The sequence below is a fragment of the Balneatrix alpica DSM 16621 genome (assembly GCF_000619885.1).
GTDB lineage: Bacteria > Pseudomonadota > Gammaproteobacteria > Pseudomonadales > Balneatricaceae > Balneatrix > Balneatrix alpica.
Genome location: NZ_KK211041.1, coordinates 1 through 110,139 on the forward strand (window position 1 = coordinate 1; position 110,139 = coordinate 110,139).

Genomic DNA, 110,139 nt, shown 5'->3' on the forward strand with positions numbered 1-110,139 from the left:
TGAGATGTTGTGATGACGACAACGAACTGAAGACGATCCAGAATTTAGGTAAACCTGCGGTCACAGCGTGACATAAGACAGAGAGACCTGAACCGAATTGCTTGGCGACCATAGCGAGTTGGAACCACCTGATTCCATCCCGAACTCAGAAGTGAAACGACTCAGCGCCGATGGTAGTGTGGGGTTTCCCCATGTGAGAGTAGGTCATCGCCAAGCGCCTAATACGCGAAACCCCTGTCAGACATCTGGCAGGGGTTTTTGCTTTTTGGAGTTTAGTTTTGAAGTTGTGCTTGGCGGCTGATGCACCCGAGTCTTCCCCCGGAATCAGCTAGCGAATGGATGCTAATCACCCCGCAATTGCTTAAGCTGCTCATACACCTACCCTGACGATGCTCAATCCCCTTTAGGCCTTCATAGTGAGCTTCTAAATCTGCAAGAGATTGGATTGGAGACTCTGCTTGGCCGAATCACGCCGCTTGAGTTTTTGACCTAGATAAAATTTCTGGATGGTGTAGGTGTGAGCATGATTCTGGCCTACAGCTCGGCTGTTAATGCAGTTGAGTGTGATCGTTCCTTGCACCATTGAATACCTTAGTGACACTCTCCAAGCGGATTGCAGCATGATCATTGCAGGGTGAGCGGATCTTATTTATTTTATTGTAATAATTCGTTGACATATGTTTCTTATTTGCCAAGATGTAGGTGCGCGATAAAGCGCAATCTTTGAGAAGGAGATATTCATGAAGTTGATAAAAACATTATTGCTTGCGATGGGTATGATGGCTTCATTAGCTTGGGCTGCTGGTGAGGTAGATATTAATAAGGCAAGCGCTCAAGAAATCGCTGATGCTTTGAAAGGCATTGGTGTAAAAAAGGCTGAAGCGATTGTGGCTTGGCGAGAGCAAAATGGTCCTTTCACTAATATCGAAGATTTATTACAGGTGAAGGGGGTAGGTACTGCTACATTGGAGCAGAACAAAGACAAGATTATCGTAAGTAAATAGTTTCTCTTGCTGTACCTGCCGTAGTTTGTTGTGTTTAAAGATGTGGCAGGTTGACTCTTCTCTTCTCTTCTCTTCTCTTCTCTTCTCTTCTCTTCTCTATTCATGGCTTTGATTTTAAAGAAGTTCTGGAGACTCCTGCATAATCGGAGTATCATTATGCTCATTCTTGGGGCTGTTCTGGATTCGACAATGTTGCGGATGCTCCAAGTGCCTCCCGTGAGCGGTGCGTGATCACGTAAATCAACCGTACCAACATATAGTCGCAAACGACGACAACTACGCTCTGGCCGCCTAATTAGGCCGGACTCTTCACCTGTGCTTGCTTGTGGGCCAGGGTTCGAAGAGTCATCTCACACAAGATCGCGTGGATGCTTTGCCTGGAGCTGAAGCGCTAAAACCTAATCAGGCCAGCTAGCCAGAATCCTGCGTGTCGGAGTCTGTCCTAGTTAAATAAAAGACAATGCTATGGTAGGTAGACCTTGGTTCAGATGGATGTTGGACGGGGGTTCAATTCCCCCCAGCTCCACCAATTCAAGCCTCACCCACGGGTGGGGCTTTTTCATGCCTGGAGAAAAGGAATGTTTTTTCAGGCAATAAAAAAGCCGCTGTGTAGCGGCTTTTTTGCTGTCGCGGCGCTTATACAGCTACAACGTTCTCAGCCTGAGGACCTTTTTTGCCCTGGGTGATGTTGAAGCGTACGGTCTGACCTTCAGCCAGAGTCTTAAAGCCATCACCCTGGATAGCGCTGAAGTGTACGAACACGTCAGGGCCGTTATCCTGCTTGATAAAGCCGAAGCCTTTGGTTTCGTTGAAGAATTTTACTTGACCGGTAACAGTGTTAGACATCTTTTATTCCTGATTTCTGGAAAAGGGTAGCGGCCGAAATTGAGTATACATTAGCAGTTACAGGACGAGGCACTATAGGGGGACTTCGAATTACGTAACATTAATTATATAGCCCAATTTTTAGGCTCTCTGGACTATACACCACCACTTGAGGGAGTCAAGACAATTTTATTGCTTCAGATCTCTATGCAAAATGAGCAGGGAGGATGCGGTTCTCCCTGCGATAATTAGAGTTGTTGACGCCCCTCTTCACCCGCTTCTATGACCAGCAGGCGCCGTTCTAAGCGTTGAATACCATCTTGGCAGGCATGGCCGCGAAATGATTCATGAGGCTGTTCATGGTTAGGTTTGTACAGCACGGCCTTAAACTCTCGGCAGTTGTCACTACGATCCCCAAAGAAGTACACCAGAATCCCAGTGCGGGTGTGGGGATGCAATACGCCGGTATAGCGTTGATCTGGTACGCGGTTGAGACCGTACTCAATGCGTTTCAGCATGAGTTGATAATCGCTGTGATTAAAAGCGAGTGCGAGGCTTGGGTTTAGATTAAGAAGCTCAGCTGCCATTACAGGAGTACTGAGACTAAGGCTGAGTAAGATGGTTGCGATGCGCATAACCGCTCCTCTACTGGGCTAACCAGTATGGCTATTGGTCATACAGTGTTTGTGTTGTGGGTGGGCTCGCTTGACAAGGTGTTGGCGGGCTCTGGCGGCTATCAGGCGCCTTTTTCGAGTTTTTGCATAATCTCCAGGCATAGTGAGTTGAAGCGACTCAAACTCTGCGGAGCCTGTTTGCTAAGGGCAGTGAAGCATTGATTGAGTTTTTTGCGTTCGTCGAAAGCGAGTTGTTCGAGCCATTGGCGAGGCGGATCGCTCAGAACGAGGGGTTCACGCCAAGCGTGATTGCGACGAATAAGTTGTTGCCAATGTTGTAAGGCTCGTCCTAGTAAAACGAAGGGGAAGTTGGGGTGCGTTGCTGGCCCATAGCTGAGTTGCTGCCCCCCTAGTGCTTTATTGTTCAGTTTGCTCTTGGCGATATCGTCAGCAAATAGCCAAGCCCCAATACCCGCTACGATGCCGCCGCCAAGAGTGCCTAGCAGTAGTGAGCTCCCTCCAACTCCTAAATCGGCTAACAGGCCAGTCGCAGCGCCGCCAGCGGAGGCAACAGCGACCATCTCTTTTTTATTCAGTCCCCACAAGTACCAGCTATCCGTAGCGAACAGATCCGGTTGTTCAAGTTCCAGCTCGCTTTCTTGGCGTTGTAGATGCTGGTGCTGATACAGGTGCTCAATGGCGAGACGGCATTGCTGTTCGCGATGGCGAAGCTGTTGTTGCCATTGTTGTTGCAGCTGCTGGGCAACCTGTTCGCGTTGCTGTTCTTGGCTCAGGCGGGTCTGTATTTGATGGGTAAGGGCGTCTTGAATCATTTGGCCAATCAGGTTGGCGGCTTGCTGATGGCGATACTGATGCTGCTGTTCAAGTGCGCTAATCGCTTGATTTAGTGGGGCTTCCCAGCCTGGCTCAAGCTGGCCAAAGCAACGCAGCAGGGCTAGGTGTTTATCGAACTCAGCCGTGCGGGCGTTAAAGACTCTGACGGTTTGGAAGTACTGTCCAAGTGCTGTTTGCCAGGCACTTACATGACTGTCGCTGCGGATGGGGTTGATCAGGGCCATGCTGGGTCGACCACTCCAGCGTAGGATTTCCATCTCAGCTTCATACTCCGGGCCATAGGGCACAGAGCCATCGACCACATAGATAATGCCAGCCCCCTCTAATAGCGGTTTGAGCAGTTCACACTCATCTTTAAAGCGCTGCTGGCCCTGATGCTGGGTAACAAAGGCACGCAAGGTTTGTGGGCGATCGGCGGCATCCTGACTATGGCTTTGTAGCCAGGCCAAGGCAGCCCGGGCTCGCTGAAAGCCTGGGGTATCAATCAGGACATAAAGGGTTTGGCCATCTACCTGTAATGGATAGGCTTGGCTGACCTGAGTAGTGCCGGCTTCGGCCGCAATCTGAATCTGCTCATTTTGGCTGAGGGTGGCAACAATACTGGACTTGCCCTTATTAGGGTGACCAACCACAGCAAAGCGAGGAGGTGTGCTCATGGCAGGCTCTCGACCTGGTATAGATAAACTGCCGCAGGTTGTTGGCGCTGGACAAACAGCTGCCAGCTTTCCAGGGGCAGGGCCGCTGGTTGCTGTTGCTCATTCAGGGGAAGTAGCCAAACGGCTGGCACCTGGATGAGTGCTTGTTGAATAAAGTCGCTTAGTTCGCCCAAGGGAGGCTCCCAAGCCTTGCAGACAATCATCAGGGGATTAGCGTCCAACGCCTCAAGCGCTCTTTGATCCTGCTGTAAAGCATGATGGCCGCCAGCTCGGAGTTGCTGACTGGCCTTGGGTAGTTGGGATAACTCAAGCTGTGGATAACCAGCGTCTCCCCAGTGCAGATATTGCACTTCGCTAGGGAGTGCGGCGTGGGTGGCCATGAAATGCGAAGCGGGAGCCTGATAATCCTGCCTGGCCTGGTTACTGGACTCGACCCAGGGAGTGTTCAGCCGCTGTTGTAATCCTTGAGCGGCTGGATGCTGCAGCAATTGCTGCTGGAGGCTGCGCTGGCAGAGTAGCAAGCTGGCAAGCAGCAGGAGCAGGCGCGGTAGCAAGGCGTAGCTTATCCAGCTCATCACTAGATAGGGCCACCAACCGCCCAGCACGCTGGGGTCGGTAATGCTGGTTTGCTCAATACGATAGAACTGGCTGGCACTAATCAGCTCAAGACTGGGTAAGGCTTCCGGTAGCCAACTGGCCCAAGGCCAGGCTAAGTAATGGAGAAGCTGGGCAAACTCCTCACTGTGCCACTGCAGCGTGGTGCTCCAACCAAAGGCAAGGTCTTGCAGGCTAAGGGTGACGAGGAAGCAGAGCAGGGCACCCAGGCTAAACAGACAACTGAAATAGTGGGATGCCAGCATCACCAGCCGGGGCGAATGGGGGCCTAGCTGTGGGTAGGCAGGCATCAGCCAGCTGAGCAAACGGCCGCTGGCGAATAGTGGCGGGAGTGTAGGGGGCTTTACACTCGCGTAGCTCGCCATCAGCGTCAGCAATAGCTGCGCAGCAATAAAACCCAGTAGTAACAGGATGTTGAGGCGGCTGCTGCCATCGTAGGCCAGCAGCGCACTCATACTCAGAATGCCGAATACGAAACCAAGCAAGCTCAACCACTGGAGCCCGCGGTATAGTTGCAGCGTCAGCTCGGAGGACGCTGTACTGCCCACCTGCTGCAGCCAAGCTTGCAGTTGCTTCACTGTCGGCTCAGCAGGCAGTTGAGAGGCTAGCTGACGATCGCGTCGATGCAGCCAATCCGGCTCTTGTTGACGATCACGTTGGTATTGATCTTCAAGGCGCAAGAGCAGTTGCAGGTGGCTGAGCAGGGTAGTTGGCAGCACGGGATTACCACATCAGATCATCAGGAACCACGAAGTCGGCATAGGGATCCTCGGCATGGTTATCTTCTTCTTGCCGTTGGTTGGCAATGGCCCGCTCTGGCAGGCGTTCGGCAATGCGTTCGGCAATTGCCGCACTGACCAGGCGATAGCCCTTGTCCGCTACCACAATCTGCAGCTGGCCACGTGCCAGCTGGTCTTGTAGGGCAGGGGTAACATACAGCCGTTTTACCTTAGTGCCGTGAACAAAGTTATAGGCAATTTCTGCCTCTTTGGGGATGTTCTGCTGGTGCTGTTCAATGAGCTGGCGCACCTCAGCCTCTGCCGCCCGGCGCTGTTTTTCCTGTGCTTGTTGCTGGTTCAGCTCGCGGTCTTTGGCTTGTTTGGCCAAACGCTCCTGTTCCAGCTCACTTTTCAGCTGCTCGCCATCCTTAGGCTGGTTTTTCTGTTGTTTTTGCTGCTTACGCTTTTCAGTTTTGGCCTGCTGAGCTTTTTGCTTGCTGACCACACCCATTTTCAGTAGTTGATCTTGTAACGAGGCCACGTTTTCCTCCTGCTGGCAAACTGTCACGGGCCGGCCCAAATGGCCGCCACTATAGCACAGCCAGCTCAGTGGCAGACATGCGCTCTTAGCTCAGATGAGTTAAGGGCAATGCCGTTTGCTGAATGGGGGTTTTCATAACAAAGCTTGAGTGCACACCGGAGACCCCTTCTATGCGGGTGATTTTATTGAGCAAGAACACCTGATAAGCCTCCATATCGGTCACCAGTACTTTCAGAAGATAGTCGGCGGACTGTCCGGTAATCAGATGACATTCCAGCACTTCCGGGTACTGGGCGATCCGGCTTTCAAAGGCTGCAAAACGCTCAGGGGTATGGCGATCCATGCTGATCTGGATGAAAGCCATCAGGCTGAGGCCTAACTTCTTGGCATTCAGCAGGGCGCGATAGCCTTCGATAATGCCTTCATCTTCCAGGCGTTTGACGCGGCGCAAGCAAGGGGAGGGGGAGAGTTGTACTTGCTCGGCCAGCTCCTGATTGCTGATCCGTCCCTGTTGCTGCAGCACTGCCAGAATGCGCTGATCCTGGCGGTTTAATTTGGTGATTTTTGAACTTGGCATAATGTGCCCATTTATAAATTTATGTTGGCAGAATATGTCTTATTTTGTGTTTGAGTGGGTCAAAATAGCAATCAAATTCCAGTAAAGCTTACTTATAATAGCTTGCAAATGGCCATAAGCCTGAGCCCAATCAGCTTACCCAGCTGAGGTAGTCATCACGCATTACCCTTACGTGATGAGGGTTCGCGACCTTACCGGGTCGTCAGGATGGCGGTCTAACCGGACACGCCCCCAGGCTGGCCACCTTTTTGATGCCATCGCGCCAGGATCCAGGAACTTCATTATGTCTCGCTTTGATCACCGCAAGTATCGCCCCGCTCCCGTTATCGCTTTGCCTGACCGTCAGTGGCCTAACCGCACTCTGAGCCAGGCGCCACAATGGTGCGCCGTTGATCTGCGTGATGGTAACCAGGCATTGGTTGAACCGATGAATGTTGAGCAGAAAACGCGGATGTGGGAACTGCTGGTCAAGCTTGGCTTCAAGCATATTGAGGTGGGGTTTCCGGCAGCCTCCCAGCCGGATTTTGATTTCGTCCGTTTGCTGATAGAGGAAAACCGCATCCCCGAAGATGTCACCATTCAGGTACTGGTGCAGGCACGGGAAGAGCTGATTGCCCGTACCTATGAATCCTTACGTGGGGTGAAGCAGGCGATTGTGCATGTGTATAACTCCACCAACCCTACCCAGCGGCAGTATGTGTTTAATACCGATCGGGCCGGGGTAAAGGGCATTGCGGTTCAGGGGGCGCGCTGGGTGGCGGAATATGCACGGCAATATCCGCAGACTCAGTGGAGCTTTCAGTATTCCCCTGAAAGTTTTAGCTGCACTGAAGTCGACTTTGCCGTTGAGGTCTGTGATGCGGTTATTGCGCAATGGTTGCCAAGTCAGTGCCCGCTGATTATTAACCTGCCGGCCACCGTGGAGGTGAATACACCGAATGTGTTCGCCGACCAGGTGGAATGGTTCTGTCGTCATAGTCAGTACCGTCAACACTACAGCCTCTCTATCCACACCCATAATGATCGTGGCTGCGCTGTGGCAGCCGCTGAACTGGCAGTATTGGCCGGGGCCGATCGCATTGAAGGCACCTTGCTGGGCAATGGTGAGCGCACCGGCAATATGGACTTGGTGACGATGGCGATGAACCTTTACAGCCAGGGGGTGGATCCAGGGTTAGATTTATCCGCGATGGATGAAATCATCGCGACGGTGAGCGCCTGCACCCAGATTTCACTGCACCCCCGTCATCCCTATGCTGGAGAGTTGGTGTATACCGCCTTCTCCGGCAGTCACCAGGATGCGATTCGTAAATGCCTGGCCGCCACCCGTGATCTGCCCTATTGGGATGTGGCTTATTTACCGATTGACCCGGCGGATCTGGGGCGCAGTTATGAGGCGGTGATTCGCATTAACAGTCAGTCAGGTAAGGGTGGTGTTAGCTATGTGTTGGAGCGGGACCGGGGCCTGCAACTACCCCGCTGGCTGCAAATTGACTTTAGCCGCCGGGTGCAGGCGGAGGCGGAGGTGCGGAGTGCCGAGATCAGTGCTGAGCAGATTAGCGCACTGTTTGAGCAAGAGTATTTGCAGGTCAGTACTGCGATTAAACGTTTCCATCTCGATCAGGATGCCCAGCACGAGCGCTTGCAGGTAGAGCTGGCGGCTAGCACGGGGAGCCTGTTACTGCAGGGCGAGGGTCAGGGCGCTTTGAGTGCTTTGGTGGATGCCTGGCAGCGTCATTATGGCGATAAAGTGGATGTGTTGGACTACGCTGAGCATGCCTTAACTCAGGGCACTCAATCCCAGGCGGTGGCCTATATCCTCGCTGCGGTCAATGGTGAGCGGGTGATTGGGGTTGCCCAGGGACGGGATGTCGTCAGTGCCTCCCTGCAAGCGGTGGTGAATGCTGCCGAGCGGGCCAGACAGCAAGCCGCCATGCAGCAGAGTGCCTGAGCGGCCGATATGTCCTAAGTAATCACCCCTTACAACCCGGCATCTGCCGGGTTGTGAGTTTAGGAGGGGCTATCGCTATCGGTGGATGCCTGCTGCTTCAGTGCATCGGCTTCGGTGCAGGCTTTGAGTAAATGCTTAATTGCTTTAATCGAGCCTTCCGTCGAGTAAGCAAAGATACGCTCCACCCCCGGCAGGTTTTGTTGATCATAGTCGCTGGCAATAGCGATATAGGGATCGGCACGCTGTAAGTAGCGAATAAAGCCTTCGCCAATACGAGTGGTCATAAAGACATTGTTATCCTGGGGATCACTCTTGCCAAAAAAGTATTCGGTCTGGAAGTGCTCTTTGCGCAGTTGAAATTGCACTAACTTATTGCCGACGGAAATCGGCTTTTCGCTCTCAATCAGCACAAAAATCTGATTGTCTAACGGAGGGATGCAAACCAGCGTGAGGCTGGTTTCCAGCCGGCCCGGCTCATTAGCCTGGAAGGTGGTAGTGAAAAAGCGTGGGCCGCCTTCCGCATGTTTTACTCCCACTCCCCAGGCGCCGTATTGCGCCAAGATTTCTAACTGATGATCAGCCGCGCGAAGCGTTGTGCTGACAATCAACATGTACCCGACCAGCAGGACTGCGCACCAAGCTCGCCACATGGATTGCTCCTTCTTATTGTTATAGGTTGTTGTGATGAGGCCGCCTATTCAAAGCAGCGCTTCTTAAGGGTGTTAATGGCTTGGCGTGAGCCTTTGCCAGAGTAGGCCAGTAGCGCCTCTTGCCCTGACTCTGTTGCATATGCGAGGACAAAGTAGGGCGTGGATCGTTGAATGTATTCAATAAAATCAGCGTTTTTTGGTAAAAACAGGCTGATATTAGGGTCACTTGCCGAGAACTTGCGGAACAGATGTTGCTGTCGCAATGGCCCATTCAACGTCTCAAAGTGAACCAGTGTAGCACCTGCGGGTAAATAGTCCTGGCTTTCCACCAGGGCGAGCAAAGGCTCGGGTGCATCGGCTGGCATGCATACCAGGGTGAACTGGGTGCGCCCCCGGCCTGGCTCATTGCCCTGGGGTGTGGTGGCAAAATACTGGGCCTTGCCTGAGGTGTCATAGCGTACCCCAACAAACCAGTCCTGCTGCGTTTCAATCAATTCATAGCGCTCTTCCTGGCTCTCGGCTTGGCTATTGAGAGGTAGCCAGGCTATTAGCCAGGCAAGGCAATAACACTTTATCGACAAAGCACGGTGACGCATCAAACGCCTCTACTAGCTGGCTTAACGACCAAGCCAGCAGTCTAGCATGCTTTCCTTAGTGGCAGATGTAGTAAGGCGGGTGGAGTTATTTGTATCTACATGGATTTATTTTTGTGTACAAAAATGCCTTGATATTGAGAATATTTAAGTTGATTATGTTCATCAAAAGTTAAACGAATGTTGTTAGTGATGGCTTGTCGAGGTAAATCGTGAACGCAGAGCAGCTTCGCCCCCAAATCAGAGCGGGTTTAACCCTGACTGGCGCTATGGGCCCAGGATATGAGCAAATTCTTAGCGAACCCGCGTTGGACTTTCTGCGTCAGTTAGTCGAACGCTTTGCTCCCTATCGCACACGTTTACTGCAGGCCAGAGAGCAGCAACAGGCACGCTATGATGCGGGGGAGTTACCGGGTTTTCGAGCGGATACTCAAGCGATTCGGCAGGATACTAGCTGGCGAGTAGCTCCTATCCCGGCAGATTTGTTGGATCGTCGAGTAGAAATAACCGGCCCAGTCGAGCGTAAGATGGTGATTAATGCACTGAACTCGGGCGCCAAGGTATTCATGTGCTGTTTTGAGGATGCTACCGCACCTACTTGGGCCAATATGGTGGAAGGGCAAATCAATCTGCGTGATGCCAATCGTGGTGAACTCAGCTATCAGAGCCCAGATGGTAAGCATTATGCCTTGCAGGCTAATCCGGCGGTGTTAATTGCCAGGCCTAGGGGGCTGCATCTGGATGAGCGTCATATTCAATATCAAGGGGAGAGTATTCCCGGTTGCTTGATGGACTTTGCTCTCTATTTTGTACACAACTATCAAGCTAGATTGGCTAAAGGTACTGGAGTCTATTACTACCTACCCAAGCTACAGACCATGGAAGAAGCGAAGTGGTGGGAGGCCGTATTTTGTTTTACGGAGGACTTCTTCCAGGTTGCGCGCGGTAGTATCCGTGCCACGGTTCTGATTGAGACCCTGCCGGCGGTGTTCCAGATGGAGGAAATGCTTTACGTCATGCGTGAGCATATCGTGGCGATGAACTGTGGCCGCTGGGACTATATCTTCAGTTACATCAAAACTCTGCGTCAGCATCCAGACCGCATCTTGCCAGACCGGCATAGCCTGGGGATGGATAAACCCTTCCTCAATGCTTATTCACGCTTGCTAATCCAGACCACCCACCGTCGTGGTGCCCTGGCGATGGGAGGGATGGCGGCTTTTATTCCCAGCAAAGACCCGCAACAAATGCAGCAGGTATTGGCCAAGGTGCGTGCAGATAAGGAATTAGAAGCGCGTAATGGTCATGACGGTACTTGGGTGGCGCATCCTGGTTTGGTCAGCACCGCGATGGCGGTATTTGACCGTCATCTGGGGGAGCGTCCCAATCAGTTGGATAAGCTGCGCAGTGAAGATGCGCCTATCCGAGCAGAGGATTTGTTGCAGCCCTGTGACGGGCCAAAAGATGAAGCGGGGATGCGCAAAAATATCCGGGTGGCGCTGCAATATATCGAGGCTTGGATTTCCGGTAAGGGCTGTGTGCCCATCTATGGTTTGATGGAAGACGCCGCCACCGCTGAAATCTCCCGTACTGCACTTTGGCAGTGGCTCAAGCATGGGGTGTGCTTGGACGATGGTCGTCCTGTTACGGTGGCGCTGTTCCAGCAACTGCTGCAGGAGGAGATGCAAGGTTTGGCGCAGGAGCTGGGGGCTGAACGCATGGCCCAGAGTCGCTTTGACCAGGCGCAGGTACTCTTTGCTGAGCTAACCTGCGCCCCGCAGTTGGCAGACTTTTTGACCCTGCCGGGGTATCGCTACCTCGCCTGATATTTAGGTGCTAACCGGAAGATCACAGCCACGCAAGACTAACCGGGTGATCAGGCGAGTTGCTTCGTCAAAGTCCTGTTCATCCAGGCGTGGCTTACCCAGGGCGGCGCAAATCTGCCACTCAAAGTCAGCATAGGTTTGGGTGGCAGCCCAGATGGTAAAGAGTAAGTGATGGGCGCTAACTTTTGCCATCCGTCCCTGGGCCACCCAGTTGTCGATACAGGCGGCTAGTTGCTGGGTTTGCTGGTTGAGTTGAGTCATCACCTCCTCCGGCATGTGGGGGGCGCCATGCATGATTTCATTGGCGAAAACCTTGGAGGCAAAGGGATAGTCGCGGGAGATCCGTACCTTGGCGCGAATATAGGCGGAGAGAGCCTTAACCGGGTCCTCCGGATTGTCCTCAAATGGACGAGATGCCTCGAGTAAGGGTTCGACCAGGCTCTCCAAGACCGAGCGATAAAGGTTCTCTTTGGTTTTGAAGTAGTAATAAATATTGGTTTTCGGCAGGCCAGAGAGTTTGGCCACATCCAGGGTTTTGGTGGCGGCATAGCCTTTATCAGCAAAGACTTGGCTGGCCGCTTGCAGAATGATCTGCTCGTTTTTTTCACGAATTCTAGACATGCAAAGCTTCACACCTTAGCTGGGCGCTCGAAAGCGCACAGAGTACTCGGTTTGACTCCCGAGTCAATTGTGACAAAGGCTTGTTCTGCTCAAGATCAAGCCACGGTTAAGGGGGGGAGGTAAGGAGTATTCGATGGAGCAGGCCAATAGGTTGATAGATCGCTGGGGGCGTCAGATTAATTATGTGCGCCTATCGGTGACAGACCGCTGTGACTTCCGCTGCCACTACTGCATGGCGGAAGAGATGACCTTTCTGCCCCGCGAACAGGTGCTGAGCCTGGAGGAAATTGCCCTCTTGGCGGAGGTGCTGGTGGAGCTAGGGGTGACCAAACTGCGTATTACCGGTGGGGAACCATTGGTCCGGCGTAATCTGGGTTGGTTATTACAACGCCTGGGGCAGTTAAAGGCGCGTGGCCTGCGTGAGTTGGTCTTGACCACTAATGGCTCACAATTAGCGCGGATGGCGGCCGAGTTGAAAGAGGCAGGGGTGGATCGCCTCAACATCAGTCTGGATACGCTTGATCCCGTTGCTTTTCGTCAGCTGACTCGCAAAGGCGATTTGTCCCAAGTGCTGGCGGGGCTTGAGGCGGCGCGCCAACAGGGCTTTAAACGCATTAAACTCAACACCGTGGTGCAGCAAGGGGTGAATGAGCAGCAGATCCTACCCTTGGTGGCCTTTGCCCGGCGGCAAGGATTCGATATCAGTTTTATCGAGGAAATGCCGTTGGGACAGATGCAAAGCAGCTATAGTCGCAGTCAGCATTTTTTTGACTCTGACCAGGTATTACAGCTGTTGAACCAGCACTATGCCTTACAGCCTAGCCCTTACCGCAGCGGTGGTCCGGCGCGTTATTACAGCTTTGCCGATAGTGCCTCTTTAGTGGGCTTAATCTCTCCTTACAGCCATAACTTTTGTGCGGACTGCAATCGAGTAAGAGTGACCGCTGAAGGACAATTAGTGCTCTGCCTTGGCAATGAGCAGGCATTGGACTTGCGTGGCACCCTGCGTGCTTACCCCGGTGATAAAGCAGCGTTAAAGCAACGGTTGCTGCAAGCGATGCAAATAAAGCCCGAACGTCATAATTTCAGCCATACTGATGAGGTACAGGTTGTGCGTTTTATGAATATGACCGGGGGCTAACCACCCCCTAGGGGGAGGAAGGGATGCAGATAATGACTACCTCGCGTTTGAGCCTGACGCATCTGGAGACCGAGGATGCCGACTTTATTCTGACCCTGATGAATGATGCGGACTGTATTCGTCATATTGGCGATAAGCGAATACATACCTTGGCCCAGGCTGAGGACTATATCGAAAAGGGGCCGCTAGCCAGCTATGCCCGGTTTGGTTTTGGCTTATATAAGGTCAGTTTGCGCTCAGGGATGGCTGTTGGAATTTGCGGTTTGCTCCGCCGTGAAGGAATGAGCGATGTCGAAATCGGCTACGCCTTACTGCCTCAGCATCGTGGTAAAGGCTATGCCCGTGAGGCCTGTCAGGCGGTGCTGAAGTATGGTTATCAACAGTTGGGGCTAAACAAAATTGTGGCCATTGTCAGTGAGGGCAACTTGCCCTCCGAGTATCTATTGCAGCGCCTGGGGCTACGTTATCAACAACATCTAGCCTTGTTCGCTGGAGAGCCACCGGTACAGTTGTTTGTGCCCATTCATTAGCTTGGCATGACAGTGCCTCGCCACAGGAGGGCTGATCCAGCCAGTGGTTTAGCCCGCATGCGCTAAAGGATGGGCAATGTGGTAGCGATAGCCGACTCCACGCACAGTTTCCAGCCATTGGCGGGGATGTCCTGCTAATTGCAGTTTCCTACGTAAGTTACTCATATGCATATCCAGGGTGCGGTCATAGCGGCTGAAAGCGCGGTTTAGCACTTGCTGATAGAGCAAGTTTTTCGACAAGGCTTCACCCTGGTTTTCCAACAGTACCGCCAGTAGGCGAAACTCTGTATCGGTTAGCGCTAAAGGCTGGCCTCTCCATAAGCAGACAAAATCACGACACTGTAAAACCAGTTCACCAACCTGCAGTACGGGGGATGAGTGGCGGAGTCTGGTCTGCTTTTCCATCTCGACTTTCCTTAATAAAGCTTCAATGTGACTAATGAGTTCGGCGCTGCTGCAGGGTGAGGCAAAGTCTATGTTTTCAGTTGCATATTCTTCGCTGATTGGCGGCTCAGTCAGCATGAGGATGGGGCAGGAGAGACGGCGGCGGAGGCGGTTCAGTAGATTGAGATCCTGCTGAGCTGGTAGCTGAGGGTTCAACACAATCAGGTCATAGTGACCACTGTAGGCTGCTAACAGTGCGGCTTGGGCATCGCGGCGTTGCACCAGATGGTGGCCAAGGCGTCTTAACAGGGGCTGTAAAGACTCGCCTAGGTGAGGGTCAGTATCCAGGAGTAAGAGATCAGCCATATTCTTCCACAAACCTTTTTCCACAAAGCGCTTCTTTAACAAAGCAAGGTACCTACAGCCGCTGAGCGACTAGGTGAGTGTCATCCGTCGTGGTATCCGCTGGCGTAACCCGGCTTTGCCATAGAGCAAAGGGACGGCTGTTACGAGTGTAAAGACGGTGGTCTTAGTGAGTTTGTTAAAACTAAAATATAATTATTATCAATTCTATTAGCCTTTTTGATGTTATGGAACCTCAGACTGTGGGCATTTACTCTAATCGGCGCAGGGGGATGGACTCCTGCTCGCCATGGCCGCTATGCAAATTTCCGTCTTTGATCTTGCTGGGTTTAGCAATGAGTGGCTTAGCGATCACTACCACTCAGGCACAACAGTTGCCGCAGTTGAGTCAGCAAGTGGAGCAGGCACATCAGCAGAGTCAGCAATTGCAGCAGCAAATCGACCAGAGCAGTGCCGAAACATTAGCGGCGCAAGCCGAATATGAGCGTTTGCAACAAGCGCTGGAGTTGGGCCAAGCCTATAGCGAGCAGTTGCAAAAGCGTCTGCAGCAACAACAGCAAGAGCTGGTGGATGTACAAACTCAGTTGGATTCGCTGGCGGGCAGTCAGCAGGCTTTGCTGCCCTTGTTGTTAAAAATGGAAAAGAGTTTGGCGCGCAGTCTGGCCGTGGATATTCCTTTTCAGCAGCAGGAGCGCCAGCAACGCCTGACAGACTTACAACAGAGTCTGTGGCAGGCCGATATTAGTCTGGCTGAGCAATATCGGTTGGTGTTGGATGCTTATCGTTTTGAAGTGGATTTAAGTCGTCAGTTCAGTGCCTGGCAGGGTGTGCTAGAGCAACAACAGCAGCAACGTCAGGTCAATTATCTGCGCCTGGGGCGCTTGGGTTGGTACTACCAAACGCTGGATGGTCAGCACAGTGGTTATTGGCAAGCAGGGCAGGGCTGGCAGCCGCTACCAGCAGAGTTCAACTCTGCCATTAGCCAGGGCTTAAAAGTGGCGTGGCAGCAGGCCAGTCCAGAACTGCTGAAACTTCCCTTAGCCAACCACCAGGAGGTTAGCCAATGAAACCCTGGTCCGCCTTGCTATTGATTGTCAGTTGGGCTGGTCTGAGCCAGGTTCAGGCTGATACTCATCCCGTTACATTGCAGCAGTTACGTGCCGAAGTGGAGGCCTTTACCCGGCAGGATGTGCAACGGGATCGGGCTCGTTTAACTGCCTTCAGTGAGGATCAGCAACAACAGCAGCAACTGTTGGAGCAGTTGAGAGCCGAGGTTGCCGCACAGGATCAACGCCAACAGCAACTGCAGCAGAGCTATAGCGATAACCAGGCACGCTTGCATGCGTTGCGTCAGCAACTGCAGGAGCAAAGCGGCCAGGTGGCAGAGGTGTTTGCTGTAGTTCGTCAACATGGCAAAGAGCTGCGACCACAGCTGGCGGAGTCAGCCGTTACTGCACAATATCCGCAGCGCCTGAGCCTGTTGGATTTTACCGACTCGTCGCGGTTGCCGGATGTGAGTGCGATTGAAGGCCTTTGGTATTTGTTGGAGCAGGAGATCAGTGCTTCGGCGCAGGTTAGTAGCTTTAGCGGCAGCTGGGTGGGCAGTGATGGCCAACGCCAGCAAGGCGATCTATGGCGTTTGGGTAACTGGCAGGTACTGACCGCTCAGGGGCAATACCTAGGCTATGACCCTAAACAGCAACAACTTTTACAGTGGGCGCGTCAACCCGACTCGGCTGCACCCTGGCTGGCGCAACAACAGCCTGCACTGTGGTTAGACCCCAGCCGTGGTCAGGTGCTGGAATTATTGCAGCGTCAGCCCAGTCTGCTTGAGCGTATTGCCCAGGGGGGGCTGGTGGGCTATGTCATTCTGGCACTCGGTGCGATTGGCATGCTGGTGGCGCTAGTGCGGGTCATCATGCTATTGCGTACCTCCTGGCAGGTGCGGCGTCAGTTAAAGAGCAAGCAATGGCGATTGGATAATCCTTTGGGGCGGGTATTGGCCCATGTGGGAGAAGCCCGCCTGCAAGCGGAAGAGTTGGAGGTCCGTGTGGATGAGGCGATTCTGCGGGAATTGCCGCGACTGGAGCGGGGTATTGCGCTGCTGAAACTGCTGGCGGCGGTCGCGCCCTTGCTGGGTCTGTTGGGAACGGTGACCGGCATGATTGGTACCTTCCAGAGCATTACCCTGTTTGGTACCAGTGACCCCCGCCTGATGGCGGGTGGGATCTCCCAGGCTCTGGTAACCACGGTACAAGGCCTAGTGGTAGCGATTCCCCTGTTGTTCTGCCACACCCTGGTGCAGGGACGGAGTCGGCGCTTGTTGCAAGTGCTGCAGGAGAAAAGCCTGAGTGCCCTGGCCCAGCGCTGGGAGCAGCAGGGGCAACAGGAGCGTCCCCGCCATGCTGCCTGAACTTTGGGGCTGGCAGGCCTGGCAGCAGGCGCTGAGCCAGTTCTTTCAACAGGGCGGATGGGTGCTCTACGCCATTTTGCTGTTGAGCATTCTGCTCTGGACTTTGCTGATTGAGCGCTTTGCCTTTCGTTATTGGTATTGGCGGGGCTGGCAACAACTCTTGGCGCAGCAACTGCCAGGGCCCTTAGGTAGCTATCTACAGGCCAGGGTCTGCGATGCCAGACAGGCGCTTGAGCAAGGCCAGGGGTTGATTAAAACCCTGATTGCTCTGAGCCCGTTAGTGGGATTACTCGGCACGGTGAGTGGCATGATTCAGGTATTTGATGTGCTGGCTCAAAGTGGCAGTGCTAATCCCAGACTGATGGCGGCCGGCGTTGCCAAAGCGACCTTGCCAACGCTAGCAGGCATGGTTATTGCCGTCAGCGGGATGTTGGCATTGAGCCAATGGCAGTCCTGGGCCCGTCGTCAGCAAGCCTATTTACAGCTGACCTTGCAACAGATCAGAAAGGGATAACATGCGTAGTCGCAATTTGTTTGGCAGCCAGGAAGAGGATGCCGATGTCAACCTGACCCCCATGTTGGATGTGGTCTTTATCATGCTGATCTTTTTCATCGTCACCACCTCCTTTGTACGGGAGTCGGGGATCGAGATTCAGCGTCCCTTGGCCGAAAGTGGTCAGCAACAATCGGCGGTTGGTGTCCTGATTGGTATCGATGCCCAGGGGCAGGTCTGGCTGGATCGTCAGCCCATCGCCATCGCTCAGCTTCGTTTGGCGATGGAGCGGGTACAGGTTGAGCAGCCGGATACTGCAGTGGTAGTGCAGGCGGACAGCCGTGCGGCCACTGGCACCCTGATAGCGGTCATGGATCAGGTGCGTTTGGCCGGGATAACCAAGGTCGCGGTTGCCACTCAGGGGGCAGGTAGCCAGCCATGAGGTTGAGTGTTCGAGGCGCTGCCCTGGTGTTGGCGCTACTGTTATCCCTGGCCCTGTTTACGCTGATGGCCCGACTGGTATTGCCGCAGCAGGAATCCCTGCAACCGGACTGGCAGCCACTGCAGATGGAGTTCGGTATGGCCCCGGAATTATTGGAGGCCACGCCGCCAGCAGCGGAGCCGCCCCCGCCCCCTCCACCCAGTGCCGAGCTACCGCAAAGTCTGGAGCTCACAGAACCGGTTCTGCCCCAGCTGGATCCTCCCCCGCTGGCCTTAGCGGAGCCAGATATCCGTTTGCCACTGGATGTACAAGTACGTTTGGATCAGGTGCTGGTGGAAAAGGTCAGGGTAGAGAAGCCGAAGCCTGCTAAGCCTCCTGTCGCCAAGGCAGAACCGGCTCCAGCACAGCCTAGTGCAAAGCCTGTTGCTAAGGCCGAGCCCCGTCCCGCTCCGCCGGCGGTGCCTGCGAGCCAAGGGCTGAGTATGGAAGCGCAGGCGCTAAGTAAGGTACCGCCAGATTACCCCAACCGTGCATTACGCCGGCGCATTGAGGGCAAGGTAACCGTGGAGTTTACCGTGGAGGCCGACGGCCGAGTTCGGCCTGGCAGTGCCAAAATCATTGAAGCGCAGCCCCAGGGTTATTTTGAGCGGGGGGTGCTCCAAGCGATTTATCGTTGGCGCTTCAAACCCAGGTTAGAGCAAGGACAGGGGGTGAGCTTTCGTGCCCGGCAAACCCTGGAATTCCGCTTAAAGTCTTAAGGTGAAGGATATGAAGGCACGTTACTCGTTACTGCTGCTCTGTTGTCTGAGCCTGCCGCTGTGGGCGGCACAACCCAGCCTGCCCCCCCAGCTGTATAAGAAGTTTACCCAAGCGCAGGAGCTCATCGCCGCGGCTAACTGGGAGAAGGCACTACAGGCTCTGCAGCCTTTAAGCGAGAGTAAGCAAGCCTATGCACGGGCACTCGCCTGGCAGAGTAAAGGGCAAATATACCTGCAGCAGAAGCAGTTACCGCAGGCGGAGCGGGCTTTCCAGCGAGCGCTGGCAGAGCAAGCGCTGCCCAGCCAGGATCAACGTCAGGTGCAACATGCGCTGGCACGTGTGCAGTTGCACCAACAGCAGTGGCAGGCGGGTACTACCGGGTTGGCGGACTGGTTGCAGTGGGCGCAGAAGCAAGCGAAGTCAGGGGTGGAGTTGGTTGATTATCTGGCTCTGGCTCAGGGGTATCAGCAGCTAGGGCAAAAACAGGCGCTATTGCGGTTGTTGGAAACGGTGCCCTCTGCTTGGTGGCGTCAGGCTGAAGCGGCGCCGCTGTTGCAATTGGCGGTGGCAACCGCGGTAGCGGAGCAAGATTACCCTGGCGCTGCCCGCTGGCAGCAACATTGGCTAGAGCACCAACAACCGCAGGACGGTGCGGCTTGGCTACAGTTAGCCAACTTGCAGATACGTGCAGGGCAGCATTCGCAAGCCTTGGCCAGCTTGCGGCTGGCATGGCAACAGCGGTTGCTGGATGAGCAGGGGATTGAGTTATTGCAGCAGCTTTACCGTCATCAAGGTTTACCTATGCGGGCGGCGGAAGTGCTGCAGCAGGCAATGGCAGAGCAACATTTGCCTGCCAGTTTAGTTTGGCAACAACACTTGGCGGATGCGTATCTACAAGCCAAAGCCTATGAGCAGGGGCTGGCTGTACTGGTGGCAATGGCTGAGCTGCAGCCACAAACCCCGCCCTGGTTATTACGATTGGCACAATTACAGTTGCAGTTGCGGCAGTGGCAACCCGCTTTACACACTCTAGAGCAGGTGTTGGCTACCCCCCAGGCCGATCTTGCCACAGCTTTTACCCTGCGTGGTATTGCCCTGGCCCATCAACAACGCTGGCAGGAGGCTGAACAGGCCTTGCAGCAAGCTTTAGCGCAGCAGCCGCAATCCGCTCAGGCCCAACTTTGGCTGGACTATATTGCCCAGCGTCAGGGCTAGCGGTCTACGTCTTGGGTGTTGCTCAAACAGCCGATGCCTTTCTTTACCAGGGTAAAGGTTGGCCATCCCAGTTTAACAGTGTGCCATGCTGCTTAGGGTGCATCTGATGGAGGATGTGCAGCAGGCGACTGGCAGTTAAGGCGGGAGAGTAAAGCTTATCCTTGGCAATCCGCGCCTGATAGGGAGCGGACAACGGGGTGTCGGTAGTACCAGGATGTACTGCAGCTAGCAGCGCCTGGGGGAAGCGGCGTTGCCACTCAATGCTGAGGGTTTTGACAAACATATTCAGTGCCGCCTTGCTGATGCGGTAACTATACCAACCACCACTGCGGTTATCCGTAATGGAGCCGACCTTGGCAGATAGCAGTAGCATTCGCAATGGATGCTGGCGTGGCATCAATACCTGCAGTTGCTGGCACAAGGCAATGGCCGTGTAGAGATTGATGTTGAGCGCGTGCTGGAGGGACTGTTCTGCCACATCTTGCAGGCATTTCTCTGGCGTTATGCGCTCATCTTGCAAGACTCCTTGGCAGTGAATGACCCATTCTGGCAGGGTTTGTTGCTGGGCTAACCAGGACGTCAATTGCGGAGCTTGTTCTAATAAGTCCAGCTGTAGCCAATGGAGATGCTGCAGGCGATGCCAGCGTAGAGGACAAGGTTGGCGGCTTAGCACATACACCTGGGTTGGTTGGAGTAATAACCTTTCAATCAGAGCTTGAGCAATGGCGCTACCCCCACCGCTAATCAGAATTGAGCGCATTTTAACCCTCCTGCTACGTCCTTCCCTTACGCGAGCAGTGGCGGGTTAGATCAGCTACTCTGCTGCAAGCGCCATTGGGAGGGACTACAGCCCTGCTGTTGGCGAAAGCGGTGACTAAAGTGGCTGGAGGAAGCAAAACCACAGTGCTGAGCAATATCCGTCAGGCTGAGGCTTGAGCTGCGCAGCAAGTCTTGGGCGCGGGTTAAGCGGCGTTGCAGCACATACTGGTGCGGGGGGACTCCCAAACTGTGCTTGAACATGCGGGCAAAGTGATATTCGCTCAGGCCACATACTTGTGCTAGCTCAGGGAGAGTGAGGGGGGAGGCTAAGTGAGCCTCAATGTAATCCCGCAGTCGCTGTAGCAGGTAAGGCGCCAGTCCTCCGCTTAATCGCGGGGTTTGCCATTGGTATTGGCTGTAATGCTGCAACAGATGAGTGAGCAGGAGTTGACTGCTTTGCTCCAGCAACAGGCGATCTTCATTGGCCTGCCAGTGACAGGTCAGGACAAAGTGGCGATAGAGACTGGTGATGCGTGCATCCTGGGCAAAGGTTTTTTCATCCAGGCGCAAGCTGTTGGGGCTCTTATCCCATACCTGCTCGGCCAGCTGACGTAGATGCTGATCGGTAAAGTAGAGATGGACAAACTCCAGCGGTCCACGGATATCCCAACAGGAAGCTTGTTGCCTAGGCATCAGGCAGAAGTGATCGGGCCCTCCGCCATTAAACCAGTGCTGTCCCCGTTGGCGGTAAGATTCATAACCATCATTGACGTACAGACTGAGGGTGTGATGCAACGGTCGTTCGATCTCGACTCGGTCGTGACTGTTGTACCAATGCGCCAGCCCCATGCCGTTATCCAGCTGGGTATGCTGTAGCAGTTGAGCTTTATGCTTTTGCAAATGACGCAAGAGCTGATAGTCACGCATGGTGGTCGCCGTGCAATTAAAGGGCTTGGCCAGTGTACCCCTGCAGTAGGCTTTCGCCCAAATCTGTGCGGGCAAAAAAGCGCAAGAATAGACAAATCCTTTGAGGTAGGAGCAAGAACAGGCAAGGCAAAGGGGTGGGCTATGGTTAAGCTTGGCTGCTATCTATGCGAAACCGGCGATGTAAGCCTATCAGCAAGGACAATGCAGGAGAAAGCGCGATGACCTGGCTACTTTATCTCACTACGGTACTGATTTGGGGCACCACCTGGATTGCCATTGCCTGGCAGCTCGGTGAGGTGGCGGTACCCGTCTCAGTGTTTTACCGCTTTGCTTTAGCTGCCTCATTGTTGCTGACGGTATTGGCCTTAACGGGACGGCTGAAGCGGATTAGCGGACGCGACCATGGTTTTTGCATGTTGCAAGGGCTATGTGTGTTTTGCCTTAACTTCTACCTGTTCTATACCGCCACCGGTTATATCTCCAGCGGGCTTTGCTCGGTGGTGTTCTCGATGGCCATCCTGTTTAACGCCATCAATGGCGTGATCTTTTTCCGTCAACCGATTCGGCCGCGTCTGCTATTGGCCAATGCATTAGGCATCGTCGGTATGGTTAGCCTGTTCTGGCGAGATCTGAGCGCTGAACAGCTGAATTGGGATGTGCTCTTTGGCGTGGGCTGTGCACTGCTGGGCACCTATGGTTTCTCCCTGGGCAATATGCTGTCGGCCCGTCACCAAAAGCGTGGTTTGGATTTGCTCTCCACCAATGCCTATGCCATGAGCTACGGTGCCTGGGCAATGCTGATGATCGCCTGGTTAAGCGGAGCGGAGTTTAGTCTGGATACCTCTTGGCAGTACCTGGGCTCCCTGTTTTATCTGGCGGTGTTTGGTTCAGTGGTGGCCTTTGGTACTTACTTTGCGTTGGTTGGACGGATTGGTGCAGGGCAGGCCGCCTATGCCACGGTACTCTTTCCGCTGGTGGCCTTGACGATTTCCACCTGGTTTGAGGGATACCAATGGAGTCCGTCAGCCCTGCTGGGGCTGCTGCTGATCCTGCTTGGCAATGCCGTGATGTTCTGGCAGCCCAAACAGAAAAGCGCCGCCCTGGCCATGAGCAGTGGCAAGGCTTGAGCCTGACAGCAGGGCTGAGTAAAATGCGCCGCTCAAATTTTGCACTGGTTTTACGTTCCAGCGCGCAAAGGAGCCCTGTATGTCTCAAGTTGTTGTTTGTGCCCTCTATAAGTTCGTTACCCTGGAAGATTTTGAGGCGCTGCGCGCGCCCTTACTGGCGGTAATGGAAGCCAATCAAGTGCGGGGAACCCTGCTGCTGGCGAAAGAAGGAATCAATGGTACGGTTGCCTCCAGCCGTGAAGGGATCGACAACCTGCTGGCGTGGTTGCGCCAGGATGAGCGTTTGGCGGACCTGAGCTGGAAGGAGTCGTTTGATGAAGAAATGCCCTTCTACCGCACCAAGGTCAAACTGAAGAAAGAAATCGTCACCCTGGGGGTGGAAGGTGTTGATCCGCGTAAAGTGGTGGGAACCTATGTGAAACCCAAGGAGTGGAATCAGCTGATCTCTGACCCCGAGGTGGTGCTGGTGGATACCCGTAATGACTACGAGGTTGAGATTGGTACCTTTAAAGGGGCGATTAATCCGAAAACCGAAACCTTTCGCGAGTTTCCCCAGTATGTGAAGGAAAACCTCGACCCAGCCAAGCACAAAAAGGTAGCGATGTTCTGTACCGGTGGCATTCGTTGTGAGAAGTCGACCGCCTACCTGAAAGAGCTGGGTTTTGAGGAGGTGTACCACCTGGAAGGTGGCATCCTCAAGTATCTGGAGGAGGTGCCAGAGGAGCAGAGCCTGTGGCAAGGAGACTGCTTCGTGTTTGATAACCGGGTGGCGGTCAATCACCGTTTGGAGAAGAGCGGTTATGATCAGTGCCACGCCTGTCGTCGCCCTATTACGGAAGCGGATAAACAGCATCCCCATTATCAACAGGGGGTGAGCTGCCACCAGTGCTACGGTAAACACAGTGAAGAGCAGATCAAGCGCTTTGCTGAACGTGAGCGTCAGTTGCGCATTGCTAAGGAGCGTGGGGAAGCCCATCTCGGTGCTGAGGTGCAGGATGTGATGGAGCAGCGCCGTCAGTTGAAAGAGGCCCGCCGCAAGGAACAGCAGCAACGCCTCGCTCAGGATTAAGCGTTTATCAGACTAGATACCGCCGCCACTGGAGGCAGGGTTTCTTTAGTGGCGCGGTCCCTTCATTGTTGGCATGCATGCAGGTATTCGCTTTTTTCCCTCCCCGCTGTGATCTGGCCCCTGCGATCTGGGCGTGTAGCGGTTAGCCAAGGCTGTCATGTAGATTTTTCCGCAGATAAAAGTAGCTGTGGCCTGGGGGGTAATCCTCCAGCTCGGCATACACTCGATAGCCCTGCTTTTCATAGAACCCCCGAGCCTGGAAGCTCGCCGTTTCAACCTTGGCATAGCGTAGCTCAGCAATACGGGCCTGCTGCTCCAACTCTTTCAGCAGTTGCTGGGCAATGCCCTGACCACGTAAGGGCTCCGCTACCCAGAGTGCCTCAATGCTGAGCCAGCCCAGGCCAAAGTGGGCAGCCACCCCAGCACAGAGTTGATCCCTGTCATACACCGCCAAGACCTTGGGACTGAATTCATAGGGGCCGACCACGGCAAAATTAAACTGACGCACCTGTGCCACCAGCGCAGCGGTGTGCAAGCTGGCTTGCTCGGCAGCACTCCAACGATATTGCAATGAGGACATCTGGCCTTTCCTTTGTCGCAGCATGATCGCCTAGAGCTTAGCAGGCCTGTCTCCGCTTAAAAAAGAAAACCCCCGGTTGTGACACCGGGGGCCGACTTTAGCCTCCTTCCCTGGAAGACTTCTTATTTACCCGTTCTTACTTACCAGTAAAGGCCGCGTGGGTGTACTGGTAACGCATCTGTTCCTGCCGCAGCCCTTTCACCAGACCATACATCATCACAATCATGACGAAGGAGAAGGGGAAGGATGCGGTAATCGAGGCTGTTTGCAGAGCAGACAGGCCGCCCCCCAGTAGCAGGACCGCTGCTACCCCACCGATCAGCACGCCCCAGATCACCCGTAGGCTGGTGGGGGGCTCTTCATCGCCATTGGAGAGAATGGTGGTGACGACCAGAGTGCCGGAGTCCGCCGAGGTAATGAAGTAGGTCGCAATAAGCACGGTGGCCACCAGGGAGGCGAGGAAGCCTACGGTGCCGCCATCAATCTGCTTCAGGGTGGCATAGAGGGCGGTGGCTACATCTTGGGAGACCGCTTCGATAATGCCCGCCTGACCCACGGCGGCAACCACTTCACCGGCGGAGTTAGTCACGGTGTGCAGCAGCTCCAGATAGAGGGCGCTGCCCCCGAACAGAGTCAGCCACAGGGAACCCAGCAGGGTGGGCACTAACAGCACACCGATGGTGAATTCACGGATGGTACGGCCACGGGAAATACGGGCGATAAACATGCCGACGAAGGGTGCCCAAGCAATCCACCAGGCCCAGTAGAACACGGTCCAGGAGCTCTGCCAGCCAGAGTTGGCAAAGGAGTCGGTCCAGAAGGACAGTGGCAATACGTTAGCCATGTAGTCGCTGGTGGACTGTAGCCAGGTTGCCAGCAGGAAGCGAGTGGGGCCCCAGGCCAGCAGGAAGGCCATGATGGCAATGGTCAGCCACATATTGAACACGGACAGCCACTTCACCCCACGTCCCACGCCCGAGACGACCGATAGAGTGGCAATGGCGGACACCACCACAATCAGGATGATTTTGTTGGTCAGGCTCACTTCAATGCCAAAAATCTCATTCAGGCCAGCGTTCATCTGGGATACGCCCAGGCCCAGGGAGGTAGCGACCCCGAATACGGTGGCGAATACCGCCAGCACATCGATGGTTTTACCCCAGAAGCCATTCACCCCTTCACGGCCCAGGATCGGGAACAGGCAGGAACGGATGGTCAGGGGCAGCTTACGGCGGAAGCTGAAGTAGGCCAGGGACAGGCCGGTAATACAGTAGATCGCCCAGGGATGCAGACCCCAGTGGAAGAAGGTAATGCGCAGCGCAGTGGTGGCGGCTTCCGGGGTCATGCCCTGGGTAATAAAGGGGTTGCTCTGGAAGTGGTAAATCGGTTCGGCAATCGACCAGAACACCAGGCCGATACCCATCCCGGCGGAAAACAGCATGGAGAACCAGGTGGCATAGCTGTATTCAGGCTGGCTATCGTCATCCCCCAGCTTGATATTGCCGTAGCGGCTGGCGGCGATCCAAATGCAGTAGAACAGGAAAAGGCCAACCAGGCCGATGAAATACCATTTGAAGTTTTGCAGAATCCAGCCGGACAGCGCGTTGGCGATGGCGGTGGCTTGATCGGTCAGGGTGATACCGACCAATACAAAGATCAGCACGGTAAGGGTAGAGAAGAAAACCACCGCTTTACTGGTGGGGCCTCCCCGGTTAACACCCCCGGCCAGGGTGGTTGCGGAATCTGTATTCATAGGCGCTCTCTTAATTTTGTTTATGTTGTTTTTAGTGGCCGCGATAGCGGCTTACCCTGGCGACTCGGCGGAGTCCGGGTGCTGCGCGTGATACCCTCCTTAACTTTGTGGGAACTCAAAACATCTTAAATTTGGCCGTGGTGGCAGGTGTGCTGGTTACGACCTGGCCTTAGTTAATCTGGCCACCAGAACGACCTGGGCTAAGCTAACAACGACAGGGTTCTTGAGCGGGGTAAAAGACGCCGCCTAGACTGGCTGCAGATTGGGTTGCCTGGACAGGTTCCAGGGCGGGAGGAGGAAAACGAAGATGATGTATGCCGAGTTAATTGATCAGGATGATTTTCGTCGTTTAGTGCGTGATTTGGGGGTGAGTGTCAGCGAGCAGGATGGCCCTGAGGCCTGTTGTCGCGCTGCATTGCAGTGGCAGCAACATTCTGGCTGCTCCAGTCTGCGGGCATTATTGGATGCGTTGCAGTCCGAACGTCATTTACTCCATCCGGAAGTGAGCCAGGCCTTGGACCGGGTGCTGGTGCCGGGGTTGTTTAATCGTTAACGCCAGCTTTTGGTGATCCAGATTAAAAAGGGCCTGATGATCAGGCCCTTTGTCTTGCTAAGCCGTCTTACTCGTGGCTAGTGACCGCCTGCAGATGGGAAGGAGCGGCATGGCCCATATTCTCCAGCATGCGCTTGGCGTACCAGTTAATGAAGTTGATCACCCCAAACTCATAGGTTTGTGAATAGGGACCGGGTTGATAGGCGATGGAGTTAATGCCGCGCTGGTTTTCTTCCGCCAGGGTACGATCTTGATCGTTGGTGGCATCCCAGACTTTGCGCATGTTTTCCACGTCATAATCGACACCTTCCACCGCATCCTTATGTACCAGCCACTTGGTGGTCACCATGGTTTCCTGCGGGCCCAGCGGAATCACGCGGAAGGTGATCAGGTGGTCACCCATGCAGTGGTTCCAGGAGTTGGGCAGATGGAGAATACGCATGGAGCCCAGATCCGGATTCTTAATCCGCCCCATCAGCTTCTTGCTGGCAGAGCTGCCATCCATGGTCATGGACACGGTGCCTTCCATCAGCGGCATCCGCACAATACGGTTGCGCAGGCCATGGCCACGGTGCTCATGGGGAATGCCTTCAGCTTCCCACTCGGCAACCTTGCGTGCGACATGGGCCTTAAAGGCATCATCGGCGCGGGGGTCGTTGGTGTCGTCCCACTCCAGCAGGGAGTTGAGCAGTTCGGGGTGAGAGCCGCTGCAGTGATAGCATTCACGGTTGTTCTCAATCACCAGCTTCCAGTTGGCCTTTTCGATCAGGGTGGTTTCCACCGCGACCTTGGTGTTCTCCATGTCGTAGGGTTCCATGTACTCCTCCAGTGATGCGAGGAAGGAGTCAATCGCTGGCGGGTTGTCGCTCAGGCTAACGAAAATGAAGCCGCCGGCCTGGCGCACATTCAGCTTCTTCAGGGCAAACTTGGCCATGTCGAAGTCCTGGCCCATTTCGCTGCCGGCATAAATCAGCTTGCCATCCAGTTCGTAAGTCCACTGGTGGTAAGGACATACCAGCTTGGCGGTTTTGCCGCGATGCTGGGTGCAAAGACGTGAGCCACGGTGGCGGCAGACGTTATGGAAGGCTTCTATTGCGCCTTCTTTGCCGCGTACCACGATGATCGGGTTTTCACCGATTTGCAGGGTGAAGTAGTTGCCCTTGTTGGGGATTTCACAGGTCATTCCCACCAGCAACCATTCTTTGTAGAAGATTTCTTCCATGTCGAGACGGAAGAAGGCTTCATCCTTGTAGAAAGGTTGGTCGAGGGAGTAGCCAGGATCACGGTTTTGCAGCAGCTTGGCCAGGTACTCACGGCTGGACTGGCCGTTGTCATTGGCAAGATGCAGAGGTTGTTGTTCTTGGTTCATGGTGTCTTCACCTGTAGGACGACGTCATGGGGATCGTGGTGGTGTCCGGCCTTGTGCTTGGGGGGCTGCCTAGGCTCCCGTCGGCAGGGTGGGAGAGTCCACACCTTTTCCCTCGGCTGATTCCGAACTCAGGCCATTGTGCGCTAGCCCCTAGCCACTGATTTAGCTGGAAACGACATGGCACCCCAGGCTTTACGACGGGCCAGTAGGCATGGGGGCTAGGGCGCTGTTGGTGGTGGGTAAATTGATGTCGTTATTAGCTAAACGTTATCTCGGTCTGGCCACCACAATCAGCAACAAGGATGCCTGCAGTCCGATGTGGCCACCTGGGGTGGTTAGCAGAGATGACGGGCTGTTTTTCGCAGTTTGATATGAGAGCACCGCCATGACCAGTCCCTTTTTACTCCCTGTTAATACCCAGACCTGGACCAATGGTCGCCACCTGGTGCGCTGCGTGAAGGTGATCCAGGAAACCTGGGATGTCCGCACCTTCTGTTTTATGGCGGAGCAGCCGGTGCTGTTCTTCTTTAAGCCCGGTCAGTTTGTCACCCTGGAACTGGAGATTGAGGGCAAGCCGATCATGCGCTCTTACACTATTTCCAGCTCCCCCTCGGTTCCTTACAGCTTCTCCATTACGGTGAAGCGGGTGCCCGGTGGCCAGGTTTCCAATTGGCTGCATGACAATATGCAGGAAGGTAACGAACTGGCAGTACATGGCCCAGTGGGGCTGTTTAATGCGATTGACTACCCCAGCGACAAAATTCTTTATCTGTCCGGTGGAGTAGGGGTAACGCCGGTGATGTCGATGGCACGCTGGTATTTCGATACCAATGCCAATGTGGATATGGTGTTTGTGCACAGTGCCCGTAGCCCTAAGGACATTATCTTCCGGCGCGAGTTGGAGCACATGGATTCACGGGTAGCCAATTTCCGCGTGGCGCTGATCTGTGAGCGTCAGGAAATCGGAGAAACCTGGAGTGGTTACCGCGGCTTCCTCAATCAGGCCATGTTGGAGCTGATTGCACCGGACTTTATGGAGCGGGAAATTTTCTGCTGCGGCCCAACGCCTTACATGAATGCGGTGAAGCGGATGCTGGAGGCCAATGGCTTCGATATGAGCCGCTACCATGAGGAATCGTTCGGGGCGACACCGGTCGAGGTGAAAGAGGATGTGCTGGAACTAGCCAAACAAGCACAGGAAGAGGCCGAAGAAGTCGATAGCAGTGACCTGCTGACGGTCGAGTTCAGCAAGACCGGCAAGAGTGTGAAAATCCTGCCCGGAGAAACTGTCCATGCGGCAGCGGCCAAGCTGGGACTGCATATTCCTAAAGCCTGTGGCATGGGGATTTGTGGTACCTGCCGCGTGCTGAAAACCGCGGGCAGTGTCACCATGGAGCATAACGGCGGGATTGATGAAGAGGACGAAGCCGAAGGTTACATCCTCAGCTGCTGCAGTGTGCCGACCGAGAACGTGGTGGTAGAGTTTTAACCCGTTGGCGATAGGCGGGCAGATAGCCCGCCCTTACACTCAGCTGCAGCCCTCAGGGCTGCGTTAGTTGAGGCGGTTTTCGTTGAGGGTAGTCTGGTTGAGACTAGGTTAGTTGAGACTATAGGGTAGGCGTAGAGTAAAGGTGGAGCCCTGCCCCAAACGGCTTTCCACCAGTACATCTCCCCCCAATTTGCGCATAATGCCCTGCACAATGGCCAGCCCCATCCCCGTGCCCTGGCCGACAGGTTTGGTGGTAAAGAAAGGGGTGAACAGGCGCTGCATAATCCCCTCGGACATACCCTCCCCATTATCGGCAATCTGGACCTGAATCCAGCCATTAGCCTCACTGGTGTGGATGCGAATACAGGGCTCCTGTACCAATTCGGTGGCGTATACCGCATTCAACACCAGGTTGAGAATAGCCTGCTCCAACTCATGGGGATTACCTTTGATAGGTGGTAACTCCTCCAGCTCCAAGACAAAGTTGACCCGCTCTTTGGTCTGGGTCTTGATCATGCTGATGGTGCTTTGAATGCTGCTATTGAGGTTGTACTCCGTCACCTTCTGCTGGTTAGCTTTGGAGAAGCGATTAAAGCTTTGTACCAGCTCGTGGATGCGGGTCGCGCCCTTGAGGGTTTCCGGTAGCAGATCGGCAATATCGGCATTGATAAAGTCCAGGTCATGCTGCTGCATATGCTCGCGAACCTCCCCAACGGGGATGGCGGTGGGGTGTTCGCGCACTTTGAGTTTGAGAAATTGATAAAAGCTTTGGTAGGTATCCAGATAGCGGTTGAGGGTTTGCAGATTACTGATAACAAAGGCAATGGGGTTGTTAATTTCATGGGCAATGCCGGCAGAGATGAGCCCCAGATTAGACAACTTTTCATTCTTGAACATGATGTGTTGCTGAGTGCGCAGGCGCTCATAGCATTCTTGTAACTCTTCCTCTTTGTCGGCTAACTCCCGTACCTTCTCTTCCAATAGCCGCTCGGCTTCTAAGCGGGCTTTTTTCTCGCGTTTATACGCACTGAGATAGGCTTCAGTGTGATCAGTCATGCTGGAACCTCATGGCAAAAGCAAAGTATTGGTCGGCAGCTGGACTCAGCTGCAACTGCAAAGGGGTCTGAAAATGACTGGCGGCCTGCTTGAGTAAGCCCTGGCAAATCTGTGCCTGGGGGGCACTCACCTGTAAGGCTAGGGTAAAGTGATCGCTGGCCGGTTGTAGCTGAAAAGTCGGTAAGCCTGCATGGCTATAGCGGCGGTTAATCTGCTCGTAGAGACGATCAAGGCAGGTAAGGCAATCCGCTAAATCTTGATAGCGATGCAAAAAGTCAGGATAGCGCTGGCTGAGAAACTCAAACAGAAAGGCACCAAACTGCTGTTGTAAGTCCTCTTCTGCCAAGCCTAGTGTAGGCGCCAACTGCTGCAGTAGGGCGGTGAGGTCTGCAGCAGGATAGTCCCCGCCAGCGGTGTAAATACCCTCCTGCTGCAAAGGGGTGTCGCTCAGCAACTGATTCCACAGCGGAATGCCAGCATAGGCAATCACCATTTCTTCCAGTGCGTTAAAGAGAATACCTTTCATCGCTGCCTCTGTTGCCAGTATTGATCACGCTAGTCTGTGCATAGAGGCGGCTTGGCCGGGCTTCAAGCCCTGCACTGACCCACTTAAGGGGTCAGCTTGGGCAATAAGGCTTGGGCGGTGGGTTCATCCTGGGCTGCGGCCTGGCTGATCCAGTAGCGCCCTTGTTTGGTGTTTTTGTTTCCGGCTAAGCCCTGGTACAGAATGACTCCCAGTTTTAACTGGGCCCGGGCATGGCCCTGCTTTGCGGCATGCTGATACCAGTGTAGGGCCTCCTGCTTTTGCGCGGGGCTGGCATTCCAGAACAGATCCGCCAGCTGGTATTGGGCTTCGGCCAAGCCCTGCTTGGCGGCCTGTTGATACCAGTGGCGTGCCTGCACAGGGTCAGCACCCACACCGTCCCCGAGGAAGTAAGAGGTCGCGACCATGTAGGCTGCCTGGCTGTGGCCTTGCTGGGCAGCTTGCAGGTAATAGCGGAAAGCTGCCTGATGGTCTTCCACCACCCCTTGGCCAAAACGATAACGCTGCCCCAGCCGGAATGCAGCCTGTTGATCTCCTTGGGCGGCAGCCTGCTGCTCCTGGCGCACGGCGGCGGAGGGGGGCAGCAGGGCACAGCCAGCCAGCGTCCATATCAACAGGCCGGTGAGCAACACTTTAGCCATCGTTGTTCTCCCTCTGGCGATGATTATTGCTTGGCCTGCAGTAACGCCTGCACTGCTAAAGCAATTTCATCATCAACGGGTTTGTTGGCCGCTTCGGTCAGGGCTTCGGTCTGCGCCAGAGTGGCTTGATTAAAGGATTGTTCCAGTTGTTGCTGCTCTTGCTCGGCGCTAGCTACCTGGGTTTGTTGCTGGCTAATTTGGCTCTCCAGTGTGTCGAGGCTGCTGGCCAGCTCAGCCAGGGCGCTATCCAGAGCCTGGGTGTCGGCACTGGGGTCGGCGGCTAGCAGGGCAGTGCGTTCATCATTAAGGCTTTGCTGCTGGCTTTGCAGCTCTTGGTATTGCGCTGCCAGGTCGCTTAACTGCGCTTGTTCTGCTTGCCATTGTGCTAAGGCCTGCTGCCATTGCTCACGACTAAGCTCGGTGGTGGCCAAGCTTTGCTCATAAGCGGCAATACGCCCCACCCGCGAGTTGGGGGCGGCATTGGCCCGCGCTTGGGCAGAGGCATGGGCGGCATTAAGGGCACCGAGTTTGGCGGCCATTTTGCCGTGTTCAAACTCTACTTTGGCCTGCTTGTCGCTGAGCTGATCCGCCTTGTTGTGGCCAGGGGCCTGGCTGCTATTACCCCGTTCCTGGTTGCTATGGTTATTGCCGCGATCATTGGCGCTATTACCACGGTCGCCTTTATCTTGACCACCGCCTTGGCCATTTTCACTTTTGGCGAGGGCGGTTAAACCCAGCTGGTCAGCTTGAGGCAACAGACTGAAGGGGGCTGCACTAAAAAGTACGGCGGCTAACAGACAAGATGATAAGGAGGGGAGGGAAGGACGGGCTGGCATAGCAAACCTCCTGCTACTACATGGGGAAAAGTGCTGCACTAACAATGGCGTTCTATGCTGTGCAGATCAAGTAATGAGGAGGGTGGGTGATGCCTATCGCTCAGTGTTTTTTGGCCCCCTGTTGCCCGGAACCGCAGGGGCAGCATTTAGTCTCGGCATGGGCACAGTACAGTGGTCAGCCACAGGCGGAAGCTGAGATGAGTGTTAACCTGAGCCGCGTGGATCAACAGTGGGGTAAGGGTTACCTGATCATGGCACAGCTGTGGCTGCCCTCCCTGTGGTCAGAGTCTGCCATAGCACAGCTGGCACAAGGGTTGTCGCTGGCACTGGGACAACACTTCGCTTTGCCGCAACGGGAAGTGTTAGTACTGGTACAGCTATTGGAGTCGGGGCGGGTAGTGGAAAAGGGACAATTACAGTGTTGGTAAGTCTGGGGTTCAGGGCATGCTGGGCAGCAGTGCCCCCTGCCACTCCCGTAAAAAACGCAGACGCTTCATTTGATCCAGATAAACCAGTAGGGCTGGGCCAAGGGCAATGGGCTGAAAGCCGCTGGGATGGTGTTCGCGCAGAGTGGTAATGGACAGTTCCCCCTGGGCTTGAGGATGAATGGCGACCAACCCCGAGTGGGCCGCAATTAACTGCTGTCCTTCTGGTGATAGCAGGTAGTCAAGAAAGAGTTTGGCGGCCTGGGGAGAGCGGGCTTTCTTGGGGATAAAGGCCACCCGGCTCATCACCAGGGTGTAGTCCTGCGGCAGAATGACGCCGATCCGCGCATCCTCCTGGGCGCGGGCCAGCGCGTAGGAGCCGAGCAGGTTATAGCCCAGCACCAGTTGGCCGCTGGCGATTTCATCGAGAATATTTCCAGTACAGCAGTAGGTGCGGGTCATGGCCCGCCCCAGGCTCTCCAGCAAACGGCCATTGAGGCTGGAGTGCACCGCATCCTGAGTGGCGAGCAGGTAGCCGACACCGGAGGTACGAACATCATAGGTGCCGACCCGACTGCGATAAAAGTCAGGGTGAGCCCGCAGCTGTTCGGCTAATTCTTCATGACTTTGTGGCAGAGGCTGCTCGGCAAAGGCGGCTTTGTTGTACACCATCACCACCGGCTCGAAGGTGAAACCAAAGGCTTCATCACGCCAATTGGCCCATTCCGGCAGGCTGTCGGTGTAGGCGGAACGATAGGGTTGGGCCAGACCATCGTTAACCAGTTTGGTTTGCAGATCCATGGCGGAGCTGATTACCAGATCCGGGGCATAAGGATCTTTGCGATAGCTGTCTTCAATTTGTTGATAGAGGGCATTGGTCTGGTATTCCAGATAGTCCACCGCGATCAGGGGATAGCGCTGACGAAAGCCATTAATCACCGGTTCAATGGCACTTAAGTCGGTGGCGCTGTAGATGCTCAGATGACGGGGGGCGAGGCTGACATCCACTGGTAGTCCCTGTTGCTGACCGGCGGCGCTATGGCCACTGAGCAGTAACGTCAGCCAGAGGCCGGCCAGGCTCAGGCGTAGCGTCTTAAACATAGGCGTACTCGTAAACCAGGATGAAGATTGTGTAGATAGAGTCGCCCACCATGGGCATCGGCCACTGCCTGAGCAATGGCCAAACCCAGGCCGGAGCCACTGCGCCCCTGCTGCAGTCGGGCAAAACGCTGCAATGCCTGATGTTGCTGCTCTTCCGGAATGCCGGGGCCCTGATCGTCCACCCACACCTCGACCCATTCGCTTGACTCCCCGGCTTGCAGTTGCAGGCTGATCAGGTTGGTGGCTGGCCCATATTTGATCGCGTTATCAAGCAGGTTGTGCAGGGCTTCACGCAGGCTGATGGCATCGCCATAGATGCGTACCGGGCCAAGGCTGTTGTCAAAGGCGAACTCGACATCCGTATGGGCATGGTCGCGCACGCTTTCGGTCAACACCTGTTCCAGCAGGGTGTCGAGCTCGACCACATCGGGTAACTGGGTATCGGCCCGGTGCACCACCAGGGCATGGGCGAGTAACTGATTGGTTAAGCGGGTCAGGCGCAGGTGCAGTTCACGGACTTTTTCCAGGCGCTGGCGTAACTGGCTATCGGATTCATGTTGGGCCAAGTCCAGCTGAGCCTGCAGGGTGCTCAAGGGGGTACGGATCTGGTGGGCGGCGTCAGCAATAAACATCTGCATCGCATCCAGGTTGCCACGTAATCGGGTCATAAAGACGTTGATAGCCTGTACCAGCGGTGAGACTTCCCGCGGTGGGCTGATATGCAGCGGCGTCAGATCGGTAGAGGCACGTTTTTGCAGTTCATCCCGAATCAGATGCAAGGGGGTCAGAGCACGGTTGATGGCAAACCAGACACAACCGAGGGCCAGCACCATTACCAAGACCAGAATGGCCAGGGCGCCAAACATGATTTCCTGGCTTAGTTCATTGCGGGCGGTACGGGTCTGGCCAAGAATAATTTGCACCCAACCACTGGCATTGGGCTCGGTCAGCAGACGGCTTTGAATGACAAAACGCAGGGTTTCATCACCATAGTGGGCGTTGTAGAACTGCGGCTTATTGCTGGGTTGATAGTCTTTGGGGCGCGGCAGTGAGTTGTAGCCGGTTAAATGGCCGTTATCAGGCCCCAGTAACTGGTAGAACACCCGATCCCGTGGGGCGAGTCCCAGCATGCCCAGGGCGGAGTAGGGGATGTCCACCTCCAGCCGACCATTGTGGACCTGCACCCGTTCCAGGATGGATAGGCTGGCCCCCGCCAGCAGACGGTCATAAGAGTGATCCGCCGCCCGCTGGGCATAGCTCCATACCCCCAGTCCCAGCAATAACAACACCAATGCCAGCATTGCGCCCATGCCAGCCAGCAGGTTTTGCCGCAGTGAAGGGGAGCTGTCCTGGTACATCTCAGTCATCGACATGGGCCAGGTAGCCGAGGCCACGAATGGTTTTGATTACCAGGGAGGAGCCCGCCAGCTTTTTGCGCAGACGGGTCAGGTTCTGCTCAATGGCATTGGGAGTGGGGGACTCATCAAAGGTATAGAGGCGTTGGGTAATGTCTTCTTTGGTGAGCACGCGATCCAGTGCCGAGAGAAACATCTCCAGCAGTTGGATTTCCCGGTGACGCAGATCCACCGGTTCACCATTGATACTGACGCTATAAGCACTGGGATCAAACACCAGGTTGCCGCAGCGGATTTCGTTGCTGGCAGCACCGCGCTCGCGCCGTAACAGTGCCCGGCAACGGGCCAGGAGTTCACGAAAATCAAAGGGTTTGACCAGATAGTCATCGGCGCCCAAGTCCAGCGCACTGACCCGGTCGTCAATGGCAGCCCGGGCGGTGAGCACCAGCACCGGTACGCTTTTCCCCTGGCGGCGCAGGCTGCGCAAAAACTGATAGCCGTCTTTGCCCGGTAGGTTGATGTCCAGCACCAGCAGGTCAAAGCTTTGGTAGCCGAGAATATTCTCCGCTTGCTCGGCGGATTCTACCCAGTCCAAAGGATGGCCGAGGTGGCGAAAATACTCGCTGATCGCCTCGGCCAGTTCGTGGTTGTCTTCGATTAACAGGATACGCATAAGCCAAGCTTAGGGGGCAAAAACTCCCCTGCAAAGCCCTGGAGAAAAAAACTCTCGCTGTCAGGTTGCTGTCAGTTTGACTTTGTAAAGTTGGCCTACTCCCGAAACCCTTCGGGCTGACAACAATAACCATAATGAGGAATACCCTATGCAACGCAAAATTGGCGCCTGGCTGCTGGCAGCCGGCCTCCTCTCCTCTGTACAAGCCTTCGCTTTTGAACCCAACAAGCCTGAGTGTATCGCCCCCGCTAAGCCTGGCGGTGGTTTCGACCTGACTTGCCGTATTGTTTCCAACGGTTTTGCTGATGCAGGTTTGATGCCCACGCCGATGGCGGTGACCTTTATGCCGGGTGGCGTAGGGGCCGTGGCCTATAACCACATTAACGCTAACCGCCGTGACGATGGCAATGCGCTGGTGGCATTCAGCTCCGGTTCTTTGTTGAACATTGCCCAGGGCAAATTTGGTCAGGAACTGGATGAAAACGATGCACGCTGGGTAGGTGCTGCAGGCGTGGATTACGGTGCGGTTATCGTGAAAGCCGATGCGCCCTGGAACAGCCTGGGTGAATTGGTTGAAGACATCAAGAAAGATCCCTCCAAGTTCGTACTGGGCGCCGGTGGTGGCGTAGGTAGCCAGGACTGGATGAAAGCCGCGATCCTGATGAAAGCCTCAGGCGTGGATCCCAAGCAGATGCGTTACGTGGCCTATGAAGGCGGCGGTGAAGCGATTGCAGCGCTGCTTGGCGGCCACATTACCGTTTACCCCGGTGACGTAGGTGAAATGAAAGGCCAGTTAGAAGCCGGCACCATGAAGATGCTGGCGGTGATGTCACCTGATCGTCTGCTGGGTGAGTTCAGCCTGGTTCCCACCGCACTGGAGCAGGGCTTCGATGCGGAGTGGGCGATTCTGCGTGGCTTCTACTTAGGGCCAGATGTCTCTGACGAGGCGTACAACTACTGGGCTGAGCAGTTCAAGAAAGCCTACGAAGACGAGAAGTTTATGCAGGTCGTTGATGACAAAGGCCTGTTGCCCTTCAAGATGGCAGGCGCCGAGTTCGATGCCTATGTGAAGCAGCGTGTGGACTACATGCGTAATTTGGCTAAGGAAGCCGGTCTGATTCAGTGAGGCTGACCATGTACGACCGCCTGTTTGCGGGCGTGCTGTTGGGGCTGTCCGGGCTTTTAGCCTGGGCAGCTACCCAGCTGCAAGTGCCCTTTCAGTATGAACCCCTTGGCCCTAAGGCCTTCCCGATCATCCTGGCAGGGCTGATGGCGGCCTGCGCCATCTGGATTATGGTTAAACCCAGCCCAAACAAGTGGAAACCAAGCCGCTTGGTGCTGGTGCGTATCACCCAAGCTTTGGTGCTGATGTTTATCTACGCCTGGTTGTTTGAGCCGGCTGGATTCATCATCGCAACCACCGTTGTCGGTGCGGTATTCGCCTGGATGTTTGGCGAGAAGCCCCTGGGTTCCTTTATTTATGCGCTGGTAATGAGTGTAGTGAGTTACTTCCTGCTGACCTCGTTACTGCAACTTAATGTGCCGGCTGGCATGCTGTTTGGAGGCTAGTCGATGGACGTGTTATCTCACTTGGCCACCGGTTTTGCCGTGGCCCTGACCCCGATGAACCTGATGCTGGTACTGCTGGGCTGCTTCTTTGGCACCCTGATCGGTGCGCTGCCCGGTATCGGCCCGATTAACGGGGTCGCGATTCTGCTGCCTCTGGCCTATGCCATGGGCTTACCCCCTGAGTCCGCTTTGATTCTGCTGGCTGGGGTGTACTACGGCGCCGAATACGGCGGTCGTATCTCCAGTATTCTGTTGAACGTACCCGGTGATGCCGGTGCCATTATGACCACCCTGGATGGCTATCCGCTGTCACAAAAGGGTGAGGGTGGTCGTGCTCTGGCCTTGTCCGCAGTCGCCTCCTTTGCTGGCAGCATGGGTGCGCTGATGATGATGGTGATTCTGGCGCCCTTGCTGAGCCAATTGGCGATCCGCTTTGGGCCTTCTGAATACGTACTGCTGATGGTCTTTGCCTTTACCTGTCTGGCTACCATGGTAGGCAGTCGCCCCGTCAAAACTCTGGTGGGTGCTTTGATCGGTCTATGCCTGGCAACGGTGGGTATCGATGGGGGGACCGGCGTGCTGCGCTTCACCATGGGGATTCCCAACTTCTTTGATGGGGTGGACTTCCTGGTGGTGGTGATCGGTATCTTCGCCATCAGTGAAGTACTGATTCTGCTGGAGCAGTGGGCCAATAACGAGTTGAAAATGACCCCCGTGGGCAAGAGCTTTGTCAGCTTTGCCGACATGATGCGGGTGAAGTGGGTAGTGCTGCGCTCTACAGTGGTTGGCTTCTTTATCGGCGTGTTACCAGGTACCGGCGCCTCCATCGCCAGTGCGGTGGCTTACGGTACCGAGAAGCGTATCGCTGAAGGGGACGATGACCAGTTTGGTAAGGGTGATATCCGTGGTCTGGCCGCACCTGAGGCTTCCAACAACGCCTCTGCCGTAGGGGCGATGGTGCCGATGCTGACTCTGGGTATCCCTGGTAGCGGTACTACTGCGATTCTGCTCGGTGCGTTGCTGATGTTTAACATCACCCCTGGCCCGCTGTTGTTCGAACAGAAGCCAGAAATCGCTTGGGGGCTGATTGCCTCCATGTTTGTCGGCAACATCGCGCTGCTGGTGATGAACCTGCCGTTAATTGGGATGTTCGTACGCCTGCTGTCGATTCGTCAGGCTTACCTGGTACCGGTGATTGTGATGCTTACCTTTGTCGGGATTTACTCCCTGCATGGCGATAGCTTCGACCTGTTCTTCATGGTGATTCTGGGAATTGGTGGCTTCATCCTGCGTAAGTTGGGCTTCTCGCTGGCGCCGGTGGTACTGGGCCTGGTTTTGGGTCGCGTACTGGAAGAAAACCTGCGCCGTGCCCTGTCGATGAGCGGGGGTGACTGGTCCATCCTGCTGTCTGGCCCGATGACTTACTCCCTGGCTGCGATGACGGTGTTGGCCTTGCTGGCACCCTGGTTAGGCAAAAAATGGAAGCAGCGTAATGGCATGACCAGCCCTGCTGTCCGTGTAGAAGAGTAAAACAGATGCGATTTGGCAAGGATGCACTGGGGGTGGCGGCGCCATGTCGCTCCCGGGTTTGGAAAGGGGAAATCTGAGCGTTAGGGCAGCATCGGCTGCCCTTTTTTTTGTGCGTCAGCATGACGCGAAGTGCCTTGGCAGGCGCTGGCAATCGAAGACTGAGGGCCAGGCCTCAGGCCTTGAGTGGCTTGGTTGAAGCGGCTTGGTAGAGCAAGGTTACGAGGTGCTCCATTGACTGGGGCTGTAACAGGAGTGTGAAGGATGCAACGAGGACGGAATCTAGTACTGGTGCTGCGTACTCTGCTATTGGGAGGGCTGGGAGGCATGCTGGCCTCTTGGCTGAACTGGCCATCTGCTTGGCTGCTAGGAAGTTTGGCAGCGGTGACCTTAGCGGCCTTGTTGGGGGTCGAGGTGCGGATGCCCAAGCGTATCAATCTGGGCATTGGGGTATTGCTCGGGGTGTCGATGGGGTCCAGTGTCGATGCGGATATCGTCGCCAAGTTATCCCATTGGAGCGGTAGCTTGTTGTTGATGACACTGATGTTGCTGCTGTTGTTGGCTCTGCTTTACCGCTTTTATCGACACCGTATGGAGTGGTCACGGGAAGATGCGCTCTTTAGCGGCACGCCGGGCAATCTGGGGATTGTGTTAACGATGGCACTGGAGACCCGTGCCGATACCCGTCGAATCGTATTGGTTCACAGTGTGCGTTTGCTGTTTTTAGTCGCTGTGGTGCCTTTGTTATTACCCTTACTGGGATTGGAAGGCCATGGCATAGGTTCACTGCAGCCTGGGGCCTGGAAATTGGCCGCTCTCACGGTGTTACTGGCCAGTGTGGGTAGCGTGTTGGCCTGGAAGTGTCGTTTACCCGCACCTTATTTGTTGGGCGCCTTGGCGGTGACGCTGCTGTTAAAGCTGGGTTTAGGCTGGCAAATTCAGTTACCCAGCCTCTGGCTGAGTGCGATCTTGCTGATTTTAGGGACGCTGTTGGGCTCTCGCTTTAATGCCTTGGACGTGCGCCAGTCGATTCTGGATATCCGCGCGGGCATGGGCGGGTTGTTGTTTTCACTTGGCTTGAGCCTGGCCGGTGCTGCCTTGGCCTGGTGGCTATTGGGAATTCCTCTGCTGCAGGCCATATTGGCCTTTGCCCCCGGGGGGATAGAGGTGATGGTGATGTTGGCCATGTCGTTTGACCTTAACCCTGCTTATGTGGGGGGGCATCACCTGTTTCGGGTATTGCTGATGAGTCTGTTGGTGCCCCTGGTATTGCACCGACTGCAGCGGAAAACCGGGTAAAGTTTTCGCAATCTCTGTACTGCCTTAACTAGGCGTCTGCTGGAGGGGGATTGGCGTGATCCTGATTTGAGCCTGGCCCCGGGTATGGTTACAAACTCTGATAGAACTCTTATCAGGTTGTGGCCATGCAAGCACCACGTTGGTTTTTACTGAAGCTCAATCCCTGGGTCTGTGCCCTGGTTTTGCTGCTGGCCATGGCCCTGAGCTATGTGGACTTGCGTCTCCACCAACAGCAGATTTTGCAAGCGTGGGATTTACGTCTGAACCAGGCTAATCGTCAACTCTCTGAAAGCTTTAAACAGGTGAGTAGCCAATTACGCTTGTTGCAGCGCCAGGCGGAGTTAGTAATTGCTGATCAATCTCCTGCCCAATTGCCGCGTTGGCAGGCGCAGTTGCAGGGGCTTAATCAGGACGAAGGTAATCGCTTTCATCAGGATACCTGGTTAGCTCCTCAGCTTGAGCAAAGTGAGCCGATGCACAATACCCCCAGCGGCTCCCTCACCGGGATTGGGCAGCTGCCTCTGCCCGGCAGTGAGCGTTATCAAGAGGCGTTGGCGGTGCTGAGTCTGACTCCGTTGATGCAGACATTAAGGGAAAATATCCCTGAGGCGGCCTGGGTGTATTACACCTCTAAAGATAACTTTCTTTATCTTTACCCGGCGGCGCCTTCATCGGTGTTTCAATTTGGCCCGGAGCAGTTGGCGCTACCCTTTTACCGTTTAGGCCTGCCTGAATATAACCCCTTACGTCAGTTATTCTGGACGCCGCCTTATGAGGATGCTGCCGGGCAGGGCATGATGATTACCGCAGCGGCACCTGTTTATGACCGGGAAGATCGCTTCCGTGGCACGGTGGCGCTGGATATTACCCTGCGTCAGTTAGCCCAGATTCTGGCACAGTACCAGCAGGAAGAGGCCAAGCTACTGCTGATTGATACCGATGGCCAGGTGCTGGCGCAGCCCAGCTATGTAGAACATCAGGCCAAGATGGCCCATATCCGTAATCTCTATTCCTTTTGGCGGGTTGAGCAGGTGGAAACCCCCTGGCAGCAACAACATGGTTATTGGACTCGTAGTCTAAGGCTGGAGAGCTTTCCCGCCAGTTTAGTGCTGGTGGTGGATGAGGGACTGTTGATTCAACAAAGCTGGCAGCAAATTAGTTGGCGTCTGTTGTTTATGGGGCTGGCAGCGATGCTGGTGTGGTGGATGTGGCGCTACCACAAACTGACGCAATGGCTGGCGTTGGAAGCAAGCCGGGACGGCCTCACCGGGTTACTCAATCGACAATATTTTCATGAGTGTTTGCGCCAGCGCCTGCTGAATAAAAACCAAGCCTGTGCACTGATTTTTGTCGATCTGAATGCGTTTAAGCAGGTCAACGATCGATATGGGCATCAGACGGGCGATAAATTACTGCAGCAGGTAGGGCAGTCGCTTAAGCGCATGACAACTCGACCGGAGTGGGTGGGGCGTCTGGGAGGGGATGAGTTTGCCATGATTCTGGATACCGAGATGGATGAAGTGGCGATGCGTTCGTACTGCCTGCGCCTACAGAATCTGTTGCTAAATGAGGTGGAGGTCGATGGTGTATCCCTGCCGGTGTTTGCTGCCGTAGGCTATGCCTGTGCTCCCCGACATGGGCAGGATGTGGCGACCCTGTTACGTCATGCTGATGAGAGCATGTATGCCGATAAGCGGCTATTTAGACGGCGTCGCTCAGATGCCGAGCCTGGTCCCTCAGCGGAGCCCTTTAAACTCAGCCGGCTCAATAGCATTCTGCTTGAGCCCCAGAAAAAAGGCGCCTGACCCCTCATGGCTGAGGGCTGACGCCTTCATTTTTAGTTATGCCAACGCTGCCAGTGCAGCTTCATAGTTGGGCTCATCAGCGATTTCACTGACCAGTTCGCTGTGGCTAACGTTACCTTCGCTATCCAATACCACCACTGCACGGGCTGTTAGGCCACGCAGAGGGCCATCGACCATACGCACGCCATAACGGTCGGCAAAATCAGAACGGAAGCCTGAAGCGGTAACAACATTATTCAGACCTTCTGCGCCGCAGAAACGGGCCTGGGCAAAGGGCAAATCCTGGGAAACGCACACCACCAGGGTGTTTTCCAGGCTGCTGGCCTTTTGGTTAAAAACGCGCACGGACTGGGCGCAGGTGGGGGTGTCGATGCTGGGGAAAATGTTCAGTACCACCTTTTTGCCCTTGAGGCTGGCCAGGTCCAGCTCGGACAGGTCTGCCTTAACCAGGGTAGCGGCGGGGGCGGCCTGACCGACTGTAGGCAGATCAGCATTGGTGTTGAAGGGATTACCGCGCAGAGTAACAGTGGCCATAGTGGGCTCCTTGTATGGCAGTTAAGTATGGTGGTTGGCTGAGTCATGGCGACTCAAAACAGAGGTTAAGCCTAGCGAGCTTGTCATCATTTGAATAGCTGCCGGTTAAACTTTTCGTCCTGCTTCAGGCGTGTCGATGGCGGCTAGCTCAACCAGATTCCAGGGCAGGTCGCGGTTGCGGTAAATGCGTTTGCCCTGGGCGGGGTAGTCGGCCACATCGTGATCCAGCCGTTGTCCCGCTACCAGGCAGCGCAATGGTTCGGTGCCACTGTTATGTAGCTTGTGCGCCAGCCCGCCCGCGCGATAACCAAGAAAGTCGCCGGGGCCGACGCTGTATTGCTGCTCCCCCAGGGTGGCGGTGGCCTGGCCGCTGAGAATGTAGACGCACTCTTCCTCATAATAGTGGCAATGCAGTTCGGTGGAGTCGCAACCAGGGGGAATTTCAATCAGGTGAAAACCCAGCTGCTGCAGGCCAGTCAGATCCCCTAGGGATTTATTGGTACGACGGGCGTTGGGGTTGAGAAAGTGCACCTTCTCCACCCCTGGGTAGGCTTCAATTTCCTCGCGCTTGAGCAGGTAGGTATCCATGCTAGACCTCAGCTATCCGGGCGGTGCAGGCGGTAAAGCTCACGTACCCGTTGCAATTGGGGGGACAGCTGCTGACAGAGACTGTCCAACGGCTGCGGGTAATGCTTGGGCCAGGGAATGCCATATTGACTGGGGGCACACAGCGGTGCCAGTAGCGCGGCGGCAGCTAAGTCCGCCCGACTAAACTGATCTCCTACCAGGTAGCCACTATGACGCCAAGCCTGATTGAGTTTAGCCAAAGCCTGCCTGACCTGCTGTTCTGATTCTGCTACCGATTCAGGGCTGATCTTAAGATAGTGGTACATCAGCTTGCGCAGCTTGGGAAAAATCAGACGCAGAAACAGCTTGCCGTACCAGGGCCCTTGGTGGCCAAGCAGGCTGATACAGAGGCGGGGATGATCCAGCAGGGTGAAATAGCACAGACGGCGCACATGGGGACCCAGTTCTTTATCGACATAGTTTTCCCACTCTAAGGCCTGTGCGCGGGCAGCGGGGTCGACGGGGGTAAGGGGGCGCTCACTAAAGTGCTGATCTAGGTAATCAATGATGTCACTGGAGTTTTGGATGATGTTCTGCTCATGCTGCAGGATGGGCACCGAGGAGCGTTTAGCCAACCGGGTAGTGGTTTTGCTGTGCAGCCCTGGTAGTAGATTAACTTTCTGATAGGGCAGGCCCTTATAGGCTAAGGCCCATCGCGCCTTTTCGCTGTAATGAGAAATCGGGAATTGATAAAGCTTGATCATAATGCGGCTCCGGTTCGGTTCATCTAACTTAGCCGATCCGACCGGAGCCGCTAGGCTGGCGGCCGCAAAAGCCCGGCAAAAGACTGTTGCGGCATGCGCTGGTTGCCGTGCTTACAGCTGTTGTGCTTGACGCAGTACCGCCTGAATCAGGACGTTACAGCCTGCCTCCAGGTCAGCGGGATCGGCATTTTCCACCTCATTGTGGCTGATACCATTTTCACAGGGCACAAATACCATGGCCGTGGGCGCCACCCGGGCGATATAGCAGGCATCATGGCCGGCACCGCTGACGATATCACGGTGACTGTAACCCAGTGCCTGGGCGGCTTCACGGACGGAGGCCACACAGTCGGCATCGAAGGGAACCGGTGGCGAGTACCAAATCTGTTCGAAGGCCATTTCCAAGCCCAGTTCACGGCTAATGCTGGCACAGACTTCGCGCAGCTCATGATCCATGGCGCTGAGCACCTCAGCATTGGGATGGCGGAAATCGACGGTGAAGAATACCTGGCCCGGAATCACATTGCGGGAGTTGGGGTGCACCTGTACCAAGCCTACAGTGGCGCAGGCAAAGGGCTGATGGTTGAGGCCGATACGATTAACCTGGTCGATAATCCGCGCGGCACCCACCAGGGCATCTTTACGGCGGGGCATGGGGGTGGGGCCGGCATGGGCTTCTTGACCGGTGAGGGTGATTTCATACCAGCGCTGCCCCTGGGCATCGGTAACGACACCGATGGTTTTGCCCTCATCCTCCAGAATCGGCCCCTGTTCAATATGGGCTTCGAAGAAGGCTTTTAATGGGCGCCCGCCCACGGGCTCTTCACCGGCGTAGCCAATGCGGGCCAGCTCTTGTCCCATGGTTTTGCCATCCAGATCCGCCCGGCTGAGGCCATATTCCAGATCGAATACCCCCGCAAAGACGCCAGAGGCCACCATGGCGGGTGGAAAGCGCGAGCCTTCTTCATTGGTCCAGACGGAGGCCTCAATCGGGTGACGGGTTTGGATGCCTTGGTCGTTGAGACTGCGGATCACTTCCAGTCCCGCCAGCACCCCGTAGATACCATCGAAGCGGCCACCGGTGGGCTGGGTATCCAGGTGGCTGCCCATGACTACAGCGGGTAGGTCAGGTTCACTGCCTTCGCGGCGGGCAAAAATATTGCCCATCTTGTCGATGCGGATGCTGCATCCCGCCTCTTTGCACCAGCTGACAAAGAGATCACGGCCCTGCTTATCCAAATCCGTTAGTGCCAGTCGGCAGACACCGCCTTTGGGAGTGGCGCCAATTTTGGCCATCTCCATCAGGCTGTCCCACAAGCGTTGGCCGTTTATTGTTATTGTGCCCATCGGTTGCCTCTCTTGTTGAGTTTGTTTTACCGAATGGAAAAATTAGATTGGCTTTACCATATGGTCAAGGATTGCTTGGTGAAAAAATCAACAAAATGGGTTGGGGCAAACTACCAAGCTGGTGTGACAACCATACAAATAAGCGCAAAGCCAAGTGGCGTTTGGGTTTGGCCGACTCTGACCTCATGGTAAACTTGTCCAGCCCTTTTCTTATTCCACAACAGAGTGAGCCCTAACGTGCCACCGGTTTCATCTAACAAGGATGCCAAACCAGGCCGTGCTACCCCCAAGCGGGTTGCCAGCCTGACCGAACAGAAGGATCGGCCCCAGCGTCGTAGTCGTAGCCGTGAGCTGAACGAGCAGAAAATTCTGACCGCAGCTGAGTATGTGTTTGCCCGCTTTGGTTATAACGGTGCTTCGGTGGAGGCCATTGCCGAACGAGCCGGGTTATCCAAGCAGAACATGCTCTATTACTTCCCTTCCAAGGAGCAGCTCTATCTGAGCGTACTGGAGCATATTCTTAACCTTTGGCTGGAGAAAATGGCGCTGCTGGAACAAAAGGGGAAAACCCCGGCTGCCATGCTAGAGAACTACATTCGCGGCAAGATCGAACTGTCCCGCCTGCACCCGGATGGTTCCAAAGTTTTTGCCAACGAGATTATCAATGGCGCTCCGCACCTGCGTGGCTATCTGCAAGAGCATCTGATTCCCCAGCTGCAGGAAGATGTGGCCCTGGTGAACTCCTGGATTGCCACAGGTGAAATGGATGCCTTAAGTGCGGAACATCTGTTTTTTATGATCTGGGCCGCCACCCAAACCTATGCCGACTTTGCTATCCAGATTCAGCTGGCACTGGGTAAAGAGGAGCTGGATGACGCGGTGTTCCAGCAGGCGGGGGACTTCCTCACCCAACTGATTTTGAAGGGAACCGGGCTGAGTAAGGCCTAACACCTCCTGCAATGACTACGGCAGCTTTGGCTGCCGTTTTTATTTCTAAATTTTTTCTTTTTAGTTTCAACGACTTCTTTGCTGATGCTGGGCTTTCTGCAGATTTTTTTAATTTGCTTCCTTGACCGTCTGGTAAAACTATTTCTAGACTGGCTTTACCAAAAGGTAAAAACTGTATAGCGATTGCACAGCTTTTGCCCCGAACTAATAAAAACAAAATCGGGAACCAGCCATGCTTAGCCGTCATAGTGCCCTCGCCCTACAAGGGGTTAGTGGGGGTGAACTTGAGGATCTTTGTGCCCAGGCCGTGCAGCTGCGTAAGCAGCATTACGGTGAGCGCCTGACCTATTCACGTAAGGTGTTTGTGCCCCTGACCACACTTTGTCGTGATGACTGTGGCTACTGCACCTTTGTCCAACGCCCCGGTAGCCCCGGCGCCAAGGTCATGACCCCCGCCGAGGTGATGGAGGTTGTGCAGCAGGGCCAACAGCTGGGCTGCAAAGAGGTGCTGTTCAGCCTCGGTGAAAAGCCCGAGCGCCGTTATCAGCAAGCGCGGGATGCTCTGGCAGCACTGGGTTATCAGCGCATGACCGATTACCTCGCCGCCTGCTGTGATCAGGTGCTGGAGCAATCCAGCCTGATGCCCCACGTCAATGCCGGCACCCTGGATGAAGATGAGCTGCGCCTGCTCAAACCCCGCTGCCTGAGCATGGGCATGATGCTGGAGACCATGAGCCGGCGCTTGCTGCAAAAGGGCGGTGCCCACTATGCCTGCCCGGATAAGGTGCCATTGCAACGCATCCGCACCCTGGAACGTGCCGGTCGTCTGCAGGTGCCTTTTACCACCGGTATTCTGATTGGCATTGGCGAAACCTGGGATGAACGTATCGACTCCCTGTTGTTGATCAATCGCCTGCATGCCGAGTACGGCCATATTCAGGAAGTTATTATCCAAAACTTCTGTGCCAAGCCAGGCACACCGATGGCCAACTATCCCGAACCCAGCCTGGAAGAGATGTTGCGCACCCTGGCGGTCGCCCGGCTGTTGCTGCATCCCTCCATCAGCCTGCAGGCTCCGCCGAATCTGCAGCAGCGCTATGGCCACTATATCCAGGCGGGCATCAATGACTGGGGTGGCATCTCCCCCCTGACCCGCGACTACATCAATCCGGAAAAAGCCTGGCCACAGCTTGAGTTGCTGGCGGCGGCCTGTGCCGAGCAAGGCTGTCTGCTGGAGGAGCGCTTGGCGCTCTATCCGGCCTATCAGCAGCAACCGGGCTTTGTCGAGGCGGCGGTACAGGCGCGCCTTGCCCCGCTGTGCCGAGCCGATGGCTTGGCTCAACATCAGTGTTTGGCCAGCTAAGCCCTGGTCCAGGAGTAAACAAATGAGTGGAATCCGTGTGGAAGGGCTGAACTGGATGGGGGTGCGCCCCCAGATTGCTGCCCTGTTGGAAAAAGCCTTGGGCGGTGAGGCCCTTAATCAACAAGAGGGGCTGGCCCTGTTTGAATGCCTACCACGGGAGGAAGAAGTCCTCAGCCGGGTGGCGGATCAGGTGCGCCAACAGCGGGTAGGGGAGCAGGGCAGCTTCGTCATTACCCGCAATATCAACTTCACCAATGTCTGCAATATGGGCTGCAGCTTTTGCGGTTTCGCCAAGCGCAAACATGAAGCCGGGGCGGAACTGCTCAGCCTGGAAGAAGTGGCGCGCCGCGCCCGGGAAGCCTGGGATCGCGGCGCGACCGAGGTCTGTATTCAGGGCGGTTTGCATCCGGATATTGAGGGCAGCCATTACCGCCGGATTTTGCAGGCAGTGAAGGCCGAGGTGCCGGACATCCATATCCACGCCTTCTCACCGTTCGAGATTTTCTATGGCGCGCGCAAGAGCCGCCTGTCCTATGCCGATTTTATTCAGGATCTGATTGAACATGGTTTGGGCTCAATGCCCGGTACCGCGGCGGAAATCCTCGACGTGGAAATCCGCCAGCAACTGACCAAGGACAAACTCAGCACCGCCGCCTGGGTGGAGATTATCGGCACCGCCCATCGCTTAGGCCTGCCCACCACCTCTACCATCATGTATGGCCATGTGGATCAGCCGCGCCACTGGGCGGCACATATTCAGCTACTGGCGGATATGCAGAGCCGCCTCAAGCAGGAGCAGCCCGAGGCACGGGGGTTTACCGAATTCGTACCGCTGGGTTTTGTCCACTATGAGTCACCGCTCTACACCGGTCGCTCCGAGGTGCGTCCAGGCCCCACCGCCAGTGAAAACCTGCGCATGCATGCGGTAAGCCGCCTGATGTTGCAGGGCAAGATCGACAATATTCAGGCCTCCTGGGTCAAGCTGGGGCCGGAATATGCCGAGCGGATGTTGCGCTCCGGTGCCAATGACCTGGGCGGCACCCTGATGAATGAGAGCATCTCCCGCGCGGCGGGGGGCAAGCACGGCCAGGAAATCGTCCCCGCTGACATGGTGGCGATGATCCGCCGGGCGGGGTTACAGCCGGTGCGGCGCAATACCCTCTACCAGAGCCTGCAACATTATCGGGATGAAGCGGCGCTGCAGGGCCTGCACCAGCGTATTCCACTGCTACAGGTGGCATTGGGAGGGGCGGCATGAGCTCTATACAACCGGGTTTTAAAGTGCTGCTGCTGGCCGGTGGGGTGGGGGGCGCCAAGTTAGCCGAAGGGCTAGCGGCCTGCTGCCTGGCGGATCAACTTAGCATCCTTGGCAATGTGGCGGATGATCAGCGTTTTCATGGCCTCTGGGTCTCGCCGGACATCGACACCCTCACCTATAGTCTGGCGGGCCTGATTAACCGGGAACAGGGTTGGGGGTTGAAGGGGGACACCAATGCCTGCCTGCAAGCCCTGCAGCGTCTGGGACAGGAAACCTGGATGTGGCTGGGAGATCAGGATTTTGCCACCCACCTGGTGCGCACCCGCCTGCGTGAAGAAGGCTGGCGACCAACGGAAATCGCCCAGCATCTTGCCCAGCAGTTGGGGGTAGGGCCGCGCATTTTACTGCCCACCGATGATTGCATCCAAACCCAGGTACGCACGGCTCAGGGCTGGCTGGGGTTTCAGGAATACTTCGTCCGTGAGCGCTGCCAGCCAGAGGTGCTGGAGCTGGCGATTCGCGGCCTTGAGCAGGCCCGTCCCACGCCTGAAGCCTTGGCCGCCATCGCCGAGGCGGAGCTGATCATCTTCGCCCCCAGTAACCCGCTGCTCAGTATCGACCCGATTCTGGCGGTGCCTGGGATACGTGCGGCCATTAGCGCCAGCCCAGCGTTAAAGATTGCGGTTTCGCCGTTGATTTCCGGCAAGGCAGTCAAGGGTCCGGCGGCCAACTTGCTGCAAAGTCTTGGCCTGCGTGCTGATGCCATGGGGGTGGCCGAGTATTACCGCGATCTGGTGCAGGTGATGGTGCTGGATCAGGCCGATGCGGCTCTGGTGCCGGAAGTAGCCGGGCTCGGCATCATCCCCTGGTGTCTCGATACCCTGATGCAGGATAGCGCCAGCAAGGAGCGTCTGGCCGCCAGCCTGCTGCTGCGCGCCGATGCCTGCCTGAACCCCGTCAACCTGGCCCAGGCCATCTGAGGGAATGAGGATGCAAACGCTAATCGTGATTCCGATGAAAGACCCCAGCCAGGCCAAACAGCGACTGGAGGGTTATCTCAGTGCCGATGAACGGGCCGAGCTGGCCCTGACCCTGTTCGAGCAGACCCTGGCTTTTCTGGGTTGCCACCTGCCGCAGTACCCGGTGCTGGTGGTGACGGCCTCTACCAGCATCAGCGAGCGGGCCCAGCGCTACGGCGCCCAGGTGCTGCAGCAAAGCGGCAACCATGGCCTCAATCAGGCGGCAGCCAGTGCGGCGCAATGGGCCAAGGAACAGGGCTATCAGGCGCAGCTGCTGTTACCGGCGGATATCGCCCAGCTGGATAAGGACGAACTGCAGCATCTGCTAAGCCAGGCTGGCTGCCAGGTGGTGTTGGCCCCCGCCCATGATCTGGGCACCAATGCCTTGCTCACCAGCCCGCCGGATGTACTGCCCTTTTGCTTTGGTCCCGGCTCCAGCCTGTTGCATCGCCAGCAGGCGGAGCAGCGTGGCCTGCGCTTTGTGCAGCTGGAGTTACCCCATCTGGCGGAAGACCTGGATACCCCGGCGGACTTGCAACAGCTGGCGGCGGCGCGCCATGCCAGCACAGCACGGGAGTGGCTGTCATGCCTGACTCAGTAAGCATTATTGCCGTTCCAGGCCTGCCGGATATTCAGGCCGGGGATGATCTGGCCAGCCTGATTCTGGCGGCGCTGGATCGCAACGGTCTGCAATTGCAGCAGGGCGACATCCTGGTGGTGGCCCACAAGGTGGTGTCCAAGGCCGAGGGTTGCCGCTATCGCCTGGCGGATATCGAACCCTCCGCCGAGGCCGTGCAACTCGCTGGCCAGGTCGCCAAAGACCCGCGCAAGGTTGAAGTGATTCTGCGTGAGTCCAAGCGGGTGTTACGGGCGATGAAGCGCCCCCAGCAAGCCGAAGGGGTACTGATTGCCGAACATCGTCTGGGCTTTGTCTGTGCTAATGCCGCGGTGGATGAGTCCAATGTTGGCGGTGAAGGCGAAGTGCTGACCCTGCCAGCTGATCCGGATGCCAGCGCCCAGGCCCTGTGCCAACGGTTGGAACAGGCCAGCGGCTGCCAGCTTGGCATTGTCATCAGCGATACCTTCGGCCGCCCCTGGCGTCTGGGCTTGGTCAACGTCGCCATTGGTTTGGCGCGGGTACCCGCCACGGTCAGTTGGGTGGGTGAATGTGATGCCTTTGGCCGCCCGCTGGCGGTCACTATTCCGGCCCTGGCGGATGAACTGGCTGCCGCCTCTGGCCTGTTGATGGGCAAAGATGCCCGCCTGCCGGTGATTCTGTTTCGTGGCCTGAACTGGCAACCCCAGTCCAGCTCGGCCCAGCAACTTGTCCGACCCCCAGAAGAGGATTTGTTCAAATGAAAATTGCCATTCTTGGTGGCACCGGCCCCCAGGGCCAGGGCCTGGCCTTGCGTTTTGCCAGCGCCGGTGTGCCGGTGGTGCTCGGCTCCCGTGATGCCCAGCGTGCGGCGGAAATCGCCGCGGAACTGAATGCCCAGCTGGCCTTGCCTGAGAGCCTGATTGAAGGTCAGGACAACCTGGGGGCGGTCGCTGCCGCCAATGAAATCGTCATGCTGGCGGTGCCCTACAGCGCCCACGATGCCACCTTGCGCAGCATTAAGCCCCTGCTGGGGGGCAAGATTCTGGTCGATCTGGTGGTGCCTTTGATGGAAGGCGACCCCAAGCGCGTGGCGATGCCGGTTGAAGGCTCCGCCACTGAAGCCGCCCAAGCCTTACTGGGAGAAGAGATTCCGGTGGTGGGGGCGTTACACAATGTCTCCGCCGCCACCCTCAAGCATCTGGAGAAGGCGATCAACTGCGACATTCTGGTCTGCGGCAATGATCTGGAAGCCAAAAACAAAGTGATCGAGCTGATCAAACAGCTTGATGTGCAGGCTTACAACGCAGGTCCGGCGGAGAGTGCCCGCTGCATTGAGGCCATTACGCCGATTTTGATTCGCCTGAATATCTCCAAGGCGGTGCCCTTTACCCATGCCGGTATCCGTATCTGGGCTCCCGGCAGCTAACCAGGTCGCGTGGCTTCCATTAGACCACGTGGCTGTGCTGTACCCCTGCAACAATAACAAGTAACAGGAGAAATCCGATGGAATTCGGCATAACCTTTAAAGGCTTCGTTAGCCCCCAGCGGGCACGTCATCTGGTGCGTCAGGCGGAAGCCGCCGGCTTCACCCACTGCTGGTTTTATGACTCCCACGTGCTCTGGCGTGAATGCTATCCCGCCATTGCCATGTGCATGGAACATACCCGCACCATGAAATTTGGCCCCTGTGTCACCAACCCCAACTCCCGTGACTGGTCGGTGGCGGGCAGCCTGTTTGCCTCCCTGGCCTTGCAAAGTGAAGGGCGCTTCGTGGTGGGCCTTGGCCGTGGCGATTCCGCCATGCGGGTGATGGGCAAAAAGCCGGCAACCCTGGCGCGGGTGGCGGAGTTTACCCAGAAGGTGAAGGCCATCGTGCGGGGCGAAGAGGTGTACTACGGTGAAAGCCCTGAGCCGGTCAAACTGCCCTGGGCGGAAGGCTACGAGCTGCCGGTATACATCGGAGCCTACGGGCCGATGGCGCTGACCACCGCCGGTGAAGTAGGGGATGGGGTAATCCTGCAAATTGCCGAGCCCAGCCTGATCAAGTGGTTTACCGAACAGGCTCTGGAGGCAGGTAAAGCCGCCGGACGGGATATGTCGAACTTCCAGGTGATTGCCTCAGCGCCGGCCTTTACCGGTGACATGGAAACCTGTCTGGATCGCACTAAGTGGTTCCCGGCCATGGTGGGCAACCATGTGGCGGATATCGTGGAGAAATACGGCAATGATTCGGGCCTGGTGCCGAAGAGCCTGACCGATTACATCGAACAGCGTAAGGGCTACGACTACTCCAAGCATGGCCAGAGCGATAACCCCTACCTCGACTTTATTACCCCGGACATTGTGGAGAGTTTCTGCGTGCTCGGCAGTCTGGAACAGCACCTGATCAAGCTCAAGGCACTGGAAGAAGTGGGTACCACCCAGTTCAACATCTATCTCGATAATGGTGATGAAGAGCGCATCATCGCGGAATACGGCGAGCATATTATTCCCAAGTTTGCCCGCTAAGCCCGGCTGGCCCAGGCGCTACGGCGCCTGGCAGCCACTTAAACCTCGGTTTAATCCCTTCTTGCCAACAATAACCCCACCCCGGCACTGCCAAGCAGGGCGGCGCTGCCGCGATTAAACAGGCGGCGACTCGCTGGGGAGTCAAACCAGTGCGCCAGCACCGCACCAAAATAGGCATAGATCAGCAGTGCCAGGGCCTCTAGCAGCAAAAACAGGCTGCCCAGGGTGACAAACTGACTGGCGACCGGGCCATTGGGGTCGACAAACTGGGGTAAAAAGGCGGTAAAGATCAGGATCGCCTTGGGGTTGCCGGCGGCCAGATAAAACTCCTGGCGGATTAAACGGCCCAAGGTCGCTGCGCTTGCCTCTGTTTGCGGGGCAGCTATCTCAATAGGCGCCCGCCAGAGTTGGTAGGCCAGCCACAGTAGATAAAGCCCCCCTGCCAGTTTGATCACCCAAAACAGCCGCTCTGAGGCATACAACAGGGTCGCCAGACCGGTGGCCGCCAGGCTGATCATCAGGGCAAAGGCCAGCAGGCGACCGATTCCGGCGTAACAGGCTTGGCCAATGCCGTGGCATTTGCCGTTATGCAGAGCCAACAGGTTGTTGGGGCCGGGTGCCATGTTGAGGGCAAAGCAGGCGGGGATAAACAGTGCCAGAGTGGTCAGGGTCATGCGGGTAGGCCTTCTTTAATATTGCTCAGGAACATAGTGATACTCCCACTTGGGTGGGCGGATATAGCCTTCACGCTCCACTTCCGGCAGTTGCAGCTTGGCAAACTCCATCTGCTGATAGGGAATCTGACTGAGCAGGTGGTGAATGCAGTTTAACCGGGCGCGCTTTTTATGATCCGCCTCCACCACAAACCAGGGGCTGGAGGGGGTATCGGTAAAGCGGAACATCTCATCCCGTGCCTTGGAATAGTCGACCCAGCGCGAACGGCTGTACAGATCCATTTCACTGAACTTCCACCGCTTGATCGGCGTACTTAGCCGTTCTTTAAAGCGTTTCTCCTGCTCTTCATCGGAGACGGACAGCCAGTACTTGAGCAGAATAATGCCGGAGCGAATCAGCATGTTTTCAAACTCTGGGCAGGCGCGCAGAAATTCGTTGTATTCCAGATCGGTGCAAAAGCCCATCACCTTCTCGACCCCGGCGCGGTTGTACCAGCTGCGGTCAAACAGCACCATCTCACCACCACTGGGTAGCTCGGCCACATAGCGTTGAAAATACCACTGGCTGCGCTCCTTCTCCGTGGGCACCCCCAGGGCGGCGATGCGCACAATACGCGGATTAAGGCGAGCGGTAATGGCTTTAATCATGCCGCCTTTACCGGAGGCATCGCGTCCTTCAAAAATCACCACCACCCGTTGTTTGCTGCGCTTGACCCACTCCTGCACGTGCACCAGCTCAAGTTGCAGGCGTTCGAGTTCCGTTTCGTATTCTGCTTTGCTTAGCTTGCCGGGCTTGCTCATGGGGCACCTTCACTGGTTGAACGAGGTTATTCAGAGTAGGGAAGGGCAGGCGCTGGATCAAGCAGATGCAGGAACGGCGATGCAAAGATCGCTTAAAGAGATGTTGCAGTGCTTTTCCTGGCCTTGCCGGCACCGGCGGAATTTTTATTAATAGCAGGGCCACCCTAACAAGAGCGGGATTAATGGAGACTGCAACGCCCCTGGTATTAGCTGGGCCGATACTGCGCCGCTTACAAGCCAAGCGCCTGACCCTGTGGCTGGCCACCAGCCAGCCGGTAGCGGTACGCTTGCGTTTGCTACCCCAGGGCGAGTCTCCGCGCCTGCTGGATGAGGAGGCACTGGCCAGTGCCACCACGACCATTCAGGCAGGGCAGCAGCTCTACCTGCAGCTGATTGATCTTCCCTTTAGTCAGCCCTTGCCCCTGCGCACCTTTATTGGTTATGAGCTGGCGTTATTGCCACGGGGGCAACCGCAATGGTTGGACTGGCAGCAGTGGGGGGCGGATTTGGCTTTACCCGGTTATGCCACCCCAGGCTTTGTGTTGCAGCCAGGGCTAACGCGGTTGCTGCATGGCTCCTGCCGCAAGCCCCATCACCCCAGTGCGGATGGTCTGCTGCGTGGTGAGCAGTGGCTGGCCACGCAACCACCTGAACAATGGCCCAGCCTGCTGATGCTCAGTGGTGATCAGGTGTATGTGGATGATGTGGCAGGGCCGATGCTGGTCGCCATTCATCAGTTGATTAAGCGATTAGGGTGCTACAACGAAACGTTGCCGGAGGGACTGTCATCCCAGCAGGTGGCAGATAGCGAGGCACTTTATCAACAGCCTTTTTATTATCAGCGCGAGGCCCTGTTGCCGGATGATCCGGCCAGCGAGCAGGTCGCGCGTAAGCTCTTTGCTGGGGCACGCAAGCCCATCTTCACCTCGGATAATGCCCATAACCATTTGCTGACCCTGGCCGAGATGCTGGCGATGTACCTGCTGGTGTGGTCACCTGCGCCCTGGGCACTGGTTGCGCCTGAGGCGATGCCAAGCGGCCTGACCCCTAGCCAGCAGCAACGTTATCAACAGGAACAACAAGCGCTGGATGGTTTCCAGGCGGGGCTGACTCGGGTACGGCGGTTAATGGCCCATTTACCCTGTGCCATGATTTTTGATGACCATGATGTCACCGATGACTGGAACCTGACCGCCGCCTGGGAGCAAACCGCTTATGGTCATCCTTTCTCCAAACGCATTATCGGCAATGCCCTGCTGGCTTATTTGCTCTGCCAGGGGTGGGGTAATGCGCCCCAGCACTTCCCCCTGGAACTTATGGAAAGGGTGCGTCAGGCCTGCGCTGAACCAGGCGGTGAGGCGCATCAACAGGTGCTGGATCAGTTGCTACGTTTTCATCACTGGCATTATCAATGGGAGACGAATCCGCCGCTGTTGGTATTGGATACCCGCACCCATCGCTGGCGTTCGGAGCGCTCGTTGCAGGCACCTTCTGGCCTGATGGACTGGGAGGCACTGACGGATCTGCAACAGCAATTACTGGGCTTAGAGGCGGTGGTACTGGTGTCGCCAGCGCCGGTGTTTGGCGTCAAGCTGATTGAGTCGGTGCAACGTCTGTTTACCTGGATTGGCAAACCCCTGATGGTGGATGCCGAGAACTGGATGGCTCACTCGGGGGCGGCCTATGCCCTGATGAATCTGTTCTGGCACCCCCGCACCCCGCGCCATTTTGTGATCTTGTCCGGCGATGTGCACTACTCCTTTGTCTACGATGTGGAGCTACGTGGCCACGACCGGGGGCCGGATATCTGGCAAATCACCAGTAGCGGCATCAAAAACGAGTTCCCGCCCCGCTTATTGCGGGTGTTTGATCGCCTTAATCGCTGGCTTTACTCCCCCCGTTCGCCACTTAACTGGCTGACCAAGCGACGACGGATGAGGGTGATTCCGCGCCGTCCGCAGGGAGCGGAGCCCGGCACCCGCTTAGTCAATCAGGCCGGGCTTGGCTTACTTGAACTGGATGCAGAAGGGCGGCCACGGCGAGTGGTACAGCTGACCTCGGCCGGAGCGGATATCCACTTTCAGTTGGAGGAAGGGGAGGCTCGTTGGGAATAAGTCGTGCTGATGCTTGGCTAAAAAATGAACAGGGATTACAATGCGCGCCCCTGACTCAACAAGGGTCAGATGAGGTAATACAGGAGGCCGTGATGGCACATAAAAAGCGCAGCAAGCAGGCGCAGACAAGCGCTGTGGTGGTGAACAATCTGGTGGCCAAGTATGCCGAGCAGTTTAACCAGGCGCGGACTTTTATCGACCGCAAAAAAGCCGCCAAGGCGGGCAAACACAAGCATAAGGGCCGTGAGTGGCCTGAGCAGATCGGGTTGCAGGCAGCCTGATCCGCTCAGTTCACTTCGTTTCTTTTCGCTTCTTTTCGCTTAAACCTGGCTGACCAGCCAGCCTAAGTAGCCCAGATAGGCGACAACCAGCACCAAGCCTTCACCGCGTCCCACCACCAGGCCTGTACGGGCAAAGGGCAGCAGCACCAGGGCAAAGCCCAGCATCACCGCAAAATCCAGGCTATTAAAGCCGGCGGCACTGACCGGGTACACCAGCGCAGTCACCCCCAAAATACCGAGGATGTTAAAGGTGTTGGAGCCCACCACGTTGCCAATGGCGATATCGCTATGGCCACGCAGGGCGGCGACGATGGAGGTCACCAGCTCCGGCATACTGGTACCCACCGCCACAATGGTCAGGCCGATCACCACCTGACTAATGCCTAGGCTGGTGGCCAGTTGTACCGCGCCCTCCACAAACAGCATGCCGCCGCCGACCAGCATAGCGATACCGGTAACCACCAATACCGCTGCGATAGCAGGGCCATGTTGATGCAGCTCCATTTCCTCTTCACTACGGGATTCCTGACGCGACTCCCAATAGCTAAAGCCGATATAGCCAAGCAGTAATAACACCAGCAAGGCACCATCCAAGCGGCTCAGGCCACCATCCCACACCAGTGCCCATAGCAGTACGGAGATGGCCACCAGAATCGGCAGATCACGCTTAATCATCTGCAACTGCACCTGTACTGGGCGAATCATCGCCGCCAGGCCCAGGATCAAACCGATGTTAGCGATGTTAGAGCCCACCACGTTACCCAGGGCAATCCCGCTATTTTCACTGAGAGCGGCCTTCACACTCACGGCCAGCTCAGGGGTACTGGTCCCCATCGCCACGATGGTGAGGCCGATTAATAAAGGAGTCAGGCCCAGGCGTAACGCCAGGGCAACACTGCCACGCACCAACGCCTCGGCACCGAGGGTGAGAATGGCAAAACCAGCAAGCAAATACAGCGTCATCGACATCTTCTAGCTTCCATCAATACGGCCATCTGGCCTGCTCCTATTCAATGCAAATGACGGCGATAAACCCAGAGGGGCAAGCGATGATATTTTTTGCTGCTGAGGATGGAAAAAAACGCTGGCATGGCCCATAAAAGGCCTCTGGGCTTTATCCCTCTACACCGACTAACAGAAGGAGTGGTTATGAAATTGGTAGGTTCGGGTACGTCACCCTATGTCCGTCGTATTCGCCTGTTGTTGGTGGATCAACCCTATGAATTTGTTGACCTGAATATCTATGGTGAAGGCCGTGAAGTCCTGCGTCAGCATAGCCCCACCCTGCAAATACCGATGCTGCAAGATGGTGAGCAGGCGCTCTATGACTCCCGCATTATTGGCCGTTACCTCTGCGCCAAACTGGGCCATGCCCCCCTGAGCTGGCAGCAGGAAAACCTGCTCACCCTGGCGGATGCCGTCAATGACGCCAATGTGGTCTTGCTGCTCTCTAAACGTTCAGAACTGCCCGTAGAGGAAGATCGCCTCTATTACCGTTTGCAGCGGGAGCGGACGGCATCCTGTCTGGCGGCGCTGGAGCAGCAGGCGGCACAAGGGGCGTTCAATGAGTGGAACTTTGCCAGTATCTGCCTCTACTGCATGCTCGATTGGGTCGCCTTCCGTGAATTGGTTGCGCTGAGCGACTATCCAGCCTTGCAGAAGTTTTGGCAGCAAAACCAGCAACGCCCAGGCGTGCAGGCGACCGATCCGCGTTTGGCGGTGTAACACTCAACCCTGGCCGAGTGTGGCGTGACGTGGCGGAGGCAAGATGAATATCCAGTTGGAATCCCCCAATCAGGCCGATGTGCTTGCCCTGATCGCCGCGCTCGACGCCTATCAGGACAGCCTTTATCCACCTGAGTGTCGTTACGCCCTGGACTTAACCGCCCTGCAACAGCCGCAGGTTGTTTTTGCCGTGGCTCGAGATGCGCAGCAACGGGCACAAGCCTGCGGCGCCATCGTATTAAATCCGGGCTATGCCGAGCTGAAGCGCATGTATGTTAGCCCCGAGTGCCGTGGCCAGGGGGTAGCCAAAGCCCTATTGGCGCTGCTGGAAGCCCAGGCCATCGCACGGGGCGCTAGCCGCTTTACTCTGGAGACCGGCCCCCTGCAGCCGGAGGCACTGGCGTTTTACCAGGCATGCGGCTATCGCCGTTGCGGGCCTTTTGGCACCTACCGGGATGATCCCATGAGTGTGTTTATGAGTAAGGGGTGTTTAGAGCATCAACATAGCCCTTCAACGCAGGCTGAGAGTTTCTAAAAAAGCTTAGTCGCGCGCCTCTATTTCCACTGAATCTCTGTCTCATTGTGCATCAAGCAAGGCTCTTCAGTTTTGCTTGCCTGTGCGCAGGTTATGTTTGCCTTCTGCTCCTATCGTTGTTTTTTGCCGAGATGTGAATCAGTCGATGCACAGTGTGGTTGTTCAAACATCACTGTAGGGGGGAGCTAAGATCAATATAAATGTTTGTAGGAATATATTTTATACAATATATTTTATTTCGATCTGGCATTGATCGGCTCCTTATAACAGCAATAAAACCCACTACGGAGACACCCATGAAAACCATTAAGACGCTTATTGCCTCTGCGCTTGTCAGTGGCGCATTGCTGGCACCCTTGGCTCATGCTGCGGAAATAACTTGGAAAGTGCCCTCCTCAGTCCCGGAAGGATCATTTTTCTATAACAACTTTCTTAAGCGCTTTGCTGATCACGTTGGCAGCATGACCAACGATAAACTCAACATTCGCCCCTTCGGTGCAGGTGTGGTAGTGCCTGCCTTTAAGGTTTATGAGTCGGTACAGGAAGGAGTGGTAGAGGCAGGTCATTCTACCCCCAGTTATTTAGTCAACCAGGATCCAACCAACGCTATTTTTGCGGGCTTCCCTGGGGGAATGTCTCCTGAAGCAACCATTGCTTGGCTATATGAAGACGGTGGGGCAAAGCGTATGCAGGATTACCGCCGCGAAAAGATGGGGCTGCATAGCCTGATTGTTGGCGTCGGTACATCTGAAGTGTTGGCTCATGCCAATAAGCCAATTCATAACATTGAAGATTTCGCCAATCTGAAATATCGCACCTCCGGTGCATGGGCGGGGGTGCTGAAAGACTACTTAAATGGGGTGCCTACGGTGGTGCCACCGGGTGAAATTTATACGCTGCTGCAACGTAAGGGCGTGGATGCAGTGGAGTGGGCTACGCCGGGATCTAACTTATCGGAAGGCTTCCATGAAGTTGCGCCTTATATCGTGGTGCCAGGCATTCATCAGCCTACTTTCGTTTGGGAAGTAGTGGTCAAAGCAGAAAACTGGGACAAGCTCTCACCTGAGTTACAAGCGCAAATTGAAGCTGCCGCACGCTTAACCACGTTGGAAGCCGTGTGGAGCTTTGCTAATGCCGACATCGGCGCGATGGACAAATACCGCGATTTTGGGGCGCAGATTATTACCCTGGAGAAACCGGTACTTGACCAAATTCGCGGCTATGGCCAGCAGTGGATGAAGGCTCGCGCTCAAGAGCAAGCTGAGAGTGGAAATGAGGCAATGAACACCATTCTTGATGAGTACCTGTCTTACCAGGCGGCCTGGAGTCGCAACTCCAGTATTTTTGTTCGTGACGCCAACTAACTCAGTCGCCAGGGCGCTGTGGCGCCCTTGTGAGGCTTTATTTATGCGCAATGCCCACAAGTATCTCGATCATGTTTCTATTTTTCTTGGCCAGGTTGCCATGTTGCTGGTCTGTTTACTGGTTGGCTCTATGTTGTTTGAGGTAGCAGCACGCTATGTATTTCAAGCACCGACCCTTTGGGCATTTGATCTGTCGTATATGTTTAATGGCAGTTTGTTTTTGCTGGCAGGGGCTTATTCGCTAAAGCATGAGGCGCATGTCCGTATCGACTTTTTATCGCGGCAATTACCCATCGTTATCCAACAAAATCTTAATGGGCTGGTTTATGCCTTTTTAGCGGGCCCTGCTTTTGCGGTATTTGCCTGGATCGCCACAGAAAAGACATACAAAGCTTATCTAACCGGTGAGGTTGAAAGTACCAGTCCCTGGGCACCTCTGATTTGGCCATTTTATGCAGCGTTGGCGATAGGGCTGATCGCCTTTACCTTGCAGCTGTACCTGGAGGCTAGCAAGTTTATGTTGCGAGTCGCGGCTCCGGGGCACTGTGCAGAAGCAGGAGATGTGTCCCATGATTGAGCTGATTCCAGTATGGATGTTTATCGCTCTTTTCACCTTTGTGTTTATGGGTATTCCGGTTGCACTCTCACTTATTATCGTTGCGACCGGTTTTGGAATAATGGTATTTGGCGATAGTGCCTTTTTGCAGCTGTATGGCGCTATTTTGCATACGGCTTCTAACTTTACCTTGTCGGCTATTCCCCTGTTTATTCTGATGGGAGCAATTCTTGAGCAAACAGGTTTAGCGTTGCGTTTATTTAACGCACTACAGTTGTGGATGGGACGTTTTCCCGGTGGTCTGGCATTAGCCACCATCACCATGTGCGCCATTTTTGCTGCGGCATCCGGTGTGGTAGGGGCAGTGGAAATTGTGGTGGGGATGATGGCGTTACCGGCAATGAGCAAGTACCGCTATGACCAGGGGCTGATGGCTGGCACCGTGTGTGCGGGGGGATCATTAGGCACCATTATTCCGCCTTCTATCGTGGTAGTGGTGTACTCCTCTATGGCGCAGCTATCAATTGGCCAGTTGTTTGCTGCCAGTGTGATTCCCGGTTTGCTGATGGTGGTTTTGTTTATGGTGTATGTGTTGATTGCCTGCCGAATCAACAAAACTTTGGGGCCTCCTGCAAATGAAAGCGACTCCGTCAGCACTCACGAAAAAATACGGCTGACATTATCGGCGATTATTCCCCCGGTGTTGTTGATTGCGGCGGTACTCGGCTCATTGCTGCTGGGGATTGCCTCGCCAACAGAGGCGGCGGCAGTGGGGGCGGCTGGGGCTGCAATCCTAGCATTGGCATTCCGAGAACTGAGCTGGGCTAAGTTTGTCAGTGCGTTGCAAACTACCATCAAAATTACTGCCATGATCATGCTCATTGTGATGGGTGGCACCATGTTCACCAGTATTTTTGCTGTCGCTGGTGGTGGTTGGATGATCTCTGACTGGGTCGATAGCCTGGATATGGGCACTTATGGCTTGATCTTCTTTTTGATGGCAGTGGTATTTGTTGCCGGTTTTGTACTGGACTGGATTTCAGTTGTGCTCATTTTTGTGCCTATTTTTACTCCGCTGGTTAAAGCGGCAGGCATTGATCCTATCTGGTTTGCTGTGATGTTTATGGTGGTTATTCAAACTTCCTACCTGACTCCTCCCATGGCACCTTCGATTTTTTACTTGAAGTCGATCGCACCGCCGGAGATGACTTACCGGCATATGTATAAAGGAGTGGTGCCCTTTGTGCTGCTGCAGTTATTAGTCTTGGCAATTGTGGTATTGGTGCCAGAGGCCGCGACTTACCTACCAAGCTTAATCAGTGCCCGGTAATGGCAAGATAACTGCTTTTGCTCTGACTCAGATGGCCCCTATTTGCATGATTTTTTCAGGCGAGTAGGGGCTATCGTACGTTAGGTGGGTTGGATGAACAGCCTAGGCTTTTGCACCCTTTATCAAGCTGCCAGACGCTGGCGTGAGCCACACTTGCGCTTACCCCGTGATTGCTAATTCCGCTTTGCTGGGGGAGGTTGGAGAAGTCGTAGGCGCCCTGCAGCTTTGTGCTCGTATCCATGCTCCCGCGTGGATACGCATACGGAACTTCGCCCACTCCTTGAACGGATGGCGTAGGTTGGAAAAGCCGTAGGGCCTTCCAACATAGCTGCTATGCCAGATCGCGCAATACTCTGTTGGATGGCGCCGCGTGGCGGCTTATCCAACCTACATCCGGTGCTTGTGGTGACGCTCCCAGAGAGTAGAGGGGCTAATAGGTGGCTGAATCAACGACTTATTTCCCGATAATGCTGCATTCCAAGCAGTGTATTGTTGGTTGGTATGCTAGCAGTGCGCGCACTGCTACCAAAGGGCCCTGGCATTTTTGGCAAAACTGGACGAATATCAACCCATTAGGGAAGGCGAGCAGCAAGATGCCCCACATGTGAATTTTTCACAGAGGAAATTAGTTATGCTTAAGTATTAAATGATTTTCTTAAAATTTTTTAACTTTGTTTGGGGCGCAAATAAGTATACTTAGAATGAAGTGTTAGCCGTAAGGGATACAGTCATGCTTGCGAAATTAATTCCATATGCTGGTAGATGGAAAAAAATGAGTTTAATTGAAAAAATTGGTTGTGCTGGAAGCGTTGCAACCATATTGGGAGTAATGATTCAGATAAGTTTTTTGATGCTAAATGATGATACTGAAATGCTACCTTCGGAGAAGCTAGTTATAGACTCTCATAAGACGAAAATTGTAATTGATAGAATTGAGTTAAAAAGTTTTTACAAGGTTAACGAGCCTTATGTGGTAATGGTAATAAAAAATATCTCAGATGTTACGGCAAGAAATGTAAGTGTTTCATTTGTTTCGGATTCAGGAGAGATTTTTGCACAACAAGATGGTGTTCGAGAGTTGTGGCGCCATAAAAATCTTGCCATTGAAAGTCAAAAAGAAGCATATATACCTGTGGCTCCACTTTCTGAATATACGGAAGAGATTTCTGAGAAAAATCGGAATGCTAAACTTCTAAAATTTAGACTTCCAGATGTTGCAGAAGCACCCTTTGAAATTAATAGTCAGGTGTGCGGAAACGACCAAGATATTATTGGTTGTAGCTATGAAACGATACAGCGCTCAACAGTTGTTAATATATCATACGAGTCAATTTTTAATGAAAAAATATCTCAGCTTGAACAATGGTTTAATATATTTTTGTTAGGTGAGCCGCAAATTTCAAGAGGAAGTGGATGACAAAAAATACACGTATCAATTTGCTCCGTGCTTCAATTTTTCTCTGAGTTGGGGAGTGAAGCTAAGGAGTTATATTAATGTATAGATTATCATTTAAATTGATGATGTTGATCATTGCGATAGATTAATAGGAAGTCTCATCATAGTCATAGCGTTATTTTGGGAAAAAGGTCACGCCAAGCAGTGCTCACCCCGTTCTTTCCAATTCCTGTAGATAAGTCTCCAACACCAGATGGGGCCTATCGCCTTTACGGGTGACAGCAAAATAACCGGTTTGATAGCGGTAACGCTCTGGCGCCAGGGGACGCATGGCGCCTTGGTTGACCCAGAGTTCAGCGTAGTGGGTGGGCAGGTAGCCAATAAAACAGCCGGTCAGGATTAAAAAGGCGATGCCTTCGCGGTCGGTGGCGGTGGCACTGGCCTTCAGGCACTGTTGCAGGGCTTTAATGTCCGCCGTTTGGGCATAGGCCGGGAGGACGGCATCCACCTTGGCCAGGGTCTTGTCATTGAGTTGTTGATCATCGCCATCAAATAGCGGGTGTTGCTGGCTGCAGTAGAGCAGGGCTTCCTCGGTATAAAGCGGCAGGTAGTTGAGGCTGGGCAAGGGGCGCAGTTCAGGGATGATGCCGATTTGCAGGCGGCCATCCAGCACGGCAATTTCGATTTCATTCGGCGGCAGCATGTGGATATTGATGCGCACCTCCGCCCCCCGTTGTTTGAGGGCGGCGAGGGCGTGGGTAATGCGCATATGGGGCATGGTGACGAGATTATCGGTAATGCCGATATTCAGCTCGCCCTTGAGTTGAGCATGCAGGGCGTTGACATGGGTCTTGAAGGATTCCAGCGCACTCAGCACTTGTAGCGCCGCGGTGTGTACCTCGGCCCCTTCATCGGTGAGGGCAAAGCCGCCGCGCCCGCGTTGGCACAGGCGCAGCCCCAGGCGTTTTTCCAGATCGGCAATGGCGATACTGATCGCGGCCCGGCTGATATTAAGCTCCACTTCCGCAGCGGAAAAACCACCGCAATCCACCACGGTTTTAAAGATGCGCAGCAGGCGGATATCGGCTTCGCTGACCTGGCCACGCAGGGGTAAATTGCTGCTGGGACTGGCTGGGGGCATGGCTTACCTCGGTGACAAGATGGGGGCTGGAAAAGGCGACTCAGTAAGTTAAGTAAAAGATTAACTCAAAATTAATATATTTGAATTTATTTACCTAAATGGTCGTTGCACACTGCTGCCATAGTCGATACTGATCGAGGACGCAGCCATGTCAGATAACAGCAATAAAACCTGGGCAGGCCTGAGCCGGGCGGATCTTGAAGCCCACTGGATGCCTTATACCGGCAACCGCAATTTCAAGCAGGACCCCCGCATGATCGTGGCAGCCAAGGGCTGCTATTACACCGATGCCGATGGCCGCCAGATTTTTGATGGTCTGTCTGGCCTCTGGACCTGTGGCGCCGGCCACTGCCGTGATGAGATCGCCGAGGCGGTCAGCCAGCAGATTCGGCAACTGGATTACTCCCCGGCATTTCAGTTTGGTCACCCCAAGTCCTTCGAGTTAGCCAACCGGATTAAAGCCCTGACCCCAGCCGGGTTGGATTATGTGTTCTTCACCGGTTCCGGCTCTGAGTCGGCAGATACGTCCTTAAAAATCGCCCGCGCTTACTGGCGTAAGAAGGGTATGCCGAGCAAAACCAAGCTGATTGGCCGGATCAAGGGTTACCACGGGGTGAACTTTGGCGGTATCAGTGTGGGGGGCATTGGTGCCAACCGCGCCCTCTATGGCCAGGGAGTGGATGCGGATCATCTTTCCCACACCATGCTGGCGGAGAACCGCTTCACTCGTGGTATGCCGACTACAGGCGCGGAGTTGGCCAACGAGCTGGAAGAGCTGGTGGCCCTGCACGATGCCTCCAATATTGCTGCGGTGATCGTTGAGCCCTTGGCCGGTTCTGCCGGGGTGATTCCCCCGCCCCAGGGTTATTTGCAGCGTCTGCGTGAGCTGTGCACCAAGCACAATATCCTGCTGATTTTTGATGAGGTCATCACCGGCTTTGGCCGCATGGGTGCCAATACCGGTGCCGAAGCCTTTGGCGTGACGCCGGATATTCTCAACGTTGCCAAGCAGCTGACCAACGGTAGTCAGCCGATGGGGGCGGTGATCGTCAAAGACGAGATTTATCAGTGCTTTATGGAGCACGGTGGCCCCGATTACATGCTGGAGCTGCCCCACGGTTATACCTATTCCGCCCACCCGGTGGCCTGTGCAGCGGGGCTGGCGGCACTGGATATTCTGGAAAATGATCGTCTGGTGGATCGCGTTAAAGAGATGGCGCCGATTTTTGAGAATGCCCTGCACAGCCTCAAGGGCAGCAAGTATGTCAGTGATATCCGTAACTTTGGCTTGGCCGGGGCCCTGACCCTGGAGGCCGCGCCTGGGCAACCGGCTCTGCGCCCCTATGAGGTGGCGATGAGCTGCTGGAAGAAGGGCTTCTATGTGCGCTATGGCGGCGACACCATCCAGCTTGGCCTGCCCTTTATTGTCGAGCGGGAAGAGATTGACCGCCTGATTAACGCCCTGGGCGACTCCCTCAACGAATTAGCATAAGGACACTCCTATGGAAATCGTCGGACACCTGATTAACGGCCAGCCGCGCCAGGACCATGAGCGCTTGCAGGATGTGTATAACCCCTCCACCGGCGCAGTGAGCAAGCAAGTTGCCCTGGCGGGTTTGGCGACGGTGGAGGAGGCCATTGCCTCAGCCCAGGCGGCCTTCCCGGCTTGGCGTAACACCCCGCCACAAAAGCGGGCGCGGATTATGTTCCGCTTTAAAGAATTGCTGGAGCAGCATGCTGAGACCATCGTCCGCCTGATTGGTGAGGAGCATGGCAAGATTGTTCATGATGCCCAGGGTGAGTTGCAGCGTGGTATCGAAAATGTTGAGTACGCGTGCTATGCGCCGGAGTTGCTCAAGGGCGAGCATTCCAAAAACGTAGGCCCCTCGATTGATTCCTGGAGTGAGTTCCAGCCCCTGGGAGTGGTGGCGGGGATTACACCCTTTAACTTCCCGGCGATGGTGCCGCTGTGGATGTATCCGATGGCCATCGTTTGCGGCAACTGCTTTATCCTCAAGCCCTCTGAGCGTGATCCCTCTTCTGCGCTCTTTATTGCCCAATTGCTGCACGAAGCCGGTTTACCTGCTGGGGTGTTGAACGTGGTCAATGGCGATAAAACCTGTGTTGATGTGCTGCTGACCGACAAGCGTATCCAGGCGGTGAGCTTTGTTGGCTCCACCCCGATTGCCGAATACGTCTATCAAACCGCCAACCAGCACGGCAAGCGTTGCCAGGCCCTAGGGGGCGCGAAGAACCACGCCATCGTCATGCCTGATGCGGATTTGGATAATGCGGTGAATGCGCTGATGGGGGCGGCCTTTGGCTCTTCCGGCGAGCGCTGCATGGCGATTTCAGTCGCGGTGGCGGTGGGCCAGCAAACTGGCGATGCGCTGGTAGCCAAGCTGCAGGAGCGGATGACCAGCCTGAAGGTTGGCCCGCACCATGATGCCAGCAACGACTTTGGCCCGTTGATTACCCGGGCGCACCAGCAGAAGGTGATGGGTTATATCACCGAGGCGCGTGAGCAGGGTGCCAAGGTGGTGGTGAATGGTTGTGAAGTGCAGGTGGCGGGCCATGAACAGGGCTTTTATGTCGGTGGCACCCTGATTGATCAGGTGCAGCCGGGCATGCGCTGCTATGAGGAAGAAATCTTCGGCCCAGTGCTGGCGGTCGTGCGGGTCGATAGCATGGAAGAGGCGATGCGCCTGATTGATGAGCACGAATACGGTAATGGCACCTGCATCTTTACCCGTGATGGTGAGGCAGCGCGTTACTTTAGCGATCATATTCAGGTGGGCATGGTGGGCATCAACGTGCCCCTACCGGTGCCGGTGGCGTATCACAGCTTTGGTGGCTGGAAGCGCTCCCTGTTCGGTGATCTGCATGCCTATGGGCCGGATGCGGTGCGCTTCTATACCAAGCGTAAGACCATCACCCAGCGCTGGCCCTCCAGTGGCGTGCGTGAAGGGGCGCAGTTCTCCTTCCCATCCTAAGATTTACGTCAAAGCAGTAGTCCGATTGGGAGCCGCAAGGCTCCCTTTTTTGTGGCGTTATTTTTTGGGGGGCTGGAGTCAGGCTTGATCCGAGAGGGCGGGGTCTTCCCCAAATACCTGGAAGCCCTGGCCGCCGGCGGCCTTAGCCTGGTACATCGCTGCATCGGCGCGGCGCAGCAGCTTGTTGCTACTGTTGCCATGCTGTGGCGCCAGACTAATACCGATGCTGATGCCGCATTCAATCAATCTGCCCTGCAGGGCGAAGGGGAGTGAAAAAGCCTGGACCAGCCGTGCGGCCAAGACACTGGCGGGTTGCAGGGTGGCCTCTGGCAACAGAATGACAAACTCATCGCCCCCCAGACGAGCAAAGATCGCTTCCCCAGGGAGCTGGCTTTGTTGGCGTGCCACGCTCTGACGCAAAAGCTCATCCCCCGCTTGATGGCTGAGGTTGTCGTTGACCCACTTGAGTTTATCAATATCAGTAAACAGCAGGGCGAACTGAGCCTGGGCATTGTGACTGAGCCATTGGTGCAACAGCTCCATAAAAAAGTGACGGTTGGGTAGGCCGGTCAGGCTGTCATGGTTGGCTTGATATTGCAGGCGTGCGTTGAGCTCATGCAGCTCGGTAATGTCCTCGCACACCAGCACGCGCAGGCTGTCGTTCTCCCCCATGCGGACTTGCCGGCCACGTTGGCGTGCCCATATATGGCTTTGGTCTGCTTTTAACATGGGCACCTCGGTGCGCAGCTCTTGCCCCTTAAGCAACGTTTGCCAGTTTTTATTGGCCAGCGCCTGGCTAGTGTCGGGGTGCAATTGCAGATAATGACGCCCCACCAATTCTTGACTCTGGTAACCCAGTTGCATGGCGCCATAGTCGCTCACCCGGGTAATAAAGCCTTCTTGGTCTAGGGTCAGGGTGAGGGTTGGGCTGGCATTAATCAGCAAGTGGAGAAAGTCATGCTGGCTGGCGAGGATTTGCGCCTGTTGGTTCTGAGCCTGGATACGCTCCAGGGTATTGCCAAGTAAGCTGCCCAAGGCATTGAGGATGTCCATCAACTCTTCACCCTGAGCGATGCTATTGGGGCTGGCCAGGTTGAGTAGGGCGCAAAGCTGGCCATGGATATGAATCGGTACCGCCCAAGCACTAATTAACCCGGCGTCGGCCAGCAGCCGATGCTCGTGCAGGCTGGACTGGCGTAAATCTGCCGTATGCAGGGTATGGTTGGCCTGCCAGGCACGCATCAGGCCAGAGTCACGGTTAGCGGGTATTTCACGCATATCGACACAGGCTTGGCCACTGAAAAAGCGGACTTCAAAAGCCTTCAGCTCCCCCTCCAGAAAGCGCGGCAAGGCATAACTGATCCGGGTGACGGGCATAAAGTGGCTGATGCTGGCGCTGACATGGGCAAAGACTTCGGATTCACTGACCGCTCCTGACAGTTTGGCTGCCAGTTGATTGAGCAATTGCAGTTGTTCGGCAAAGCCACGGAAACGTTCCAGTCGTTGTTGCGTGCGTTCAAGCAGGCGTAAGCGCTCCAGCTGGGTTGAAACCAAGGCCCCAATTTGCTCGAAACGCTCTAGCAGGGCAGGGGAGTAGAGAGCCTGATCATCAGTGGCGAGGTTAAGGCAGCCCAGGCAGCTATCTTCTACCTGCAAAGGGCAGTTCAGAATGGCCTGCATGCCATCCGCAGCCAGTATGGCTTCGTCTAGCCAGGGGCTTTGAGGGTCAAGAGGGCGGGTTAGTTTGGCCTTGCCTGTGATGGCTGCCTGACCGGTATGGGTGTGTTGGACGGGCACGCTGGCCCCGAGCGGAATCACCCCCTCGACGCCATGTAGCGCCATCACCGCCATCTGCTGATTCGCCATATCTAACTGGGCGAAGCTGGCCCGTTGCGCAGGAATAATGTTTGGCAGCATGCGCGCGACACAGCGAAAGACTTCGGTCTCTGAATCTGCCTGGGTAATGGCAATAATCAGTTGACCGAGTGCAGAGGCAGTCAGGTCGGCAACGTCATGCTGCATGCAGCCTCCCTTGGGTTGGCCGCGTGGAGCGCACTACGGCAGCGGCGAGATCAACAGTGATTCATGCTTAATGGGGTTAGCACCTTACTCAGGCAAGTTCAGCCGGGGCGTAGCAACTGAGGAACATCCGCACCGAGGTATCAATACAGCGCTGTTGTTGTGCGGCATCTAAGGCTGGGCGGCGCATCAGTAGCTGGGGCCAGAAGGCGCTGCTTTTTAACAAAGATAAGAATTGGTTGGCAGCTAGCTCGACATCATCCAATGCCAGACGGCCATCTTCTCGGGCCGCTTGAATCCAGGCTTGCAACTGGCTGGCACTTTTACCGATTTCCTGGGCCACTAACAGGGCAACCTGTTCACTGTGGATAGCCTCCCCCATCAGCGTGCGGGAGAGCAGGATAAAATCAGCATCGGTGAGTAACGCCATTTCCTGGGCCGCAATCTCGCTTAGCTGTTGTTTAAGGGGGCGGTCCGGCTGATAACGTACGCTGATGGCATTACTGAGCAGGGCGATCAGATGTTGCACCATGGCCAAGAATAGCTCGTCTTTACTGGCAAAGTGGTTATACACCGTGCGCTTGGACACCTGTGCCACCGCTGCCAGACGATCCATGCTGGTGGCTTGAAAGCCATGCTGGCTGAACTCGCTGATGGCGGCTTGCAAAATGGCCGCACGTTTTTGTTCGGAGAGGGTGGGGGCAGCTGGCATAGCAAGACCTGATGATTAGCAGTGAAGCGGGAGTGCTGTTAGGGGGTAAATACTACACTTGCGAGTTTACTTTTGCTAATTGATGTGTAAACTGCACGGTGTAGTTTATGGCTATCACAAGGAGCCCCCATGTCCACATGCAGTTTGCGCGTTAAGCAGGATGTCTTCCCTTCCACCCAAGCGCCGCGCCGCGGTGGGCGTTTTATTAATCAAGCTGCCTTGCCGAAACTATCAGGGCGAGAGCAGTTGCAGTTGTTCTGGCGCTTTTTCTTTGAACCTCGTCCGCTGGGAACGCCTAAGTTGCCCATCCCGGTGCAGCCACTGAATCAGGCAGTCTTGGCCGCACAGAATCCGGATCACACTCAGGTTTATCGCCTGGGGCATTCCAGCTTGTTATTACACATAGGCGGGCGTTACTGGCTCACTGATCCGGTGTTTGCCAAGCGTGCCTCACCCTTTTCTTTTATTGGCCCTAAGCGTTTCCATGCACCGCCGCTAGCGCTGGAAGATTTGCCGCCTCTGGCCGGGGTGATTCTGTCGCACAATCATTACGATCATTTGGATAAAGCCAGCATTAAAGCCCTGATCAATAAGAGCGAAGGGTTTTACATGCCGCTGGGGGTAGGGGCGTCGCTACGAAAATGGGGAGTGCCGGAGACCAAAATCCATGAGTTTGACTGGTGGCAGGAAAGGCAAGTGCCGGGTTTGCGCTTGATCGCAACGCCATCACAACACTTTTCTGGACGCGGCTTGGCGGATGCCAATCAAAGCCTGTGGTGCTCCTGGGTGTTGATAGGGGAGCAACAGAAAATCTTTTTCAGTGGTGACTCTGGCTATTTTGCTGGCTTTGCCGAGATTGGCCGCCGCTTTGGGCCCTTTGATCTGACCCTGATGGAAGCCGGTGCCTATGACCCCCAATGGGCGGGTGTACACATGCTGCCGGAGGAAAGTGTGCAGGCTCACCTGGACTTAGGGGGCAAGGTGATGATGCCGATCCACAATGGCACCTTCGACCTCGCCTTTCATGCCTGGTATGACCCCTTCGAGCAGATTTGGCAGTTAGCCAAGCAGCAGGGGGTAGCGCTGGCATTGCCGCAAATTGGTGAGCCCTGGGTACTGGAGCAGGCGAGTGTCGCCCGCCCCTGGTGGCGCAGTTTGTTGCCCCGTTAAGGTTGGAGATAGCCAAAGTCCGCCAGTTGCCGCTGCACCGGCTCGGAGCGCAAATAAGCACTTAAACGCTCCGCCAGGGCCTGCTGAGAGCTGGCTTTCAAGATTACTAGTTGCTGCTCCAACGGCTGGTAGTAGCCGGGGGGAATGATTAATACCTGGTTGAGGGGGATGCCTTGCAACAGCAGTAGGCTGGCGGGCAGTAAAGCCCCTTCAACCTGGCCACTGGCGGCCATCCGCTTGGCGGTGGGGCTGTCAAAGGTTTGCAGTAATTGCCCCCGTTGCCAGGGCCAGCGGCTCAGGCTTTGCAATAAATTCTGGCCAGCACGGCCATAAGCATCCAGCTTGGGGTTAACCATCGCCAGGCTGCTGAGTTGTTGCAGGGTGCCGGGTTGTGGGTGGCTGGTGCGAGGTGTCCACAACCAGAGCTGGCCGATGGCATAGGTTTGGCGGGAGCCGGAACGGATTAATCCCTGGGATTCCAGCAAGCTGGGAACACGGGCATCCGGAGCCAGCAACATATCCAATTCGCCGGCTTTGGCCTGCTGCTCCAGGGTGCTGCCAGGGGCGCTGACCAGAGTAATAGAGTGACCGGCCTCAGGCTCAAACTGGGCGATCAGGCTGGCCATGATGGGTTCCAGGTCATGACCTATCCCCAGTTTAAAGTTACTGGCCTGAGCCAGCAGGCTATAGGGCAGTAAGACAAGCAGTAATAGCAGACGCATCAGCGATCCCTGTCAGTGCATAGTAAGTACATAAGGCGAGGTTTAGCTGTACGGCCAGTCAGCCACCTTTGGTGCGTTGCATAATACACTGTGATTCCTCGCTGCTTAACCGGGTTGCGCTTAAGATGCGCTCCTTGGTGATCATTATGACCTATGTTTAGTAAACCGCACTCTTTGCAGGAAGCCCAACATGACTGCCCGTTCCCTTTCCTTTGTGCTGCTTTGTTCCTGGTTGCTGACCGCCTGTAGTGAGCCCCCCGCACCTATCCAGACCACTAGCGTACGGCCAGTTAAATTGGTGCAGGTGAGTGATGCGAAAGACCAGCTGGTACGTGAGTTTCCTGCCCGCATTGCCGCCACCCAGGAGGCGGATTTGTCGTTCCGGGTGGGGGGCGAGTTAAGGCAGTTGCCGGTATTGCAGGGGCAGCGAGTCCAAAAGGGCGAATTGATTGCCGAGCTTGATCCCACCGATTACCAGTTACAGCTTAAGGATCGTGAGGCCAGCTACCAGTTGGCGTTGACCCAGTTTCAGCGGATCGAAAAGCTACTCGGTCAGCGTTTGGTTTCCCAGGCGGAATATGATCAGAAAAAGGCCCAGCTGAGTTCGGCGGAGGCGGCCCTGCGTCTGGCCCGCCAGGAGCTGGCCTACACCCAGTTAAAAGCGCCCTTTGCCGGGGTGGTGGCGGCCACCTATGTAGAAAACTTCCAAGTGGTGCAGGCCAAGCAAGCGGTGGTAACCCTGCAGGCGGGTAATGTGCTGGATGCCATCTTCCAGGTACCGGAGAACCTGCTGGGCAATATCCAGGGGGATGGCCGTGATTATCATCCCCAGGTGCGCCTGGATAGCTTGGGAGGGCTGATGGTGGAAGGAACCTTGAAGGAGTACTCCACCGTTGCCGATGCCAAAACCCTGACCTACGAGGTGCGGGTCAGCTTTGAAAAACCCGCTAACTTCACCGCCTTGCCGGGGATGCGGGCAACGGTGATTGTCGATTTTGCCCAGCTCTATGGTGATAACCAGCAGGCCACCCTGGAGGTGCCGGTGGAGGCGGTATTCAGCCCGGATCAGCAAGGCGAGCAAGATAAGCAAGTCTGGGTGGCCAGCCAGGATGCGCAAGGCAAATGGCAGGTGCAGGCACGTGCGGTAGAGGTGGGGCAGATCAGCAGTAAGGGGATTCAGATACTCAGCGGGTTAACGGCCGGTGAGCAGGTGGTGGCCACGGGGGTGCATGAGCTGCACGAGGGCATGGAAGTCAAACCCTGGGTACGGGAGCGGGGGCTGTAATGAATATCGCCGGTTACTTTATTGAGCGCAAAGTTACCAGCTGGCTGGTGACCCTGCTGCTGGGCCTGGGTGGTTTAATCGCCTTTATGGAGCTGGGACGGTTGGAAGACCCAGCCTTTACCATCAAAACCGCCATGGTTACCGCCCAGTATCCCGGTGCCTCGCCACAGCAGGTGGAGGAGGAAGTGACCTATCCGCTGGAGAACGCCATCCAGCAATTACCCTATATCGATAAGATTCGCTCCATTTCCAGCAATGGCCTGACCCAGATTATTGTCGATGTGCACAGCACCTATGGCCCGGATGAGTTACCGCAGATCTGGGATGAACTGCGGCGCAAGGTCAATGATTTGGCTCCCCGTTTACCTCCAGGGGTGAAAACGCCAGTGGTCAATGATGACTTTGGCGATGTGTTTGGCATCTGGCTCAATATCAGTGGTCAGGGTTACAGCTATCAGGAGCTACGTGATTTTGCCGACCTGGTGCGGCGCGAGCTGGTGTTGGTGCCTGGGGTCGGCAAGGTCAGCCTCAATGGCACTTTGCAGGAAGAAGTACAGATCGAAATCTCCCGTACCCAGCTGGCCTTGCTGGGGCTGTCGATGCAGCAGGTGTTTGGCATCCTGCAAAGTCAGAACGTGGTGTCCAATGCGGGCAGTGTGCGGGTGGGCTCGGAGTCGATCCGTCTGCATCCCACCGGTGAGTTTAACCGGGTGGAGGAGCTGGAGCGCCTGCTGATCAGCGAACCCGGCAGTGATCGCGCCATCTACCTGGGGGACATCGCCCAGATTCAGCGGGGCTTTGCCGAGGTGCCAAGCAACCTCTATCGCTCTAATGGTCAACCGGCGTTGGCGCTGGGAGTGTCTTTCGCCCCTGGGGTGAACGTGGTCAATACCGGTATGGCGGTCATGCAGCGCCTGGCCCAGCTGGATGCCGAGCGTCCTGCCGGTATGCAGTTGGATACCTTCTATAACCAGTCCGAGGAGGTGGACGCCTCGATTCAGGACTTCGTTAATAACTTCCTGGCCTCGGTGGCCATTGTGGTGGCGGTGCTGCTGCTCTTTATGGGGGCCCGTTCCGGTCTGTTGATTGGTCTGGTGCTGGCGCTGACGGTGCTGGGCAGCTTTATCTTTATGAAACTCTGGGGTATCGAGTTGCAGCGTATCTCCCTGGGGGCGCTGGTGATTGCCCTGGGGATGCTGGTGGATAACGCCATCGTGGTGGTGGAAGGTATTCTGGTGGGGCTGCAGCGGGGACAGAGTCGCCTGCAGGCCGCTAATGCCGTGGTCAAGCAGACTGCCTTGCCGTTGCTGGGGGCAACGGTGATTGCGGTGTTGGCCTTCGCGCCCATTGGCCTATCCGATGATGCCACCGGCGAATACTGCTATTCACTCTTCCAGGTGCTGCTGATTTCCCTGCTGTTGAGCTGGGTCACCGCCATCAGCATCACCCCTTTCTTTGCCTCCCTGCTGTTTAAAGAGCAGCTGCTGCAGGAGGAAGAGGTTGATCCCTACCGTGGCCTGATTTTTAGCGGTTATCGCCGTTTGCTCGGGTTGTGCATGCGCCATCGGCTGCTGACCATGGTGCTACTGTCAGCGTTGTTGCTGGTATCGGTGCTGGGTTTTGCCAAGGTGCGGCAGAGCTTTTTCCCGCCTTCTAATACCCCGATGTTTTTTGTTGATCTGTGGCTGCCCCAGGGCACCGATATTCGGGCCACGGAACAGGCAGTGATCGAGCTGGAACAACTGATCCTGCAGGATCAGCGGGTGGAGCGGGCGGTCAGCACCCTGGGGCGTGGGGCGTGGGGCGATGCGCTTTATCCTCACCTATGATCCGGAAAAGAGTTACGCCAACTACGCCCAGATTCTGGTGCGAACCGGTGAACAGGCGGACATCGTGCCGCTGATTAACGAGCTGGATCAACGTTGGCCTGAGCTGCTGCCCCAGGCCAATATCAAGTTCCGCCAGCTGATGTTGGGGCCAGGTGCTGGCGCCAAGGTGGAAGCCCGCTTTAGTGGCCCCGATCCTGAGGTGTTGCGCCAGTTAGGTGAGCAGGCCAAGCGCATTCTGCTGGCGGATCAGGCCGCCACTGGCGTCATGCATGACTGGCGCAACCGCAGTAAGGTGATTCGGCCCCAGCTGGATGAAGCCCAGGCCCGTGCCACCGGCATCAATAAAACCGAGCTGGACGATGTGCTGCTGATGAACTTCTCCGGCATGCAGGTGGGATTGTATCGGGATGGCACCCGCATGCTGCCGATTATTACCCGGCCGCCGGAACAGGAGCGCTTAGATGCCAGCCAAATGCATAACCTGCAACTGTGGAGCCCGTCACTCCAGGCCTATATTCCTATCAGTCAGGTGGTGACAGCCTTCGTCAGCGAGTGGGAAAACCCCTTGATGATGCGGCGTGACCGCAAGCGCACCCTGACGGTGATGGCGGACCCCAGCATCCTCAGTGGTGAAACCGGCGCGCAACTGTTGGCGCGGGTGAAGGGCCCGATCGAGGCGATCGAACTGCCCCCAGGCTATGAACTGCAATGGGGCGGTGAGCTGGAAAACTCGCAAAAAGCACAAAAAGCCGTATTTGGTGCTTTGCCGCTGGGTTATCTGCTGATGTTCATCATCACCGTGCTGCTGTTTGACTCCTTCAAAAAAGCCGCAGTGATCTGGATTACCGTGCCTCTGGCGGTGATTGGGGTGACCCTCGGTTTCCTCAGTACCGGCATCCCCTTTGGCTTTATGGCACTGCTGGGCTTTTTGAGCCTGTCGGGGATGCTGATTAAAAACGGCATTGTGCTGGTGGATGAAATCAACCTGCAGCTCAGCAGCGGTAAAGATGCCTATGCCTCGGTGGTGGATGCCTCCATCAGCCGGGTCAGGCCGGTGGCGATGGCGGCCCTTACCACCATTCTGGGGATGGCGCCGCTGCTAACCGATGCCTTCTTCCAGAGCATGGCGGTGGTGATCATGTTTGGTCTGGCGGCGGCTACCCTGCTGACCCTGGTGGTGCTGCCTGTGCTTTACACCCTGTTTTTCCGCATTCAACCGCATCGATAACCCTGCCGACTCCTGCAGGCCGCTGCAGGAGTCAGCTTTCTCCCCGTTGCCGGCGATACTCGTCCGGACTCATCCCCATCAAGCGTTTAAACATGCCGATAAAAGCCGAGGCACTGCTATAGCCCAGTTCCAGGGCAATGGTTTCCACCTTGGCGCCGGCCTCCAGCCATTCCATTGCTTTTAGTACCCGCAGACGCTGACGCCACTCCAATAGCGGCATACCCAGGTCACGCTGACTGCGACGGGCGAGGGTGCGCTCACTGGTATGAACCTGCGCAGCCAACTCTGCCAGCGATGTATTGGCTCCAGGATTGGCTTCTAAAGTGCTCAAAACAGGGGCCAATAGGGGGTCGCTGGAGCTGGGTAAGTAACTGCCGGCACAAGGGGCGGCGGCCAATTGCTCAATCAACACCTGCAGCAGGTGCTGATCCTGCGGGCGATAGGGAGGGGTGGGGGGATGCTCACGCAGATGGGTCAGCAGGGCGCTGATTAAGGGCGTAATCAATAACGCGCAGGTCTGCTTTGGGAAGTCATAGGCATCAGGGTTGGCGACATAGAGTGAACAGTGCCAGGCCGCATGACGATTTAGCCCCTGGTGCGGAGTATTAGGGGGCAGCCACAGGGCATATTGGGACGGCACCAGATAGTGCTTATCCGCCACCTTCACCTCCATCACCCCGGAATAGGAATACACCAGCTCACCATTGGGATGCTGGTGAGTGGGATAGAGCGCATGGGCGGGCACCTGGGCCTGGCGGAAAAAAATCGGCTCAGACAGAGGTTGATTAAAGGGCGCAAGGCGATGGGGAGCGGTTTTCGACATATTGTCACCTGACGACTAGCGATTGTCTGAAACTCACTATATCCAATCTTCACGACAGGCGCACAATGGTCGCATTGAGGTGAGGAGCCTGATGATGGATAGCCGGAAACCCCTGGACTCATTGGCCATTGGCCTGATGATTCCGTTCTGTATTTGTTTTGGTTTGCAACAGGTTGCCCTTAAAGCGGCGGCGCCGGACATGGCACCGATGCTGCAAATTGCCTTGCGCTCCATTCTCGGCGCCGCGATGGTGTATGCCCTGCTGCGCTGGCAAAAGGAAAGCATGACCTGGCGCAACGGCGTGTGGCAGCCGGGCTTGTTGGTGGGGGTGCTGTTTGCTCTGGAGTATGTGTTTCTGGCGGAGGCGCTGCGTTATACCAGTGCGGGCCATGCGGTGGTGTTTCTCTATACCTCGCCGATGTTCTCTGCCCTGATTCTGCACTTCCGCCTAGAGACGGAACGGATGTCACTGGTGCAGTGGCTGGGTATTCTGCTGGCCTTTGCCGGCATCGTCACCGCCTTTGGTGGCAACCTGTCGATCGACAGCAGCGAGCAGTTGTTTGGCGACTTTCTGGCCTTGTTGGGCGGTTTGGCCTGGGGGCTGACCACGGTGGTGATCCGCACCAGTAGTTTGTCGAATCTCCCCTCCAAGCAAACCGTACTCTATCAACTGCTGGTAGCAGCAGCGCTGCTCACGCCCTTGGCCTGGTGGTGGGATCAGTTCAGCTTTAACCCTACCCCCTTGTTGCTCGGCAGCCTGGCCTTCCAAACCCTGATCATCGCCTTTGGCGCCTTGCTGATCTGGTTCTGGCTACTGCGTAATTACCAGGCCTCACGCATTGGGGTGCTGTCTTTTATGACCCCCATTTTCGGGGTGCTGCTTGGGGCCTGGCTGCTGGATGAGACCATCGAGCCTGGCTTTATGCTCGGCGCGCTATTGGTGGTGGCCGGTATTAGCCTGGTCAGTGGCCACGAATGGCTGCTTGGATACTGGCGCAAGCGCCAAGCGCGGATGTTGGTGCCTGGCGGATGATGACAGGCCCCGCCATGTTTATTCGGGGCTGGGGTTAAATGGCTACGGGGGCGCAGGTTGAACCGCGTACCACTAAATGCGGGGTGATTTGCTGAATTTGTCCGGCTTCCAGCGAGTGGTGTTCTTGCAGGCGTTGCAATAGCAGGGCCACGGCGGTCTGGCCCAGGCGTTCGGTATCCTGATGGATAGTGGTAAGGCTGGGGCTCAGGTAGCGGGCAAAGGGAATGTCATCGTAGCCGACGATAGACAGCTCTTGCGGCAGACGCAGGCCGGCTTCCTGGGCGGCGCTCAGTGCCCCCATCGCCATCATATCGTTGCCGATACATAAACCTGTGGGGCGCTCCGTCAGCTGCAGTAACTGCTGCATGGCCTGGTAACCACTGGCGCAGTCAAACTCGCCACTGAGTACCCATTCCGGCCGAATCGGCAGTTGATACTCCGCCATCGCCTGTTGAAAACCCTGCCAGCGCTCCCGTGCCGGTTGTTTGTCCTGGGGGCCGATAAAGCAGCCGAGGTGGCGATGACCCAGCTCCAATAAATGCTTGGCGGCCAGATAGCCACCGAGCAGGGAGTTATCCTGAATCCGATCCAGCTGGGGGTGCAGTGGGCCCCAGTCCATCACCACGGTGGGCACCGGCAGGTTGCCGCCAAAGTCAGCAAATACCTGCTGCTGGGCTTCGGTACACATCAGCAGCAGGCCATCGACCCGCCGTTGCAGCAGCAGTTGCAGGTGATTGTGCAGGCGCTGCGGGTCTCCCTCGGTATTGCACAGAATCAGGTGATAGCCCTGCTGAAAGCAGGTGTGTTCCACCGCCCGCACCAGTTCGGAAAAGAAGGGGTTGCTGCTCACCGTCACCAGCATGCCGAAGGTGCGGGTGGTATTCACCTTGAGGCTGCGGGCCACCGCGCTGGGGGCATAGTTGAGCTGCTTGACCGCTTGCTGTACCCGTTGCTGAATCTCGTCACTGACATAGCGGGTCTGGTTCAGCACATGGGAGACGGTGGAGGTGGATACACCCGCCACCCGCGCCACATCTTTAATGGTGGCCATCAGTGACTCCGTTACAGCAAGAGGGGGCAGACACAGGGCTTCTCCTTTTCACCAATGGAATATTCAGCGGCAAGATTTACCACCAAGCATGGGCCTGGGCCTGTCTTTCTACTTCAGCGCGGCGCGGAATGGAAGTCTGGGCACCGGCGCGGGTGACACTGATAGCCGCCGCAGCCTGGGCCAGGGGCAGGGCCTCGGGCAGGCTGTTGCCCTCCACCAGGGCGATGGCCAGGGCACCATTAAAGGTGTCGCCAGCGGCTGTGGTGTCCAGTGGCTCCACCACAAAGGCAGGGTAATGCTGGCCCTGGCTGGTGTCCCGGGAGCTGGCATAGAGACCCTGACTGCCGAGGGTAATGATCACCTGCTCCACCCCGGCCTGATGCAGGTGGGCCGCGGCTTCGGCGGCGCTGGCAGCATCCGTGACCGCAATGCCGGTCAACTGGCTGGCCTCGTGTTGGTTAGGGGTGAGGATATCGACCAGTGCCAGCAGCGCTGGATCAAGTGCCCCTGCAGGCGCTGGGGCGGGGTTGAGCATCACCTTGCCGCCTGCGCTTTTGACTATGCGGGCCGCTTCAATCAGTGCCTCTATCGGGCTTTCCAACTGCATCAGCAGCAGCTGGCTGGCGAGCAGGCGAGCCTGCTGCTGGCGTACCCGCTCCGCAGTAAGGCTTTGGTTAGCACCGGGGTGCAGGGCAATACAGTTTTCCCCCTGCTGATTAACGTAAATGAGTGCCACGCCGGTGGCCTGGCTGACGCTGCTGATGCCATCGGTGTTTAGGCCTTCAGCGCGAAAATAGTCGAGCAGCGCCTGGCCTGCCGCTTCCTGTCCCAGACAGGCGATAAAGTTGACGGGCAGTTGGCCCTGGCGCATGCGCACGGCGGCAATGGCCTGGTTGGCACCCTTACCACCCGGCACCTGCAGGTAGTCTTCACCGCTGAGGGTTTCCCCCGGCGCGGGGAAGCGCGGCAGGCGGATAACATGGTCCAGATTAATGCTGCCCAGTACGGTTAAGCAGGCATCGGTCATGGTGATTCCTTAGATTGGCAAAAGTAAGCAGGGAGCGCCCGTCCCTGGGCGCGGTCAGGATTACTCGCTGACCACCATCAGCTCAACCGGGATATAAGCCGCAACGCTCTCACCCTTGAGGACTTTGTCGGCGGTCTGCACGCCAGTGGCGCCAATTTCAGCCGGCTTCTGGGCAATGGTGGCGGCCAGTTTGCCGCGCTTCACCGCCTGCACACCGTCATCGGTGCCGTCAAAGCCCACTACCAGCGGCTGTTTGCCAGCGGCTTCCAAGGCGCGAATGGCACCCAGTGCCATCTCGTCGTTCTGGGCAAAGACCGCCTGCACATCGCTATGGGCGGTGATCAGGTTTTCCATCACGTTGAGGCCTTTGCTGCGGTCAAAATCAGCAGGCTGGCTGGCCAGCACGCTAAAGCCATGGGCGCTGACTGCCTGGGCAAAACCTTCCCCACGGTCACGGGCGGCGGAGGTACCGGCGATGCCTTCGAGCTGAATCACCTTGGCATTGGCACCGAGTTTGTTGGCAATAAAGTCACCGGCCAGCTTGCCGCCGGCCACGTTGTCAGAGGCGATATGGCTCACCACTTCGCCACCGTTGGCACCCCGGTCGAGGGTCAAGACTGGAATCTTGGCCTTGTTAGCCAGTTGCACTGCATTGGCCACCGCATCGGAATCGGTGGGGTTGATCAGAATGGCGGACACTTTGCGGATGGTCAGGTCTTCGACGTTGGCCAGTTCTTTCCCCGGATCATTCTGGGAGTCGAGCACGATCAGTTCATGGCCAAGGGCCTTGGCGGCTTCATCGGCGCCTTCTTTCATGCTGACGAAGAAGGGGTTGTTGAGGGTCGAGACCACCAGGGCCAGGGTGTCGGCCTGGGCTTGGATGGCGGTTGCCAGTACGGTGGTCGTCAGCAGGGCAGTCAGCTTTTTCATGGATTTAACCTCTATTGTTGTTGTGTTGCTTATCCACCAGTACCGCCAGCAGGATGACTCCAGCCTTGGCGATCATCTGGAAATAAGATGAGACATCGAGCAAATTCAGGGCGTTATTGAGAAAACCGATAATCAGCGCGCCAATCAGGGTGCCGACAATGCGGCCTTTACCACCCGCCAGACTGGTGCCGCCAAGTACCACGGCGGCAATGGCATCCAGTTCATAGCCCATCCCTGCGGTAGGCTGGGCGGAGGACAGGCGAGCGGTGACGATAATGCCAGCCAGGGCCGCGAGCATGCCGCACAGGGCATAGACGGCAATCTTGATGCGATCGACCCGGATACCTGACAGGCGGGTAGCGGCCTCGTTGCCACCCAGGGCATAGACGTAACGGCCAAAGCGGGTGTGGTGCAGCACCAGCCAGCCCAGGGCAAAGACGGCAAACATCAGCCAGACGGGGACGGGGATACCCAACAGGTAACCATTACCGAGCCAGCTAAAGGCATCCCCGGCATCGGAAAAACCAATCGAAATCGGGCGGCCTTCGGTGTACACCAAAGTCAGGCCGCGCACCATGGTCATGCTCACCAGGGTGGCGATAAAGGCCTGCACATGGCCCTTGGCGATAATGATGCCGCTGATCGCCCCCAGCGCCAGGCCGGCAGCCAGGGTCAGACAGAGGGTGACCAATAAGGGCAGTTCCAGGGCCACCATGCTGGCGGCCAGGGCGCCGCAGAGGGCCAGAATGGAGCCGACGCTCAAGTCAATGCCGGCGGTAAGAATTACCAGGGTCATCCCCACCGCGATAATGGCGTTGATGGAGGTCTGGCGCAGGATATTCATCAGGTTATCGACACTGAAAAAGTTCGGCGTCAGCGCCGATACCACCCCAATCAGCAACAGCAGGCAGAGCAGGGATTTTTGTTGCTGTAACCAGGACAGCATGGCAGTTCGTGACATATTCATCATTTTGACTCACTGACAGCTTGGCCAACGGCGGCGGCCAACAGGTTTTCCTGGGTGGCTTCGGCGCGGCTGAATTGTCCGGCCAGACGCCCCTCATGCATCACCAGAATGCGGTCGCTCAGCCCTAGCACTTCGGGCATATCGGAGGACACCAACAAAATGGCCAGGCCCTGTTGCTTGAGCTGATTGATTAGCTGATAGATTTCTTTGCGGGCGCCGACATCGATGCCACGGGTCGGCTCATCCAGAATCAGCACCCGGGGTTGGCAGAGCAGGGCTTTGGCAATCGCCACCTTTTGCTGGTTGCCACCGGACAGGTTGATAAGCGGTTGCTCCAGGCTGGGGGTTTTAATCCGCAGCTGTTGCACCAGTTCGCGGGCCTGTTGTTGTTCCTGGCGATGCTGGAGTAAACCTGAGACATGGCAGAAGCGCGGCAAGGCGCTGAGGCTGATGTTGTGCAATACCGATAAGCCCAGCACCAGACCTTCGCCCTTGCGATCCTCGCTGATGTAGACCACCCCGGCAGCCAGGGCCTCGGCGGGGCTACGCCACTGCACCGCTTGACCCAACAGGTGGATTTGGCCCTGACGCACCGGGCTGGCGGCATAGATCAGCTTCATTAACTCGGTGCGGCCGGCGCCAATCAGACCGCTTAAGCCCACCACTTCACCGGCGTGCAGGCTCAGGCTGACCCCTTTGACGCCCTGGCCATGCAGGTTATCCAGCGTCAGTACCTGCTCCCCCAGGGTGGCGCTTTGATAGGGGTAGTAGTCATCCAGGGAGCGGCCCACCATGGCCTCAATCAGACTGTCCTCGCTCCACTCGGCGGTGGCCGCTTCACGGATAAACTGGCCATCCCGCAGCACGCTGATGCGGTCACTTAGGGCAAAGACTTCCGGTAAGCGGTGGGAGATATAGACAATGCCACGCCCTTCGGCTTTGAGCTCATTGATCACCCGAAACAGTTGCGCGGCCTCGGTATCGGTGAGGGCATCGGTGGGTTCATCCATGATGATCACCCGTGACTCGAAGGCCAGGGCTTTGGCTATTTCCACCATTTGCTGGGCACCCAGGCTCAGGTCACCAAGGCGTTGGCGTGGGTCGAGGTTCAGCCCCAGACGTTGTAACAGCTCGGCGGCGTGCTGATACAGACGGCGCCAGTCGATACAGCCAAAGCGCTGGGGTTCGCGGCCCAGGAAGATGTTCTCGCCGATGCTGAGTTCGGCATGCAGGTTCAGCTCCTGGTGAATAATGCTGATGCCGGCCTGTTGCGAGTCACGCGGGCCTTGAAACCAGCGGGCCTGGCCCTGGTATTCGAGGCGGCCGCCATCGGCCTGGTAGATGCCGGTCAGGATCTTCATCAGGGTCGATTTACCGGCCCCGTTTTCCCCCATCAAAGCCATCACCTCACCGGGGTAGACCCTTAGCTCGGCCTGGCGCAGCGCCTGTACCCCGGCAAAGGCCTTATCAATGGCGCTGAGTTGCAGGAGCGGCTGCATCAGGCCTGCTCCGCAAAGGCAACACCGGTGCACAGAATGATGTTGGCGTAGGGGGTGCACTCGCCGGTGCGTACTACTGCTTTGCTGTGCTGGCTACGCTGTTTGAACTCGGCGTGGCTAACAAAGTGCACAGGTAATTGCCGCTCGCTCAGTCGCAGCAGCAATTGCTGGTAGAAGGCGGGGCTGATCTGGCGAATCTCTTCGGCCAGGATCACGCTTTCAATCGCCACTTCACCCAGTACCAGGTCCAGCGTGGTCAGCAAATCCGGTACGCCACGACAGAGGGCTAAGTCCAGGCGCTGATGCTCATGGGCAATGGGTAAGCCGGCATCCGCCAGGGTGATTTCATCGGTATGCCCCAACCGACTTAATACCTGGGTCAGGGGGGCGTTAAGAAGTTTTGCTAGTCGCATGCTGTTCCCTTAGGGGGCAGGACGGCCCTGCTTATCATTATTTTGCCCATTTATAGTGCAAGAAAAACGTTTGCGCAAACGTTTCGATGGTGTTTTAGCTGAACTTTAGTTGGCTTAAGCGTCTTGGCCGGACAGGGGGTACACCCAGCCGCCAGGGTTGCCCCTGATGGGGTAGCTCGCCCCCACGCTTGATACATATCAAAGGGGGAGGGGAAGGGAGCTGCTAGCGTGGCGGGGTTTCAACCCGTGGTAAGGAGCGGCTGATGGAGCTGGTCTGTCCCGCAGGTAGCTTACCTGCGATGAAAAGCGCGGTGGATGAAGGGGCTGATGCGGTCTACTTCGGTTTTAAAGATGCCACCAATGCCCGCCATTTTGCTGGACTCAACTTTGATGAGCGCCGCGCCCGTGAAGGCATCGACTATGCCCACCGTAAAGGGACGCGGGTGTTTTGTGCCCTCAATACCTATCCTCAGCCCAGTGGCTGGCAGCAGTGGACGGCAGCGGCCGATCGCGCCGCCGACCTGGGGGTGGATGCCTTGATCGCCGCCGACATGGGGGTACTAAGTTATGTGGCCAAACGCCACCCCAAGCTTAATCTGCACCTGTCCGTGCAGGGCTCAGCCACTAACCAGGCGGCGCTGAAGTTCTACCATGAGCACTTTGGTATCCGCCGGGCGGTGTTGCCACGGGTGCTGTCCTTGGCGCAGGTGGCCCAGCTGGCAGCGGCTAGCCCGGTGGAGCTGGAGGTATTTGCCTTTGGCAGTCTGTGCATTATGGCGGAGGGACGCTGTTATCTGTCCTCTTACCTGACCGATGAGTCCCCCAATACCTGTGGCGCCTGTTCGCCAGCCAAGGCGGTGCGTTGGCAGGAAACCCCGCAGGGGTTGGAGTCACGCCTTAATGGCGTGCTGATTGACCGCTATGGGCCAGGGGAAAAGGCCGGTTATCCCACTCTTTGTAAGGGGCGCTTCGAGGTTAATGGCAAGCGCTACCATGCCATCGAAGAGCCCACCAGTCTTAATACCCTGGATTTGATTCCGCAGTTGCAGGCGCTGGGCATCGCCGCAGTAAAAATCGAAGGGCGGCAACGCAGCCCGGCCTATGTGGCTCAGGTGGCGCGAGTTTGGCGTGCGGCGCTGGATCAGGCCGCGGCCAACCCCCAGGGTTTTCGCCCCCATAGCGAGTGGCAGCAAACCCTGGGTGAGCTGTCGGAAGGTTCGCAAACCACCCTGGGTGCGTACCACCGTTCCTGGCAATAGGAGAAGGCGATGCAAGGCACACACTTGGCCCTGGGGCCGATTCTGTTTTTTTGGACCCAGCAGGAAGTACGGGATTTTTACCAACGCATGGCCAGCCAGCCCGTGGAGACGATCTACCTGGGGGAAACGGTATGCTCGAAACGGCGGGAAATGCGCCTGCCGGACTGGATTGAGGTGGGCCAACAGCTGGCCGAGCAGGGCAAGCGGGTGGTGCTCTCGACCCTGACCCTGCTGGAGGCGGAGTCCGAGTTGAAGATGCTCAAGCGTATCTGCGCCAATAGCGACTTTGTGGTGGAAGCCAATGATGTGGCGGCGATCCAGCTGCTGAGTGAACACAAGCTGCCCTTTGTGGTGGGGCCGGCGATTAACGTCTACAACCTGGAAACCCTCAAGCTGTTAATGGCGCAGGGTATGCAGCGCTGGGTGATGCCGGTGGAGCTGGGCCGGGTTACCCTGCATGCGCTGTTGCGTCAGTTGCAGGAGGAGGGCTTGCGCCAGCAGTTGGAGGTCGAGGTATTTGCCTATGGCAAGCTGCCGTTGGCCTATTCCGCCCGCTGTTTTGCCGCCCGTCATCTGGACTTGCCCAAGGATAATTGCCAGCTGTGCTGCTTGAACTATCCCGATGGACTGATGGTGCGCAGTCAGGAGGGCAAGGAGGTCTTTACCCTCAATGGCATCCAGACTCTGTCCGGTGATCTCTATAACCTGGTGGAGGAAGTGGCCGATTTGCAGCAGCTGGGGATTAATGCCCTGCGTCTGAGCCCGCAACTGGCGGGGATGGAGGCGGTCATCCAGCGCTTTGCCGCGGCACTGGAGGGGCAAAGCAGCCAACAGATACCCCTGTTGCAAGCCAGCTTCTGCAATGGTTATTGGTATGGCAAACCTGGCTTGGAGTGGGTGGATTCGGCCTGATGGGGTTGCCGTGATTTCACCGTACCGCAGGCGGGAGTAGACTAAAGGGGCTAAGCAAAAGCCCCTTTTATGTGTCGCTGCCGAGGTCGAAGTGTCAACTGCCCGTACCCTCTCCCCCTGTGTTCGTAACTGCTGTCTGGATGAGCAGGATATCTGCCTGGGCTGTGGTCGCAGCCTGGATGAAATTGTCCATTGGAGTCAGATGAGCGAGGAAGAGCACCGGGCAGTGCTGCAACGTTGCCAACAGCGTCAACGTGATCGGCGCCAGCGTTTTCCTGGCCTGCCGCCCCAGGCTGACTAACTGCCGCTAAAGGCCAATACGCTGTCTGTGCAGGCTTTGACTACACTCCTTAGGGTCAATCAATCTGCAGGAGTAGTTATGAGCACGGCAGAGATGAATGCTACGGGTTCTTCTTCCCTTTCCCCGCTTTTGGGTCGCTGTAGCTGTGGTGAAGTGCGCTATCAGTTACTCGCCCATCCCTTAGTGGTACATGCCTGCCATTGCAGCTGGTGCCAGCGTGAAAGCGGCAGCGCCTTTGCGCTGAATGCGATGATCGAGAGTGATGAGGTCAAGCTGCTGGCGGGCAAGCCGGAGCTGCACACCCTGCCCAGTGCCTCGGGTAAGGGCCAACAGGTACTGCGTTGTCCAAGCTGTAAAGTGGTGTTGTGGAGCCACTATGGTGGCGCGGGTGTGCTGATCAGTTTCGTGCGGGTGGGCACCCTGGAGCAGCCCGAGCGGCTGCCACCGGATGTGCATATTTATACCTCCACCAAGCTGCCCTGGCTGCCACTGCCGCAGGGTGTGCTAGCGATGGAGGAGTATTACCAGCGTTCCAAAATCTGGTCCGCGGCGAGCTTAGCGCGTTTCGAGCGGATTAAGGCACAACTGAAGGGCTGAGGCCCTCGCTATACAGGCGCTCACCCAGGGCTAACCCCTGCTGCACCGGCGCAGGCCAGGCGGGGGTGTCCAGGCTATCGAGCATATTTTTGACCGCCAGACCCAACTCGGTATCCCCTTCGATCACCAGCTTACGCTGGAAGAACAGGGTGTCCGGGTCTTCCTGACGGGTCACCATCTTAATAAAGGCCACTGGTGAGCCCTTGATCCAGGCATCCGCCTCTTCGCGCAGGCACAGGCAGAGCCTGCTGCCTTTGCTGCTATTGACCAGGCTGAGCACCAGGCGCAGCTCTATTTCCTCAACGGCAATGCCCAGATAACGGCCCTGCATAAAGTCCAGGTCACCATATTCCAGTGCCTGCTGCAGGGTATGGCGCAGGGCTTTTTCAACGATTAAGCGTTTGCACGGGAAGGGGGTGAGGCGGTCGCCCTGGCGAATCAGGTTATTCAAACTGGAGCGGAAAAGGGCTTTGAACATGACGGGCTCCTTGGCTGCTGGAGGGTTAATGCTAGTGAGAGCAGAGGGCCGGCAACTTGACCCAGATCAAGGCTGAGAGAGTAGGGGAGGGAATAGGCTTTGGCACAATATCTAGTTATTAATTTTTAAAAATTAACTATATGTAGTGAGGAAGCCATGGCAGCCAGCATTGATGTGAAGTCTACCCTGGAGGAGTATTTACACCGTAGTGACTGGCGGGTACAGGCCAATGCCAACCAGGGCTATTCCCTCGGTGGCATGATATTAAATGTGGCAGGCAAGCTGGTGGCGAACTACTGGCTGGATCAGATTTATCCCCAGGCGGTGGGGCAGGCTCACCGTGACGGGGATATCCACATCCATGATCTGGATATGCTGTCCGGCTACTGTGCCGGTTGGTCACTGCGCACTCTGTTGCATGAAGGTTTTAACGGTCTAGCCGGCAGGGCCGAAAGTGCACCACCCAAACACCTCTCTAGTGCGGTGGGGCAGATCGTCAATTTTCTTGGCACCCTGCAAAACGAATGGGCCGGTGCCCAGGCCTTTAGCTCCTTCGATACCTATCTGGCGCCCTATGTACGCAAAGACCGGCTCAGTTATCCCCAGGTGCGCCAGTGCATGCAGGAGTTGATTTATAACCTCAATGTTCCCTCCCGCTGGGGTACGCAAACGCCCTTTACCAACCTGACTTTTGACTGGGTCTGTCCGGAGGATCTGCGTGAGCAGGTGCCGTTAATCGGCGGGGAGGAAATGCCCTTCTGCTATGGTGAGTTGCAGGCGGAGATGGACATGCTCAACCGTGCCTATCTGGAGGTGATGCAGGCCGGGGATGCGCGGGGACGGGTGTTTACCTTCCCGATTCCCACTTACAACATCACCCCGGATTTCAATTGGGACAGTGCCAATGCCGAGCTGCTGTTTGAGCTGACCGGCAAGTACGGGCTGCCCTATTTTCAAAACTTCCTCAACTCGGACCTGCAGCCCCATATGGTGCGCTCCATGTGCTGCCGTTTGCAGCTGGATGTACGGGAGCTGCTCAAACGCGGTAATGGCCTGTTTGGCTCGGCGGAGCAGACCGGTTCCATTGGCGTGGTGACCATTAACTGTGCGCGCCTGGGTTACCTCTACCAGGGGGATTGGCAGGGGCTATACCAGCGCCTGGATGAGCTGCTGGAGTTGGGCAAAACCTGCCTGGAACTGAAGCGGCAAACGGTGCAGGAGCTGATGGATCAGGGCTTGTTCCCCTATACCAAGCGTTACCTCGGCACTCTGCGTAATCACTTTTCCACCCTGGGGATTAACGGCGTCAACGAGATGCTGCAGAACTTCTATGCCGATCGCAGTGGCAGCCCCATTGATATGGCTCATCCCCAGGGGCGGCAGGAGGCGATTGCCCTGCTCGATCATATCCGTGCCCGTCTGCAGGCGTTTCAGGCCGAGACCGGTCACCTCTACAATCTGGAGGCTACCCCGGCGGAGGGCACCACCTACCGTTTTGCCCGGGAGGATCACAAGCGTTATCCCGGCATTGTGCAGGCCGGTACCGAGCAGGCGCCCTATTACACCAACTCCACCCAGTTGCCGGTGGGCTTTACCGATGACCCCTTCGAGGCGTTGTTATTGCAGGATGAGCTGCAACGCCGTTACACCGGCGGCACCGTATTGCATCTGTATATGCGCGAGCGCCTGTCCAGCAGCCGTGCCTGTAAACAACTGGTACGTACGGCATTGGAGCGTTTCCGCCTGCCCTATTTAACCATTACCCCGACCTTTTCCATTTGCCCCACCCACGGTTATCTCAGTGGCGAGCATGAGTACTGCCCCCGCTGTGATGAGGAAATTCTGGCCCGTAAGCAGGCCGCCTGCTGTGCTTGAGTGATTTACCCTAAGGAGAAAAAGCATGAATGCAATTAGCAAGGTACCCCAACTGCTCAGCAATGAAGAGCGCCAACCCTGTGAGGTCTGGACCCGGGTCATGGGTTATCACCGCCCGGTATCGCAATTTAACGCTGGCAAGCAGGCGGAGCATCGTCAGCGTCGCCACTTCAGTGAAGCGCCTGCCCTGCCTAAGTGATGCCTATGCAGCAAACGAACCAGTCCTGGCCTTTGCTGGCGGTGAGCGGTATCACACCGCTCACCACGCTGGACTTTCCTGAGCATCTGGCCGCTGTGCTCTACACCCAGGGTTGCCCCTTACGCTGTGTGTATTGCCACAACCCGCATTTGCTGGAAAGCGGCCCAGGGCAGCTTGACTGGGCCGAACTATGGCAGTTTCTGCGTCAGCGCCAGGACTTGTTGGAGGCGGTGGTGATTAGTGGCGGCGAGCCACTGCAGCAGCCGGGCTTAGCGGATGCGCTGGCCACTATCAAAAGCCTGGGTTATAAACTTGGCCTGCATACGGCGGGCACCCACCCCAAGCGTCTGCAACAGGTGTTACCGCTATTGGATTGGATTGGTCTGGATGTCAAAGCGCCAGCGGAGTATTACCAGCTGATTAGCGGCCGGCCACGGATGTATCTGGCCAATCAGCACGCTTTGCAGCAGGTCTTGGAGGCCGCCGACCAGGGCTTGGCCTATGAGGTGCGCACCAGCGTGGCCTGGGGGCGTTTGCCCCTGGCCCGTTGGCTGGCGCTGGCGGAGCAACTGAGTCAGGCGGGGGTAGCGAACTATGTTTGGCAGGATGTACGCAGTACCTCAGGCTATCAGGCCTTGCCGGGCCCCACTCCACAACAGCGGGTGGAGCTGATGGCTTATCTGCGTACTCTCTTTACTCAGTTCAGCTGGCGTAATGGTTAAAGTGGGCAGCGTTGCTGTAGGGTTTTATCCAAGGAGGGGAGCTGGTCGTGCTCCGCTTTTAGCGCTTCATAGGCCGCTTCACTCTGCTGCTTGGCCTCGGCACGGCGCATAAACAACTCATAAGCGCGCAGGCTGGCATAGAACAGCTCGGCGTCCTCTACCTTAGTCAATTCCTGCTTGAGGCAGTCACACTGTTGGGCACTGCTCTTGCCGCTTTTAATATCCTCCACACAGATTGCCACCATTTGCTCACGGCTTTGGGCTAAGGCGCCATTGCTTTGCGCCAGTTCCAGCTGGCGCTGGTTGGCTGCATTGGCATAGAACTCGGCTTGGCTGGGGTAGGCACTATCATTAGCCAGAGCAGGCAGGGCCAGCAATGAGGCCAGGGCCGTGGTGGCCAGCAGACGAGGAGAACGGGTGGGCAAAAAAGAGCGCATCATGGCATCCCTGTCAGTAAGTAGTGGGGCAAGGGTAGAAGCTTACATAGGGGCAAGCAAGCCTCGCCTGCGCTTTGCATTAGTGAGAGAGACGACTAGGGTTAAAGGGCAATCGGGAGGAGCGCTTATGAATCAACATGAAAAACTGAATTATGTGGAACTGGCCGCCGCCAAGCTTGAGCAGACCAAGGCGTTTTTTAGCACGGTGTTTGCCTGGCAGTTTAGCGACTATGGCCCGGACTATGCGGCCTTTTCCGTTGCCAGTGCCGGTTTAGAGGGTGGTTTTTATCGAGCGCCCCTGGCCAGTCGCAGTGAGCAGGGTGCTGCCTTGCTGGTGTTTTATTCGGCCAACCTGGAGGCCACCCAAGCTAAGGTGGCAGCTGCAGGTGGGGAGATTTGCAAAGCGATTTTCAGTTTTCCCGGTGGGCGCCGTTTTCATTTTTTGGAGCCTAGCGGTAATGAGTTTGCGGTCTGGTCGGATCAGTAAGCTCAGGTGCAAAGACAGCTTGAGCAGCAATGGCAAACCCCCGTGTGAACACGGGGGTTGCGGATGACAACAGGGCAAAGTGGCTGATTAGGCTTTGGACACGTCGATTAGTTCGACGGAACCATCCTCACGAATTTCGGCAATCTGGCCACGGGGTTCTTCCATAAAGAACAGAGTGATAAAGCCAAGCACAGCGGTACCGGCAATCACGTAGAAGAAGGTGCTGTAATCCACCAGTGATAGCACGGTGAGGAAGGTCACCGCCCCGACGTTACCGTAGGCACCGGTCATACCGGCGATCTGACCAGTCATACGACGCTTGATCAGTGGCACCACGGCAAAGACTGCACCCTCACCAGACTGGACGAAGAACGAGCAGGCCATGGCGACAGTGACCGCCAGCCACAGCGGCCAGCTGCCATTTACCAGACCCATCATCCAGTAACCCACCGCTAAACCGGCAGTCAGAATCAACAGGGTGGACTTACGCCCGAATTTGTCGGAAATCCAGCCACCGGCGGGGCGAGACATCAGGTTCATAAAGGCATAGGCACCGGCTACCAGGCCCGCCAGCACAGGGTCGAGGCTAAAGGTTTCTGCGAAGAACAGCGGCAGCATGGACACTACCGCCAGCTCGGAACCAAAGTTAGTGAAGTAGAGGATGTTGAGTACGGCAACCTGCTTGAAGCGGTAGCGGTGAATTTCCGGCACCGGCTCTTTGAACACGTTTTTGTTGACCTGCCAGACTTTGTAGACCTCCAGCAGATAGAGGGCGATCAGGCCAAGGTAAATGGCATTGACCACGGACTCGTCCAGCATCTTCACCCCGGCGGGGGAAAGTTTCCAGGCCAGCAGGGCCAGGGCGGCATACATGGGAACCTTCATCAGCAGCAGCAGGTAGAAATCGCCAGTGGAGGTGACTTCCATCGCTCCCAGGTTTTTGGGGCGGAAGTAGGTAGAGCCTTTGGGGGTGTTAGCCGCAGTGGCATAAAAGATAAAGCCGTACACCAGGCTGATGGCACCTGTCAGGCCAATCGCCCAGCGCCAGCCATCTTCACCGCCAAAAATCAGTGCAATGGTGGGCAGGGTAAAGGCCGCGGCAGCGGAGCCAAAGTTACCCCAACCGCCATAGATGCCCTCGGCAGTGCCCAGCTCATGGTGGGGAAACCACTCTGATACCAGACGAATACCAATGACGAAACCGGCACCGATAAAGCCCAGTAAGAAGCGCGCAATAGCGGCCTGGGTAAAGTTATCGGCCAGGGCAAACATAAAGCAGGGAATGGAGCAGATGATCAGCAGGGCAGAGTAAATCAGGCGGGGGCCATATTTATCCGTCAGCATGCCGATGATGACTCGGGCGGGGATGGTCAGGGCCACGTTCAGGATCAGCAGGGTTTTCACTTCGGCAGTGGTTAAGCCCAAGCTCTCCTTCATCGCCTGTAGCATCGGCGCAAAGTTAAACCAGACGAAGAAGGTGATAAAAAATGCGATCCAGCTCAAATGCAGGATCTTCATTTTGCCGCTGAATGACAGCAGCTTGAAATCATTGGTGCCCATGATGATCTCCATCGTTATGAATGGGATGGCACCATTGTCGACCCCTGCTCAGGACAGAGGTTGATCAAGGTCAAAGGTAGCGGGTCAGTACATCCAATGCCCCGCTACTACTCCCTAAGGAGTAGTCAGGAGTACCTCTAATCTTGTTGGGGAAGGGCGAGGCAACGCTGTTGTTGCCACTGTTGCAGTTGTCGTTGCTTGTCCTGCATGAATTCAGGTGCCTGGGTAAGACGGCTAAGTTCATCACGCAGCACCTGCACCAGCTCAGCCGGAGTGGAGAGACTGGCAAGCAGCCACAGCGGTTGGGATAAGGCAGGAATGGGGCCAATGCGTTCCAGGGTGTCGGCAGCAATGCCTAACTCACAAAGCCGGCTCGGCAGGGACAGTTCTGGAAAAATCAGGACATCGATATGGCCCGCCAGCAGCCGTTCAATATTACGGCTGTTGCGATCGACGTTATCAATGGTGGAGTAGTGCGGCTGGCTGCCAAAGCCAAGGCTAAGCAGGTGTTCCTCAATATTGCTCTGGCTTTGGCTACCAATGCGCAGGCCCTTGTCCAGGAGTTGTGCAAGCTCACTGGCTTGAATATCCGTACGGCTGGCCAGGCGATAGGCCGCCACCTGATTGGTTAGCAGGGGGCCAATCCAGTGGAAGTCATCTTCCCGCTCTGGAGTGCGAGCAATCGAAAAAGCCAGCACATGGGCATGGCTTTGGGCCAGATAGAGGGCGCGCTTTAATGGCACGATAGCGATGGGGTGGGAGGTAAAGGGATAACGCTGTTGGGCACGCTGGACTAAGGTCTGGATCGGCTCAATCAGGCAGCCTTCCAGCTGGCCTTGGGAGTCTGCAAAGTGCAGCGGTGGAAATTCTTGGGTGTAAATCTCCAGTGCTAGGTTATGGGGATTGGCCCAGCTCAGCAGGGGCAGCAGTAGACCCAGCACGGCAGTATAAAGGGTCAAAATGGGGGGCAAGGCTAACCCAGGGTAACAACGCAGCGACATAGCATGATCAAAACGAGTCAGGCGGAATCCAATGCCTATACAGGCCAGAGCGCGCACTTTACCCCAGTGAGCGAGTAGGGCAAGCAAAAAAGCGGCTTGGTTACAAAACGCCTGGGTGACAACTGCGCCGCCAGTAGGGGGCAACAGCCAGCCGGAGCTGGCCGTTGCTCACTTCAAGCATTAGGGGGAGTGGCGAACCACCTTGTCCCCTGGTTCATAGTCGGCCACTTTCAGGCTGCCGAGCTTCTCCAGATAGCTTTTGAATACCGCCGCATCCACCAGGCCGGTATTGACGTAGTTGGGGTGATTATCCAGCTGTGGATACTTGTCCCCGCCGGAGGCAACAAAAGAGTTGAGGGCCAAGCGATAGGTGCCGTCATCCTTCACGGTTTTTTCGCCCCGGCCACTGACCACTAAATTGTCGATTTGGCCATCTTTGAGGCTAAAGCGGGCACCACCAAACTGGGCGAAGGCGCCAGAGTCCACCGGCATGCCGGCCACCACGGCGAGATACTCCTTCAGCTCTTTGCCGCTTAACTCGACGTAGCTGACGATATTGCCAAAGGGCTGCACCTTGAGCAGGTCTTTATAGGTGATTTGTCCGGCTTCGATGCTGTCACGTACCCCACCGGAGTTCACCACCGCCATGTCGGCCTGGGCGGCGTGCATCTGGGCCACCGCAATGAGTTCACCCAGGTTAGTGGGCTGGAAGCGTACCACCTTGCGATCCCCCTCCAGGCGACCATCGGACTGGGTGACGACGACGCTCAGTTCTTCCTGGCCCTTGTCCTGATAGGGCTGCAGGAAGGCTTGCAGCTCGGCATCCTTGGGGATTTCCTCATTGATCAGCACCCGCTTTTTCTCGCCGTTTTCTTCGACTTTCTTCGTCAGGTTGACCGGGATCAGCTGGTAGCTCTGCAGACTGAGTTCGCCGTTTTTAAAGGTAAAGTCGGCGCGGCCCACATATTTGCCCCATTCGTGCGCCTGCATAATCAGGGTGCCGTTCTGGCTGTCAGGCATACAGGCATCACCGGGTTGGAAGGCTGCATTGACCTGATTCTCGGCGCTCATACAGACCGGGTCCTGGGAATGGCCGCCAATGATCATATCCAGCCCCTTGACCTGACGGGCCAGGCTGACATCCCCCGGGGCGTTGATGCCGTGCTTGGCATCCTCATAATGGCCCATATGGGTGGCGGCGATCAGCACATCCACCTGGGAGCGCAGCTCCGGCACCAGCTGGCTGGCTTCGTTAATGGGGTTGCGGAATTCGATATTGGCCAGAAACTCCGGATTGCCGATTTTGGCGGTGTCTTCGGTGGTGAGGCCAAGGACGCCGATCTTCAGGCCCTGGCGCTCAAAAATATGGTAGGGATCGAACAGACGCTGGCCACTGTCTTTGGCATAGATGTTAGCGGACAGGAAGGGGAATCCAGCCCAGTCTTTTTGCTTGAACAGCACCTCCAGGGCGTTATCAAACTCGTGGTTACCCAGGGCCATGGCGTCATAGCCGATCTTGTTCATGCCTTTAAAGTCGGGTTCGGCATCCTGTAAGTCTGACTCCGGCACCCCGGTGTTGATATCACCACCGGACAGCAGCAGCACGGAGCCACCCTGGCCTTCCACCTCCTGACGGATACGGTCGATCAGGGTCTTGCGTGCGGCCATACCGTATTCGCCATGTTCGTTATGCCAGAAGCGGCCATGGTGATCATTGGTGTGGAGGATGGTCAGTTGGTAGCTTTTGTCCTGCTCATAAGCCAGTAGCTGGCTGGGGCTGCTGGCCACCAGTGCCAGGCCAATGGCCAGGCTGAGACGGCTGAGTGTTACATCCTTTCTATCCATGCTGCGCTCCTTATGGCTGGGGGGAAGAAGGCTCAGAACGGGCTTGAGCCTTGGCCAGCAAAGCCTGCTTTTCAGCTTCACTGATCCATGCCAGAGTCAGGCCATTGCGCTGAGCCTGGCGGATTTGCTCGGGGGAGAGGCCGGCGGCGGGGGCGGCCTGCTGATATTCATGCTGGATATCGATGCCTTCAACCGCTGGGTCATCGGTATTGATACAGGCCAGAATGCCGTGTGCTAAAAAAGTCTTGAGGGGGTGCTGGGCTAGGCTGGCGACGGTGCTGGTTTGCACGTTGGAGGTCAGGCAGGACTCGATGCCAATTCCCCGCTCCGCCAGAAAACTCATCAATGCCGGATCCTGGATGGCATTAACGCCGTGACCGATGCGGCTGGCGCCCAGCTCGTTAATCGCTTGCCAGATACTCTCTGGGCCAGCGGCTTCGCCGGCATGGACACTGATTTGCAGGCCATGCTCGCGGATCTGGCGAAAATGCTCACGGAACAGCTCACCGGGAAAACCCAGTTCATCACCGGCTAAGTCCATGCCGACTAACTGATCGGCAAAGTGCAGGCAGGCATCCAGCTCACGTTGGCAGGCCTGTTGGCCAAAGGTGCGGCTCATAATGCCAATCAGTTGAATCTGCACCGGAAAGTCACGGCAGCCGGCACGCACGCCATCAATCACCGCTTCCACCACCGCGGTGGGATCAAGCTGGTGGGTCTGGGCCATGTAGCTGGGGCTAAAGCGCAGCTCGGCGTAATCCAGCCCGGCGCGGTAGGCATCCTCGACATTTTCATAGGCGACCCGGCGGCAGGCTTGATAGTCCCCCAGTACTTTTACCCCCCAATCGAGCTTGCTGAGAAAGCTGACCAGATCCGGACAGGTGTCGATCACCTGTACATGAGGGCGCAGGCCCTCCAGATCACTGGCAGGTAAGGGCAGACGAAATTGCTGGCCCAGCTCCAGAATGGTTTGTGGGCGGATATTGCCGTCCAAATGACGGTGCAGGTCAGTCAGGGGTAAACGTGGGTCGATCATGAAGGCGCAACAAAACTTATCCAATTGGGTGGGGCAAGAATAGTTGCTAATTACGACCTTTGTCTAACGGCATCAGTGCCCGCTGTTGAGCCAAAACACCAGCAGCACAAATACCAGCGAGATTAACCACACGGCGGAGAGTACCTGCCACAGCAGCACTGGCTGGCTGGATTTTTGCTCTTCTTCGCGCTCGTTGACGAAGGCCGGGTTGGGGTAGGTCAGGTCTTCGAGGAAGGCATCCAGACTGGGATAACGTTGTTCCGGGTCGGGGGCCAGGGCCTTTTCCAGGGTGCGGTCAAACCACACCGGCAGGATGGGATTAAAGCGATAGCAGGGCACATAACGCAGGCGCAGCAGCTGTTGCGGACTGTCGCAGTGTTCTAGGTGGTTGCCATAGGGCAGGCGACCGGTGAACAGCTCGTAGGTGATGCTGGCGAGGGAGAACAGGTCGCTCTTGATGCCGGAGTGCTGTCCCAGACGCAGTACCGGGTCGGTGTAATGGACAGTACCGAGGATTTTGTCCCGCTCCAGCGGCACAAAGATTTCATCGATACCGGCGACATAGACCGAGCCAAAGTCGACGATCTTAACCTGCTGCTCTGGCCCCACCATGATGTTGCCCGGTTTTAAATCCTGGTGCAGGGTCTCGCGTTGGTGGAAGGCCTTCAGCCCCTCGGCAATCTGACGCACCAGATGAATGGCTTCACTGGGGCGCGGATTGGGGTGCTCTGTCATCCAGCGCTCAAGGGACACGCCGGGCACCTGCTCCATCAGGTAATAGAGGAAACTCTTGGGGCGATTGCTATTGACCACCTTGACCACATGGGGGCTCTGGATACGGCTGCCGACCCATTCCTCCATGATGAAGCGCTCGATATAGGCCGGATCATCATCGAAGTTGGGGGAGGGAGTTTTCATCACCAGCAGCTGGCCGTTGTGTTCATCCTCGACCCGGTAAAGCTGGCTGCGATTACTGGCATACAGCTGCTCCAACACCCGATAGCCATCGAGCTTGAGGCCCGGCTGTAAGGCCGGGGGAAAGGGCAGGCGGGTCAGCTTCTGGGTGAGGTCATCCAGGCTTTCGCTGCCGAGGTGATCGACCTTCACCAGCTGGCAACTGAGGTTATCGCCGGAGCCATTGGCCAGGGCTTGTTCGGTCAGGCTCTGGCAGGCCTGATCGAGGCTGGCGCTGTGCAGGCAGGTATCCACCAGCTGGTGGCCTTCAATAAAGTCATGGATGCCATCGGTGCTGAGCAGGAACAGGTCCCCCTCCTCCATCGGCACGGCGCGGTAGTCGATATCGAGATGGGTATCCATCCCCATGGCCCGGCTCAGGCAGGAGTTGGAGGCGGACAGCGGCACCAGATGGTCCTGGGTGAGCAGTTCCAGCTTGCCCCGCCGAATCAGGTACACCCGGCTATCGCCAATATGGAAGATGTGGGCGGTGCGTGACTTCAGCACCAGCACGCTGAGGGTGCAGATATGGCCCCGGTGTTCGCTGTAACTGTGGCTGCGACCATAGAGGGTGCGGTTAATGGCGGTCAGAACTTTTTGCGCGGATTTTTTGACCGTCCAGATATCCGGCGTATCGAAGTAATCATTAATAAACTCACGCACCGCATATTCCGCCGCCTCGGCCCCCGCTTCTGCGGTGCTGACGCCATCGGCAATCAGGGCGCAGGCGCCCTTGGTGATCAGCAGGTTGCCCACCGGCATAAAGAAGCTCAGGCAGTCCTCATTGCGGGCTTTTAACCCGGTCAGGCTGATTTGTGCCGTGGTGAGCTTGAGATCGGCAGGCAGGTGCATGGGGCATCCTTGAAAGTGCTAAGGGGGCGAGTTCACTCTAGGGCTTGGGGGCGTGTCTGCTGTTGATATGTATCAACCCCTGGCGGCACAAGGCAGGGGACAGGGGGAGACGTGGGGCTGGTTTTACTCCTTTGTGGGTAGCTCTGGATTTCCTCTAATCATTTGATTTCTATTAATTTTTTCTGGTTATGGCAAGGCTGGGGTGGGTTTGGAACCCACCCTGATCCTTTGGGGGTAGCGGCGTATGTGATGCGCTTAGCCCTGATCACGCAACCGCTTGGCTTTAAAACTTTCGACAAAGCGGCTGAGGGTACTGGAGAGCTGCCCTGGCTGCAGCACGACCTCCACCAGTTGGAAGCCGCTTTTATCTTGCCAGGCGGACTCCAGCGCTGCGTCCAGTTCGGCCCGGTTATGTACCCGCTGGCCACGCCCACCCAAGGCATTGGCGAGGCTGTGGTAATCCCATTCACCCAGCTGACTAAAGCGTGACTCGGGCTGGAACACCCGCAGCATCTCCCAGCTGGCATTGTTAAACACCACCACAATCGGATTCCAGCCATAGCGACGGCAGTTACCCAGCTCCCAGCCGGTCATCTGGAAGGCGCCATCCCCCACCAGAATCAACGGCCGTTGGCCACTGGCGGCCTGAATGCCCAGCCCCGCCGGTACGCCATAACCCATGGTGGCGTAATAGCCGGGGGCTACCAGTTCGGTGTAGTCCATATCCAGCGCGGTAAACAGGCAATCGCCCATATCGGAGGCAATCGGCATCTTGCCGTGGCGCTGCATCAGGGCGCTAATGGCTTGGGCGATATCCGCTGGGGATAACGCACTCTGTGGTGGGCGCATGGCAGGGAGGGGCGCGGGCGCAGGGATGGCCTGCCAAGCGCTCGGGGGTAAGCGCGCCAATAGCGCATCAAGCAAGGCGGCCAGGGGGATATTGGCATACTCATGATAGCCCAGGCGCACACAGCGATCCGCGGCGTGAATGGCGTGGCAGTCCTGAATTTTCTCCACCGAGATGGCGAAGTTGGTGTCCGACAGAATCACCCCCAGCATAAAGAGACCGTCGGATTGCTCCACCTGGAGCCGCACCCGTTCCTCACAGGCGGCACCCAGATAGGTGCCCAGCACCTGCACCGGAGTAGAGGCCAGCAAGCCGCGCCCCATAAAGGTGGTGACCACCGGCATCTGCAAACGGCTGGCCAGCTCGGCCACCTTGGCCTCCAGACCGAAGCGGCGAATCTCCACCCCGACCAGCAGGGTAGGGCGGATAGCCTGATCGAGCTTGCGCAAAATGGCCTCGGCACAGGCCTCCACTGCTTCCTGCCGATAGGGACTTGCGGCTAATACTGGAATGTTATCCAGGCTATTGGGCACCGGCTTGAACACCTGATCACGGGGGATCTCAATCAACACCGGACGCGACTCCTCCAGACAGGTGCGCAGCACCCGGGCTAATTCCGCGGCAGCGGTGGCAGGATCATGCAGGCGCGCCTGGGCGCAGGTGATCTCCTCATAAATGCGAAACTGGGAATCCAGGGTCTTAACCTGATGATGCAGCAACATGCCGTTGGCGCTTTCCGCCTCCCCCGGGGCACCAGCCAGCACCACCAAGGGCACCTTTTCGGCATAGGCACCCGCCACCGGATTCACCATATTCAGCGCCCCGGCACCGTATGTAACCGCCGCCACCCCCAGGCCGCCCTGAAAACGGCCACAGGCATCGGCGGCAAAACCAATGCCCGGCTCGTGGCTGAGGGTATAGAGGGGCAGTAGCTCGCTTTCTTCCAGCACCTTGAAAAAGGGCAGGGCAAAGTCACCGGGAATCCCGAAAATCGCCTGGGCACCGTGGGCCTTCAGGCTGTGCAAAATCAGCTCGGCTAGGTTCATTGTTATTCTCCGCACGCGGTAGGAGCAGGCTCCAATCAAACAGGGGGAAGCGCAGATGCCTTCCAGTTGCCGCGAGTGTTACCGCTTTTGCCGGCTTTGCCTTTGACCTAGCTCAGGTTGCTGCAAGCCTTCGCCAAAGGGAGTATAAGGGCTGGCTAACCCCGTTTGAGCCAAGGAGCCTTGGATGCCTAGCCTGGATAGACTCAGCCTGGAACAGCTGGAACAACACTGTGAACGCTGGATGAGTAGCCGCATCGGCAGCGACCCTGCCCATGATTTGGCCCATATCCGCCGGGTGGTGCGTAGCGCCAAACAACTGGCACGGGCGGAAGGGGCGGAGCTGTCCATCGTGGTGGTAGCCGCCTGGTTGCATGATGCGGTATGCCTGAGCAAGGATCACCCCGAGCGCCGTCAGGCCTCGCGCCTGAGTGCTGCCTGGGCACAGGAGCAACTGCAACAGCTGGCGGACTTTGAGGCAGACTGGCTGGCCGGGGTAGCCCACGCTATTGAAGCCCATAGCTTTTCGGCGGGCATCCCGCCCCGCAGCCTGGAAGCCAAAATTGTGCAGGATGCCGATCGCTTGGATGCCCTGGGGGCGATTGGGATTGCCCGCTGCATGCTGGTGAGCGGTGCCTTGCAGCGATCGCTCTATGCCGAGCAAGACCCGTTCTGCCAACAGCGTCCGCCGGACGACCAGCGTTATGGCCTTGACCACTTCTACACCAAGTTACTGCGCCTGCCGGAGCAGATGCAGACCCGCGCAGCCAAACACGAGGCCGAGCGGCGCGTAACCTTTATGCAGACCTATTTGCGTGAATTAGCGGGGGAGTTGTTGTAGTTGGGGGGGAATGGTGTTTAGAGAGCTACTTCAGGTTGTATAGTGTTGAGGGGGGCACTTCGGAGTTGAATTCGCGTTGCGGCTATCAATGAGCTAAAATCTCCCAATTTATTGCTGGGACGGGCTAAAATCCACCTCTTGGCTTAATCGTTAGCCTTTCTTTCTAAAATTACGTCGGAGTAGAAATAAGGGATTATGAAGAAAATTCAAATAAAACTTTCATGCAAAGGTAGAGATGACGACCTTCATCGACTTGATATGTACGATGTACCTTTATTATTACATGGTTTTTGGTCAATGCACCACGCTCAAGGGGGGGAAGGTAAGGCTGAGTTTCGCGCTAAAAGAGTGGTATCTGCCAAAGGAATATTGAAGCGATACCTCATGGAGAAAATTTTGATAAAAAATGCTAACAAACAAGATTAGGCGAATGCTTAATGTGTCGCTGTTTTGAGTGTTATATTGTTATTCAATAATCGTATAAGTGTTCAATATGGATATCATAACAACATTAGGTAGTTTGGCAGCAGTTTTAGCTGCTGTTTATGCTTACAAAAGTCATAAATTGCAAACTTGTGAGTTTGAGTGGAATAAATATGATCGATATTTTAAATCAAATCCAACTTTCAATGTTGTGGGTGGAGTAGATAAGTTTGAAGGTGATACTATTTTTTACCGATGTAAGCTAACTAACATCTCTGAGTATCAGGCGAATATCAATAGTCTTTCTTTTTTATTTTACTTTTATAACCCTAGCGATCCACTTGCTTGCTGTGCTGTACCTTATAATCCAAACATTTCAAACGTAATTATCGATAGGACAGATAATCCGCTTGAGTTTGTTTTTCCTATCGATCTTAAGTGTATATTTACACCTAGTCGGGTTAATTTGATACTCCGTGCAAGCTACATAGATAGGTATGGTAAAGAAAGAATAATTCAGCATAAATTCGATAGCTTTTCTATTAGGGGATATCTAGAGAGAATTAGGAGTTAACTGTTAGGTCCCGTACGATTAGAAACCCGTTTAACAAATAAATCGGGCTGCTTTTTTTGCCACTCCTTCAGTGCATGAATAGGTGCAGTATGGTTTAACGCTTTCTGGGGAATTTGATGGTTGTAGAGCCAGAGATAACGTTCCAGCGTTTGCTCAAGATCCAAGGCAGAGTTAAAGCGATTAGTCGCTAAGACATCAGCAATACGTCCATTGAAACGCTCTACCATACCATTGGTTTGCGGATGACGTGGCTTCGTCAGTCGGTGCTCAATGCCCAGGGCCGTGCACAACCGATCAAACTCATGCTCGCCAGAGGGGGTTTTTTGCTTATTGAACAGTCGATCGGTGAATTCACTGCCGTTGTCAGTCAATAAAGTATGAATCCTGAACGGCGCAGCTTTGGCCAGTGCATTAAGAAAACGCTTGGCATTGGTTGCCGTTTTGCGCGGCAAAATCTGCGCAAACACCCATCGTGAGGCACGATCAATGGCGACAAACAAATAGCGGCGATGACTTTCATCCGGCATCTGTGGCAGATACTTCACATCCATGTGAATAAACCCAGATTGGTAGGACTGGAAGCGTTTAGAGGGAGTGGCCTGGGTCTCTGCCTGAGGTTGCAGATCAGCCAACCTGGCGACACCATGACGACGCAGGCAGCGGTCCAGCCCTGCCCGTGACACTTTCTCGTTGATGAACTCTCGGGTAACGGCCAAGAGATCATCCAATGGCAGCCTCAGCGTGGTGCGCAGCTCAATGACCAAAGCCTCTTGAGCCTTGGTGAGGGTGGTCTGCAGATTATGCGCGGTGTGTGAACGGTCTTCAGTCGACTCACGACGTTGCCACTTACGAATGGTGCCAATGCCGAGTCCAAGCTCCTCGGCTAATTCGCGTTGAGTCTTGTTGGAGTGGCGAATGTAGGCGCGCACAGCGGGAGTGGTACGAGCATTTTTGTGGAGCCGAATATTCAAGATCGAGCCTCGCGAGTGGAAGTGAATAGGCTAGCGAAAACCGCTCTTGCCTGGAAGAGCGGAAAGCTTCGGCGAACTATCCAATCATCAGGGACCCAACAGTTAACAAGCTATTGAAGCAGGGTTGTTAAATTTTGGCTCGGTTTCGCTTCGTTATACTTTTTTGTCAACATTGTCAGCATATTAATAGGGCGTTATGCGTAGTCAGAGGTGGAATGTCAAAAATTACACTGAAGGGCTTCCTTAGCCCCGGAAAAAGCTCTTTCTGCAGCTAAAGCAGGGCTAATTTACTACAAAGGCCTTACATATAAAAAGCTAGGATGCTTATTTTTAAAAGTTGCTCAAGATTTAAGAATTTTAATCAGTTTGATACGTGCTAGGAATTTTTCGATAAATAAGTATTAGAATGCTGTCAGTAAAAGGTAAATGTCAAAGTATCGGAAAATTTCGAGAGATATTATGAAATGAGTGGGTAAATGTGTAGCAGCTGTAGATGAGCGAAAAATGAAGAGGCTTTTAGAGAGAAGCATTGATTGATAGTCGAAAAAATATCAGTGATCCTTCCTGGGTTAAAAATTACCTTGTTAAGGTTGCGCAGCTGATATCTAAGTTTTCGGGAAAATATATTACAAGAACATCGTCTATCGAGCTTCTGGAAGGTTGTGATAGGCCTCAGTATTCTCTTGTGGCTGAATTTCCCACCAAGGAAAAGGCCATGGAGTTTTATCATTCAGAAGAGTACGCACCTTATAAAAAAGCACGTCAGGAAGGTTCAATTAGTAAGTTTTTATTAGTACCCATTGAAAATGCATCTGCATAGCCATTCCATCTAGGGCTGATGGAATGTATAGATTTAGTGATCGCCGGATGCAGTTCTAGAACGGGGTCAGGTGATTGCTGGACTTGTACAGATAGTTAGATGTTTTTATATATCGTTCACTCATCCTGCTGCATTCGTGAAAGTGCAATATCATAAACTTCATTGCGATTTCTTTTCCCTACGGCAATAACCGTTACCACAACGACATTATCATTAACGGAGTAAACAAGACGATAGCCAAGTTGGCGGAGTTTTATTTTATATAAATTGGAGGCGCCGGATATGGCAGAGGAGGGAACGTGAGGGTTTTTCAAGCGCTCTTCCAATTTCTTTTTAAGCTGGTCACGAATGGTATGCCCTAACTTGTTCCATTCTTTTAACGCTGACTTTTTAAACGCTAAACTATAGGTCATCAAGGCTTACCTTAATGTTTTCTTCGTCCATTCTCTCTTTTACTATTTTTAATAGTTCAGCATCCTCTATTAGCTCCATGAGAGCCTCATATGTTTGAGCAGGGACACAATAAAATGCAGGTTCGTTTCTGTTAAGCACAGCGATGGGCATGCCATTACCGCTGGCAACTACCTTCATCGGATTGGTTTTTAATTCGGATATGCTGGCTGCAATATCTGTCAGTATTTGGTAAGTCATCATGTTTCCCCTAAGAGACCTGTTAATAGGTCTGATTGTAGGTCTTTGTGCTGTGATGGTAAATAAGCATCTGAGTCAGTCGGCTTCTGGCGGGGTGACTCAAGGGTTGCACGCCCTATCCACATCACCCCCTCTTTCTCCCCCAAAAAACAAAACGGCCAAGCGTGTTGCCTGGCCGTTTGTAGGGTGCAGCTAGTGATGAGTCAGCTTATTTTAATTTGCTGATATCCACCGCTTGCCAATGGGGGAAGTGCTTGCGCACCAGGGCATTGAATTCCAGCTCAAACTCTGAGAAGCGGCTGCCGTCGGCGGCTGGGCCAGCCTGTGCTTGCAGGGTGTTGGCAACCATGCCCGCGCCTACGGTGACGTTGGAGAGGCGGTCAATCAGGATAAAGCTGCCAGTGCCGTGGATTTTGCGGTATGGGTCCAGGGCAATGGGTTCGTCGGTGATGAAACGGCACAGGGCAATTTCATTCAGTTCCAGCTGTTCGGCTTCAGAGCGTTCCAGGGTGTTGACGTCGGTCTTGTAGAGGATGGCGTCCAGACGGGCCGGGACCAGTTTGCTGGCGGCTTTGATCCAGTAGCGCTTGTTCTTCTGCAGGGGTTCTTCGTTCATCCACACCAGGTTGGCTTCAAAGCAGTCGGTGACGCTGGGCTGGTTGTCACTTTTGACGATGACGTCGCCACGGCTGATGTCGATTTCATCTTCCAGCACCAGGGTAACGGCCAGCGGTGGGTAGGCTTCTTCCAGTTCGCCATCGAAGGTGACAATGGATTTGACCTTGCTCTTTTTGCCGGAGGGCAGGGCGGTGATTTCGTCGCCTTTGCGGATGATGCCGGAGGCAATGGTGCCGCAGAAACCACGGAAGTCGAGGTTGGGACGGTTAACGTATTGCACCGGGAAGCGGAAGTCGTTGAAGTTGATGTCTTTGGTGACTTCAACGGTTTCCAGGATGTTCATCAGCGGCAGGCCTTGGTACCAGGGCAGGCGCTCGGACAGGTTGACTACGTTGTCGCCGCGCAGGGCAGACAGGGGCACAAAGCGAATATCTTTGATATTCAGGGCTTTGGCGAATTCCAGGTAGTCGGCCTTGATTTGGTTGAAGACTTCTTCGCTGTAGTCGACCAGGTCCATTTTGTTGATGGCAACCACGGCGTGCTGGATGCCGAGCAGGTCGACGATAAAGCTATGGCGACGGGTTTGAGTCAACACGCCACGGCGCGCATCAATAAGGATGATGGCGAGGTTGGCGGTGGAGGCACCGGTGGCCATGTTGCGGGTGTACTGCTCGTGTCCGGGGGTGTCGGCAATAATAAATTTGCGCTTGTCGGTGGAGAAGTAGCGATAGGCCACGTCGATGGTGATGCCTTGCTCACGCTCGGATTGCAGGCCGTCTACCAGCAGGGCGAGGTCGAGCTCTTCACCGGCATTACCGACTCGCTCGTTGTCTTTGTGCAGGGCGCTCAGGTGGTCTTCAAAAATGAGCTTGGTATCGTACAGCAGGCGGCCAATCAGGGTGGATTTGCCGTCGTCGACGCTGCCGCAGGTGATAAAGCGCAGCAGGTCTTTTTGTTCGTGCTGTTTCAGGTAGGCCAGAATGTCCTGGCTGATCAATTCAGACTGGTGTGACATAAGGCCTCCTTAGAAATAACCTTCGCGCTTTTTCTGTTCCATTGAACCGGCCTGATCGTGGTCGATTACCCGGCCCTGACGTTCAGAGGTCTTGGTCAACAGCATTTCCTGAATAATTTCAGGCAGGGTGGCGGCTTTGGATTCCACCGCGCCGGTGAGGGGGTAGCAGCCCAGGGTACGGAAGCGCACCCATTTCATTTGCGGGGTTTCCCCTTCGTTAAGCGGCATGCGCTCGTCATCCACCATGATTAGGGTGCCGTTGCGTTCTACCACGGGGCGCTCGGCAGCGTAGTACAGCGGCACAATGGGGATGCTTTCCAGGTAGATGTATTGCCAGATGTCGAGCTCGGTCCAGTTGGACAGGGGGAAGACGCGGATGGATTCACCCCGGTTCACTTTGCCGTTGTAGACGTTCCACAGTTCGGGACGCTGGTTTTTCGGGTCCCAACGGTGCTTTTTATCGCGGAAGGAGTAGACCCGCTCTTTGGCGCGAGACTTCTCCTCGTCACGGCGGGCACCACCAAAGGCGGCATCGAAGCCGTATTTGTCCAGGGCCTGCTTGAGGGATTCGGTCTTCATCACATCGGTATGGACTTTGGAGCCGTGGGTGAAGGGGCCGATGCCCTGCTTAACCCCTTCCTGGTTGATGTGGACGATCAGTTCCATCCCCAGCTGTTTGGCCATTTGATCACGAAAGCTGATCATTTCCCGGAATTTCCAGGTGGTGTCGACGTGCATCAGCGGGAAGGGCGGTTTACCGGGGTAAAACGCTTTTTGCGCCAGGTGCAGCATCACAGCTGAGTCTTTGCCGATGGAGTAGAGCATCACCGGGTTTTCAAACTCGGCGGCTACCTCGCGGATAATATGGATCGATTCCGCCTCAAGCTGTTTGAGGTGGGTGAGCTGATAGTCACTCAATTTCAGGTCGGACATGGTGCCCTCTGTCAGTTAGCCGCCGTCAGGTGGACAGGCCGGTTTCTGTTAACAATTGTTGGGTCCAGCGCGTGATGCGCTCATCGGTTTGATCCCGTTGCCAGTCCTCGTCAATGGCGAGGCCGACAAAGTGTTTGCCATCGGCAGTCAGGGCCTTGGAGGCCTCAAACTCGTAGCCTTCGACTGGCCAGTGCCCCACTACCTTGGCGCCGCGTGCAACGACTTTGTCGTGCAGCATGCCCATGGCATCAAGGAACCACTCGGGATAGCCGTACTGATCCCCCAGGCCATAGAAGGCAACGGTCTTGCCGCTGAGGTCGAGGTCGTCGACCTCTTCCCATACTTCCAGCCAGTTTTCCTGGATTTCACCGTAATCCCAGGTGGGGATACCAAAAATAATCAGGTCGTAGGCTTCAACCACCGCCACCGGAGTGTCGGAGACGTTGTAGGTGTCGATGTCGAGGCCAGACAGTTTGGCGACAATCTTGTTGCCCACCTCTTCGGTGTTACCGGTGGTGGAGCCATAAAATACCGCAATGGACATGCTCGTTCCTTAACTAGCTACCTGTTGAAAGAGATCAAAGCAGGCATCAGGTTCATCTCCCCTGGTAATCATCCGCTGTCGCAGGCGGAGCCCGGCCTGGGGATAGCCGGTGTGCCCATCATAATGAGGAGTTAATAAAACAAAAAAGAATAAATTTGCATGGTCTAGTTCCTATTGGTAATAACAACTTGAACAAGATTTCATCAGCAAAAGTGATATGCAAATTCAAAATTATTCTTTTGAGTTATAAAAACTATCCCCTAAGATGCTTAGCTATCTTAGTGGCACTGGGTCGCACAGTGTACCACGCGCTTTGATGAGTGTCGGGCCAACCCGACCCCAGAACACCAGGCTTGCTCCACGTAGAGCGGGCCGGATTTGAGCCCGAGAGTAACAGCTCTATGTACATTTATAACGAATATGATCAGCGGATAGTGAATGAGCGGGTAGCTCAGTTCCGCGATCAAACCCGCCGTTTCCTGGCCGGTGAGCTGCCGGACGATGAGTTCCGTGCCCTACGTTTGATGAATGGCCTCTATATCCAGCGCTTTGCCCCTATGTTGCGGGTCGCCATTCCTTACGGCTTGCTGGCAACCTATCAATTGCGCAAGTTGGCCCATATTGCCCGTACCTATGATAAGGGCTTTGGTCACTTCACCACCCGTACCAATATTCAGTTCAACTGGCCCAAGCTGGAAGAGGTGCCGGATATTCTTGCCGAGCTGGCGGAAGTGCAAATGCACGCCATCCAGACCAGCGGTAACTGTATCCGCAATACCACCACTGACCAGTATGCCGGGGTGATTGCCGGTGAGGTGGAAGATCCTCGCCCCTGGTGTGAGCTGATCCGCCAGTGGTCCACCCTGCATCCGGAATTTGCCTACCTGCCGCGTAAGTTCAAGATTGCGGTGACAGGCCATGCTAATGACCGTGCCGCCACCCAGGTACACGATATCGGCCTGCATCTGTGCCGTAATGCCGAGGGTGAAGTAGGCTTCCAGGTCTTGGTGGGTGGCGGTTTGGGCCGCACGCCGATGATTGGTCAGGTAATCTGCCCATGGCTGGAGAAGAAGCATCTGTTGTCTTACCTCGAAGCCATTCTGCGGGTGTATAACCTGCATGGCCGTCGTGACAACAAGTACAAGGCGCGAATCAAGATTCTGGTCGGCGCGATGGGGGTAGAAGCCTTCCGTGCGGCGGTTGAGAAAGAGTGGGCGCATCTGAAAGACAGCGAACTGACCCTGGACGAAGCAGAAGTGCAACGCCTGAAGGGTTACTTCAGCGAGCCTGCCTATCAAAGCGAAAGCGCCGCCTTTGCTGGCCTGGCCGAGCAGTTGGCGAATAACAGTGATTTCCGCGTGTGGTATGAGCGCAATACCCGTGAGCATCGGGTAGCGGGTTATCGCATCGTGGTGCTGTCATTGAAACCGCTGCTGGTTGCCCCTGGCGACTGTACCGCTGAGCAGATGGATGCCATTGCCGATCTGGCCGATGAGTACTCCTTTGCTGAAGTGCGGGTGACCCACGACCAGAACCTGGTGCTGGCGGATGTGGCCGAACGCGATCTGTTTGCCGT

General features: G+C 55.8%; 112 protein-coding genes, 1 rRNA gene and 1 other RNA gene (1 of these 114 only partly in view). 59 read left to right on the forward strand and 55 right to left on the reverse strand.

The window, feature by feature from the left end:
* Nucleotides 1-100: 100 nt before the first annotated feature.
* The 3 genes from rrf (at nucleotide 101) to ssrA (ending at nucleotide 1,533) form a co-directional block, all read left to right on the forward strand.
* Nucleotides 101-216 (forward strand): 5S ribosomal RNA (gene rrf, locus Q334_RS0115450).
* Nucleotides 217-740: 524 nt separating this feature from the next.
* Nucleotides 741-1,004 carry a ComEA family DNA-binding protein gene (locus Q334_RS0115460; RefSeq protein ID WP_027314004.1) on the forward strand — a complete coding sequence of 88 codons (264 nt, stop codon included), beginning with the start codon at nucleotides 741-743 and terminating at the stop codon, nucleotides 1,002-1,004.
* A gap of 168 nt (nucleotides 1,005-1,172) precedes the next feature.
* Nucleotides 1,173-1,533: a transfer-messenger RNA gene (gene ssrA, locus Q334_RS20350) on the forward strand.
* A gap of 107 nt (nucleotides 1,534-1,640) precedes the next feature.
* Here ssrA and Q334_RS0115465 read toward each other — a convergent pair.
* The 6 genes from Q334_RS0115465 to Q334_RS0115490 form a co-directional block, all read right to left on the reverse strand.
* Entirely contained in the window at nucleotides 1,641-1,850 is a 210-nt protein-coding gene (locus Q334_RS0115465) for a cold-shock protein (RefSeq protein ID WP_027314005.1), read from the reverse strand.
* A 227-nt stretch (nucleotides 1,851-2,077) separates the two neighbouring features.
* Nucleotides 2,078-2,464, reverse strand: coding sequence for a hypothetical protein (locus Q334_RS0115470; protein WP_027314006.1), 387 nt, complete (start codon nucleotides 2,462-2,464; stop codon nucleotides 2,078-2,080).
* 101 nt (nucleotides 2,465-2,565) lie between these two features.
* A complete protein-coding gene (locus Q334_RS19435; protein WP_051527869.1) occupies nucleotides 2,566-3,954 on the reverse strand; it encodes a GTPase/DUF3482 domain-containing protein in 1,389 nt (462 codons plus the stop codon).
* Nucleotides 3,951-5,288, reverse strand: coding sequence for a DUF2868 domain-containing protein (locus Q334_RS0115480; RefSeq protein ID WP_027314007.1), 1,338 nt, complete (start codon nucleotides 5,286-5,288; stop codon nucleotides 3,951-3,953). Before Q334_RS0115480 ends, Q334_RS19435 begins: the two co-directional genes overlap by 4 nt.
* A gap of 4 nt (nucleotides 5,289-5,292) precedes the next feature.
* Nucleotides 5,293-5,829: a DUF2058 domain-containing protein gene (locus Q334_RS0115485; protein ID WP_027314008.1), complete on the reverse strand. Its 537-nt coding sequence runs from the start codon at nucleotides 5,827-5,829 to the stop codon at nucleotides 5,293-5,295.
* A gap of 85 nt (nucleotides 5,830-5,914) precedes the next feature.
* Nucleotides 5,915-6,406 (reverse strand): Lrp/AsnC family transcriptional regulator, encoded by a 492-nt coding sequence (locus Q334_RS0115490; protein WP_027314009.1) that lies wholly within the window; start codon nucleotides 6,404-6,406, stop codon nucleotides 5,915-5,917.
* A gap of 283 nt (nucleotides 6,407-6,689) precedes the next feature.
* On the opposite strand from Q334_RS0115490, the gene leuA reads away from it, so the two are divergent.
* Nucleotides 6,690-8,357, forward strand: a complete 1,668-nt coding sequence (gene leuA / locus Q334_RS0115495; protein WP_027314010.1) for a 2-isopropylmalate synthase — start codon at nucleotides 6,690-6,692, stop codon at nucleotides 8,355-8,357.
* 59 nt (nucleotides 8,358-8,416) lie between these two features.
* On the opposite strand, the gene Q334_RS0115500 is transcribed toward leuA, so the two are convergent.
* Complete coding sequence (locus Q334_RS0115500) at nucleotides 8,417-9,007, reverse strand: hypothetical protein (RefSeq protein WP_027314011.1); 591 nt, start codon at nucleotides 9,005-9,007, stop codon at nucleotides 8,417-8,419.
* Nucleotides 9,008-9,051: 44 nt separating this feature from the next.
* Complete coding sequence (locus Q334_RS0115505; RefSeq protein ID WP_027314012.1) at nucleotides 9,052-9,603, reverse strand: hypothetical protein; 552 nt, start codon at nucleotides 9,601-9,603, stop codon at nucleotides 9,052-9,054.
* 209 nt (nucleotides 9,604-9,812) lie between these two features.
* On the opposite strand from Q334_RS0115505, the gene aceB reads away from it, so the two are divergent.
* On the forward strand, nucleotides 9,813-11,426 hold the full coding sequence (gene aceB, locus Q334_RS0115510; RefSeq protein WP_027314013.1) for a malate synthase A: 1,614 nt from the start codon (nucleotides 9,813-9,815) through the stop codon (nucleotides 11,424-11,426).
* Nucleotides 11,427-11,429: 3 nt separating this feature from the next.
* Here the strand turns inward: aceB and Q334_RS0115515 are convergent, their stop codons facing one another.
* On the reverse strand, nucleotides 11,430-12,047 hold the full coding sequence (locus tag Q334_RS0115515; protein ID WP_027314014.1) for a TetR/AcrR family transcriptional regulator: 618 nt from the start codon (nucleotides 12,045-12,047) through the stop codon (nucleotides 11,430-11,432).
* Nucleotides 12,048-12,180: 133 nt separating this feature from the next.
* On the opposite strand from Q334_RS0115515, the gene moaA reads away from it, so the two are divergent.
* Together moaA and Q334_RS0115525 are read left to right on the forward strand one after the other, a co-directional pair.
* Entirely contained in the window at nucleotides 12,181-13,188 is a 1,008-nt protein-coding gene (moaA, locus tag Q334_RS0115520) for a GTP 3',8-cyclase MoaA (RefSeq protein WP_027314015.1), read from the forward strand.
* A 32-nt stretch (nucleotides 13,189-13,220) separates the two neighbouring features.
* A complete protein-coding gene (locus Q334_RS0115525; RefSeq protein ID WP_211249564.1) occupies nucleotides 13,221-13,718 on the forward strand; it encodes a GNAT family N-acetyltransferase in 498 nt (165 codons plus the stop codon).
* A gap of 48 nt (nucleotides 13,719-13,766) precedes the next feature.
* Here the strand turns inward: Q334_RS0115525 and Q334_RS19440 are convergent, their stop codons facing one another.
* Nucleotides 13,767-14,468 (reverse strand): response regulator transcription factor, encoded by a 702-nt coding sequence (locus Q334_RS19440; protein WP_035461840.1) that lies wholly within the window; start codon nucleotides 14,466-14,468, stop codon nucleotides 13,767-13,769.
* A 332-nt stretch (nucleotides 14,469-14,800) separates the two neighbouring features.
* On the opposite strand from Q334_RS19440, the gene Q334_RS0115535 reads away from it, so the two are divergent.
* From Q334_RS0115535 to Q334_RS0115560, 6 genes are read left to right on the forward strand one after another with little or no spacing between them, the layout of a single operon-like run.
* On the forward strand, nucleotides 14,801-15,532 hold the full coding sequence (locus Q334_RS0115535) for a DUF3450 domain-containing protein (protein ID WP_027314017.1): 732 nt from the start codon (nucleotides 14,801-14,803) through the stop codon (nucleotides 15,530-15,532).
* A complete protein-coding gene (locus Q334_RS0115540; protein WP_027314018.1) occupies nucleotides 15,529-16,878 on the forward strand; it encodes a MotA/TolQ/ExbB proton channel family protein in 1,350 nt (449 codons plus the stop codon). The genes Q334_RS0115535 and Q334_RS0115540 overlap by 4 nt, the downstream gene beginning before the upstream one ends.
* The gene (locus Q334_RS0115545) at nucleotides 16,868-17,392 is read left to right on the forward strand and encodes a MotA/TolQ/ExbB proton channel family protein (RefSeq protein ID WP_051527870.1); all 525 of its coding nucleotides are present in this window, start codon (nucleotides 16,868-16,870) and stop codon (nucleotides 17,390-17,392) included. Before Q334_RS0115540 ends, Q334_RS0115545 begins: the two co-directional genes overlap by 11 nt.
* A gap of 1 nt (nucleotide 17,393) precedes the next feature.
* A complete protein-coding gene (locus tag Q334_RS0115550) occupies nucleotides 17,394-17,813 on the forward strand; it encodes an ExbD/TolR family protein (RefSeq protein WP_027314020.1) in 420 nt (139 codons plus the stop codon).
* Nucleotides 17,810-18,571 carry an energy transducer TonB gene (locus Q334_RS20175; protein ID WP_051527871.1) on the forward strand — a complete coding sequence of 254 codons (762 nt, stop codon included), beginning with the start codon at nucleotides 17,810-17,812 and terminating at the stop codon, nucleotides 18,569-18,571. The genes Q334_RS0115550 and Q334_RS20175 overlap by 4 nt, the downstream gene beginning before the upstream one ends.
* Before the next feature lie 10 nt (nucleotides 18,572-18,581).
* Nucleotides 18,582-19,787, forward strand: a complete 1,206-nt coding sequence (locus Q334_RS0115560) for a tetratricopeptide repeat protein (protein WP_027314021.1) — start codon at nucleotides 18,582-18,584, stop codon at nucleotides 19,785-19,787.
* A 43-nt stretch (nucleotides 19,788-19,830) separates the two neighbouring features.
* Here the strand turns inward: Q334_RS0115560 and Q334_RS0115565 are convergent, their stop codons facing one another.
* Together Q334_RS0115565 and Q334_RS0115570 are read right to left on the reverse strand one after the other, a co-directional pair.
* The gene (locus Q334_RS0115565; RefSeq protein WP_035461841.1) at nucleotides 19,831-20,547 is read right to left on the reverse strand and encodes an SDR family NAD(P)-dependent oxidoreductase; all 717 of its coding nucleotides are present in this window, start codon (nucleotides 20,545-20,547) and stop codon (nucleotides 19,831-19,833) included.
* Nucleotides 20,548-20,597: 50 nt separating this feature from the next.
* Nucleotides 20,598-21,473 (reverse strand): AraC family transcriptional regulator, encoded by an 876-nt coding sequence (locus tag Q334_RS0115570; RefSeq protein WP_027314023.1) that lies wholly within the window; start codon nucleotides 21,471-21,473, stop codon nucleotides 20,598-20,600.
* Nucleotides 21,474-21,691: 218 nt separating this feature from the next.
* Here Q334_RS0115570 and Q334_RS0115575 point away from each other — a divergent pair, with 218 nt between their 5' ends.
* Together Q334_RS0115575 and trhO are read left to right on the forward strand one after the other, a co-directional pair.
* A complete protein-coding gene (locus Q334_RS0115575) occupies nucleotides 21,692-22,600 on the forward strand; it encodes a DMT family transporter (protein WP_027314024.1) in 909 nt (302 codons plus the stop codon).
* A gap of 79 nt (nucleotides 22,601-22,679) precedes the next feature.
* A complete protein-coding gene (gene trhO, locus Q334_RS0115580) occupies nucleotides 22,680-23,669 on the forward strand; it encodes an oxygen-dependent tRNA uridine(34) hydroxylase TrhO (protein WP_027314025.1) in 990 nt (329 codons plus the stop codon).
* A 142-nt stretch (nucleotides 23,670-23,811) separates the two neighbouring features.
* Here trhO and Q334_RS19450 read toward each other — a convergent pair whose 3' ends face one another.
* Nucleotides 23,812-24,249: a GNAT family N-acetyltransferase gene (locus Q334_RS19450; protein WP_051527872.1), complete on the reverse strand. Its 438-nt coding sequence runs from the start codon at nucleotides 24,247-24,249 to the stop codon at nucleotides 23,812-23,814.
* Between the two features lie 136 nt (nucleotides 24,250-24,385).
* Nucleotides 24,386-26,002 carry a BCCT family transporter gene (locus Q334_RS0115590; protein WP_027314026.1) on the reverse strand — a complete coding sequence of 539 codons (1,617 nt, stop codon included), beginning with the start codon at nucleotides 26,000-26,002 and terminating at the stop codon, nucleotides 24,386-24,388.
* 307 nt (nucleotides 26,003-26,309) lie between these two features.
* Between Q334_RS0115590 and Q334_RS19455 the strand changes: the two genes are divergently transcribed.
* The gene (locus Q334_RS19455; protein ID WP_035461842.1) at nucleotides 26,310-26,555 is read left to right on the forward strand and encodes a hypothetical protein; all 246 of its coding nucleotides are present in this window, start codon (nucleotides 26,310-26,312) and stop codon (nucleotides 26,553-26,555) included.
* 67 nt (nucleotides 26,556-26,622) lie between these two features.
* On the opposite strand, the gene Q334_RS0115600 is transcribed toward Q334_RS19455, so the two are convergent.
* Nucleotides 26,623-27,924, reverse strand: a complete 1,302-nt coding sequence (locus Q334_RS0115600) for an aromatic ring-hydroxylating oxygenase subunit alpha (protein ID WP_051527873.1) — start codon at nucleotides 27,922-27,924, stop codon at nucleotides 26,623-26,625.
* 385 nt (nucleotides 27,925-28,309) lie between these two features.
* On the opposite strand from Q334_RS0115600, the gene Q334_RS0115605 reads away from it, so the two are divergent.
* Nucleotides 28,310-29,413: a hybrid-cluster NAD(P)-dependent oxidoreductase gene (locus tag Q334_RS0115605; protein ID WP_027314028.1), complete on the forward strand. Its 1,104-nt coding sequence runs from the start codon at nucleotides 28,310-28,312 to the stop codon at nucleotides 29,411-29,413.
* A 108-nt stretch (nucleotides 29,414-29,521) separates the two neighbouring features.
* Here Q334_RS0115605 and Q334_RS0115610 read toward each other — a convergent pair whose 3' ends face one another.
* The 4 genes from Q334_RS0115610 to Q334_RS0115625 all read right to left on the reverse strand — a co-directional run bounded on the left by Q334_RS0115610 (nucleotide 29,522) and on the right by Q334_RS0115625 (nucleotide 32,490).
* Entirely contained in the window at nucleotides 29,522-30,469 is a 948-nt protein-coding gene (locus Q334_RS0115610) for a sensor histidine kinase (protein ID WP_027314029.1), read from the reverse strand.
* Complete coding sequence (locus Q334_RS0115615) at nucleotides 30,462-30,995, reverse strand: heme NO-binding domain-containing protein (protein ID WP_027314030.1); 534 nt, start codon at nucleotides 30,993-30,995, stop codon at nucleotides 30,462-30,464. Before Q334_RS0115615 ends, Q334_RS0115610 begins: the two co-directional genes overlap by 8 nt.
* 83 nt (nucleotides 30,996-31,078) lie before the next feature.
* The gene (locus tag Q334_RS19460; protein ID WP_051527874.1) at nucleotides 31,079-31,654 is read right to left on the reverse strand and encodes a tetratricopeptide repeat protein; all 576 of its coding nucleotides are present in this window, start codon (nucleotides 31,652-31,654) and stop codon (nucleotides 31,079-31,081) included.
* 23 nt (nucleotides 31,655-31,677) lie between these two features.
* Nucleotides 31,678-32,490, reverse strand: a complete 813-nt coding sequence (locus Q334_RS0115625; RefSeq protein ID WP_027314031.1) for a hypothetical protein — start codon at nucleotides 32,488-32,490, stop codon at nucleotides 31,678-31,680.
* Nucleotides 32,491-32,579: 89 nt separating this feature from the next.
* On the opposite strand from Q334_RS0115625, the gene Q334_RS0115630 reads away from it, so the two are divergent.
* Complete coding sequence (locus tag Q334_RS0115630) at nucleotides 32,580-32,918, forward strand: hypothetical protein (RefSeq protein ID WP_027314032.1); 339 nt, start codon at nucleotides 32,580-32,582, stop codon at nucleotides 32,916-32,918.
* Between the two features lie 9 nt (nucleotides 32,919-32,927).
* On the opposite strand, the gene Q334_RS0115635 is transcribed toward Q334_RS0115630, so the two are convergent.
* Genes Q334_RS0115635 through Q334_RS0115645 form a run of 3 tightly spaced genes read right to left on the reverse strand, consistent with a single transcriptional unit; the run spans nucleotide 32,928 to nucleotide 36,044 of the window.
* Entirely contained in the window at nucleotides 32,928-34,016 is a 1,089-nt protein-coding gene (locus Q334_RS0115635; RefSeq protein ID WP_035461843.1) for an ABC transporter substrate-binding protein, read from the reverse strand.
* Complete coding sequence (locus tag Q334_RS0115640) at nucleotides 33,995-35,383, reverse strand: sensor histidine kinase (protein WP_245593700.1); 1,389 nt, start codon at nucleotides 35,381-35,383, stop codon at nucleotides 33,995-33,997. Before Q334_RS0115640 ends, Q334_RS0115635 begins: the two co-directional genes overlap by 22 nt.
* A complete protein-coding gene (locus Q334_RS0115645) occupies nucleotides 35,376-36,044 on the reverse strand; it encodes a response regulator transcription factor (RefSeq protein ID WP_027314035.1) in 669 nt (222 codons plus the stop codon). Before Q334_RS0115645 ends, Q334_RS0115640 begins: the two co-directional genes overlap by 8 nt.
* A 148-nt stretch (nucleotides 36,045-36,192) precedes the next feature.
* On the opposite strand from Q334_RS0115645, the gene Q334_RS0115650 reads away from it, so the two are divergent.
* From Q334_RS0115650 to Q334_RS0115670, 5 genes are all read left to right on the forward strand, one after another.
* Nucleotides 36,193-37,170, forward strand: a complete 978-nt coding sequence (locus tag Q334_RS0115650; protein ID WP_027314036.1) for a Bug family tripartite tricarboxylate transporter substrate binding protein — start codon at nucleotides 36,193-36,195, stop codon at nucleotides 37,168-37,170.
* An 8-nt stretch (nucleotides 37,171-37,178) separates the two neighbouring features.
* Entirely contained in the window at nucleotides 37,179-37,613 is a 435-nt protein-coding gene (locus Q334_RS0115655) for a tripartite tricarboxylate transporter TctB family protein (protein WP_027314037.1), read from the forward strand.
* A 3-nt stretch (nucleotides 37,614-37,616) separates the two neighbouring features.
* Entirely contained in the window at nucleotides 37,617-39,143 is a 1,527-nt protein-coding gene (locus Q334_RS0115660) for a tripartite tricarboxylate transporter permease (RefSeq protein WP_027314038.1), read from the forward strand.
* A gap of 261 nt (nucleotides 39,144-39,404) precedes the next feature.
* Nucleotides 39,405-40,439, forward strand: coding sequence for an AbrB family transcriptional regulator (locus tag Q334_RS0115665; RefSeq protein WP_027314039.1), 1,035 nt, complete (start codon nucleotides 39,405-39,407; stop codon nucleotides 40,437-40,439).
* Nucleotides 40,440-40,564: 125 nt separating this feature from the next.
* A complete protein-coding gene (locus Q334_RS0115670) occupies nucleotides 40,565-42,244 on the forward strand; it encodes a GGDEF domain-containing protein (protein ID WP_027314040.1) in 1,680 nt (559 codons plus the stop codon).
* A gap of 36 nt (nucleotides 42,245-42,280) precedes the next feature.
* Here Q334_RS0115670 and tpx read toward each other — a convergent pair whose 3' ends face one another.
* From tpx to Q334_RS0115690, 4 genes are all read right to left on the reverse strand, one after another.
* A complete protein-coding gene (gene tpx / locus Q334_RS0115675; protein WP_027314041.1) occupies nucleotides 42,281-42,778 on the reverse strand; it encodes a thiol peroxidase in 498 nt (165 codons plus the stop codon).
* Between the two features lie 105 nt (nucleotides 42,779-42,883).
* Nucleotides 42,884-43,366, reverse strand: a complete 483-nt coding sequence (locus Q334_RS0115680; protein ID WP_027314042.1) for a cupin domain-containing protein — start codon at nucleotides 43,364-43,366, stop codon at nucleotides 42,884-42,886.
* Nucleotides 43,367-43,374: 8 nt separating this feature from the next.
* Complete coding sequence (locus Q334_RS0115685) at nucleotides 43,375-44,109, reverse strand: glutathione S-transferase family protein (RefSeq protein WP_051527875.1); 735 nt, start codon at nucleotides 44,107-44,109, stop codon at nucleotides 43,375-43,377.
* Nucleotides 44,110-44,220: 111 nt separating this feature from the next.
* The gene (locus Q334_RS0115690) at nucleotides 44,221-45,456 is read right to left on the reverse strand and encodes a Zn-dependent hydrolase (RefSeq protein ID WP_027314044.1); all 1,236 of its coding nucleotides are present in this window, start codon (nucleotides 45,454-45,456) and stop codon (nucleotides 44,221-44,223) included.
* A 237-nt stretch (nucleotides 45,457-45,693) separates the two neighbouring features.
* Here Q334_RS0115690 and Q334_RS0115700 point away from each other — a divergent pair, with 237 nt between their 5' ends.
* The gene (locus Q334_RS0115700; RefSeq protein ID WP_245593701.1) at nucleotides 45,694-46,404 is read left to right on the forward strand and encodes a TetR family transcriptional regulator C-terminal domain-containing protein; all 711 of its coding nucleotides are present in this window, start codon (nucleotides 45,694-45,696) and stop codon (nucleotides 46,402-46,404) included.
* Here the strand turns inward: Q334_RS0115700 and Q334_RS20460 are convergent.
* Nucleotides 46,361-46,651 (reverse strand): hypothetical protein, encoded by a 291-nt coding sequence (locus Q334_RS20460; RefSeq protein ID WP_155889016.1) that lies wholly within the window; start codon nucleotides 46,649-46,651, stop codon nucleotides 46,361-46,363. The genes Q334_RS0115700 and Q334_RS20460 overlap by 44 nt on opposite strands.
* Between Q334_RS20460 and cofG the strand changes: the two genes are divergently transcribed.
* The 7 genes from cofG to Q334_RS0115735 all read left to right on the forward strand — a co-directional run bounded on the left by cofG (nucleotide 46,637) and on the right by Q334_RS0115735 (nucleotide 53,150).
* On the forward strand, nucleotides 46,637-47,767 hold the full coding sequence (gene cofG, locus Q334_RS0115705; RefSeq protein WP_027314046.1) for a 7,8-didemethyl-8-hydroxy-5-deazariboflavin synthase CofG: 1,131 nt from the start codon (nucleotides 46,637-46,639) through the stop codon (nucleotides 47,765-47,767). The genes Q334_RS20460 and cofG overlap by 15 nt on opposite strands.
* 22 nt (nucleotides 47,768-47,789) lie before the next feature.
* Nucleotides 47,790-49,025 (forward strand): 5-amino-6-(D-ribitylamino)uracil--L-tyrosine 4-hydroxyphenyl transferase CofH, encoded by a 1,236-nt coding sequence (cofH, locus tag Q334_RS19470; protein ID WP_051527876.1) that lies wholly within the window; start codon nucleotides 47,790-47,792, stop codon nucleotides 49,023-49,025.
* Nucleotides 49,022-50,005, forward strand: coding sequence for a 2-phospho-L-lactate transferase (gene cofD, locus Q334_RS19475; protein WP_035461845.1), 984 nt, complete (start codon nucleotides 49,022-49,024; stop codon nucleotides 50,003-50,005). The genes cofH and cofD overlap by 4 nt, the downstream gene beginning before the upstream one ends.
* Before the next feature lie 10 nt (nucleotides 50,006-50,015).
* Nucleotides 50,016-50,645 carry a 2-phospho-L-lactate guanylyltransferase gene (gene cofC, locus Q334_RS19480; RefSeq protein ID WP_051527877.1) on the forward strand — a complete coding sequence of 210 codons (630 nt, stop codon included), beginning with the start codon at nucleotides 50,016-50,018 and terminating at the stop codon, nucleotides 50,643-50,645.
* Nucleotides 50,630-51,403, forward strand: coding sequence for a coenzyme F420-0:L-glutamate ligase (cofE, locus tag Q334_RS0115725; RefSeq protein ID WP_027314047.1), 774 nt, complete (start codon nucleotides 50,630-50,632; stop codon nucleotides 51,401-51,403). Before cofC ends, cofE begins: the two co-directional genes overlap by 16 nt.
* Nucleotides 51,400-52,068 (forward strand): NADPH-dependent F420 reductase, encoded by a 669-nt coding sequence (gene npdG / locus Q334_RS0115730; protein ID WP_027314048.1) that lies wholly within the window; start codon nucleotides 51,400-51,402, stop codon nucleotides 52,066-52,068. Before cofE ends, npdG begins: the two co-directional genes overlap by 4 nt.
* Nucleotides 52,069-52,145: 77 nt before the next feature.
* Nucleotides 52,146-53,150 carry a TIGR03842 family LLM class F420-dependent oxidoreductase gene (locus Q334_RS0115735; RefSeq protein WP_027314049.1) on the forward strand — a complete coding sequence of 335 codons (1,005 nt, stop codon included), beginning with the start codon at nucleotides 52,146-52,148 and terminating at the stop codon, nucleotides 53,148-53,150.
* Between the two features lie 50 nt (nucleotides 53,151-53,200).
* Here Q334_RS0115735 and Q334_RS0115740 read toward each other — a convergent pair whose 3' ends face one another.
* Together Q334_RS0115740 and ppk2 are read right to left on the reverse strand one after the other, a co-directional pair.
* On the reverse strand, nucleotides 53,201-53,824 hold the full coding sequence (locus tag Q334_RS0115740; protein ID WP_027314050.1) for a LysE family translocator: 624 nt from the start codon (nucleotides 53,822-53,824) through the stop codon (nucleotides 53,201-53,203).
* Nucleotides 53,825-53,839: 15 nt separating this feature from the next.
* Nucleotides 53,840-54,625: a polyphosphate kinase 2 gene (gene ppk2 / locus Q334_RS0115745; RefSeq protein WP_027314051.1), complete on the reverse strand. Its 786-nt coding sequence runs from the start codon at nucleotides 54,623-54,625 to the stop codon at nucleotides 53,840-53,842.
* Between the two features lie 182 nt (nucleotides 54,626-54,807).
* Here ppk2 and Q334_RS0115750 point away from each other — a divergent pair, with 182 nt between their 5' ends.
* Both Q334_RS0115750 and Q334_RS19485 read left to right on the forward strand, forming a co-directional pair.
* The gene (locus tag Q334_RS0115750; RefSeq protein ID WP_027314052.1) at nucleotides 54,808-56,739 is read left to right on the forward strand and encodes an alkaline phosphatase D family protein; all 1,932 of its coding nucleotides are present in this window, start codon (nucleotides 54,808-54,810) and stop codon (nucleotides 56,737-56,739) included.
* Between the two features lie 92 nt (nucleotides 56,740-56,831).
* On the forward strand, nucleotides 56,832-57,020 hold the full coding sequence (locus Q334_RS19485) for a DUF7230 family protein (protein ID WP_035461846.1): 189 nt from the start codon (nucleotides 56,832-56,834) through the stop codon (nucleotides 57,018-57,020).
* A gap of 39 nt (nucleotides 57,021-57,059) precedes the next feature.
* Here Q334_RS19485 and Q334_RS0115760 read toward each other — a convergent pair whose 3' ends face one another.
* The gene (locus Q334_RS0115760; protein ID WP_027314053.1) at nucleotides 57,060-57,989 is read right to left on the reverse strand and encodes a calcium/sodium antiporter; all 930 of its coding nucleotides are present in this window, start codon (nucleotides 57,987-57,989) and stop codon (nucleotides 57,060-57,062) included.
* Between the two features lie 180 nt (nucleotides 57,990-58,169).
* Here Q334_RS0115760 and Q334_RS0115765 point away from each other — a divergent pair, with 180 nt between their 5' ends.
* The 6 genes from Q334_RS0115765 (at nucleotide 58,170) to Q334_RS0115790 (ending at nucleotide 63,947) form a co-directional block, all read left to right on the forward strand.
* Nucleotides 58,170-58,745 carry a glutathione S-transferase family protein gene (locus tag Q334_RS0115765; RefSeq protein ID WP_027314054.1) on the forward strand — a complete coding sequence of 192 codons (576 nt, stop codon included), beginning with the start codon at nucleotides 58,170-58,172 and terminating at the stop codon, nucleotides 58,743-58,745.
* Nucleotides 58,746-58,788: 43 nt separating this feature from the next.
* The gene (locus Q334_RS19490) at nucleotides 58,789-59,280 is read left to right on the forward strand and encodes a GNAT family N-acetyltransferase (protein ID WP_051527878.1); all 492 of its coding nucleotides are present in this window, start codon (nucleotides 58,789-58,791) and stop codon (nucleotides 59,278-59,280) included.
* Nucleotides 59,281-59,576: 296 nt separating this feature from the next.
* Entirely contained in the window at nucleotides 59,577-60,644 is a 1,068-nt protein-coding gene (dctP, locus tag Q334_RS0115775) for a TRAP transporter substrate-binding protein DctP (protein ID WP_027314055.1), read from the forward strand.
* 43 nt (nucleotides 60,645-60,687) lie between these two features.
* Nucleotides 60,688-61,221: a TRAP transporter small permease subunit gene (locus Q334_RS0115780; RefSeq protein WP_027314056.1), complete on the forward strand. Its 534-nt coding sequence runs from the start codon at nucleotides 60,688-60,690 to the stop codon at nucleotides 61,219-61,221.
* A complete protein-coding gene (locus tag Q334_RS0115785; RefSeq protein WP_027314057.1) occupies nucleotides 61,214-62,530 on the forward strand; it encodes a TRAP transporter large permease in 1,317 nt (438 codons plus the stop codon). Before Q334_RS0115780 ends, Q334_RS0115785 begins: the two co-directional genes overlap by 8 nt.
* Before the next feature lie 730 nt (nucleotides 62,531-63,260).
* Nucleotides 63,261-63,947: a hypothetical protein gene (locus Q334_RS0115790; protein WP_027314058.1), complete on the forward strand. Its 687-nt coding sequence runs from the start codon at nucleotides 63,261-63,263 to the stop codon at nucleotides 63,945-63,947.
* Between the two features lie 187 nt (nucleotides 63,948-64,134).
* On the opposite strand, the gene Q334_RS0115795 is transcribed toward Q334_RS0115790, so the two are convergent.
* The gene (locus tag Q334_RS0115795) at nucleotides 64,135-65,067 is read right to left on the reverse strand and encodes a LysR family transcriptional regulator (protein WP_035461848.1); all 933 of its coding nucleotides are present in this window, start codon (nucleotides 65,065-65,067) and stop codon (nucleotides 64,135-64,137) included.
* 148 nt (nucleotides 65,068-65,215) lie between these two features.
* Between Q334_RS0115795 and Q334_RS0115800 the strand changes: the two genes are divergently transcribed.
* Both Q334_RS0115800 and Q334_RS0115805 read left to right on the forward strand, forming a co-directional pair.
* Nucleotides 65,216-66,559 (forward strand): aspartate aminotransferase family protein, encoded by a 1,344-nt coding sequence (locus tag Q334_RS0115800; RefSeq protein ID WP_027314060.1) that lies wholly within the window; start codon nucleotides 65,216-65,218, stop codon nucleotides 66,557-66,559.
* 10 nt (nucleotides 66,560-66,569) lie between these two features.
* Nucleotides 66,570-68,060, forward strand: a complete 1,491-nt coding sequence (locus tag Q334_RS0115805) for a CoA-acylating methylmalonate-semialdehyde dehydrogenase (RefSeq protein ID WP_027314061.1) — start codon at nucleotides 66,570-66,572, stop codon at nucleotides 68,058-68,060.
* A 78-nt stretch (nucleotides 68,061-68,138) separates the two neighbouring features.
* On the opposite strand, the gene Q334_RS0115810 is transcribed toward Q334_RS0115805, so the two are convergent.
* Together Q334_RS0115810 and Q334_RS0115815 are read right to left on the reverse strand one after the other, a co-directional pair.
* Nucleotides 68,139-70,082, reverse strand: a complete 1,944-nt coding sequence (locus Q334_RS0115810; protein WP_027314062.1) for a diguanylate cyclase domain-containing protein — start codon at nucleotides 70,080-70,082, stop codon at nucleotides 68,139-68,141.
* A gap of 88 nt (nucleotides 70,083-70,170) precedes the next feature.
* On the reverse strand, nucleotides 70,171-70,791 hold the full coding sequence (locus tag Q334_RS0115815) for a TetR/AcrR family transcriptional regulator (protein ID WP_027314063.1): 621 nt from the start codon (nucleotides 70,789-70,791) through the stop codon (nucleotides 70,171-70,173).
* A gap of 129 nt (nucleotides 70,792-70,920) precedes the next feature.
* Between Q334_RS0115815 and Q334_RS19495 the strand changes: the two genes are divergently transcribed.
* Entirely contained in the window at nucleotides 70,921-71,961 is a 1,041-nt protein-coding gene (locus Q334_RS19495) for an MBL fold metallo-hydrolase (RefSeq protein WP_051527879.1), read from the forward strand.
* Here Q334_RS19495 and modA read toward each other — a convergent pair.
* On the reverse strand, nucleotides 71,958-72,683 hold the full coding sequence (gene modA / locus Q334_RS0115825) for a molybdate ABC transporter substrate-binding protein (protein WP_027314064.1): 726 nt from the start codon (nucleotides 72,681-72,683) through the stop codon (nucleotides 71,958-71,960). The genes Q334_RS19495 and modA overlap by 4 nt on opposite strands.
* A 190-nt stretch (nucleotides 72,684-72,873) precedes the next feature.
* Here modA and Q334_RS0115835 point away from each other — a divergent pair, with 190 nt between their 5' ends.
* Genes Q334_RS0115835 through Q334_RS20655 form a run of 3 tightly spaced genes read left to right on the forward strand, consistent with a single transcriptional unit; the run spans nucleotide 72,874 to nucleotide 77,025 of the window.
* Nucleotides 72,874-73,968 carry an efflux RND transporter periplasmic adaptor subunit gene (locus tag Q334_RS0115835; protein WP_027314065.1) on the forward strand — a complete coding sequence of 365 codons (1,095 nt, stop codon included), beginning with the start codon at nucleotides 72,874-72,876 and terminating at the stop codon, nucleotides 73,966-73,968.
* On the forward strand, nucleotides 73,968-75,797 hold the full coding sequence (locus tag Q334_RS20650; protein WP_342667477.1) for an efflux RND transporter permease subunit: 1,830 nt from the start codon (nucleotides 73,968-73,970) through the stop codon (nucleotides 75,795-75,797). The genes Q334_RS0115835 and Q334_RS20650 overlap by 1 nt, the downstream gene beginning before the upstream one ends.
* Nucleotides 75,775-77,025 carry an efflux RND transporter permease subunit gene (locus Q334_RS20655; RefSeq protein ID WP_342667478.1) on the forward strand — a complete coding sequence of 417 codons (1,251 nt, stop codon included), beginning with the start codon at nucleotides 75,775-75,777 and terminating at the stop codon, nucleotides 77,023-77,025. The genes Q334_RS20650 and Q334_RS20655 overlap by 23 nt, the downstream gene beginning before the upstream one ends.
* A gap of 31 nt (nucleotides 77,026-77,056) precedes the next feature.
* On the opposite strand, the gene Q334_RS0115845 is transcribed toward Q334_RS20655, so the two are convergent.
* The gene (locus Q334_RS0115845; protein ID WP_027314066.1) at nucleotides 77,057-77,848 is read right to left on the reverse strand and encodes an AraC family transcriptional regulator; all 792 of its coding nucleotides are present in this window, start codon (nucleotides 77,846-77,848) and stop codon (nucleotides 77,057-77,059) included.
* A 94-nt stretch (nucleotides 77,849-77,942) separates the two neighbouring features.
* On the opposite strand from Q334_RS0115845, the gene Q334_RS19505 reads away from it, so the two are divergent.
* Nucleotides 77,943-78,881, forward strand: coding sequence for a DMT family transporter (locus tag Q334_RS19505; RefSeq protein WP_035461849.1), 939 nt, complete (start codon nucleotides 77,943-77,945; stop codon nucleotides 78,879-78,881).
* A gap of 34 nt (nucleotides 78,882-78,915) precedes the next feature.
* On the opposite strand, the gene Q334_RS0115855 is transcribed toward Q334_RS19505, so the two are convergent.
* From Q334_RS0115855 to rbsD, 6 genes are all read right to left on the reverse strand, one after another.
* Nucleotides 78,916-79,932, reverse strand: a complete 1,017-nt coding sequence (locus Q334_RS0115855; RefSeq protein ID WP_027314067.1) for a substrate-binding domain-containing protein — start codon at nucleotides 79,930-79,932, stop codon at nucleotides 78,916-78,918.
* Nucleotides 79,933-80,008: 76 nt separating this feature from the next.
* Nucleotides 80,009-80,959 carry a ribokinase gene (gene rbsK, locus Q334_RS0115860; RefSeq protein WP_027314068.1) on the reverse strand — a complete coding sequence of 317 codons (951 nt, stop codon included), beginning with the start codon at nucleotides 80,957-80,959 and terminating at the stop codon, nucleotides 80,009-80,011.
* A 60-nt stretch (nucleotides 80,960-81,019) separates the two neighbouring features.
* Nucleotides 81,020-81,889 carry a ribose ABC transporter substrate-binding protein RbsB gene (gene rbsB, locus Q334_RS0115865; protein ID WP_027314069.1) on the reverse strand — a complete coding sequence of 290 codons (870 nt, stop codon included), beginning with the start codon at nucleotides 81,887-81,889 and terminating at the stop codon, nucleotides 81,020-81,022.
* Nucleotides 81,890-81,893: 4 nt separating this feature from the next.
* Nucleotides 81,894-82,856 (reverse strand): ribose ABC transporter permease, encoded by a 963-nt coding sequence (gene rbsC, locus Q334_RS0115870; protein WP_245593702.1) that lies wholly within the window; start codon nucleotides 82,854-82,856, stop codon nucleotides 81,894-81,896.
* The gene (rbsA, locus tag Q334_RS0115875) at nucleotides 82,856-84,355 is read right to left on the reverse strand and encodes a ribose ABC transporter ATP-binding protein RbsA (protein ID WP_027314071.1); all 1,500 of its coding nucleotides are present in this window, start codon (nucleotides 84,353-84,355) and stop codon (nucleotides 82,856-82,858) included. The genes rbsC and rbsA overlap by 1 nt, the downstream gene beginning before the upstream one ends.
* Nucleotides 84,355-84,768, reverse strand: coding sequence for a D-ribose pyranase (rbsD, locus tag Q334_RS0115880; protein WP_027314072.1), 414 nt, complete (start codon nucleotides 84,766-84,768; stop codon nucleotides 84,355-84,357). Before rbsD ends, rbsA begins: the two co-directional genes overlap by 1 nt.
* 263 nt (nucleotides 84,769-85,031) lie before the next feature.
* On the opposite strand from rbsD, the gene ubiU reads away from it, so the two are divergent.
* The 4 genes from ubiU (at nucleotide 85,032) to Q334_RS0115900 (ending at nucleotide 87,837) form a co-directional block, all read left to right on the forward strand.
* The gene (gene ubiU, locus Q334_RS0115885; RefSeq protein WP_027314073.1) at nucleotides 85,032-86,027 is read left to right on the forward strand and encodes a ubiquinone anaerobic biosynthesis protein UbiU; all 996 of its coding nucleotides are present in this window, start codon (nucleotides 85,032-85,034) and stop codon (nucleotides 86,025-86,027) included.
* Nucleotides 86,028-86,036: 9 nt separating this feature from the next.
* A complete protein-coding gene (locus Q334_RS0115890; protein WP_027314074.1) occupies nucleotides 86,037-86,939 on the forward strand; it encodes a U32 family peptidase in 903 nt (300 codons plus the stop codon).
* Between the two features lie 91 nt (nucleotides 86,940-87,030).
* The gene (locus tag Q334_RS0115895; protein WP_027314075.1) at nucleotides 87,031-87,240 is read left to right on the forward strand and encodes a DUF1289 domain-containing protein; all 210 of its coding nucleotides are present in this window, start codon (nucleotides 87,031-87,033) and stop codon (nucleotides 87,238-87,240) included.
* 78 nt (nucleotides 87,241-87,318) lie between these two features.
* Nucleotides 87,319-87,837, forward strand: a complete 519-nt coding sequence (locus Q334_RS0115900; RefSeq protein ID WP_211249565.1) for a GFA family protein — start codon at nucleotides 87,319-87,321, stop codon at nucleotides 87,835-87,837.
* On the opposite strand, the gene ubiT is transcribed toward Q334_RS0115900, so the two are convergent.
* On the reverse strand, nucleotides 87,815-88,315 hold the full coding sequence (gene ubiT, locus Q334_RS19510; protein WP_051527880.1) for a ubiquinone anaerobic biosynthesis accessory factor UbiT: 501 nt from the start codon (nucleotides 88,313-88,315) through the stop codon (nucleotides 87,815-87,817). The genes Q334_RS0115900 and ubiT overlap by 23 nt on opposite strands.
* A gap of 156 nt (nucleotides 88,316-88,471) precedes the next feature.
* Here ubiT and Q334_RS19515 point away from each other — a divergent pair, with 156 nt between their 5' ends.
* The 3 genes from Q334_RS19515 to Q334_RS19520 are packed head-to-tail and all read left to right on the forward strand — an operon-like array spanning nucleotide 88,472 to nucleotide 91,111.
* Complete coding sequence (locus Q334_RS19515; protein ID WP_035461850.1) at nucleotides 88,472-90,190, forward strand: ribonucleoside triphosphate reductase; 1,719 nt, start codon at nucleotides 88,472-88,474, stop codon at nucleotides 90,188-90,190.
* 25 nt (nucleotides 90,191-90,215) lie between these two features.
* Complete coding sequence (gene nrdD / locus Q334_RS20355) at nucleotides 90,216-90,389, forward strand: anaerobic ribonucleoside-triphosphate reductase (protein WP_081414490.1); 174 nt, start codon at nucleotides 90,216-90,218, stop codon at nucleotides 90,387-90,389.
* Between the two features lie 5 nt (nucleotides 90,390-90,394).
* Nucleotides 90,395-91,111: an anaerobic ribonucleoside-triphosphate reductase activating protein gene (locus tag Q334_RS19520; protein WP_035461851.1), complete on the forward strand. Its 717-nt coding sequence runs from the start codon at nucleotides 90,395-90,397 to the stop codon at nucleotides 91,109-91,111.
* Here the strand turns inward: Q334_RS19520 and Q334_RS0115925 are convergent.
* On the reverse strand, nucleotides 91,108-91,548 hold the full coding sequence (locus Q334_RS0115925; RefSeq protein ID WP_027314077.1) for a hypothetical protein: 441 nt from the start codon (nucleotides 91,546-91,548) through the stop codon (nucleotides 91,108-91,110). The two genes, Q334_RS19520 and Q334_RS0115925, sit on opposite strands and share 4 nt — an antisense overlap.
* Before the next feature lie 127 nt (nucleotides 91,549-91,675).
* Here Q334_RS0115925 and Q334_RS0115930 point away from each other — a divergent pair, with 127 nt between their 5' ends.
* Nucleotides 91,676-92,035, forward strand: a complete 360-nt coding sequence (locus Q334_RS0115930; protein WP_027314078.1) for a VOC family protein — start codon at nucleotides 91,676-91,678, stop codon at nucleotides 92,033-92,035.
* 87 nt (nucleotides 92,036-92,122) lie between these two features.
* On the opposite strand, the gene Q334_RS0115935 is transcribed toward Q334_RS0115930, so the two are convergent.
* The 6 genes from Q334_RS0115935 to ipdC form a co-directional block, all read right to left on the reverse strand.
* A complete protein-coding gene (locus Q334_RS0115935; RefSeq protein WP_027314079.1) occupies nucleotides 92,123-93,595 on the reverse strand; it encodes a NarK family nitrate/nitrite MFS transporter in 1,473 nt (490 codons plus the stop codon).
* Nucleotides 93,596-93,732: 137 nt separating this feature from the next.
* A complete protein-coding gene (locus Q334_RS20180) occupies nucleotides 93,733-94,596 on the reverse strand; it encodes a substrate-binding periplasmic protein (RefSeq protein ID WP_155889019.1) in 864 nt (287 codons plus the stop codon).
* Between the two features lie 180 nt (nucleotides 94,597-94,776).
* Nucleotides 94,777-96,441, reverse strand: a complete 1,665-nt coding sequence (ushA, locus tag Q334_RS0115945) for a bifunctional UDP-sugar hydrolase/5'-nucleotidase UshA (protein ID WP_027314080.1) — start codon at nucleotides 96,439-96,441, stop codon at nucleotides 94,777-94,779.
* Nucleotides 96,442-96,451: 10 nt separating this feature from the next.
* A complete protein-coding gene (gene add / locus Q334_RS0115950; RefSeq protein ID WP_027314081.1) occupies nucleotides 96,452-97,477 on the reverse strand; it encodes an adenosine deaminase in 1,026 nt (341 codons plus the stop codon).
* Nucleotides 97,478-97,549: 72 nt separating this feature from the next.
* Nucleotides 97,550-99,283 (reverse strand): bifunctional protein-serine/threonine kinase/phosphatase, encoded by a 1,734-nt coding sequence (locus Q334_RS0115955; protein WP_027314082.1) that lies wholly within the window; start codon nucleotides 99,281-99,283, stop codon nucleotides 97,550-97,552.
* Nucleotides 99,284-99,538: 255 nt separating this feature from the next.
* Nucleotides 99,539-101,176, reverse strand: coding sequence for an indolepyruvate/phenylpyruvate decarboxylase (gene ipdC / locus Q334_RS0115960; protein ID WP_027314083.1), 1,638 nt, complete (start codon nucleotides 101,174-101,176; stop codon nucleotides 99,539-99,541).
* A 184-nt stretch (nucleotides 101,177-101,360) separates the two neighbouring features.
* On the opposite strand from ipdC, the gene Q334_RS0115965 reads away from it, so the two are divergent.
* From Q334_RS0115965 to Q334_RS20465, 3 genes are all read left to right on the forward strand, one after another.
* On the forward strand, nucleotides 101,361-102,014 hold the full coding sequence (locus Q334_RS0115965; protein WP_211249566.1) for an HD domain-containing protein: 654 nt from the start codon (nucleotides 101,361-101,363) through the stop codon (nucleotides 102,012-102,014).
* A gap of 195 nt (nucleotides 102,015-102,209) precedes the next feature.
* Nucleotides 102,210-102,440 (forward strand): hypothetical protein, encoded by a 231-nt coding sequence (locus Q334_RS0115970; RefSeq protein ID WP_027314085.1) that lies wholly within the window; start codon nucleotides 102,210-102,212, stop codon nucleotides 102,438-102,440.
* A 67-nt stretch (nucleotides 102,441-102,507) separates the two neighbouring features.
* Nucleotides 102,508-103,011 (forward strand): hypothetical protein, encoded by a 504-nt coding sequence (locus Q334_RS20465; RefSeq protein WP_155889020.1) that lies wholly within the window; start codon nucleotides 102,508-102,510, stop codon nucleotides 103,009-103,011.
* Here the strand turns inward: Q334_RS20465 and Q334_RS0115975 are convergent.
* Complete coding sequence (locus Q334_RS0115975) at nucleotides 103,008-103,982, reverse strand: IS481 family transposase (RefSeq protein ID WP_027314086.1); 975 nt, start codon at nucleotides 103,980-103,982, stop codon at nucleotides 103,008-103,010. The genes Q334_RS20465 and Q334_RS0115975 overlap by 4 nt on opposite strands.
* A 529-nt stretch (nucleotides 103,983-104,511) precedes the next feature.
* On the opposite strand from Q334_RS0115975, the gene Q334_RS20360 reads away from it, so the two are divergent.
* On the forward strand, nucleotides 104,512-104,802 hold the full coding sequence (locus tag Q334_RS20360) for a DUF1330 domain-containing protein (RefSeq protein WP_081414491.1): 291 nt from the start codon (nucleotides 104,512-104,514) through the stop codon (nucleotides 104,800-104,802).
* Nucleotides 104,803-104,918: 116 nt separating this feature from the next.
* Here Q334_RS20360 and Q334_RS0115985 read toward each other — a convergent pair whose 3' ends face one another.
* From Q334_RS0115985 to fldB, 5 genes are all read right to left on the reverse strand, one after another.
* Nucleotides 104,919-105,215, reverse strand: coding sequence for a type II toxin-antitoxin system RelE family toxin (locus Q334_RS0115985; protein ID WP_027314087.1), 297 nt, complete (start codon nucleotides 105,213-105,215; stop codon nucleotides 104,919-104,921).
* Nucleotides 105,205-105,456 (reverse strand): type II toxin-antitoxin system Phd/YefM family antitoxin, encoded by a 252-nt coding sequence (locus tag Q334_RS0115990; protein ID WP_446680488.1) that lies wholly within the window; start codon nucleotides 105,454-105,456, stop codon nucleotides 105,205-105,207. The genes Q334_RS0115985 and Q334_RS0115990 overlap by 11 nt, the downstream gene beginning before the upstream one ends.
* 205 nt (nucleotides 105,457-105,661) lie before the next feature.
* Nucleotides 105,662-107,086, reverse strand: coding sequence for a sulfate adenylyltransferase subunit CysN (cysN, locus tag Q334_RS0115995; RefSeq protein ID WP_027314089.1), 1,425 nt, complete (start codon nucleotides 107,084-107,086; stop codon nucleotides 105,662-105,664).
* A gap of 9 nt (nucleotides 107,087-107,095) precedes the next feature.
* Nucleotides 107,096-108,004: a sulfate adenylyltransferase subunit CysD gene (gene cysD, locus Q334_RS0116000; RefSeq protein WP_027314090.1), complete on the reverse strand. Its 909-nt coding sequence runs from the start codon at nucleotides 108,002-108,004 to the stop codon at nucleotides 107,096-107,098.
* A 40-nt stretch (nucleotides 108,005-108,044) separates the two neighbouring features.
* On the reverse strand, nucleotides 108,045-108,563 hold the full coding sequence (gene fldB / locus Q334_RS0116005; protein WP_027314091.1) for a flavodoxin FldB: 519 nt from the start codon (nucleotides 108,561-108,563) through the stop codon (nucleotides 108,045-108,047).
* 401 nt (nucleotides 108,564-108,964) lie between these two features.
* Between fldB and Q334_RS0116010 the strand changes: the two genes are divergently transcribed.
* Nucleotides 108,965-110,139, forward strand: partial view of a nitrite/sulfite reductase gene (locus Q334_RS0116010; protein WP_027314092.1) — the 5' portion only. 487 nt of this gene lie beyond the right edge of the window; only the first 1,175 of its 1,662 coding nucleotides appear in the window; its start codon is at nucleotides 108,965-108,967; its stop codon lies beyond the right edge, outside the window.

Bases quoted from the DNA above. Each gene is read 5' to 3' on its own strand.
- Q334_RS0115565 (WP_035461841.1), bottom strand. From the start codon at position 20,547: ATGCGCTCAATTCTGATTAGCGGTGGGGGTAGCGCCATTGCTCAAGCT.
- Q334_RS0115645 (WP_027314035.1), bottom strand. From the start codon at position 36,044: ATGCGTATCCTGTTAATCGAAGACAACCACGAACTGGCCGAGGCGATC.
- Q334_RS0115990 (WP_446680488.1), bottom strand. From the start codon at position 105,456: ATGATGACTTACCAAATACTGACAGATATTGCAGCCAGCATATCCGAA.
- npdG (WP_027314048.1), top strand. From the start codon at position 51,400: ATGAAAATTGCCATTCTTGGTGGCACCGGCCCCCAGGGCCAGGGCCTG.
- Q334_RS0115460 (WP_027314004.1), top strand. From the start codon at position 741: ATGAAGTTGATAAAAACATTATTGCTTGCGATGGGTATGATGGCTTCA.
- Q334_RS20655 (WP_342667478.1), top strand. From the start codon at position 75,775: ATGCGCTTTATCCTCACCTATGATCCGGAAAAGAGTTACGCCAACTAC.
- Q334_RS19515 (WP_035461850.1), top strand. From the start codon at position 88,472: ATGGCAGCCAGCATTGATGTGAAGTCTACCCTGGAGGAGTATTTACAC.
- Q334_RS0115935 (WP_027314079.1), bottom strand. From the start codon at position 93,595: ATGGGCACCAATGATTTCAAGCTGCTGTCATTCAGCGGCAAAATGAAG.
- Q334_RS0115615 (WP_027314030.1), bottom strand. From the start codon at position 30,995: ATGAAAGGTATTCTCTTTAACGCACTGGAAGAAATGGTGATTGCCTAT.
- Q334_RS19490 (WP_051527878.1), top strand. From the start codon at position 58,789: ATGAATATCCAGTTGGAATCCCCCAATCAGGCCGATGTGCTTGCCCTG.
- Q334_RS0115760 (WP_027314053.1), bottom strand. From the start codon at position 57,989: ATGTCGATGACGCTGTATTTGCTTGCTGGTTTTGCCATTCTCACCCTC.
- Q334_RS0115625 (WP_027314031.1), bottom strand. From the start codon at position 32,490: ATGCCAGCCCGTCCTTCCCTCCCCTCCTTATCATCTTGTCTGTTAGCC.
- nrdD (WP_081414490.1), top strand. From the start codon at position 90,216: ATGAATGCAATTAGCAAGGTACCCCAACTGCTCAGCAATGAAGAGCGC.
- Q334_RS20465 (WP_155889020.1), top strand. From the start codon at position 102,508: ATGGATATCATAACAACATTAGGTAGTTTGGCAGCAGTTTTAGCTGCT.
- Q334_RS0115590 (WP_027314026.1), bottom strand. From the start codon at position 26,002: ATGAATACAGATTCCGCAACCACCCTGGCCGGGGGTGTTAACCGGGGA.
- rbsD (WP_027314072.1), bottom strand. From the start codon at position 84,768: ATGCGACTAGCAAAACTTCTTAACGCCCCCCTGACCCAGGTATTAAGT.
- ipdC (WP_027314083.1), bottom strand. From the start codon at position 101,176: ATGAACCTAGCCGAGCTGATTTTGCACAGCCTGAAGGCCCACGGTGCC.
- Q334_RS19440 (WP_035461840.1), bottom strand. From the start codon at position 14,468: ATGGCTGATCTCTTACTCCTGGATACTGACCCTCACCTAGGCGAGTCT.
- cofC (WP_051527877.1), top strand. From the start codon at position 50,016: ATGCAAACGCTAATCGTGATTCCGATGAAAGACCCCAGCCAGGCCAAA.
- Q334_RS0115805 (WP_027314061.1), top strand. From the start codon at position 66,570: ATGGAAATCGTCGGACACCTGATTAACGGCCAGCCGCGCCAGGACCAT.
- Q334_RS0115855 (WP_027314067.1), bottom strand. From the start codon at position 79,932: ATGGCCACCATTAAAGATGTGGCGCGGGTGGCGGGTGTATCCACCTCC.
- Q334_RS19505 (WP_035461849.1), top strand. From the start codon at position 77,943: ATGGATAGCCGGAAACCCCTGGACTCATTGGCCATTGGCCTGATGATT.
- Q334_RS0115665 (WP_027314039.1), top strand. From the start codon at position 39,405: ATGCAACGAGGACGGAATCTAGTACTGGTGCTGCGTACTCTGCTATTG.
- Q334_RS19455 (WP_035461842.1), top strand. From the start codon at position 26,310: ATGATGTATGCCGAGTTAATTGATCAGGATGATTTTCGTCGTTTAGTG.
- rbsC (WP_245593702.1), bottom strand. From the start codon at position 82,856: ATGAATATGTCACGAACTGCCATGCTGTCCTGGTTACAGCAACAAAAA.
- Q334_RS0115535 (WP_027314017.1), top strand. From the start codon at position 14,801: ATGAGTGGCTTAGCGATCACTACCACTCAGGCACAACAGTTGCCGCAG.
- Q334_RS0115650 (WP_027314036.1), top strand. From the start codon at position 36,193: ATGCAACGCAAAATTGGCGCCTGGCTGCTGGCAGCCGGCCTCCTCTCC.
- ubiT (WP_051527880.1), bottom strand. From the start codon at position 88,315: ATGTTCAAAGCCCTTTTCCGCTCCAGTTTGAATAACCTGATTCGCCAG.
- Q334_RS0115490 (WP_027314009.1), bottom strand. From the start codon at position 6,406: ATGCCAAGTTCAAAAATCACCAAATTAAACCGCCAGGATCAGCGCATT.
- Q334_RS0115525 (WP_211249564.1), top strand. From the start codon at position 13,221: ATGACTACCTCGCGTTTGAGCCTGACGCATCTGGAGACCGAGGATGCC.
- tpx (WP_027314041.1), bottom strand. From the start codon at position 42,778: ATGGCCACTGTTACTCTGCGCGGTAATCCCTTCAACACCAATGCTGAT.
- Q334_RS0115560 (WP_027314021.1), top strand. From the start codon at position 18,582: ATGAAGGCACGTTACTCGTTACTGCTGCTCTGTTGTCTGAGCCTGCCG.
- dctP (WP_027314055.1), top strand. From the start codon at position 59,577: ATGAAAACCATTAAGACGCTTATTGCCTCTGCGCTTGTCAGTGGCGCA.
- Q334_RS0115630 (WP_027314032.1), top strand. From the start codon at position 32,580: ATGCCTATCGCTCAGTGTTTTTTGGCCCCCTGTTGCCCGGAACCGCAG.
- cofD (WP_035461845.1), top strand. From the start codon at position 49,022: ATGAGCTCTATACAACCGGGTTTTAAAGTGCTGCTGCTGGCCGGTGGG.
- Q334_RS20180 (WP_155889019.1), bottom strand. From the start codon at position 94,596: ATGTCGCTGCGTTGTTACCCTGGGTTAGCCTTGCCCCCCATTTTGACC.
- Q334_RS20175 (WP_051527871.1), top strand. From the start codon at position 17,810: ATGAGGTTGAGTGTTCGAGGCGCTGCCCTGGTGTTGGCGCTACTGTTA.
- Q334_RS19495 (WP_051527879.1), top strand. From the start codon at position 70,921: ATGTCCACATGCAGTTTGCGCGTTAAGCAGGATGTCTTCCCTTCCACC.
- ushA (WP_027314080.1), bottom strand. From the start codon at position 96,441: ATGGATAGAAAGGATGTAACACTCAGCCGTCTCAGCCTGGCCATTGGC.
- Q334_RS19435 (WP_051527869.1), bottom strand. From the start codon at position 3,954: ATGAGCACACCTCCTCGCTTTGCTGTGGTTGGTCACCCTAATAAGGGC.
- Q334_RS0115900 (WP_211249565.1), top strand. From the start codon at position 87,319: ATGAGCACGGCAGAGATGAATGCTACGGGTTCTTCTTCCCTTTCCCCG.
- Q334_RS0115540 (WP_027314018.1), top strand. From the start codon at position 15,529: ATGAAACCCTGGTCCGCCTTGCTATTGATTGTCAGTTGGGCTGGTCTG.
- Q334_RS0115890 (WP_027314074.1), top strand. From the start codon at position 86,037: ATGCAAGGCACACACTTGGCCCTGGGGCCGATTCTGTTTTTTTGGACC.
- rbsB (WP_027314069.1), bottom strand. From the start codon at position 81,889: ATGAAAAAGCTGACTGCCCTGCTGACGACCACCGTACTGGCAACCGCC.
- Q334_RS0115955 (WP_027314082.1), bottom strand. From the start codon at position 99,283: ATGCACCTGCCTGCCGATCTCAAGCTCACCACGGCACAAATCAGCCTG.
- Q334_RS0115815 (WP_027314063.1), bottom strand. From the start codon at position 70,791: ATGCCAGCTGCCCCCACCCTCTCCGAACAAAAACGTGCGGCCATTTTG.
- Q334_RS0115970 (WP_027314085.1), top strand. From the start codon at position 102,210: ATGAAGAAAATTCAAATAAAACTTTCATGCAAAGGTAGAGATGACGAC.
- Q334_RS0115800 (WP_027314060.1), top strand. From the start codon at position 65,216: ATGTCAGATAACAGCAATAAAACCTGGGCAGGCCTGAGCCGGGCGGAT.
- Q334_RS0115515 (WP_027314014.1), bottom strand. From the start codon at position 12,047: ATGTCTAGAATTCGTGAAAAAAACGAGCAGATCATTCTGCAAGCGGCC.
- moaA (WP_027314015.1), top strand. From the start codon at position 12,181: ATGGAGCAGGCCAATAGGTTGATAGATCGCTGGGGGCGTCAGATTAAT.
- Q334_RS0115780 (WP_027314056.1), top strand. From the start codon at position 60,688: ATGCGCAATGCCCACAAGTATCTCGATCATGTTTCTATTTTTCTTGGC.
- Q334_RS0115795 (WP_035461848.1), bottom strand. From the start codon at position 65,067: ATGCCCCCAGCCAGTCCCAGCAGCAATTTACCCCTGCGTGGCCAGGTC.
- Q334_RS0115550 (WP_027314020.1), top strand. From the start codon at position 17,394: ATGCGTAGTCGCAATTTGTTTGGCAGCCAGGAAGAGGATGCCGATGTC.
- fldB (WP_027314091.1), bottom strand. From the start codon at position 108,563: ATGTCCATTGCGGTATTTTATGGCTCCACCACCGGTAACACCGAAGAG.
- Q334_RS20460 (WP_155889016.1), bottom strand. From the start codon at position 46,651: ATGACGGCTAAGCATGGCTGGTTCCCGATTTTGTTTTTATTAGTTCGG.
- ubiU (WP_027314073.1), top strand. From the start codon at position 85,032: ATGGAGCTGGTCTGTCCCGCAGGTAGCTTACCTGCGATGAAAAGCGCG.
- Q334_RS0115655 (WP_027314037.1), top strand. From the start codon at position 37,179: ATGTACGACCGCCTGTTTGCGGGCGTGCTGTTGGGGCTGTCCGGGCTT.
- cofH (WP_051527876.1), top strand. From the start codon at position 47,790: ATGAGTGGAATCCGTGTGGAAGGGCTGAACTGGATGGGGGTGCGCCCC.
- Q334_RS0115660 (WP_027314038.1), top strand. From the start codon at position 37,617: ATGGACGTGTTATCTCACTTGGCCACCGGTTTTGCCGTGGCCCTGACC.
- ppk2 (WP_027314051.1), bottom strand. From the start codon at position 54,625: ATGAGCAAGCCCGGCAAGCTAAGCAAAGCAGAATACGAAACGGAACTC.
- Q334_RS0115670 (WP_027314040.1), top strand. From the start codon at position 40,565: ATGCAAGCACCACGTTGGTTTTTACTGAAGCTCAATCCCTGGGTCTGT.
- Q334_RS0115845 (WP_027314066.1), bottom strand. From the start codon at position 77,848: ATGTCGAAAACCGCTCCCCATCGCCTTGCGCCCTTTAATCAACCTCTG.
- Q334_RS0115600 (WP_051527873.1), bottom strand. From the start codon at position 27,924: ATGAACCAAGAACAACAACCTCTGCATCTTGCCAATGACAACGGCCAG.
- cofE (WP_027314047.1), top strand. From the start codon at position 50,630: ATGCCTGACTCAGTAAGCATTATTGCCGTTCCAGGCCTGCCGGATATT.
- Q334_RS0115610 (WP_027314029.1), bottom strand. From the start codon at position 30,469: ATGACTGATCACACTGAAGCCTATCTCAGTGCGTATAAACGCGAGAAA.
- Q334_RS20650 (WP_342667477.1), top strand. From the start codon at position 73,968: ATGAATATCGCCGGTTACTTTATTGAGCGCAAAGTTACCAGCTGGCTG.
- Q334_RS0115575 (WP_027314024.1), top strand. From the start codon at position 21,692: ATGACCTGGCTACTTTATCTCACTACGGTACTGATTTGGGGCACCACC.
- Q334_RS0115750 (WP_027314052.1), top strand. From the start codon at position 54,808: ATGGAGACTGCAACGCCCCTGGTATTAGCTGGGCCGATACTGCGCCGC.
- rbsA (WP_027314071.1), bottom strand. From the start codon at position 84,355: ATGCAGCCGCTCCTGCAACTCAGCGCCATTGATAAGGCCTTTGCCGGG.
- Q334_RS0115735 (WP_027314049.1), top strand. From the start codon at position 52,146: ATGGAATTCGGCATAACCTTTAAAGGCTTCGTTAGCCCCCAGCGGGCA.
- Q334_RS0115570 (WP_027314023.1), bottom strand. From the start codon at position 21,473: ATGCGTGACTATCAGCTCTTGCGTCATTTGCAAAAGCATAAAGCTCAA.
- Q334_RS0115500 (WP_027314011.1), bottom strand. From the start codon at position 9,007: ATGTGGCGAGCTTGGTGCGCAGTCCTGCTGGTCGGGTACATGTTGATT.
- Q334_RS0115680 (WP_027314042.1), bottom strand. From the start codon at position 43,366: ATGGATACCTACCTGCTCAAGCGCGAGGAAATTGAAGCCTACCCAGGG.
- cysN (WP_027314089.1), bottom strand. From the start codon at position 107,086: ATGTCACACCAGTCTGAATTGATCAGCCAGGACATTCTGGCCTACCTG.
- Q334_RS0115985 (WP_027314087.1), bottom strand. From the start codon at position 105,215: ATGACCTATAGTTTAGCGTTTAAAAAGTCAGCGTTAAAAGAATGGAAC.
- Q334_RS0115635 (WP_035461843.1), bottom strand. From the start codon at position 34,016: ATGTTTAAGACGCTACGCCTGAGCCTGGCCGGCCTCTGGCTGACGTTA.
- Q334_RS0115685 (WP_051527875.1), bottom strand. From the start codon at position 44,109: ATGATCAAGCTTTATCAATTCCCGATTTCTCATTACAGCGAAAAGGCG.
- Q334_RS19520 (WP_035461851.1), top strand. From the start codon at position 90,395: ATGCAGCAAACGAACCAGTCCTGGCCTTTGCTGGCGGTGAGCGGTATC.
- leuA (WP_027314010.1), top strand. From the start codon at position 6,690: ATGTCTCGCTTTGATCACCGCAAGTATCGCCCCGCTCCCGTTATCGCT.
- Q334_RS0115465 (WP_027314005.1), bottom strand. From the start codon at position 1,850: ATGTCTAACACTGTTACCGGTCAAGTAAAATTCTTCAACGAAACCAAA.
- Q334_RS19485 (WP_035461846.1), top strand. From the start codon at position 56,832: ATGGCACATAAAAAGCGCAGCAAGCAGGCGCAGACAAGCGCTGTGGTG.
- Q334_RS0115690 (WP_027314044.1), bottom strand. From the start codon at position 45,456: ATGGGCACAATAACAATAAACGGCCAACGCTTGTGGGACAGCCTGATG.
- Q334_RS0115965 (WP_211249566.1), top strand. From the start codon at position 101,361: ATGCCTAGCCTGGATAGACTCAGCCTGGAACAGCTGGAACAACACTGT.
- Q334_RS0115785 (WP_027314057.1), top strand. From the start codon at position 61,214: ATGATTGAGCTGATTCCAGTATGGATGTTTATCGCTCTTTTCACCTTT.
- Q334_RS0115930 (WP_027314078.1), top strand. From the start codon at position 91,676: ATGAATCAACATGAAAAACTGAATTATGTGGAACTGGCCGCCGCCAAG.
- Q334_RS19460 (WP_051527874.1), bottom strand. From the start codon at position 31,654: ATGGCTAAAGTGTTGCTCACCGGCCTGTTGATATGGACGCTGGCTGGC.
- add (WP_027314081.1), bottom strand. From the start codon at position 97,477: ATGATCGACCCACGTTTACCCCTGACTGACCTGCACCGTCATTTGGAC.
- cofG (WP_027314046.1), top strand. From the start codon at position 46,637: ATGCTTAGCCGTCATAGTGCCCTCGCCCTACAAGGGGTTAGTGGGGGT.
- Q334_RS0115605 (WP_027314028.1), top strand. From the start codon at position 28,310: ATGACCAGTCCCTTTTTACTCCCTGTTAATACCCAGACCTGGACCAAT.
- Q334_RS0115765 (WP_027314054.1), top strand. From the start codon at position 58,170: ATGAAATTGGTAGGTTCGGGTACGTCACCCTATGTCCGTCGTATTCGC.
- trhO (WP_027314025.1), top strand. From the start codon at position 22,680: ATGTCTCAAGTTGTTGTTTGTGCCCTCTATAAGTTCGTTACCCTGGAA.
- rbsK (WP_027314068.1), bottom strand. From the start codon at position 80,959: ATGACCGATGCCTGCTTAACCGTACTGGGCAGCATTAATCTGGACCAT.
- modA (WP_027314064.1), bottom strand. From the start codon at position 72,683: ATGCGTCTGCTATTACTGCTTGTCTTACTGCCCTATAGCCTGCTGGCT.
- Q334_RS0115835 (WP_027314065.1), top strand. From the start codon at position 72,874: ATGACTGCCCGTTCCCTTTCCTTTGTGCTGCTTTGTTCCTGGTTGCTG.
- Q334_RS0115740 (WP_027314050.1), bottom strand. From the start codon at position 53,824: ATGACCCTGACCACTCTGGCACTGTTTATCCCCGCCTGCTTTGCCCTC.
- Q334_RS0115545 (WP_051527870.1), top strand. From the start codon at position 16,868: ATGCTGCCTGAACTTTGGGGCTGGCAGGCCTGGCAGCAGGCGCTGAGC.
- Q334_RS0115505 (WP_027314012.1), bottom strand. From the start codon at position 9,603: ATGCGTCACCGTGCTTTGTCGATAAAGTGTTATTGCCTTGCCTGGCTA.
- Q334_RS0115790 (WP_027314058.1), top strand. From the start codon at position 63,261: ATGCTTGCGAAATTAATTCCATATGCTGGTAGATGGAAAAAAATGAGT.
- Q334_RS0115925 (WP_027314077.1), bottom strand. From the start codon at position 91,548: ATGCGCTCTTTTTTGCCCACCCGTTCTCCTCGTCTGCTGGCCACCACG.
- Q334_RS19450 (WP_051527872.1), bottom strand. From the start codon at position 24,249: ATGTCCTCATTGCAATATCGTTGGAGTGCTGCCGAGCAAGCCAGCTTG.
- Q334_RS0115810 (WP_027314062.1), bottom strand. From the start codon at position 70,082: ATGCAGCATGACGTTGCCGACCTGACTGCCTCTGCACTCGGTCAACTG.
- Q334_RS0115470 (WP_027314006.1), bottom strand. From the start codon at position 2,464: ATGCGCATCGCAACCATCTTACTCAGCCTTAGTCTCAGTACTCCTGTA.
- Q334_RS0115640 (WP_245593700.1), bottom strand. From the start codon at position 35,383: ATGACTGAGATGTACCAGGACAGCTCCCCTTCACTGCGGCAAAACCTG.